Annotated in this window: 100 protein-coding genes, 3 pseudogenes and 1 CRISPR repeat array (1 of these 104 running past the window's edge); of the genes and pseudogenes, 29 read left to right on the forward strand and 74 right to left on the reverse strand. The window is 38.9% G+C overall.

All coding sequences use genetic code 11. The features are described 5' to 3' along the window. Window positions 1-36: 36 nt before the first annotated feature. From clpX to tig, 3 genes are all read right to left on the reverse strand, one after another. Window positions 37-1,302: an ATP-dependent protease ATP-binding subunit ClpX gene (gene clpX / locus GSM42_RS13445; protein WP_160802057.1), complete on the reverse strand. Its 1,266-nt coding sequence runs from the start codon at window positions 1,300-1,302 to the stop codon at window positions 37-39. A 22-nt stretch (window positions 1,303-1,324) separates the two neighbouring features. Further along, window positions 1,325-1,891 carry an ATP-dependent Clp endopeptidase proteolytic subunit ClpP gene (gene clpP / locus GSM42_RS13450; RefSeq protein ID WP_160802199.1) on the reverse strand — a complete coding sequence of 189 codons (567 nt, stop codon included), beginning with the start codon at window positions 1,889-1,891 and terminating at the stop codon, window positions 1,325-1,327. Between the two features lie 105 nt (window positions 1,892-1,996). Then, entirely contained in the window at window positions 1,997-3,289 is a 1,293-nt protein-coding gene (tig, locus tag GSM42_RS13455; protein ID WP_160802058.1) for a trigger factor, read from the reverse strand. A 585-nt stretch (window positions 3,290-3,874) separates the two neighbouring features. Between tig and GSM42_RS13460 the strand changes: the two genes are divergently transcribed. From GSM42_RS13460 to GSM42_RS13485, 6 genes are all read left to right on the forward strand, one after another. Further along, on the forward strand, window positions 3,875-5,470 hold the full coding sequence (locus GSM42_RS13460; protein ID WP_237446607.1) for a spore germination protein: 1,596 nt from the start codon (window positions 3,875-3,877) through the stop codon (window positions 5,468-5,470). Window positions 5,471-5,490: 20 nt separating this feature from the next. Continuing rightward, on the forward strand, window positions 5,491-6,591 hold the full coding sequence (locus GSM42_RS13465; RefSeq protein WP_237446608.1) for a GerAB/ArcD/ProY family transporter: 1,101 nt from the start codon (window positions 5,491-5,493) through the stop codon (window positions 6,589-6,591). Further along, a complete protein-coding gene (locus tag GSM42_RS13470) occupies window positions 6,575-7,744 on the forward strand; it encodes a Ger(x)C family spore germination protein (protein WP_160802059.1) in 1,170 nt (389 codons plus the stop codon). The genes GSM42_RS13465 and GSM42_RS13470 overlap by 17 nt, the downstream gene beginning before the upstream one ends. 50 nt (window positions 7,745-7,794) lie before the next feature. After that, on the forward strand, window positions 7,795-8,964 hold the full coding sequence (locus tag GSM42_RS13475) for a Ger(x)C family spore germination protein (RefSeq protein WP_160802060.1): 1,170 nt from the start codon (window positions 7,795-7,797) through the stop codon (window positions 8,962-8,964). 20 nt (window positions 8,965-8,984) lie between these two features. After that, window positions 8,985-10,142: a Ger(x)C family spore germination protein gene (locus GSM42_RS13480; protein WP_160802061.1), complete on the forward strand. Its 1,158-nt coding sequence runs from the start codon at window positions 8,985-8,987 to the stop codon at window positions 10,140-10,142. Between the two features lie 218 nt (window positions 10,143-10,360). Beyond that, complete coding sequence (locus tag GSM42_RS13485; protein WP_160802062.1) at window positions 10,361-10,957, forward strand: hypothetical protein; 597 nt, start codon at window positions 10,361-10,363, stop codon at window positions 10,955-10,957. A gap of 109 nt (window positions 10,958-11,066) precedes the next feature. Here GSM42_RS13485 and GSM42_RS13490 read toward each other — a convergent pair whose 3' ends face one another. Continuing rightward, window positions 11,067-11,555 (reverse strand): DinB family protein, encoded by a 489-nt coding sequence (locus GSM42_RS13490; RefSeq protein ID WP_160802063.1) that lies wholly within the window; start codon window positions 11,553-11,555, stop codon window positions 11,067-11,069. A gap of 165 nt (window positions 11,556-11,720) precedes the next feature. On the opposite strand from GSM42_RS13490, the gene GSM42_RS13495 reads away from it, so the two are divergent. Together GSM42_RS13495 and GSM42_RS13500 are read left to right on the forward strand one after the other, a co-directional pair. Further along, window positions 11,721-13,568 (forward strand): terpene cyclase/mutase family protein, encoded by a 1,848-nt coding sequence (locus GSM42_RS13495; RefSeq protein WP_160802064.1) that lies wholly within the window; start codon window positions 11,721-11,723, stop codon window positions 13,566-13,568. 85 nt (window positions 13,569-13,653) lie between these two features. Beyond that, window positions 13,654-14,337, forward strand: coding sequence for a hypothetical protein (locus GSM42_RS13500; RefSeq protein ID WP_160802065.1), 684 nt, complete (start codon window positions 13,654-13,656; stop codon window positions 14,335-14,337). A gap of 286 nt (window positions 14,338-14,623) precedes the next feature. Here the strand turns inward: GSM42_RS13500 and GSM42_RS13505 are convergent, their stop codons facing one another. From GSM42_RS13505 to GSM42_RS13535, 7 genes are all read right to left on the reverse strand, one after another. Continuing rightward, on the reverse strand, window positions 14,624-15,895 hold the full coding sequence (locus tag GSM42_RS13505; RefSeq protein ID WP_160802066.1) for an MFS transporter: 1,272 nt from the start codon (window positions 15,893-15,895) through the stop codon (window positions 14,624-14,626). A gap of 774 nt (window positions 15,896-16,669) precedes the next feature. Beyond that, a complete protein-coding gene (locus GSM42_RS13510) occupies window positions 16,670-17,173 on the reverse strand; it encodes a YfcE family phosphodiesterase (RefSeq protein WP_160802067.1) in 504 nt (167 codons plus the stop codon). A gap of 23 nt (window positions 17,174-17,196) precedes the next feature. Continuing rightward, entirely contained in the window at window positions 17,197-17,823 is a 627-nt protein-coding gene (locus GSM42_RS13515; protein ID WP_160802068.1) for an XTP/dITP diphosphatase, read from the reverse strand. After that, the gene (gene rph, locus GSM42_RS13520) at window positions 17,816-18,562 is read right to left on the reverse strand and encodes a ribonuclease PH (RefSeq protein WP_160802069.1); all 747 of its coding nucleotides are present in this window, start codon (window positions 18,560-18,562) and stop codon (window positions 17,816-17,818) included. The genes GSM42_RS13515 and rph overlap by 8 nt, the downstream gene beginning before the upstream one ends. A gap of 146 nt (window positions 18,563-18,708) precedes the next feature. Further along, window positions 18,709-19,737, reverse strand: coding sequence for a GerMN domain-containing protein (locus tag GSM42_RS13525; protein WP_160802070.1), 1,029 nt, complete (start codon window positions 19,735-19,737; stop codon window positions 18,709-18,711). Between the two features lie 383 nt (window positions 19,738-20,120). Continuing rightward, window positions 20,121-21,107: a quinone oxidoreductase family protein gene (locus tag GSM42_RS13530; RefSeq protein ID WP_160802071.1), complete on the reverse strand. Its 987-nt coding sequence runs from the start codon at window positions 21,105-21,107 to the stop codon at window positions 20,121-20,123. A 107-nt stretch (window positions 21,108-21,214) separates the two neighbouring features. After that, the gene (locus tag GSM42_RS13535; RefSeq protein WP_160802072.1) at window positions 21,215-22,138 is read right to left on the reverse strand and encodes an alpha/beta hydrolase; all 924 of its coding nucleotides are present in this window, start codon (window positions 22,136-22,138) and stop codon (window positions 21,215-21,217) included. 155 nt (window positions 22,139-22,293) lie between these two features. On the opposite strand from GSM42_RS13535, the gene GSM42_RS13540 reads away from it, so the two are divergent. After that, a complete protein-coding gene (locus GSM42_RS13540; RefSeq protein ID WP_160802073.1) occupies window positions 22,294-23,139 on the forward strand; it encodes a helix-turn-helix transcriptional regulator in 846 nt (281 codons plus the stop codon). Between the two features lie 38 nt (window positions 23,140-23,177). On the opposite strand, the gene GSM42_RS13545 is transcribed toward GSM42_RS13540, so the two are convergent. The 11 genes from GSM42_RS13545 to GSM42_RS13595 form a co-directional block, all read right to left on the reverse strand. Then, window positions 23,178-24,380, reverse strand: coding sequence for an MFS transporter (locus GSM42_RS13545; RefSeq protein ID WP_160802074.1), 1,203 nt, complete (start codon window positions 24,378-24,380; stop codon window positions 23,178-23,180). A gap of 319 nt (window positions 24,381-24,699) precedes the next feature. Continuing rightward, entirely contained in the window at window positions 24,700-25,506 is an 807-nt protein-coding gene (racE, locus tag GSM42_RS13550) for a glutamate racemase (protein ID WP_160802075.1), read from the reverse strand. Between the two features lie 105 nt (window positions 25,507-25,611). After that, entirely contained in the window at window positions 25,612-26,064 is a 453-nt protein-coding gene (locus GSM42_RS13555) for a MarR family winged helix-turn-helix transcriptional regulator (protein ID WP_160802076.1), read from the reverse strand. A 113-nt stretch (window positions 26,065-26,177) separates the two neighbouring features. Beyond that, window positions 26,178-27,068, reverse strand: a complete 891-nt coding sequence (locus GSM42_RS13560) for an RluA family pseudouridine synthase (RefSeq protein ID WP_338055307.1) — start codon at window positions 27,066-27,068, stop codon at window positions 26,178-26,180. Window positions 27,069-27,150: 82 nt separating this feature from the next. Continuing rightward, window positions 27,151-28,131, reverse strand: a complete 981-nt coding sequence (locus GSM42_RS13565) for an ABC transporter ATP-binding protein (RefSeq protein WP_338055302.1) — start codon at window positions 28,129-28,131, stop codon at window positions 27,151-27,153. Beyond that, window positions 28,128-29,141 (reverse strand): ABC transporter ATP-binding protein, encoded by a 1,014-nt coding sequence (locus tag GSM42_RS13570; protein ID WP_160802079.1) that lies wholly within the window; start codon window positions 29,139-29,141, stop codon window positions 28,128-28,130. Before GSM42_RS13570 ends, GSM42_RS13565 begins: the two co-directional genes overlap by 4 nt. Before the next feature lie 12 nt (window positions 29,142-29,153). Further along, entirely contained in the window at window positions 29,154-30,086 is a 933-nt protein-coding gene (locus tag GSM42_RS13575) for an ABC transporter permease (RefSeq protein ID WP_160802080.1), read from the reverse strand. Next, the gene (locus tag GSM42_RS13580) at window positions 30,086-31,015 is read right to left on the reverse strand and encodes an ABC transporter permease (protein WP_160802081.1); all 930 of its coding nucleotides are present in this window, start codon (window positions 31,013-31,015) and stop codon (window positions 30,086-30,088) included. Before GSM42_RS13580 ends, GSM42_RS13575 begins: the two co-directional genes overlap by 1 nt. Window positions 31,016-31,089: 74 nt before the next feature. Beyond that, window positions 31,090-32,697, reverse strand: coding sequence for a peptide ABC transporter substrate-binding protein (locus tag GSM42_RS13585; protein ID WP_160802082.1), 1,608 nt, complete (start codon window positions 32,695-32,697; stop codon window positions 31,090-31,092). A 309-nt stretch (window positions 32,698-33,006) separates the two neighbouring features. Beyond that, a complete protein-coding gene (locus tag GSM42_RS13590; protein WP_160802083.1) occupies window positions 33,007-33,804 on the reverse strand; it encodes a divergent polysaccharide deacetylase family protein in 798 nt (265 codons plus the stop codon). Window positions 33,805-34,029: 225 nt separating this feature from the next. Continuing rightward, window positions 34,030-34,455: a hypothetical protein gene (locus tag GSM42_RS13595; protein ID WP_160802084.1), complete on the reverse strand. Its 426-nt coding sequence runs from the start codon at window positions 34,453-34,455 to the stop codon at window positions 34,030-34,032. A gap of 646 nt (window positions 34,456-35,101) precedes the next feature. Here GSM42_RS13595 and GSM42_RS13600 point away from each other — a divergent pair. Continuing rightward, a complete protein-coding gene (locus GSM42_RS13600) occupies window positions 35,102-36,046 on the forward strand; it encodes an alpha/beta hydrolase (RefSeq protein WP_160802085.1) in 945 nt (314 codons plus the stop codon). Window positions 36,047-36,079: 33 nt separating this feature from the next. Here GSM42_RS13600 and thpR read toward each other — a convergent pair whose 3' ends face one another. The 6 genes from thpR to cas6 form a co-directional block, all read right to left on the reverse strand. After that, entirely contained in the window at window positions 36,080-36,646 is a 567-nt protein-coding gene (gene thpR, locus GSM42_RS13605) for an RNA 2',3'-cyclic phosphodiesterase (RefSeq protein WP_160802086.1), read from the reverse strand. Between the two features lie 155 nt (window positions 36,647-36,801). Beyond that, the gene (locus GSM42_RS13610; RefSeq protein ID WP_160802087.1) at window positions 36,802-37,116 is read right to left on the reverse strand and encodes a hypothetical protein; all 315 of its coding nucleotides are present in this window, start codon (window positions 37,114-37,116) and stop codon (window positions 36,802-36,804) included. A gap of 85 nt (window positions 37,117-37,201) precedes the next feature. Beyond that, a complete protein-coding gene (gene def / locus GSM42_RS13615; RefSeq protein WP_160802088.1) occupies window positions 37,202-37,723 on the reverse strand; it encodes a peptide deformylase in 522 nt (173 codons plus the stop codon). 27 nt (window positions 37,724-37,750) lie between these two features. Then, the gene (locus GSM42_RS13620) at window positions 37,751-37,972 is read right to left on the reverse strand and encodes a helix-turn-helix domain-containing protein (protein WP_160802089.1); all 222 of its coding nucleotides are present in this window, start codon (window positions 37,970-37,972) and stop codon (window positions 37,751-37,753) included. 102 nt (window positions 37,973-38,074) lie between these two features. Further along, complete coding sequence (locus GSM42_RS13625; protein WP_160802090.1) at window positions 38,075-38,950, reverse strand: MBL fold metallo-hydrolase; 876 nt, start codon at window positions 38,948-38,950, stop codon at window positions 38,075-38,077. A 688-nt stretch (window positions 38,951-39,638) separates the two neighbouring features. Continuing rightward, window positions 39,639-40,472, reverse strand: coding sequence for a CRISPR system precrRNA processing endoribonuclease RAMP protein Cas6 (cas6, locus tag GSM42_RS13630; protein ID WP_160802091.1), 834 nt, complete (start codon window positions 40,470-40,472; stop codon window positions 39,639-39,641). An 858-nt stretch (window positions 40,473-41,330) separates the two neighbouring features. Between cas6 and GSM42_RS13635 the strand changes: the two genes are divergently transcribed. Both GSM42_RS13635 and GSM42_RS13640 read left to right on the forward strand, forming a co-directional pair. Continuing rightward, window positions 41,331-41,606 (forward strand): hypothetical protein, encoded by a 276-nt coding sequence (locus tag GSM42_RS13635; RefSeq protein ID WP_160802092.1) that lies wholly within the window; start codon window positions 41,331-41,333, stop codon window positions 41,604-41,606. 920 nt (window positions 41,607-42,526) lie between these two features. Further along, a complete protein-coding gene (locus GSM42_RS13640; RefSeq protein ID WP_160802093.1) occupies window positions 42,527-42,748 on the forward strand; it encodes a hypothetical protein in 222 nt (73 codons plus the stop codon). 364 nt (window positions 42,749-43,112) lie between these two features. On the opposite strand, the gene GSM42_RS13645 is transcribed toward GSM42_RS13640, so the two are convergent. From GSM42_RS13645 to GSM42_RS13655, 4 genes are all read right to left on the reverse strand, one after another. Then, window positions 43,113-43,382, reverse strand: coding sequence for a recombinase family protein (locus GSM42_RS13645; RefSeq protein WP_160802094.1), 270 nt, complete (start codon window positions 43,380-43,382; stop codon window positions 43,113-43,115). 251 nt (window positions 43,383-43,633) lie between these two features. After that, window positions 43,634-43,681 (reverse strand): hypothetical protein, encoded by a 48-nt coding sequence (locus GSM42_RS20675; RefSeq protein WP_338055308.1) that lies wholly within the window; start codon window positions 43,679-43,681, stop codon window positions 43,634-43,636. 46 nt (window positions 43,682-43,727) lie between these two features. Continuing rightward, complete coding sequence (locus GSM42_RS20680) at window positions 43,728-43,976, reverse strand: recombinase family protein (protein ID WP_237446610.1); 249 nt, start codon at window positions 43,974-43,976, stop codon at window positions 43,728-43,730. Window positions 43,977-44,349: 373 nt separating this feature from the next. Beyond that, window positions 44,350-44,931, reverse strand: coding sequence for a TetR/AcrR family transcriptional regulator (locus tag GSM42_RS13655; RefSeq protein ID WP_160802095.1), 582 nt, complete (start codon window positions 44,929-44,931; stop codon window positions 44,350-44,352). A gap of 302 nt (window positions 44,932-45,233) precedes the next feature. Here GSM42_RS13655 and GSM42_RS13660 point away from each other — a divergent pair, with 302 nt between their 5' ends. Then, window positions 45,234-46,445 (forward strand): MFS transporter, encoded by a 1,212-nt coding sequence (locus GSM42_RS13660; RefSeq protein ID WP_160802202.1) that lies wholly within the window; start codon window positions 45,234-45,236, stop codon window positions 46,443-46,445. Between the two features lie 1,884 nt (window positions 46,446-48,329). On the opposite strand, the gene GSM42_RS13665 is transcribed toward GSM42_RS13660, so the two are convergent. Beyond that, window positions 48,330-48,782 carry a hypothetical protein gene (locus GSM42_RS13665; protein ID WP_160802096.1) on the reverse strand — a complete coding sequence of 151 codons (453 nt, stop codon included), beginning with the start codon at window positions 48,780-48,782 and terminating at the stop codon, window positions 48,330-48,332. A gap of 242 nt (window positions 48,783-49,024) precedes the next feature. On the opposite strand from GSM42_RS13665, the gene GSM42_RS13670 reads away from it, so the two are divergent. Further along, window positions 49,025-50,374, forward strand: a complete 1,350-nt coding sequence (locus GSM42_RS13670; protein ID WP_160802097.1) for a helix-turn-helix domain-containing protein — start codon at window positions 49,025-49,027, stop codon at window positions 50,372-50,374. Between the two features lie 39 nt (window positions 50,375-50,413). On the opposite strand, the gene GSM42_RS20685 is transcribed toward GSM42_RS13670, so the two are convergent. Both GSM42_RS20685 and GSM42_RS13675 read right to left on the reverse strand, forming a co-directional pair. Further along, window positions 50,414-50,647: a hypothetical protein gene (locus tag GSM42_RS20685; RefSeq protein WP_237446611.1), complete on the reverse strand. Its 234-nt coding sequence runs from the start codon at window positions 50,645-50,647 to the stop codon at window positions 50,414-50,416. Window positions 50,648-51,032: 385 nt separating this feature from the next. Then, window positions 51,033-51,980: a helix-turn-helix transcriptional regulator gene (locus GSM42_RS13675; protein ID WP_160802098.1), complete on the reverse strand. Its 948-nt coding sequence runs from the start codon at window positions 51,978-51,980 to the stop codon at window positions 51,033-51,035. Window positions 51,981-52,097: 117 nt separating this feature from the next. On the opposite strand from GSM42_RS13675, the gene GSM42_RS13680 reads away from it, so the two are divergent. Next, complete coding sequence (locus GSM42_RS13680) at window positions 52,098-52,520, forward strand: nuclear transport factor 2 family protein (RefSeq protein WP_160802099.1); 423 nt, start codon at window positions 52,098-52,100, stop codon at window positions 52,518-52,520. Between the two features lie 1,361 nt (window positions 52,521-53,881). After that, window positions 53,882-54,277, forward strand: coding sequence for an Hsp20/alpha crystallin family protein (locus tag GSM42_RS13685; protein WP_338055303.1), 396 nt, complete (start codon window positions 53,882-53,884; stop codon window positions 54,275-54,277). Between the two features lie 85 nt (window positions 54,278-54,362). On the opposite strand, the gene GSM42_RS13690 is transcribed toward GSM42_RS13685, so the two are convergent. Further along, window positions 54,363-55,121, reverse strand: a complete 759-nt coding sequence (locus GSM42_RS13690) for an exodeoxyribonuclease III (protein ID WP_160802100.1) — start codon at window positions 55,119-55,121, stop codon at window positions 54,363-54,365. Window positions 55,122-55,585: 464 nt separating this feature from the next. Here GSM42_RS13690 and GSM42_RS13695 point away from each other — a divergent pair, with 464 nt between their 5' ends. Further along, window positions 55,586-55,786 carry a hypothetical protein gene (locus GSM42_RS13695; RefSeq protein ID WP_160802101.1) on the forward strand — a complete coding sequence of 67 codons (201 nt, stop codon included), beginning with the start codon at window positions 55,586-55,588 and terminating at the stop codon, window positions 55,784-55,786. A gap of 392 nt (window positions 55,787-56,178) precedes the next feature. Here the strand turns inward: GSM42_RS13695 and GSM42_RS13700 are convergent, their stop codons facing one another. After that, complete coding sequence (locus GSM42_RS13700) at window positions 56,179-56,490, reverse strand: hypothetical protein (protein ID WP_160802102.1); 312 nt, start codon at window positions 56,488-56,490, stop codon at window positions 56,179-56,181. Window positions 56,491-56,752: 262 nt separating this feature from the next. Between GSM42_RS13700 and GSM42_RS13705 the strand changes: the two are divergent. Then, window positions 56,753-57,302 (forward strand): annotated as a pseudogene (locus GSM42_RS13705) (CatB-related O-acetyltransferase). A gap of 227 nt (window positions 57,303-57,529) precedes the next feature. Continuing rightward, a complete protein-coding gene (locus GSM42_RS13710) occupies window positions 57,530-57,904 on the forward strand; it encodes a hypothetical protein (protein ID WP_160802103.1) in 375 nt (124 codons plus the stop codon). Between the two features lie 606 nt (window positions 57,905-58,510). Here the strand turns inward: GSM42_RS13710 and GSM42_RS13715 are convergent. The 3 genes from GSM42_RS13715 to GSM42_RS13725 all read right to left on the reverse strand — a co-directional run bounded on the left by GSM42_RS13715 (window position 58,511) and on the right by GSM42_RS13725 (window position 61,234). Continuing rightward, entirely contained in the window at window positions 58,511-59,101 is a 591-nt protein-coding gene (locus tag GSM42_RS13715; RefSeq protein ID WP_160802104.1) for a DUF2269 domain-containing protein, read from the reverse strand. A gap of 174 nt (window positions 59,102-59,275) precedes the next feature. Beyond that, on the reverse strand, window positions 59,276-60,139 hold the full coding sequence (gene ant(6), locus GSM42_RS13720; RefSeq protein ID WP_160802105.1) for an aminoglycoside 6-adenylyltransferase: 864 nt from the start codon (window positions 60,137-60,139) through the stop codon (window positions 59,276-59,278). Window positions 60,140-60,295: 156 nt separating this feature from the next. Further along, window positions 60,296-61,234 (reverse strand): aminoglycoside phosphotransferase family protein, encoded by a 939-nt coding sequence (locus tag GSM42_RS13725; protein WP_160802106.1) that lies wholly within the window; start codon window positions 61,232-61,234, stop codon window positions 60,296-60,298. A gap of 476 nt (window positions 61,235-61,710) precedes the next feature. On the opposite strand from GSM42_RS13725, the gene GSM42_RS13730 reads away from it, so the two are divergent. Next, window positions 61,711-61,995, forward strand: coding sequence for an alpha/beta fold hydrolase (locus GSM42_RS13730; RefSeq protein ID WP_160802107.1), 285 nt, complete (start codon window positions 61,711-61,713; stop codon window positions 61,993-61,995). A 386-nt stretch (window positions 61,996-62,381) separates the two neighbouring features. Here the strand turns inward: GSM42_RS13730 and GSM42_RS13735 are convergent, their stop codons facing one another. The 4 genes from GSM42_RS13735 to GSM42_RS13750 all read right to left on the reverse strand — a co-directional run bounded on the left by GSM42_RS13735 (window position 62,382) and on the right by GSM42_RS13750 (window position 67,076). Beyond that, window positions 62,382-64,508, reverse strand: a complete 2,127-nt coding sequence (locus GSM42_RS13735) for a 3'-5' exonuclease (protein ID WP_160802108.1) — start codon at window positions 64,506-64,508, stop codon at window positions 62,382-62,384. Between the two features lie 358 nt (window positions 64,509-64,866). Next, window positions 64,867-65,034, reverse strand: coding sequence for a DUF3951 domain-containing protein (locus GSM42_RS13740; RefSeq protein ID WP_338055304.1), 168 nt, complete (start codon window positions 65,032-65,034; stop codon window positions 64,867-64,869). A 689-nt stretch (window positions 65,035-65,723) separates the two neighbouring features. Continuing rightward, window positions 65,724-66,053, reverse strand: a complete 330-nt coding sequence (locus tag GSM42_RS13745) for a hypothetical protein (protein WP_160802110.1) — start codon at window positions 66,051-66,053, stop codon at window positions 65,724-65,726. A 198-nt stretch (window positions 66,054-66,251) separates the two neighbouring features. Then, window positions 66,252-67,076, reverse strand: coding sequence for a transporter substrate-binding domain-containing protein (locus tag GSM42_RS13750; protein ID WP_237446612.1), 825 nt, complete (start codon window positions 67,074-67,076; stop codon window positions 66,252-66,254). Window positions 67,077-67,606: 530 nt separating this feature from the next. Here GSM42_RS13750 and GSM42_RS13755 point away from each other — a divergent pair. After that, the gene (locus GSM42_RS13755) at window positions 67,607-68,431 is read left to right on the forward strand and encodes a hypothetical protein (RefSeq protein ID WP_160802112.1); all 825 of its coding nucleotides are present in this window, start codon (window positions 67,607-67,609) and stop codon (window positions 68,429-68,431) included. Between the two features lie 203 nt (window positions 68,432-68,634). Here the strand turns inward: GSM42_RS13755 and GSM42_RS13760 are convergent, their stop codons facing one another. The 3 genes from GSM42_RS13760 to GSM42_RS13770 form a co-directional block, all read right to left on the reverse strand. After that, the gene (locus GSM42_RS13760) at window positions 68,635-68,901 is read right to left on the reverse strand and encodes a hypothetical protein (RefSeq protein ID WP_160802113.1); all 267 of its coding nucleotides are present in this window, start codon (window positions 68,899-68,901) and stop codon (window positions 68,635-68,637) included. Between the two features lie 126 nt (window positions 68,902-69,027). Next, window positions 69,028-71,112: a HelD family protein gene (locus GSM42_RS13765; RefSeq protein WP_237446613.1), complete on the reverse strand. Its 2,085-nt coding sequence runs from the start codon at window positions 71,110-71,112 to the stop codon at window positions 69,028-69,030. Window positions 71,113-71,357: 245 nt separating this feature from the next. Next, window positions 71,358-71,831 carry an NUDIX domain-containing protein gene (locus tag GSM42_RS13770; protein ID WP_160802114.1) on the reverse strand — a complete coding sequence of 158 codons (474 nt, stop codon included), beginning with the start codon at window positions 71,829-71,831 and terminating at the stop codon, window positions 71,358-71,360. A 14-nt stretch (window positions 71,832-71,845) separates the two neighbouring features. Between GSM42_RS13770 and GSM42_RS13775 the strand changes: the two genes are divergently transcribed. Then, window positions 71,846-71,989, forward strand: coding sequence for a hypothetical protein (locus tag GSM42_RS13775; RefSeq protein WP_160802115.1), 144 nt, complete (start codon window positions 71,846-71,848; stop codon window positions 71,987-71,989). 584 nt (window positions 71,990-72,573) lie between these two features. On the opposite strand, the gene GSM42_RS13780 is transcribed toward GSM42_RS13775, so the two are convergent. Further along, window positions 72,574-73,851, reverse strand: a complete 1,278-nt coding sequence (locus tag GSM42_RS13780) for an MFS transporter (protein ID WP_160802116.1) — start codon at window positions 73,849-73,851, stop codon at window positions 72,574-72,576. 161 nt (window positions 73,852-74,012) lie between these two features. Here GSM42_RS13780 and GSM42_RS13785 point away from each other — a divergent pair, with 161 nt between their 5' ends. Beyond that, entirely contained in the window at window positions 74,013-74,186 is a 174-nt protein-coding gene (locus GSM42_RS13785; protein ID WP_160802117.1) for a hypothetical protein, read from the forward strand. A 205-nt stretch (window positions 74,187-74,391) separates the two neighbouring features. Here the strand turns inward: GSM42_RS13785 and GSM42_RS13790 are convergent, their stop codons facing one another. Next, the gene (locus tag GSM42_RS13790) at window positions 74,392-76,146 is read right to left on the reverse strand and encodes an ABC transporter ATP-binding protein (protein WP_160802118.1); all 1,755 of its coding nucleotides are present in this window, start codon (window positions 76,144-76,146) and stop codon (window positions 74,392-74,394) included. Window positions 76,147-76,501: 355 nt separating this feature from the next. Between GSM42_RS13790 and GSM42_RS13795 the strand changes: the two genes are divergently transcribed. Beyond that, the gene (locus GSM42_RS13795) at window positions 76,502-77,530 is read left to right on the forward strand and encodes a hypothetical protein (RefSeq protein WP_160802119.1); all 1,029 of its coding nucleotides are present in this window, start codon (window positions 76,502-76,504) and stop codon (window positions 77,528-77,530) included. Window positions 77,531-77,744: 214 nt separating this feature from the next. On the opposite strand, the gene GSM42_RS13800 is transcribed toward GSM42_RS13795, so the two are convergent. The 11 genes from GSM42_RS13800 to GSM42_RS13850 all read right to left on the reverse strand — a co-directional run bounded on the left by GSM42_RS13800 (window position 77,745) and on the right by GSM42_RS13850 (window position 94,995). Beyond that, a complete protein-coding gene (locus tag GSM42_RS13800) occupies window positions 77,745-78,536 on the reverse strand; it encodes a carbon-nitrogen family hydrolase (protein WP_160802120.1) in 792 nt (263 codons plus the stop codon). Between the two features lie 15 nt (window positions 78,537-78,551). Continuing rightward, the gene (locus GSM42_RS13805) at window positions 78,552-79,100 is read right to left on the reverse strand and encodes a hypothetical protein (RefSeq protein ID WP_160802121.1); all 549 of its coding nucleotides are present in this window, start codon (window positions 79,098-79,100) and stop codon (window positions 78,552-78,554) included. Window positions 79,101-79,249: 149 nt separating this feature from the next. Continuing rightward, complete coding sequence (locus GSM42_RS13810) at window positions 79,250-80,926, reverse strand: UvrD-helicase domain-containing protein (protein ID WP_202404926.1); 1,677 nt, start codon at window positions 80,924-80,926, stop codon at window positions 79,250-79,252. Further along, window positions 80,904-83,486, reverse strand: a complete 2,583-nt coding sequence (locus tag GSM42_RS13815; RefSeq protein ID WP_160802122.1) for a PD-(D/E)XK nuclease family protein — start codon at window positions 83,484-83,486, stop codon at window positions 80,904-80,906. The genes GSM42_RS13810 and GSM42_RS13815 overlap by 23 nt, the downstream gene beginning before the upstream one ends. Beyond that, window positions 83,455-85,902, reverse strand: coding sequence for a UvrD-helicase domain-containing protein (locus GSM42_RS13820; protein ID WP_160802123.1), 2,448 nt, complete (start codon window positions 85,900-85,902; stop codon window positions 83,455-83,457). The genes GSM42_RS13815 and GSM42_RS13820 overlap by 32 nt, the downstream gene beginning before the upstream one ends. A gap of 39 nt (window positions 85,903-85,941) precedes the next feature. Beyond that, complete coding sequence (locus GSM42_RS13825; RefSeq protein WP_160802124.1) at window positions 85,942-89,067, reverse strand: type I restriction endonuclease subunit R; 3,126 nt, start codon at window positions 89,065-89,067, stop codon at window positions 85,942-85,944. Next, window positions 89,064-90,254, reverse strand: a complete 1,191-nt coding sequence (locus GSM42_RS13830; protein WP_160802125.1) for a restriction endonuclease subunit S — start codon at window positions 90,252-90,254, stop codon at window positions 89,064-89,066. The genes GSM42_RS13825 and GSM42_RS13830 overlap by 4 nt, the downstream gene beginning before the upstream one ends. Beyond that, the gene (locus tag GSM42_RS13835; protein WP_160802126.1) at window positions 90,244-91,833 is read right to left on the reverse strand and encodes a class I SAM-dependent DNA methyltransferase; all 1,590 of its coding nucleotides are present in this window, start codon (window positions 91,831-91,833) and stop codon (window positions 90,244-90,246) included. The genes GSM42_RS13830 and GSM42_RS13835 overlap by 11 nt, the downstream gene beginning before the upstream one ends. Further along, on the reverse strand, window positions 91,796-93,388 hold the full coding sequence (locus tag GSM42_RS13840) for a type I restriction-modification system subunit M/S (protein ID WP_160802127.1): 1,593 nt from the start codon (window positions 93,386-93,388) through the stop codon (window positions 91,796-91,798). Before GSM42_RS13840 ends, GSM42_RS13835 begins: the two co-directional genes overlap by 38 nt. A 245-nt stretch (window positions 93,389-93,633) precedes the next feature. Further along, on the reverse strand, window positions 93,634-93,807 hold the full coding sequence (locus GSM42_RS13845; protein WP_160802128.1) for a hypothetical protein: 174 nt from the start codon (window positions 93,805-93,807) through the stop codon (window positions 93,634-93,636). Between the two features lie 414 nt (window positions 93,808-94,221). Further along, window positions 94,222-94,995 carry an ABC transporter ATP-binding protein gene (locus GSM42_RS13850; protein WP_338055305.1) on the reverse strand — a complete coding sequence of 258 codons (774 nt, stop codon included), beginning with the start codon at window positions 94,993-94,995 and terminating at the stop codon, window positions 94,222-94,224. Window positions 94,996-95,271: 276 nt separating this feature from the next. Here GSM42_RS13850 and recQ point away from each other — a divergent pair, with 276 nt between their 5' ends. Further along, entirely contained in the window at window positions 95,272-97,431 is a 2,160-nt protein-coding gene (gene recQ, locus GSM42_RS13855; protein ID WP_160802129.1) for a DNA helicase RecQ, read from the forward strand. A 490-nt stretch (window positions 97,432-97,921) separates the two neighbouring features. Here the strand turns inward: recQ and GSM42_RS13860 are convergent. The 3 genes and pseudogenes from GSM42_RS13860 to GSM42_RS13870 form a co-directional block, all read right to left on the reverse strand. Continuing rightward, a pseudogene (locus tag GSM42_RS13860) lies at window positions 97,922-98,008 on the reverse strand (helix-turn-helix transcriptional regulator); the annotation flags it as partial. A 350-nt stretch (window positions 98,009-98,358) separates the two neighbouring features. Further along, a complete protein-coding gene (locus GSM42_RS13865; RefSeq protein WP_160802130.1) occupies window positions 98,359-99,066 on the reverse strand; it encodes a hypothetical protein in 708 nt (235 codons plus the stop codon). 604 nt (window positions 99,067-99,670) lie between these two features. After that, window positions 99,671-100,834, reverse strand: coding sequence for a DUF475 domain-containing protein (locus GSM42_RS13870; RefSeq protein WP_160802131.1), 1,164 nt, complete (start codon window positions 100,832-100,834; stop codon window positions 99,671-99,673). A gap of 559 nt (window positions 100,835-101,393) precedes the next feature. Between GSM42_RS13870 and GSM42_RS13875 the strand changes: the two genes are divergently transcribed. Further along, complete coding sequence (locus tag GSM42_RS13875) at window positions 101,394-101,699, forward strand: hypothetical protein (RefSeq protein ID WP_160802132.1); 306 nt, start codon at window positions 101,394-101,396, stop codon at window positions 101,697-101,699. Window positions 101,700-102,276: 577 nt separating this feature from the next. On the opposite strand, the gene GSM42_RS13880 is transcribed toward GSM42_RS13875, so the two are convergent. Both GSM42_RS13880 and GSM42_RS13885 read right to left on the reverse strand, forming a co-directional pair. Further along, window positions 102,277-103,743 (reverse strand): recombinase family protein, encoded by a 1,467-nt coding sequence (locus GSM42_RS13880; RefSeq protein ID WP_160802133.1) that lies wholly within the window; start codon window positions 103,741-103,743, stop codon window positions 102,277-102,279. Window positions 103,744-103,962: 219 nt separating this feature from the next. Further along, entirely contained in the window at window positions 103,963-104,892 is a 930-nt protein-coding gene (locus GSM42_RS13885) for an RluA family pseudouridine synthase (RefSeq protein WP_160802134.1), read from the reverse strand. A 351-nt stretch (window positions 104,893-105,243) separates the two neighbouring features. On the opposite strand from GSM42_RS13885, the gene GSM42_RS21405 reads away from it, so the two are divergent. Further along, complete coding sequence (locus tag GSM42_RS21405) at window positions 105,244-105,420, forward strand: beta/gamma crystallin-related protein (RefSeq protein WP_420821001.1); 177 nt, start codon at window positions 105,244-105,246, stop codon at window positions 105,418-105,420. A gap of 149 nt (window positions 105,421-105,569) precedes the next feature. Here the strand turns inward: GSM42_RS21405 and GSM42_RS13895 are convergent, their stop codons facing one another. The 5 genes and pseudogenes from GSM42_RS13895 to GSM42_RS20390 form a co-directional block, all read right to left on the reverse strand. Continuing rightward, window positions 105,570-106,046, reverse strand: coding sequence for a CarD family transcriptional regulator (locus tag GSM42_RS13895; protein ID WP_160802135.1), 477 nt, complete (start codon window positions 106,044-106,046; stop codon window positions 105,570-105,572). Between the two features lie 115 nt (window positions 106,047-106,161). Beyond that, a complete protein-coding gene (locus GSM42_RS13900; RefSeq protein ID WP_160802136.1) occupies window positions 106,162-106,500 on the reverse strand; it encodes a YopX family protein in 339 nt (112 codons plus the stop codon). Further along, window positions 106,481-107,127 (reverse strand): annotated as a pseudogene (locus GSM42_RS13905) (recombinase family protein). Before GSM42_RS13905 ends, GSM42_RS13900 begins: the two are co-directional and overlap by 20 nt. A gap of 253 nt (window positions 107,128-107,380) precedes the next feature. After that, window positions 107,381-107,635, reverse strand: a complete 255-nt coding sequence (locus GSM42_RS13910; protein ID WP_160802137.1) for a hypothetical protein — start codon at window positions 107,633-107,635, stop codon at window positions 107,381-107,383. Between the two features lie 167 nt (window positions 107,636-107,802). After that, complete coding sequence (locus GSM42_RS20390; RefSeq protein WP_202404928.1) at window positions 107,803-107,970, reverse strand: hypothetical protein; 168 nt, start codon at window positions 107,968-107,970, stop codon at window positions 107,803-107,805. Window positions 107,971-109,439: 1,469 nt separating this feature from the next. Between GSM42_RS20390 and GSM42_RS13915 the strand changes: the two genes are divergently transcribed. After that, window positions 109,440-109,847: a hypothetical protein gene (locus GSM42_RS13915; RefSeq protein ID WP_160802138.1), complete on the forward strand. Its 408-nt coding sequence runs from the start codon at window positions 109,440-109,442 to the stop codon at window positions 109,845-109,847. 526 nt (window positions 109,848-110,373) lie between these two features. Further along, complete coding sequence (locus GSM42_RS13920) at window positions 110,374-110,784, forward strand: hypothetical protein (RefSeq protein ID WP_160802139.1); 411 nt, start codon at window positions 110,374-110,376, stop codon at window positions 110,782-110,784. Between the two features lie 498 nt (window positions 110,785-111,282). Next, window positions 111,283-112,924: a CRISPR direct-repeat array (repeat unit 32 nt; unit sequence ATTTCAATCCACGCACCCATATAGGGTGCGAC). A 159-nt stretch (window positions 112,925-113,083) separates the two neighbouring features. Here the strand turns inward: GSM42_RS13920 and cas2 are convergent. The 4 genes in view from cas2 to cas7c are tightly spaced (at most 9 nt apart) and all read right to left on the reverse strand, a layout consistent with a single transcriptional unit that may run on beyond the window. Further along, entirely contained in the window at window positions 113,084-113,377 is a 294-nt protein-coding gene (cas2, locus tag GSM42_RS13925) for a CRISPR-associated endonuclease Cas2 (RefSeq protein ID WP_160802140.1), read from the reverse strand. Between the two features lie 9 nt (window positions 113,378-113,386). Further along, entirely contained in the window at window positions 113,387-114,415 is a 1,029-nt protein-coding gene (cas1c, locus tag GSM42_RS13930) for a type I-C CRISPR-associated endonuclease Cas1c (protein WP_160802141.1), read from the reverse strand. After that, window positions 114,412-115,071, reverse strand: a complete 660-nt coding sequence (gene cas4, locus GSM42_RS13935) for a CRISPR-associated protein Cas4 (protein ID WP_160802142.1) — start codon at window positions 115,069-115,071, stop codon at window positions 114,412-114,414. The genes cas1c and cas4 overlap by 4 nt, the downstream gene beginning before the upstream one ends. After that, window positions 115,061-115,343, reverse strand: the 3' portion of a protein-coding gene (gene cas7c / locus GSM42_RS13940; protein ID WP_160802143.1) for a type I-C CRISPR-associated protein Cas7/Csd2. Its footprint extends 587 nt past the window's final position; 283 of the gene's 870 nt are visible here — the last part of the coding sequence; its start codon lies beyond the right edge, outside the window; the stop codon is at window positions 115,061-115,063. The genes cas4 and cas7c overlap by 11 nt, the downstream gene beginning before the upstream one ends.

The raw sequence follows: 115,343 nt of genomic DNA on the forward strand, positions 1-115,343 counted from the left end.
GTGATCCTCAACAAGAGGATCACTTTTTTTAAGACTTTATGCTGATTCTTCTTTCTTTTTATTGACAACTCTACCTTCTCTTGTTGTCAACTTTGGCGCTTCTTTACTTACCACTGCTTCTTTGGTAATAGAGCACTTAGTTACATCATCGCGTGATGGCAAATCAAACATAACATCGAGCATGATCGACTCGATAATGGAACGCAAGCCACGCGCTCCTGTTTTTCGCTTGATTGCCTCCGCAGCGATTGCCTCTAGTGCTTCTTTTTCAAAATGAAGCTCTACATTATCCATCTCAAGCAATTTACTATATTGTTTAACAAGAGCATTCTTTGGTTCAGTCAAGATCTGAATGAGGGCATTCTCATCCAGTGGTTCCAAAGTAGATACAACTGGAAGACGACCTACAAACTCGGGAATCAAACCAAATTTCAACAGATCTTCAGGAAGGACCATTTTGAGGTATTCCCCTGGCTTCATGGTCATGTTCTGCATATCCGAACCGAATCCGATTACTTTTTTACCGTTACGCCGTTTGATCAACGTTTCCAATCCATCAAATGCCCCGCCACAAATAAACAAGATATTGCTCGTATCGATTTGGATAAATTCTTGATGTGGATGCTTGCGTCCTCCTTGAGGTGGAACACTAGCAACAGTGCCTTCTAATATTTTAAGAAGCGCCTGCTGTACACCTTCCCCAGACACATCACGAGTAATAGAAGGATTTTCAGATTTACGAGCGACTTTATCGATCTCGTCAATATAGATAATTCCACGTTCTGCCTTCTCTACATCAAAGTCAGCAGCTTGAATTAATTTCAACAGGATGTTCTCTACATCTTCACCAACATAGCCCGCTTCGGTTAAAGAAGTAGCATCAGCGATAGCAAATGGTACATTTAAGATTCGGGCCATCGTTTGTGCAAGTAAAGTTTTCCCGCTACCGGTAGGTCCTAGTAGCAAGATATTACTTTTGGATAGTTCCACATCATCTGTTTTAGGAGTGGAATTCACCCTTTTGTAATGATTATATACTGCAACAGAGAGCGATTTTTTCGCCAGATCTTGACCAATGACATATTGATCAAGAATATCTCTAATTTCTTGAGGTTTTGGCAAGTTTTTAAGATCTAATTCCTCTTCACTACCCAATTCCTCTTCCACAATCTCATTGCATAACTCAATACATTCGTCACAAATATAAACACCAGGCCCTGCAACTAATTTACGCACTTGATCTTGGGACTTTCCACAGAAAGAGCACTTTAATTGACCTTTTTCTTCATTGAACTTGAACAAGATCGGTTCACCCCTTTCAATGTTAGATACGTACTAGTACGTCATCTACTAGTCCATATTCTTTTGCTTCTTCTGCACTCATAAAATTGTCACGGTCTGTATCTTTAGCAATCTGTTCCAGAGATTGTCCTGTACGTTCACTTAGGATTCGATTCAGTTGATCTTTTGTACGAAGGATCCAATCTGCATGGATTTTAATGTCAGATGCCTGTCCTCTAGCACCACCAAGGGGTTGGTGAATCATAATCTCACTGTTCGGTAGTGCAAAACGTTTCCCTTTTTCACCGGCGGCGAGTAAAAATGCTCCCATACTAGCTGCTAGACCAATACACATCGTAGATACTGCTGGTCCGATAAACTGCATGGTATCAAAAATCGCCATCCCTGCTGTTACACTACCACCAGGAGAGTTTATGTACATGGAAATATCTTTTTCTGGATCTTCAGCTGCTAAAAACAAAAGTTGTGCTACTACTAAATTAGATATGTTGTCATCGATCGGACTACCAATAAAAATAATCCTGTCTTTTAGCAGACGAGAATAAATATCGTAAGCTCGTTCGCCACGGTTGGACTGTTCTACCACCATCGGGACCAAGGGCACAGGTTAACACCTCATTTTTAAGAAATGCGATAATGCTACAGAACAAGGCACGTGAGAACGTGCCTTGAAATGAACAATCTCCTTATTCCATTATGCCGTATTTTTACGGTTCAATACAAGTAGATCAATAGTTTTCTTCCGTTTAAGAGAATCACGCAATGAATCAATATTACCTTGTTTGTTAATAATGTCTCGTACTTCTTCTACTTCACGATTCATTTCTTTTGCTGTTTGCACGATCTCTTCATCGATTTCTTCTTCTGATACCTCAACATTTTCTGCGATAGATATTGCTTCGATTACGAGATCAGCACGAACTTTTTTACTTGCATCTTCTTTCATCTGTGCTTTGATATCACTTTCAGATTGGCCTGTAAGTTGTGTATAAAGTTCAATGCTCAGTCCTTGATAGCTCAGATTTTGTACAAAGTGACCATACATGTGATCTACTTCATGATTGATCATAGCAGCTGGAATATCTACTTCTGCATTGTTAGAAGCAACTTCTACCACTTGGTTACGAATGTAATCTTCTTCTTCTTTTTTGAGTCGCTCTTCTAGTTTATGCTCAATATCTTTTTTTAGATCAGCTAATGTTTCTTCTTCGCTCACATCTTGAGCAAATTCATCATCTAGCTCAGGAAGACTTAAACGTTTAATTTCATGCAATTTCACACGGAATGTAGCAGGTTTTCCAGCTAATTCTGTCGCACGGTAATCCTCAGGGAATGTCACATCAACATCTTTATCTTCGCCAAGCGCAAGCCCAATCAGTTGTTCTTCGAAACCAGGGATGAAAGTGTTGGAACCAATCTCTAGAGAATAGTTGTCGCCTTTTCCACCTTCAAAAGCAACACCATCTACAAATCCTTCAAAATCAATTACCACATTATCTCCATTTTCAACGGTACCAGATTCAACTGGTTCTAATGTGCCTTGTTGTTTTTGCATTTTTAAGAGTTCTTCATTAATCGCTTCTTCCGTAACAGAGAAATCTTTTTCTTCAATCTCTACACCTTTGTATTCTCCAAGAGAAACTTCAGGTTTTACCGTTACAGTTGCGGTGAAGATAAGTGATTTTCCTTTTTCCAATTGTTCTACATCTACTTCTGGGCGATCAACAGGCTCAATTCCTGTTTCTTTGACTGCATCTTCATAAGCTTGAGGCAAAAGAATATCCAATGCATCTTGGTACAAAGATTCGACACCAAAACGTTTTTCAAACAATTGGCGAGGAATTTTCCCCTTACGGAATCCTGGTACGTTTACTTTTTGAGCCACTTTCTTAAATGCTTGGTCAAGAGCTGCAGATACTTTTTCTTCTGGTGTTTCTACTGTTAAAACCACTTGGTTATTATCATTCTTTACAAAACTAGCTGTCATCAAAAGAACCTCCTACAAGTCCATAAAATCTTTGCCGTATCAGCACTTACAACCATTCCATTATAAACACGTTCATGGAGAAGCGCAATAAATTAACCCTAAAGGGTATTATTTAGCATTATGTATATGGCCAGATAAAAACTATTTTACAACAAATAAAAGGAAGTGAGAAGATGGAACAATTTTCTGTTGCTATTTTTTAGTTTAAATCAATAAAAAATAGCATTTATAGGGAAAATAAATACCCTTTATGTACTTATGTTCTACGTGTTTTATTTAGCACCCTAACTGTTTTTGACTGTTAATGTCAGTATTTTACCTAAGGAAACTAAAAAATAACTTTCTATACTTATCTAACAGTACATAATGCTTTTCTTCATAGCGCAAGCTAAAAAAGATTAAATCTCCCCTCCTTCTTAAAGAAAAGGAATGAAGACATGTTTGAGAGCTTTTTTTCTAATTTATTGAAATGGGATATCTGGATAGGTGCTTTGATTACATTTATCATCCCTTTTGGAATACAAAAATTATCAGATTTTGTTCAAACAATCCTAAAATCTCCTAAAAAAAAATAGGAGCTCTGACATGAAGGGACAGATAGTACCTATGACGAAATGGCAACAAAAAAACACATCTGAGAATCAAAAAATAGAAAAAAATGATAGCGGCCATCAGTCCATAATTTCTAAACCAAATGATTTCACTACCGATATTCATGTGAATTTGAATCAGATAAAACAAGCGATAGGACATAATACTGATGTAATCTTTCGTTCTTTCCTACTAGGTTCAACTGGAATAGAAGCTTCTATTGTTTATGTTGATGGTTTAGTTGACAAAAAGTTGATTCAAGATCAGATCCTAAAGTCAATGATTTATGACTTGGCGGGTATCTTCTCAAGAGAAACACTTCCTACTCCTGATCATTTGAAAGATTGGATAAATAATCAGGTGATTGCCCTAAGTGAAATAAAAGAGGAGAAATCATTAGACAGCACAATTATTTCAATCTTAAGTGGCTCGACTGCTTTGTTAATAAACAATATTGATATAATTTTCCTCTTGGGAACAGTGTCTTTCAAGTCACGGTCCATCGAAGAACCCATTACAGAGTCCCTTGTTAGAGGTCCTAGAGAGGGATTTAATGAAAATTTAGCAGATAATAGAGCATTACTCCGCAAAGGGCTTCCAGATCCTTCTCTTACTATGGTGGAATATGAGGTAGGGCAACGTTCCAAAAAAAAATTACTATTATTATATCTGGAAGGGCTAACAAATCCAGATTTAATTTCCATTACCAAGGATAGAATAGAAAAATTTGATCTGGATATTGCCCTTGAGTCAGGGTATATCGAGCAGTTCATTCAAGATGATCATCTATCCCCTTTTCCACAAGTACAAAGTACGGAACGGCCCGATCGAGTAATAGCAGCGCTAACAGAAGGAAGAGTAGCTATTTTGTTGGATGGTACACCATTTGCATTGATCGTACCAGTTACTTTTTCCATGTTTTTGCAATCCCCTGAAGATTACTATGAACGCTGGATTCCTGGTTCATTGATTCGTATTCTTCGTTATCTAGCTGCTTTTGCAACTGTATTTCTCCCATCTATTTATATTTCTTTTATCTCTTTTCATCAAGGATTGATACCAACTAAGTTAGCTATTTCCATCGCAGCTACACGAGAGGGTGTTCCTTTTCCTTCTGTCATTGAGGCATTACTGATGGAAACAGCTATTGAAGTATTGCGAGAGGCAGGTTTACGTTTACCTCGTCCTGTAGGTCAAACGGTAGGTCTAGTAGGTGGATTAGTAGTTGGAGAGGCAGCTGTAAAAGCTGGAATTGTAAGTCCTATAATGGTGATAATTGTTGCTATTACCGCGATTTCCTCATTTGCTATTCCACAGTATGGAGCTGGAATAGCACTTAGAATGTTACGATTCGGCTCTATGCTCTGTGCCGCAATATGGGGATTATATGGTGTTATTCTCTTCTTTATCTTGCTGGCCATTCATCTTTGTAAATTAAAAAGCTTTGGTGTTCCTTACGTTTCACCAGCAGCACCTTATAGTATTAGCGGTTGGAAAGATTTTATTGTTCGATTTCCATTGATGACAATGAAGAATCGTCCTCAAATGATGCATGTTTTAGATGACAAACGCCAAAAAGATGATGTTTGAATAGATAGGGGTAAAATTCGTTGATAAAGCAAAAGGACCAAATAACCACAGCTCAAGCAATCGTTTATATATCTTCTCATATGACTGCTATGGGGATTTTAACACTTCCAAGGGTGGTAACTTCAGCGACTCAAACTCCTGATGGTTGGCTTTCTGTTCTCATCTCTGGACTGCTTCTCATTCTATTTAGCATGGTATTAATAAAACTTTGCCAACGATTTCCTGAAGAAACATTTTATCAGTTCAGTCAGAAAATTATAGGAAAATGGTTTGGGATATTACTTAGTCTGGTATTGATTATTTATTTTTTATTGCTAGGTGCATTTGAAGTTCGTGGAATGGCAGAGGTGACACATTTGTATTTGTTACCTCGAACACCTTTTATGGCTACTGTTGTGCCTTTTATCTGTTTAGGTGTTTATTTGATAGTGGGAGGAATTAACCCGATAGCTCGTTTGTTTGATATATTGTTACCTCCAACCATCCTTGTCTTTCTCATCGTCATTCTTTTAAGCTTAAAGACATTTGAAATAAATAACTTACGTCCCATACTGGGTATGGGAGTTTTGCCAGTGGTCAAAGGAATACAACCTACCGCTTTATCTTTAACTGGGATTGAAAGCATGCTTGTTGTTTTCTCTTTTATGAAAGAACCTCACAAAGGCATCAAAGCAGCTACTATTGGGATTTCCATTCCATTGTTTTTTTACATCATGACTACCATTTTTACGATAGCTTCATTAGGTGTTGCAGGAGTTCAAACAAAAACATGGCCTGTACTAAGTTTGTTCCGCCAATTTGAATACACTGGGATAATATTTGAGAGATTTGAGACCTTTATATTAGCAATTTGGATTTTGCAAATCTTCACTACTTTTGTAACGTGTTATTATATAGCTGTTCTTGGACTCTCTCAGTTATTCCAAACTAAGATCAAACCATTTATTTTTGGATTAGCACCTATCTTATACTTAATAGCTCTATCACCAAAAAATATCAATGATGTCTTTCATTTTGGTAATCTACTCGGTTATTTTGGTTTGCTCTTTATTTTACCAATTCCTTTGATGTTACTTCTAATTGCTATTTGGAGAGGGAAGAAACATGTGTCTGCATCATAAGCTATTTCTAATCTGTTTATTATTCTTTATTTTAACGGGTTGTTGGGACAGTCATGATATTGAAGAGTTATATATGGAAATTGGTGCTGCCTTGGACAAACCAAAAACCTCAACATTACGACGAAACAAGGAACAAAATCAAATAAAACTCACCTTGCAAAATATTTCTCCAACCCAGCTTCCTTCAGAATCTGATCAAGGAAACAAAAAGAAAAAATACCAAAATTTAACAGGTGTTGGAGATTCAGTGCTGGAAATTTTTCGTGAGTTTTCACTAAAAAATGATTCTCCCCCCTATGGCCAACATTTAAAAGTTCTGGTCATTGGTGAAGAACTATTGAAAGAAAAGAATTTGCAAATACTCCTCAGTCTTTTTAACAGATCTTTAGAGGTACGAGACAGTTGTATTTTGTTAGTTGCTAAAGGGGAAGCAGCAAAAACATTGAAAATATCTACTGATATTCCTGCATTCACCCTAATCGGAATCGGAGAAAATGAATCTCATTCTGCTAATTTGTTGCCTATTACCACAAATGGAAAAGCAACACGTTCTATGGCAAACGATGAGAATATGGCTATTCAGAGTGTTAGTACCAAAAATGGAAAAATTAAATTTAATAGCGCAGCTCTCATAAAAGGTGGAGTAAATAGATTAGTGGGTTACTTAGATGAAGATGAAGTAAAAGGTTTAAATATGCTCACAGGCGACATAAAAGGCGGTATATTAAAAGGAAAAGATCCGAAAACCAAAGGATTAATTGCATACAATATTTCGTCTGTAAAAAGTAGCATCACTCCATATATAGAAGGAAACCATCTTTCCTTTGATATAAGCATTAAATCTGTTGGTCGTTTAAATGAAGACGGGGTACATGCTGGAAACGCTTTTTCCAATAAGTTTATCCATAGAACAGAATTAGCGATAAAAGAAGAAACGGAACGGCTACTCAACCAGACACTTACCCGATTACAAAAGCAGCAAAAACTAGATGTAGCAGGATTTGGAGAACAAGTACGCATTCACTATCCAAAACAATGGAATCATTTGAAAAGGAATTGGGACAAATATTTTAGCGAAGCGTCTATTAAACTAAATGTTTCCATTACTGTAGAAGATTATATGGTAAAAGGAAAAAAAGAAATATCACAATAATACCTTCTATTTTTTTGTATTTGATCTACTAGAGAAAGGAGAGTTAAGTAGTGTTCCGATGTTATTTTATCATTTTTATCTCTTGTTGTTTCTTGTTCTTAATGGGTTGTTGGGACAGCCGTGATATTGAACAACTAAATATCCATGTCGGAACTGCTCTGGATAAAGCATCTCCTACTGCATCTTCCAAAAACCAACATCTCATAAAACTTACCACTCAGTCTATTTCCGCTAAACCATCTATTTCTCAAAATGAACAAAATAGTCAAGTGCAAGGACAACAATATCAAAACATAACAGGTTCGGGAAATTCTATAATTGAAATCATTGATCGATTTTCACAAGAAAATGAAAAACCATCATACGGACAACATTTAAAAGTTATCATTATCGGAGAAAAACTTGCAAAAGAAATGAATATGGAAATGATTCTTGAACAACATTCCCGTACTTATGAAATAAGAGACAGCTGTATATTGCTTATTGCAAGAGGTTTAGCAGCTGATACCTTAAAAATACCAAAAGGTATTCCCGCTTTTACTCTTATCGGGATTGATAAGAACCAATATAAAACATCTCGATTGTTACCGCCACTTTCTATTGGCAAGGCAATTAATATTATGTCTGCCCGCAAAGATTTTATCATCCAAGGTGTACAAGTTAAGCATGGGAAAATAGACTTTAACCATGCTGCAATTATAAAAGGAGACACCAATAAATTAATTGGGCATTTAGATGAAAGAGAAATAGAAGGTCTTAACTGGTTGACTGGAAATGTAAAAGGAGGAATTGTGAAAGGAAGAGATCCAAAAACAAATGGACTTATTCTTTATGAAGTATCAACCGTAAAAAGCAAAATCTCCCCTCATTTAAAAGGAAATCATATCTCTTTTGATGTAGATATTGAATCCAGCGGTAGATTAAATGAAGATGCGGTTTCAGCAGGTAATGCCTTTTCTAATAAATTTATAGAACGAGCGCAAATTGCCGCCACACAAGAAATTAAAAACCAAATAAATCGAACGCTTCATAAGTTACAAAAACAATATCAAACAGATGTAGTTGGATTTGGGGAACAATTACGTATTTATTACCCAAAAGAATGGGTTCAAATCGAAAAAAATTGGAATAAGCGCTTTAGCAACGTTCCGATTAGGTACCATGTGAACATTACGATTAAAGATTATATGGAAAAAGGAAAAAAAGAAGTGTCTAAATAAAACGATTGGAGGTGAATCAAATGTTACAATTACGTAGAATTGCTTTCGTAACCTGTATATTTCTATTATTATCTGGTTGTTGGGACAGTCGAGATATTGACCAAATAAGCTTTATCGTCGGATCGGCATTTGATAAAGCTCCTGATGGTATCTCAGATAATCAAAAAAACCGTGTAAAATTAACCATACAGTCTATTTCTCATACGCCTAGTGATACTGAATCTAGTAATTCGAAACAGAAGTACCAAAATATTTCTGGAATTGGGGATTCAAAATTAGAAATCATTCGTCAGTTTGCCCTGAAATCTGAACATCCTGGAATAGGCTCCCACCTTAAAGTGACAATAATTAGTGAGAAACTGCTTCGTGATATGAATTTACAACAATTACTCAGCTTTCATGAACGTACATATGAGGTACGAGATAGCTGCATTATGTTAATTTCTAAAGGTGTAGCTGCAAATGCATTAAAAATATCCGCAGAAGTACCTTCTTTCGAACTAGTCGGAATCAGCGCAAATAGATACAAAACTGCAAACTTAATTCCTCCTATGACACATGGAAAGTTACAAAGTCTTATGGAAGCCAATACAAGTTTTATTGTCCAAACGATACAGACTCATCAAAAAGAAATTAAATTTAGTGGTGGGGCACTTATTAAAGGGGATACCAAAAAATTGGTTGGTCTTTTAAATGAAAAGGAAGTCAAAGGACTAAACTGGATTACTGGAAATATAAAAGGGGGAATAGTCAAAGCAAAAGACCCAAAAACAAAGGGACTCCTGCTTTATGACATAACATCAGTAAAAAATGAAATTATTCCTCATATCATCAAAGATCACATATCCTTCAATGTAAATATAGAAACAAAGGGTAGATTAAATGAAGATTGGGTACTTGCTGGCAATGCATTTTCTAATAAATTTATCAACCGTGCAGAACTAGCTATAAAAGCGGAAATAGAAAAAGAAATAAGCCAAACACTGAAAAAACTACAAAAAGAATACCATATAGACGCTGCTGGCTTTGGAGAACAACTGCGTATTCACTATCCAAATCAATGGAAACAAATGGAGAAAAATTGGGACAAACAATTTGGTGAAGTCCCGATTAAGTATCAAGTAAAAATAACCATTAGCGATTATATGGTGAAAGGAAAAAAAGAAACATCGAAATAGCGTAAAATATTATGATTGAGATATAAAGTTATGTTCTTTTTTCATTTCCTTTATCAACAATAAAATGATTCATTTTGTTATGTCTATTAGCTACTTCTCTTCTTTCTTTCATCCAAATAAATATTTCTATTCAAAAAAATAACATGAATAATTCCAATACTCTTTCATATAAATAAATTGTTTGCCATATACCTACCATTTTTTTAAGGGGGATTTGAATGACAAGAAAGTTTTTTGTGAAGATTTGTCCCATTATCGCTTTTGTTTTCATCTTAGCTCTGAGCTTTAACATGCCCACCACAAATGCTTCGGCCAGTACTCTACCCCAAAATCTGAAAATAGATTCTGTCGATGGTCAGACCTATAATGCGCAGAAACATAAGAAGATCGTTGCTTTTATTATTTATCGTAATGCTGTCCAAGGAAAGCATATCCTCGGGTTTTCAACATTTGAAAAATATAACGCCTACAAACAACAAAACCTTGCCACTCAAAATGCTGACGCTAAAGCTGCTGCATACTCCTATTTTTATGAACATACATCGTTTGATAACAGGGGTCTAGGAGCCTCTATTCGCCTGCAAGTCGGCTATAACTTCTACTATGTAGGAGATAATTGGAACGATCGAATCTCTTCAACAAATATACATCCCTCCTCCTCTATAACGATATACCAGCACTGGCATTATGAAGGATATCATTATACTTTTGTGAATAACGGAGGTAACTATTGGTTCCGAAACTTCACAGACTATAAAATGCCAAATGGGCATAGCTGGAACGACCAAATATCATCCGTAAAATCAGGCTGGTAGTTCTTATTTCATAAAAGGATACCCCACCCGCTTTTTGGATGGGGTATTTGATTATTTCTATGTAGAAAATACTGAAAACCAAGTCTAATTATTCGATGACTAGAAATTTTTATCCCTTTACTCCTTTTGCCGAATCCCATGATAATTGCTGTTTTCGAATGTATACTATCTGCCCGATATGATAGGCATTATGAAGGGTCAGATTGGATAAGACAGACGACCAAGCATAATCTAAGTTTTCGGTTGCCAAACCATCCAGTTTATCTTCCTCACTATTTTCCATTGCATCTATCCATTTTGATAAAATCAGATAACACTTTTCCACCGTCTCTTGCCAGTTCCATCCATCTATTGGTGCAAAAGTATTATCATTTTTGCTTGAAGTTTCCCACGCAGCAATCCCTTGAAAACGATCATAGTATCGTTCATTCCAATAAATGAGATGATTTACAATCTCCCATATCGAATTAGTCTGCTCCCCAGCTTTCCAAGAAGCTTGTTCTGTTGTTAACCCATCTAATGCGTTTCGAAGCGACACAAACCAATTGCTTTGGTCATAACAAACAGCCCATTGGTCTTGAAAGACATTCTTTTTCATTCCCCAAACCCCTTCAATATTAAAAATTCATATCCTATTTCAATATCTTTTCCAATACCCAACAAAATTTGATACCTGTGTTTAACGAGTTCTCAGAGCGACTTTCCACATGTTCTCCTTTTTCATCGAATATCCATAAGAAAAAACAAAGGAGTCATCCTGATTATGGAACAGATCGAATTAATGATCGATCGTTTGTCAAACGAACTGATTAACCAGCAAAAATCCGATGGCAGTTGGCGTTTCTGCTTTGAAAGTGGAATTATGACTGATGCTTATATGCTGTTGCTAATAAAGATTTTGGGAAAAAAGGCGGATGTAATAGAGCACATGCTAATTAATCGTATCTTCTCTAGACAAAACACCAAAGGTACTTGGAACTCTTTCCCTGATGAAAAAGGTGGCAATCCTTCCGCAACCGTTGAAGCATGTATAGCACTTTTGTATAGCAATAAACTAAATGATAGACGACTTGAAAAAGCAAAAAAATATTTATCCGAATCCAACCAAATCGATCAAGCTAATCCGCTAACACGAACCATATTAGCCATATTTGGACATTATCCATGGAACCATCTTACCAAATTACCGATCGAATTTTTTCTTCTTCCTACTTGGGGGCCCATTCATTTCTTTGATTTTGTGGGTTATGCACGGACTCATTTAGCTCCAATCATGCTGATACAAGATCGAAAGTTCATCATTTCTTTGCCTAAACATAGGCAAGTTGCTAAATGGTTGCCAAAAAGTTCTACTCATAAAAAATTTTCACAACGAATAAAAGAGAAAATTTATCCTTTCATCCCTCATCAATACCTCAGCGAAAATGTCCATCAGCGTGCATCTAACTGGGGAGAAAAGTTTTTGTTAGGCCGGATTGAACCAGATGGAACACTTTATAACTACATGAGCTCTACTTTTCTAATGATTATCGCCCTACTCGCTCTTGGGTATCCCAAAAATCATCCTGTCATTGAAAAGGCTTACATAGGATTGCTGTCAAATTATTTTTGTACCCTTCCAAACGGAGGACATGTGCAAGAAGCAAACTCCACTGTTTGGGATACTGGATTAACCCTGCATGCTTTGCTGGAAGCAGGTGTCAATCCTCAACACCCCACTATCCAAAAAGGAAAATCCTATTTGCTTTTGCGTCAGCATACGAAGTTTGGTGACTGGGCACTCCTTCATAAAAGTGTTATGCCTGGTGGTTGGGGATTTTCTGATCACAACACCATAAATCCAGATGTAGACGATACAACAGTAGCTTTGCGTGTTTTGACGTCCTCCTTTGAAGAAAAACAAATACAAAAATCATGGAACAAAGCTGTTATTTGGTTACTATCGATGCAAAATAGAGATGGTGGATGGCCTGCATTTGAAAAAGACACTGGGAAACCCTGGCAATCTTTCCTTCCTGACCTCGGAAGCAAAGTATGGGGAGATCCATCTATGGCGGACTTGACAGGAAGAACATTGGAGTTTCTGGGAAATTATACGACCTATTCTCAGCAACAATATGTAGTAAATAAGGGTAAAAATTGGCTTATTCAAAATCAATGTGACGATGGTTCATGGTTTGGCAGGTGGGGAGTGACATACATATATGGAACTTGGGCAGCTTTAACAGGGTTAGCTGCAATAGGAGTGAAAAAAGATCATCCTACGATACAAAAAGGAATAAAGTGGCTATGTTCTATACAGCAAAATGATGGAGGTTGGGGAGAATCGTGTTACAGCGATCAGAAAATGAAATATCAAAAGCTTTCTTTCTCCACTCCGGTGCAAACCGCTTGGGCACTCGATGCCCTGATATCCTTTCATGATGCACCCACGGTGGAAATAAATGCAGGAATCAGACGATTACTTCAATTATTGGAGCAACGAGGAGAGGAATGGAAATACCCAGTCGGCAGTGGTTTAGCAGGGGAGTTTTATGTGTATTATCATAGCTATCCATTTGTATGGCCTCTCATAACACTTAGTCGTTATTACAAAAAATACAAAGAGTAAACCTTTTACTAATATTCTTTACTTTATCAATCCAGACTGTTTATGATAGTTCTAAGACAATTGATCTCCTCGGAGGAGGCAGCAAATGTCCCGTTCCATCACTCCACCTCTGGCTGTCTTACATTCCAAAGGGAATACCATCCATCTCTCGACTGTGAGTGAGGATGGAGTCGGAGGACGAAAGTATCTGATCAACTTCGGTCGATTCCAGTCCAAGCAAACCGCTGGCGGAATCCAGGTACTCACTGCCGTGAACTACATCGTGATCGTCTGCGGGAGTTCCTTCATGGTACTTCCCAAAGACTCGAGCAGCCCGAAACCGTACAGGTGTGGTCTGAGCAACGACCCCTTCACCACACAATGCAGCCAGAAACGATCCTATCTGCTCTTCCACCAGTGGGTGCAGATCAACGAAGAAGGTCGTGTGCTCCCAGTGGGACAGAGCTGTAGTTCGACCAATCTAAATCCATCCCTGCGAAGTGGAGCCATCTTCTTCGTAAGTCCCCTCAAACAAGCAGGCCAGAGGGAGAGCGACATCGAGCTGCATCATCTCATGCATCACTTCGTGATCGTGAGGGATGAAAAGCACTTCCTGGTGCTTCCCACCGGCACCCACACTGCCCGATCAGCGTTTAAATTCGGAACGTATTCTGAATTCGGGCACGAGAAGCACAAGGAAGCAGCCGTGTATGGCAAGTGGCTCCGCTGCCCTGAGGGCAGCAAGTGGTTCACCTGCCAGAAAAAGCTCGTATGCCTCTTCGGCATCTAGTCAGGAACATAGGATAACCCCTCCAGAAAAGAGGTAGTATCAACCGCTCCACTCTAACAAACAAAGAGTGGAGCCCAATATTTTCATCCACAAAAAAGCCAACCTTCTGTCATTGCCTAAGAAAGTACAGCGTGTTTTTCTTTTTGTAGAACTATTTTGGTACTAAATAGTCTTGTTTTTCCGCACACGGACTAAGATACCAGAAAACTTCTCAAAAACATCCCCCTAGCTGCTCTGCTCACACCATTTGGTGATCACTAAACACTAGAGGGGCGGGTGTTATGACTCAGTTGGAGGAGCTGGCTTCCACAGTATCTCCCTCATCTCTCTCCGCGTTTTCATGCGGTGGATATTTGATGAATGGAATGACAGCCAGTGTTCCTGCGACAATCAACGATCCCCAAAGCCAGAGATCGCGGTGGATACCAGTCCATCCAAATAGGATAGCACATAGCATACTACTTACCGAAAGGAATAGATTTACTGATCCAACAGCTATTCCTTTACGGTCAGGATCAATGGAACGGTTCATCAGGAATCCATAGGAATTAGACGCTGTTCCATAAGTGATTCCAAATAGACTTGCGATCAAAATAAAATAGACATGTTCGACATCAACCCAGTATAGACATTGGAATCCTCCAATAGAAAAGACACTGGCAACAGCGATGATACCACGTTCATCCCATCCTTTAGGAATACACGCAGAAATCCATTTGCCTGCCAAACAGGCAAGGGCGAATGCAGTAAGTGCAGCACCAGCCAGCCATGTCTCATGGATAAACAAGGGAAAATAACCTCCTCCTCCGATGAGCATAAAGACGAAGTCATTTCCAATAGTCGGAATAAGCCTGCCGAAAGCCAGAGCCCACAGACTGCTCTCCGATCTTACAACTGTGAACCATTGCCTACGTCCCGATGGTACCCTCCGCTTGTCCTGAAGGTTTCTCTTTTCTGTTTTTTTACATTTTTCACCGAGATCTACCCTCCAGACAAGAGGAATAGTAAGCAGATTGAGCAATGAACCGCACACTGCCCAAGTCATGGGGTTAGCGATCAGCCAAAAGCCCATGATTTTGGCAATGGAGGTAGCTGCCGCTGTTAGCGCTTCATTCAATGCCATTGTTTTTTTGTGGGCTGTTCGTTCCTCACTCGCCACCATCCGAAGCAGAGAGCCTAATCCTCCGTAGATCACACTGTCCAATAGAATCTGGATACAGCGAATGACGTAGAGCGTGGTGGGATCTGGCAGTGACAATGCCCAAGGATAAATAAGCATCATCATCGCATTTCCTACACTGGCAACCATGATGACCGGTTTTACCCAAGGACCTCGGTTGATCATCGTCACGAGAGCTGCAAGGATGGATACTCCTGCAAGCAAGGTGTTAAGGGTTGAAATTTCCTTCTCTAATCCTTGCTGTTGCATCAGCTTGGAAAAAGGAGAATTAACGAAATGGTTTTGTGACAAATAAACATTGAATGAAACCATCGCCATCATGACGGATGGACTCAACCACTCGGGGCGTTTCAACCACTCTAGAAATTTGCGGGACATGCCGCTCCTTAATCTGTTAGTCACTCTCTTTTTCTTACCCGCACAGAAGAAAAAAGATTTTCCAACTGCTATTGTTAGTATATCTGTAACCTTTGAGAACAGTAAAGAGGTGTTTAAAGTGAGAAACAGATGCAGTACCTCCAACTTGACTTCACGACTTTGTGGATTGTAAAGATTTCCAATCCAATCTGATTTCGCCATCTCTTCTCATTCTTTCACAAATGTAAAAAAGTCATCTCTCAAAAGAGAGATGACTTTATCAAACACATATGGCGTCCCCGGAGAGATTCGAACTCCCGACCCACAGCTTAGCATACCACTATGACTTTCGTCACCAATCCATTGTTTGTGGTCTGGACTATATCTTCACCATTTCAGGTGTGACACGTATAGTCTCTACGGAACCTCACGATAATCAGCTGCGAATTTAATGTTTAAGCAATTGATTATTCTTTAGAGTTCTTACCCTCAAGTGAGTTGGTTTATTAGGCATAAATCAACTTGAGCCTTTAGAACTCCTAAATCTCCTTTATATTTGTGTGATGATACATTTTCAACACTCCATAGGGAGATCGTAAGTTTCCTCGGTATTGCCATCAGCATTATCTGTTAAGGTTTCACCGATATAGTGTCATCCACTCTATAAGTTTCTGTTTCCTTACAGAGGCTCCTAATTGAAGGCTGTTGCTCTATCCAGCTGAGCTACAGGGACATAACAGAGTCTATATTAACCTAATTAAACTCATTTGTCAATAAAAAGTTTGACGGTTCGCACTATAGTACAAACGAACCGCCCAGACTTGGTACTTTGCTTCCATTGGGTTGGAAATAGGTAACATCTACTGTCCGTTCCTCACCCAAATTCACGATGGCATATGTAGGTACAGTATAGCCTCTAGGATCAACAATACTCCCTGGATTGAGAAATAATTTCTTGCCGTCCTGCTCACAGAATGGAAAATGGGAGTGGCCAAAACAAACGATATCTGATCCTCGATCCTGTGCAATTAAAGACAGCGGTAATAGATTGGATTTTACTTGATGGCGGTGACCATGTGTAACAAAAAAATGATATCCAGCTAAGGTCACTTCTTCCTCTTGTGCAACCTGTTCAAAATCACAATTTCCTCTAACAACAGACATTTTTACATTCGGAAGTTTTTCTTTTTCCGTACAAAAGTCGCCACAGTGAATCACATAATCTGCTTGTTCTCGATCAACGATTTGTTCTAATAAGTTTGCTCTGCCATGTGAATCACTTGTTACAAGTACTTTCACCTTTTACACACCCTTTGTTACAATTAGGCTTGAAAAGAATAACTCATTTGCAGCCAATCTACTAACTGAGCAGTAGCTTTTGCACGATGACTAATAACATACTTTTTATCACTTGGTAGTTGTGCCATTGTCATTTGTTCTTCTGGCAAATAAAAGATAGGATCATAGCCAAAACCATTGTCTCCTTGAGGAAAAGCTATTACTTTTCCATGACACTCCCCACGAAATAACTGGGTTGCTTGGTTTGGGATTGCCACTGCCATCACACATACATAATAAGCACTTGGCTCAGTCAACTTTGACTCTGTAATCCTTCTCAAGAGCTTTTGATTGTTTTGTTCATCTGTGGCATTCTCTCCAGCATACCGAGCAGAATACACCCCTGGTTCCCCATCCAAGTCTGGAACGACAATTCCAGAGTCATCTGAGATAACAGGTCCTCCTAGCCAATTTGCTATAATCTCTGCTTTTTTCGCTGCATTTCCTTCAAAAGTAGGTTGATCTTCTATAATTTCAGGCGCATCCTGTAAATCGTTTAATCCTTTCACAGCCAAACCCAACGGTGCAAATAGATCGACAAATTGTTTTTGCTTATGTTTATTTGCAGTTGCAATGATAATTGTCGAAAATGGCCACTTCTGTTTACCCATTATTCCCACCTATAAATTCAGCATTGTTTCCTAACAGCTGTTTTTGAATGACTGTTAATTCAGCAGTACCTTTTCTAGCGAGAGTAAGCATTTCTTGTAGTTGCTCTGGTGTGAACGGATTTTCTTCACCAGTACCTTGGATCTCCACATATTTTCCTTTCCCTGTCATAATGACATTCATATCTACAACTGCTGATGAATCTTCTTCATAGCATAAGTCTAAGCACGCTTTTTCACCGATGATCCCAACGCTTGTAGCAGCAAGGAAATCTTTAACTGGAAACTTTTTCAATGCTTTTTTCTCGAATAATGGAATCAACGCATCGACCATCGCCACAAAAGCACCAGTAATAGCAGTTGTCCTTGTTCCGCCATCTGCTTGAATAACGTCACAATCTATCCAAAGTGTACGTTCTCCTAATGCTTTCAAGTCCACTACAGAACGCAGTGCTCTGCCAATAAGACGCTGAATTTCCATTGTTCGACCCGTAACTTTACCCTTACTAGCTTCTCGAATTGTTCTTACTCCCGTTGCTCGTGGGAGCATGGAATACTCAGCAGTAATCCAACCTTTACCGGAATTACGGAGAAAAGGAGGAACTTTTTCCTCAACAGTTGCTGTACAAATGACTCGTGTATCTCCAATGGAAATAAAAACGGATCCCTCGGCTGGTTTAATATAATCCCGTATAATCTCTACTCTTCGTAATTCGTCGTAGTTTCTTCCGTCCGTTCTCAAGCTTCCTTCCCCCTAAGTTCTCGATAACTCAGTATAACACACGAATGTTGAAAAATAAGAATTAACCTACTGATTCTAATAATATTTCAAGTTGAAAAAGCAGAGGTTTACTTACCTCTACTTTTATCTTGTACTTTTTTTGATACTTACAAACCACTTGGATTGATTTGTTTTGGTCTTGTTACTGGCAAATCTACATTTTTCCCTTCATTGTTTAAAACACCAATTGTTTGTTTTCCTTCAACCATGATTTTAACCTTGTTTGCATTCATATTTTGCGTGAGTGATAATACGATAGATTCCAGAGCACTTTTGGACGCTGCCGTTTGATCGTTATACTGTAAGATTTCTTTTCCAAAGTTTGCTGTTACTTGTTTTCCATTCAGCTTAACACCTTTAATCGTCGTAGCCGTATCCAATGGTCCTATCAAGTGACTATTTTCTAAAGGTCCTCTCACAAGTTCCTTCACTACTGTTTCTCCTATATTAGCCGATCGATTTACTAGTCTGGTAACAGGAACATAACTAATGGAGTCATCATCTGCTTGACTTAAGAAATAAAGGGTGACAGGCATGCTCCCACTGATATCCACACCGTTTGCGACTTCTACATTAATTCCATCAGCACGCGTTAAATTTTGTGCTACAGATTTCCCTTTCGGCATCACAGCTAGGTCTTTTCCTTCGATTTGTAGATTTACAGATTTGATTTTGCTAAACCCTGTGAGTGTCCATGTTATTGCATTTAATATTTTTAATTCATCTTGCACCTTGTAGTGGCGGAAGTTTTTCGAGAAGTTAACTGTTGCGGTACCATTTTTAATTTTTACTCCTAGTACCTCTGTACCTTTAGGCAAAACAGCTTTCATACCTTTTGGTAATACTGAAGACTGAGCAGATCCTTCTATTAAACTTTCCAATGAGCTTTTCGCTAATGATTTTCCAGGAAGTTTTGCCGAGTAAGGTATCACATACCCATCTTGATTCATCGTGTATAACTCAGTTAAATGACCTTGTGCTTCTTTTTTCGCGGGAACAGGAGCTTGGACAACATGAGCTTCACCTTGTGGCGGATCAATTGGTTTCGAAACCTTTGCACTCGGATTGGAAAAACAACCAGTTAGTACGACTGGAAAAAGAAGCATACAAACGATAACTTTTGCTTTGTTTTGCATAATTGTCCTCCCATGGACTTGTTTTAAAATATATATACGAGCGTCCAGGGAAAAATAGGACAACTTTTTCATAATGAAAAATAATGTTGTTCTCTAAACTGTAGGCTAAAAAGAGTAAACCTATATAAAAAGAGATAATTTAATTTCTTTTTTTGTGATTTTATATCCTTCATCTGCAAGAAGAATGTGATAGACACTCCCGTTCCAATTCTCATTTATAAAAATATGGTTTAATTTCATCATGATAAAAGATATACCAAATTGATACTTACAAATATCTTTCATTTTCCATTTAAGAAAGTTATCAAAGGCACTTCATTCAGCAATGGGTGCCTTTTTCGTTGTTGATTCTGGGGTATAAGAGAAACTTGAATAAGTAAAGACTAGATTTTTAATAATAATTTACCTACCGTTTCTTTCCCTTCAAGTAGCAGATGAGCATCGACTACTTGCTCCAAGGGATATATACCATAGATTTCAGTTAGAATCTGCTTTTTAGCTAATAGTTGTAAAGCTCGTTTAGCTGCTTGTCCTACTCTTTTAGGATCGACTGCACTCAAACCACCTAGCATAAATCCAGTAATGCTTTTATTTGTAAACCATAAATCTGTATTTGTATAATTAACTTTCTGACCACTTGCATTGCCTAACGCTATCAAGTGACCAAACATACGAAGGACTTCTAGACTTTTTCTCTGCGTTTCTCCTCCTATGGTATCATAGACTGCATCTACTCCCTTTTGACTGGTAAAACCTAAGATTTTTTCCACGAATTCAGCACGGACAATTAGTTCGTCATAACCTAAATTGGATGCTAACTTAGTTTTTTTCTTATTTCCAACTGTACCCCATACTTTACTAGCCCCATAGTGTTTAGCAATTTGCCCTAAGAAACTTCCCAGCCCACCAGCAGCTCCATGTACAAGTATTTGATCTCCTTGCTTCATGTTATGTATCTCTTTCACAGCCAAATACGCAGTGGTAGCGTTGACTATTGCAGCAGCGGCAGTCGATAGATCGATCTCAGCACCTAAGTTATCAAGAGGAACAGTCAATTCAGGGCGAACATAGGCTTGAGAGGCATAACCACCCACATCCAGTAAAGTTAATGATGCTACAGGCTGCCCTACATAAAAGCCTTCTACTCCAATACCAACTTCTCGTACATAACCAGACACTTCTAACCCTGGTGTAACAGGAAAAGGAGTGATAGAAGAAAATTCACCTTTGCGTAGCAATACATCAACAAATCCAACACCTGCATACGCGACATCAATTGTTAACCAACCTGCTTTTGGAGTTAAATCAGCTACTTCTTGAATCTTTAACTCTTCTATTCCACCTGCCTGTTTTACAGTAATTGATTTCATTTCTCTTTCCTCCTCGATAATATGAATTTATTATTTTCGAAACAAACTAGTCATTCTTTTATGCTTAGAACAATTGTCAATCAATCCCTACATGCATTTCCAAAAACTTAAATAAAAAACTTCGATCGAATAAACTCGCTTATGTCTTGAATCGATCTATCACCAAATAAATCGGTAAAAGTAGTAAATCCATGAATCATACCAGCATACCTTTTAGACCATACTTCAACCCCAGATTCAACCAACTTTTGAACGTACGCTTCCGCTTCATCACGTAGTGGATCATATTCAGCAGTTAAGACAAACGCAGGAGGTAAATCATGTAAATCTTCTAGTAACGGTGAAGCTAGTGGATTTGTTACATCAGATTTACTTCGAAGATAATGCTTTTCAAATAAATCTAAGCTCTCTTGTGCTAAAAAATAGCCTTCTGCAAACTTTTTTTTGGAAATGGATTGAATTGCGAAGGATGTCATCGGAAAAATGAGTACTTGCAAAGTAATAGGAATTTCTTTTTTATCTCTAGCTAAATGTGTTACTACAGCAGCTATATTTCCACCTGCACTGTCCCCCATTACTGCAAAACGAGAATCATCTAAACCTAATTCTTTTGCTTGATTGTATATCCATTTAGTTGCTGCATAGCACTCCTCTATTGCTGTTGGAAATTTATATTCAGGAGCCAATCGATACTCTATGGATACAACCGTACAATTCGTATCATGAGCAACTTTTTGACAAAATGGTGCATAACCTTTTACATCTCCAAGTATAAAGCCTCCACCATGATAAAAAACAATAACCGGTTGATCTTTATCCAGATTTGGGCGATAAATCTGTATGGGTATTGTCCCATAAGAACCCTCTAGGCTATGGTCCTCTAAATGTATCGTTTCATATTTATCTGATATAATGGTCGGGATCAAAGATTCTCGGATTATCTTGGGATCTATTTCCGATAATGGTGGAGTACCTTCATTCGTTTTCTTGAATTCTTCCAAAAATTGTTTTGCTTTTGGATGTAAAGACATACGATCACCTCATTTTATAATTGCTTTAACGCTTAAATAGTGATGAATTGGTTTACTTGACTGTAAAGAATTTTATATGGTAATTACTCGAGTAACTAGGCTGTAATTATACTGGTATAGATAGTAACACCTTGATATTAGAGGGGGGCAATAGCATGAGTCAGGAACTACAGCGGAAAACACTAGGTGATTTTCTCAAAGCACGTCGTACTCAACTTACTCCAAAGCAAGTTGGACTTCCTGATGGACATACCCGTCGCAGAACTGCGGGACTCCGCCGGGAAGAAGTTGCCCAACTAGCAAACATCAGCAATACTTGGTATACATGGTTGGAACAAGGTAGGGATGTCACTGTGTCTGCTGATGTACTGGACAGCATTAGCAAAGCATTGCGATTAAGTGAATTGGAACGCCAACATCTTTATCGACTATCAAGTAAATTCTTAACCTTTCCATTAGAAAAGCGACAAAGATCACTTTCTCCAAGTTTTAAATTATTTATGGAAAATACACCCTACCCGATGTGTGTTACGGGGGAAAACCTTGAGGTATTCGCTTGGAACAAAGCAGCAAAGCTCATTTTGTTTGATTTTGATGCTATTGCTCCCAAAGAAAGAGTTATGATCCGTTTATACTTCTCAGAGGAAGCGAAGCTAAAAATAAATAACTGGGAGGAGATCGCTAGATACGCTATTTCGGTGTTCCGAAAAACGTACGATGTGCATGCTGCTGAACCATTTTATAAAGAAATCGTTGAGGACCTAATGGAAAGTAGCAGCGAATTTCGAGAATGGTGGCCATTGCATCAAATTCAAGATACCGCTTCTATCTTTTTGGAAGTAAACCATCCACAAGCAGGAAAACTGGTCTTTGATTCTACTACTTTTCATCAAGTGGATGATAATCAAAATATACTCTGTTGCATTTATGCACCTGTTCCACACACACAAACTGTAGAACGAATCGAAAAGCTCTTTCACCCATTGAAAAAAACAATATAAAAACGCTCTCCCATTGTTCAGGAAGAGCGTTTTTTCCATCACCTAAGCGCTGCATCTTTTCGGCTTACATATGCACTGATGAGAATCAATATAATTCCAACAATCGTAACAAAGCTGGAGGCTACAGGTATAGAAGCTAAACCCCATTGGCTATCCAAAACCCATCCACCTAAGATTGCACCACATGCATTTCCAATATGAATGATACTTACGTTTATAGAGGAAGCCACTTGTGGAGCTTCTTCTGCGTGTCGAAGAATATTTACCTGTAAACTTGGCAGGATAGAAAAACTGGTTACTCCTAGAAGGAAGACTAAACCAATCATGATTGCTTTCACCCATATAAAAGCGACCAGCAGAAATACGAGCGTTAGAGAAATGGTAGTGATGAGCATAGCAGGATACAGTTTCCAATCTGCCAGTTTTCCTCCCACAACATTTCCAATCGTTACTCCTATCCCAAAAATGATAAGAATCCAAATAATGCTTGAAGCGGAAAAGTGGGACAATTGTTCGAGTATTGGAGCGATATACGTAAAGGTAGTAAATACGCCTCCAAAACTAAAGATAGTGATAAGCAAAGCAAGAATAACTTGAGGTTTGTTCAACACCAAAAATTCCTTTTTTATATCACCTTCTGAATTATTCAATATAAAAGGAACGAAAAATATAATTGCAATTAGTCCAATAAATGAAACAAGTGCGATGATAGCAAAACAAGCTTGCCAGCCAAATAATTGTCCTAGAAAAGTACCAAATGGTACTCCTAAAATATTTGCAATTGATGCACCTGTTAACAATACTGAAATGGCGGATGCTTTTTTGTGAGCTGGAACTAGATTAATTGCTACAATAGAAGCAATCCCGAAAAAAGAACCATGTGAAAAAGAGGCTACCAAACGGGAAATTATCAATACGGTAAAATTAGTAGATAAGACTGAGATAAGATGTCCCAACACAAATATACTCATTAAACTAATTAACACTGCTTTTCGAGGCATGCGATAAGTAACAACTGTCAAAACAGGTGCGCCTATTGCAACACCAATAGAATAAGCAGTAACCAGTAGACCTGTTTTCGAAATGGATACATGCAAATCATTTGCTATTTGAGGCAGTATCCCCATAATAACAAACTCCGTCATACCAATAGAAAATACGCATAATGCTAATACACTAAGCACAATGGTAGAATTTGCCCTTTTCGTAACAGAAACAGAACTTTCGATTGAACTATTCAATTTTATTTCCTCCCTCTACCTGTTTCTTTTTAAATCATATAAAGAACGAGGGAAGTCAAACAGATTTGCTTTATACTATTATAAAATGACAGGTTAGAAACGAAACTATGACGAATAAAGATAATTTATGTATTCTTTAGAAATCTCCTGAAATTACCTCTTAAAATTTTCTTTCCTTATTGGTTTTACAGACCCATATTTTTTCTTTTCCTTATACCATTCTATTTAAAAATATAAAAGGCACCCTAAACATAGACTTTTCTTTTGTCATTCTTTAGGGTACCCCATATTTTCAAGATCGTTTTTATTTGAACAATAATTAGCTTTTGTTGGCGTAATCTAAGGAAACTCGCTCTGCTCGGATCTCTAATCCTAGCCAATCTCCTGCTAACTTTGAAAATTGCGCTTCGTCTCCAGTCGTAAAGAAACGATTCCCTTGGTTTTGAGTCGCTAAAATCCCACGATATTGTAAAATCGTGCTAAGTTCAGATGCTGTTTCTTCCGCAGAGCTAATCAATTTCACATGCTTTCCTATCGCCTTTTGTATAGAAGAAGATAGCAGTGGATAATGAGTACATCCCAAAATCAACGTATCCATATCTATTCCAATAAGGGCTTCAAGTGCTTCTGCCACGATTCCATCTGCATGTGGAGAGTGTCTCAATCCCCCTTCAACCAATGGAACAAGAGGGGGACACGCCAAAGAGTGAGTTAAGATATTGGGATGAATCCGTCTTAATGTCCGTTCATATGCTCCACTCTTGATGGTGCCTGCTGTACCAATAATACCCACTTCTCCCTTATTGGTACTCTTAATCGCAGCTCTAGCTCCGGGTTCTATTACGCCTAAAACAGGAATCGAGACAAGGTCACGAACATTGAGTAAAGCAGCCGATGTTGCTGTATTACACGCAATACAGATTGCTTTAAGAGGAAACTGTAATAGAAACTGAATAACTTCAAGTGTAAACTGTTTTACTTCTTCTGTAGAGCGATCTCCATAAGGACATCGTAAGGTATCACCAAAATAATAAATCGTTTCATGGGGAAGTTGTCGCATTATTTCCTTCACAACTGTGATACCGCCTACCCCAGAATCAAAAACCCCTATAGCGTGATTATTCATATCGTATTGTACTCCCTCCATCATCTCAAACATAACCTAAAAAGGGATACTTCTAAGTTCTAGCTTACAAAAAAGCAACCCCTTTGGTGACAAAGGGGGTATTGGCTATTCGGTCGTTAGCATCTGTTTATATATTAACTGCAAAGATTGTTCTGCTTGCAGTGCTTGTTCTTGCGTATAGTTTTCAAGTATCCGACTCAAATATGCACGACGGGCAGATAGTACTTCCTGTATAATTCCTTGTCCATAATCCAGCATATGAATCCGTACAACTCGACGATCTCGATCGTCACGAACTCGAGCGACTAGCTTGTTTTTTTCCATTCGATCTACCAGATCAGTCATGGTACTGCAAGCAATATACATTTTTTGACTAAGCTCACCAATCGTCATATCTCCATCCTGGTACAGCCAAATAAGAGCAGAAAATTGCGGAGGGGTGATGGGAAAATCAGCTAATATGTCACGTCCTTTTCGCTTCAAAATAACGCTGATTTCGCGCAAAAAAAACTCAATCTCATTGACAGTATCAGGCAGAATGGGTTGGTGTTTATCCATAATACTCCCCTTAAAGAATCTATTTAAATGTCAAACAGTAATAAAATTATAGAATAGAAACCCCCATATTACAAATGCAAATGTAAACGTTACATGGAATTTTGTTTACATTATCAAAATATACGGTCATTTAACTTTTCCAGTAATATTTTCATATCATTAGCAAGTGGGACTTCCCAAGTCATCCACTCCCGATGTGTTGGATGAAAGATGGTGATTTCTTTTGCATGTAGAGCTTGACGTGAAAGGAGGCTTGTATCTTCACTCGAACCATACAACGAATCTCCTATAATAGGATGCCCCATAGCAGCTAAATGAACTCGAATTTGGTGTGTTCTTCCTGTTTCCAATGTTAACGAAAGAAATGTTGCTTCTTTCCATGAAGCGAGCTTTTGAAAATGGGTTACTGCATCTTTTCCATTCTCCCAATCAATTACTCTTTCAATGATACTAGTAGGAGAATTTCCAATCGGTAGGGTAATCATACCTTTGTCAACCAAAACATCCTTATGGCAAACAGCAACATACCTGCGGTAATATCTTTTTTGCTTCATTTGCTTGGATAACGCAGCATGAGCATAGGCATGTTTGGCTACAACCATCAATCCTGAGGTATCCTTATCTAACCTCGTGACAGGACGAAAAGGATAGGATTCTCCCCTCTCATTGGCATAGTAAGCAACACCATTGGCTAGTGTGCCCTCCTTATATCCCAATGTTGGGTGAACAACAATTCCTGCAGGCTTATCCACAATTAGGATGTCCTCATCCTCAAACACAACGGAAAAATCAATTTTCTGCGGCAGAAGATAAGCCTCCTTATCCTCCTCCAGCCGGACGCAAACGGTATCACCTTCTGTTAACCTAGAAGTATAATAAATAATGTTCCCATTTACATGTACACGTTGTTCCTCTCGTAAACGTCGAAAAAACCTACGAGAAAAATGAAATCTATTTTGTAAGATTTGTTTTAGCATTTTTCCGCTTTCAGCAGCAGTAACCACAAATTGCAAATTATCGCCTACCCACCTTAATTCCTTCGAATCCTCATTGTATCATATCAACCTGTAAAAAAATAAATCCTCATCACTGAGGATTTGAATCTTGGTACAAGTGACATGCAACCCAATGGTTTGGTTTTGCTTCTTGCCAAATGGGATCCACTTTTGCACAGACTTCCATCGCATATGGACAACGAGTCCGAAAGCGACAACCACTTGGAGGATTTAAAGGAGACGGTATTTCTCCTTTAATACGGATTTTTTCTCTCTCTTTCGCTTGGATGGGATCCGGAATCGGTGCAGTGGAAAGCAATCCTTGGGTATAAGGATGCAGCGGCTCTTTGTATAGTTCATCACTATCAGCGAGCTCTGCCATTCTGCCTAGATACATCACTCCAACACGATCGCTGATATATTTTACCATCGATAGATCATGAGCGATAAAAAGATAGGTTAATCCTTTTTCTTTTTGCAATTTCCGCATCAAGTTCACGACTTGCGCTTGAACCGATACGTCAAGAGCCGAGATCGGCTCGTCGGCAATGATAAATTTTGGTTCCATCGCAAGTGCACGAGCAATCCCAATACGTTGACGTTGACCACCGCTGAATTCATGCGGATAGCGGGCAGCATGACTTTTGTTCAGACCTACTGTTTCTAGCAGCTCATAAACAACCTCTTCTCTGGACTTGCCACTAGCGATCTCATGAATGTCCAATCCTTCTGCAATGATATCCATTACCGATTTGCGTGGATTGAGCGATGCGTAAGGATCTTGGAAAATCATCTGCATATCACGGCGAAACTTCTTTTGATTTTTCCCTTTTAATTGATGAACATTTTTGCCTTCAAAGAGCACTTCCCCACCAGTCGTATCATAAAGGTTAATAATGGTTCTTCCAGTGGTAGATTTTCCACAACCAGATTCTCCTACTAGTCCAAAAGTTTCACCAGGCATCACTTCAAATGAAATACCATCAACAGCTTTTAAGACTTTATTGCGATCCAATTGAAAATGCTTCTCTAAATTTTTCACTTGTAAAATTGGCTGAGTCAATCTACTCACCTCCCTGCAGACGCTACTGGATTTTTCACTTCAGGTGCATCTGGATGTTGTAACCAACAAGCGACTTGATGGGAATCTGACGATGTTGTCACCTCTGGCATTTGTTCTTGGCATACCTTCATCGCATAAGGACACCGACTGGTAAACGGACACCCAACTGGCGGATTTACCAAGCTCGGTGGAGAGCCAGGTATAGAAGCCAGATCTTGATCACGACTTTGATCCAGTTTGGGCATAGAAGCTAACAAACCCCATGTATAAGGATGCTTCGGATCATAGAAGATTTCATCTAATGTTCCTGTCTCTACGATTTTACCTGCATACATGACTGCGACACGATCTGCGATCTCAGCAACCACACCCAAATCATGGGTGATAAAGACAATCGATGAACCTGTATTATTTTGCAGATCTTTTAACAAATCAATGATCTGAGCTTGAATCGTCACATCCAAAGCTGTTGTAGGTTCATCCGCAATCAAGAGTTTTGGAGAACAAGCTAATGCCATAGCGATCATCGCCCGTTGTCTCATTCCACCACTGAATTGGTGTGGAAACTGATTTATCCGTTCTGATGGACTAGGTATCCCAACCATTTTTAGTAGCTCTATCGAACGATTCTTTGCTTCTTGACTTGTCAACTTTTGGTGTCTCATCAAACTTTCGGTAATCTGCTTTCCTACACGAATGGTTGGATTTAACGAAGTCATCGGATCTTGGAAAATCATCGCAATTTCTTTCCCACGAATTTTTTGCATATCCACTTCGGATAACTTTGTGAGATCCCGGCCACTATAAAGAACTTGGCCTCTATCTATATTCGCTGGTGGTTGTGGCAGAAGACGCATAATGGATTGAAAGGTAACACTTTTCCCACTCCCTGATTCTCCTACAAATGCCACTACTTCCCCTTCACCAATGGTAAAATCAACACCACGTATCGCTTTTACTTCTTGATGCTGAGAGCGAAATGTTACATGAAGATCAGACACTTCCAATAGCGGTTTCATCCTACTCCCTCCTTACTTTTTCATTTTTGGATCAAGCGCATCTCTGAGTCCATCTCCAATTAAGTTGAAAGACAACATGATAATAGATAACACCAAAGCAGGCCAAAATAATTCAAATGGGAACAATTGCAAAACACGATACCCATCATTCACCAAAATACCTAAACTAGCCGATGGCGGGCGAAGTCCTAGCCCAATAAAGCTTAAAAATGCTTCAAAAAAAATAGCAGAAGGAATCGAAAACGTTACGGCAATGATAATTGGTCCCATTACATTGGGAATCAAATGTTTAAAAAGGATGCGAAAGTGGCTTGCCCCCATCGTACGGGCCGCTAGTACATATTCTTGTGTTTTTAGTTTTAAAATTTGCGCTCTTACCACCCGGGCCATAGGTACCCAACCGGTAAAAGATAAAGCAACAGCAATTGGCAGAATCCCCGGTTCTAAGTACATCATTAAAAGTATGATGACCACAATATTAGGAATGGAGTATATAATCTCCAATATTCGTTGCATGACTGCATCTACTCGACCACCAAAATAACCAGAAATACCACCAAATACGACACCAATTACTACATCGAGAAAAGCAGCAATGAAAGCTATTAATAGGGATACCTTAGCACCATACCAAACACGCTGCCACAAATCGCGACCTTTATCATCTGTACCAAAAAAGTGATCTCCAAAATGTTCTTGGTTTGACATGCTTGGATTTTGAGACCAATAGTTGTGGTCATTGAAATAAGGACCAATAAAAGCTATTAAAAGCAAAAGCGTAATCAAAATTAATCCAATAAGAGCACCTTTATTTGCTTTGAAGCGCCTCCAAGCATCTTTCCAGTAACCAGCCTGTGGAGCTAAGACCTCACTATTTTTTTCGGATGCGGCAAGGGGCTCAAACAAACTTTTATCGAATTTTTTTGTTGTATTCATTCGTTCCATCACTCCTTAACACCAGAAATCCGAATACGTGGGTCAATAATTCCATATAAAACGTCAACAATAAAAGTAACACCTAAAAATAGAACACTATAAAAAATGGTTGTTCCTAAAACGGTGGTATAGTCGTTGACCATGATCGACTCTACAAATAGGTTTCCTACACCTGGGATCCCAAAAATATTTTCCACCACAAGGGAACCTGTCAAAATGTTAACTGTTAACGGACCTAATACTGTAACAGCTGGAATCATCGCATTTCGCAATGCATGGTTGGTAACAATTTTTCTCCAAGCCAATCCTTTTGCTTTGGCAGTCCGGATATAATCCTGATCGAGTACTTCCACCATTTCCGTCCGAATATAACGTGATACTTGTGCGATGACATAAACAGACAAAGCTAGTGAAGGTAAAATGGTAAACTCATAACCACCCCATAAAGCAGGAGGTAATAACGCAAACTTAACCCCAATCCAATACGATAATAATCCTGCCAAAACGAAGTTTGGAATGGAAACTCCAAATACCGCTGTAGCTGAAGCTAAACTATCCACCCATGTTCCGCGTTTTAGAGCCGCTGCAATTCCCAATAATAATCCAACAACAATACCAATTAGTATCCCTTGGAAGCCAATAATTGCCGAAGGTCCTATGCGGTCACTGAGCAATTCATTGACAGAACGACCACTTTGACTAAGGGACATTCCTAAATCACCTTGTACGAGGTTCCCCATAAACTTGAAATACTGTATATATAATGGGTCTTTCAAACCATATTGCGTCAAAATTTGGTCTCGAATCTCTGCTGGTAACTTTTCTTCATTTGCTAATGGCGTTCCCGGAAGCATCCGAACCAGAAAAAAAGTTACAGTTGTAATAATAAACAACGTAAGCAGCATTAAACCAAATCTTTTTAATGTATATTTAGCCAAGTTACCTCACTCCTCCTTACCATCACAAAAAGATAAGGTATATGCCCTAATGACATATACCTTATTAGGTCATTTTACTTTCCGTCTACAGATGCACCTTTGAAGTCATAGAATCCCCAAGTTGTATTCCAAATTGCACCTTTTACATAAGGTTTTAGCAGACTTAATCGAGTGCGATAGTAAAGCGGAGCGATCCCTTGATCATCAATCAAAATCTTTTCTGCCTTGATAAGGTCTTGAACACGAGCCTCAAAGTCTGGATTGTTTTTGGACTTCTTAATCAATGCATCGTATTCTGCGTTACTCCATTTACCACGGTTATAGCTTTGACCAGTGGTAAAAATGTCTAGATAACTCATTGCATCGTTGTAGTCAGCACCCCAACCAGAGAAAAGCATTTGGAAGTTACCATCTTTACCACGTTGGAGACGTTCTTTAAATGTTACAGGAGAGATAGTGATTTTCAACCCTAGATTTTTTTGCAATTGATCTGAAACATACTCCATCTGATCTTTCGAATTCGTGGTATCATCTCCAACCAACTCGATTTTCACTGAGCTAGTTAGACCCTCTTCTTTCAATCCTTCTTCCCAAAGCTGTTTAGCTTTCTTGGGATCATACATTACTGGGGCTTTGGATACATCACGGAATTTTTCATTTACATTTGCATGAATATCTGGTGGCACTAGTCCTCCAGCTGCTACAGAACCTGTTTTCAATATTTGATTTGTCAAAGTTTGTTTATCAATAGCAAGTTCAATTGCTTGACGAAGTTTTTTGTTTTTAAAGAAACCTTCTCTTTGGTTAAACTCGATATACCATGCAGAAGATTCTTTTAAAACTGTTCTTTCGGGACTGGATTTAAATGCATCTGCAAAATCCTTTGTGATCTCAGTAAAATCAATTTTATTTGTTTTATATAAGTTTACACGCGTAGATTCTTCTTTTAAGAATTTAACTTCTGCATTAGCAAGTTTTACATTTTTGCTGTCCCAGTAATGATTGTTTTTAACCATGTGAACGCTTACACCATGTTCCCATTTATCAATGGAAAAAGGTCCGTTGTAAACCATATTTGCTGCTTCTAACGCAAACTTGTCACCATATTTTTCAACGATATCTTGGCGTTGAGGCATAAAGGTAGCAAATGCTGTTAATTCCAAAAAATAGGGTGATGGCGCTTTTAATGTAACTTGAAGCGTTTTCTCATCCAATGCTTTTACCCCAACATCTTCGGGTTTTGCTGTACCTGCATTATATTCCATCGCATTTTTAACAGGTTCTAGAATATAAGCATATTGAGAAGCTGTTTTTGGGTTTAATGCTCGTTTCCATGCATACTCAAAATCTTGAGCAGTCACAGCTTTTCCATCGCTCCATTTTGCATCACGAAGATGGAATGTATAGGTTAATTTATCTGAACTCAATTTATAGCTTTCTGCGATTCCTGGTACTGGTTTTTGATTCTTATCAAGTCTCATTAGTCCTTCTAATGCATTGGTTAAGATTTGAAAGGATACTTGATCAGTGGATTTAGCACTGTCTAAGTTTGGTGGTTCTGATTTATCCGTCAATACCAGTGTGTTTTTGGAAGCATCATCGGAGCCTCCACCACAAGCAGTTAATACCATACTAAGAACCAAGATAATGGCGGTAAATAGAAACCATCTGTTCTTACGCATTCCTTATCCTCCTCGAAATATACTGCTGGAATATATAGTCTAGACCAAATGGCCTTAAACCCGAAAATATTCTGAATGAATAGTCATTCATAAATATCTTAAAGCTCTACTTGTTATTTTAAAATAAAGATTACACTTCTGTAAACTCTAATCTCATTGGTAAAAAATGCAACAGCAAGTAATCACCTTATTTGCTTATATATTAAGGTGTAATTTTTCATTCCATATAAATAAAAATTAATCGATCTATTAATATTATAAATTAATCTTATTGATTTAATTATAATATTAATATATCCAATAGCATTATTATTCAATGGCCTGTTGATAGCGATTGGTTTTCTCTCCTTTGACAAGAAGGGAAGATACAGGTACAACTTGTACACCTTCTTTCTTCAAAATGGGAAGCATAGCACGAATAGCGCCAGATGTATGCAATCCCTGTATTCCAACATGTCCAATCGCAATACTTGCCCCTTTCTGTTTTCCATCTTGAATAAGACGACGAAGTTGTTTATGGATCGCACTCGCACTATTGATATTGTCTAAAAAAATATTGCGCTTTGTATATGGTACATCTAATTCTTTTGCTACTTGGATTACTTTGGAGCGTGAACTGGTTGCACTGTCCACAAAAAATAGATGCCGTTCTTTGACGACCTCCATCACAGCTCGCATTACTCTTTCATCACCAGTAGCTTTCGAACCCATGTGATTATTGATACCGCTCACATAGGGGATGCTATCTAGATCTTCCCTTACTTGCTGCTTGATCTCTTCATTAGACATATCCGTTGTGATAGCCCCAGGTCCCAGCCATTCTTTTTTCCCACGGGTGAATTCCATTGGTAAATGAAGCAAAACTTCAAATCCAGCTTTTTTGGCACGAATTGCATCTGCTTTCGATGAGCGCATCAATGGCATAATCGCTACTGTGATGGGAGCTTTTAATGCAAATATCTCATTTGTACCTTTTAAGTTATTTCCTAAATCATCGATGATAATGGAAACTCGCTTTGGTGTGTCCAGCTGCGCCGTCTGAAAACCAAACAAACACGCAAGACTCAGACAAACAAAAGCAATAAATCCAACTGTATAAAGTTTCATTTTCATTTCCCTTTTTTCTTTCATTTTGATTACATCATGCGCATCTGTTCCCTTATTTATCCTTGTTATTATTTGCAAAAGAAATGAAAACAAACTATTTTACATTCATCTATGTTCATCCATAAAAAATACTTCGATCTCTCAGTGCAATCTGAGTATTGATCGAAGTATCTAACTAACTTTTTTAAAATCAAATGTATTCAGCTTATTCGTAGCGTTGAAGAATTAGTCATATAATATTACTTGACGCTCAAAGGCAAGACCACCAGATGGCAGAGCTGCCTTCACATAAAGTTCCGCTTTATTATTGTCTCCATCTTTAAATTTATCCAGATTTGTGAATGTATAACATTTGCCCATGCTCAATGTCCAAGAATATACATAGTCGTCATTACCATAACCGCCATTTGGATCATATTCGTACACAAAAAACTTCGTAGTGCCCATGTTTTTATTACAAACTTTAAAACTTCCACCATCAGAATGAATATAAGAGGTTCTATAGTAAGTGAGCTTGCCAGTCTCCTGTCCTGTATTAATGGTCAATCCGTACGTACCCACTTTCTCCAATGCTGCAAATGCTGAAGAGAATGGGAGGATAACAGCACATACCAGCACAAATAAAGATACAGTCCATTTTCTGATTCGCAAGATGCCTTCCCCTTTCGGTAATACTCCATGATATTGGTTAATGATTACATATTTTTAGGATTGGAAAATAGTTAAATTGGTTTCTCTTAACCAATGCCATGAATTCATTTATTGACATTCCACACGGATAAAGCTGGGGGGATGGCAGTTTGATGACTGCTTCCTTGCCAAGCTAACCCAGTGTGCCTCACGGTTAAATAGAGTTTTATGTTGTGTTCGCACAACCCTCTATAATTGCTCGTATTCATCAAGCAACTAAGAATATTCTATCAATAGAACATGTGTTTGTAAATATATATTTCGAATTTATGCAAGAAACTATCAACTATTTTTAAACTTATAACGCTTCGTGCTATGTAAAATTAATAATCTATAAAAATTATTATTGTTTTCTCTTGGATTTTCGCTACCATGTTCGATCAAAATACAAATAATTCATTTTCATGTTTTGTAGGATGCACATGCAAATATGCACCATTATATATTGAAAAATTATCCATTTTAACCATTTGTAATTTATATAAATTTTTTATAAATTGACTCACAATCTACTTGAAAATACTAGTAATTATCTATTTAATATTAGTATAAAAGAATTTTTAATATGCTTTTGAATATTCCGTAATACGATAGAGGGGGCAACTGAATGATCTGGTGGTGGGTATTCGTTACCATTTTCTTGATTGTTTCGATAGCAATTTATAGCATTTCCGTGTTTGGTTATCGAAACATTACCATGAGGAAGAAATTAACGACAGATGAGTGTTTTCAGGCGGTAGAGCGGAGAGGGCTTTTTACTAGAACAAAATTCGAGAAATTGCATAAGCAAGAAATTGTCATACGCAACAATGATGATCTTAAATTGCATAGTTACTATATAGAAGCAAATCCACACTCCAAAAAAGTAATGATTTTGCTCCATGGATATACAAGAGCTTATCCTATGTCTATGCAATTTACAGATCTTTATATCAAACAAGGCTTTAATCTTCTAGCAATTGATCATCGAGCACATGGAGAAAGCGAAGGAAAGTATACTAGTTATGGTTACTATGAAAAATATGACATCGACAGCTGGGTGAATTGGATACGTGAACAAATCGGACCAAATACCCTCATCGGGCTTCATGGAATCTCTTTAGGCGGCGGAACAGCACTTGAATACCTCCACATCAACCAACATGCTAAATTTGTTATCGCAGACTGCCCATACTCGGATCTAGCAGAATTAATACGCTATCAAATTAAATACCTCTACAAAGCGCCTACCTTTATCTTTTATCACACTATTGGCTTCCTTGTGAAAATATTTGCTCGTTTTAACCTTGCAGATGTTCGTCCTATTCAAGCAGTAGCAAAAAGCGAGTTGCCTATCCTCTTTATACATGGAAATCGAGATCGTTTTATCCCCACTTATATGAGCAAGAAACTATATGAAGCCAAACAAAAAGGATTAAAACGACTGTGGATTGCCGAAGGTGCCGGTCATAGTGATGCCTATCGACGAAACAGAGAACAATACGAAGAACAAGTTGTCTCCTTCCTCCAAGAGGTACTCCTTATGAATGACAATAGTGCCAAAGTAGTATAGGAAAACCCCCTGCTATCCATCAAGCAGGGGATTCTATTTACCAAATGGAAATGTCTGCACTACATGATACATCGGTTCTTTTCCAAGAATTGATTCATATAAAACTATTTCATCCACTGTCCAACTTCCAGAGACAACATCCAGAGCCGATAATGACCTTTGCGGAAAATCATCTGCCGCATATTTGCGAGCAAGTGTGATATGCGGATGATACGGACGGATCTCAGCTGGAAATCCGATTGGCTGCAAAGCAGCAGTAACTCTTTTTTGCAACTGGTGTAGCCTGTCTAATTCTCCAGCCACACCAGCCCAAAAAATATGCGGTTGTTTGTTATTACCAAAAGTTCCAAAACGATCTACAGATAGTGAAAATGGAACTTCTTTTTTACATAAGTCATGTAATGTGTTTAAAATTTGTTCCAGTTGAGAACTAGAAGTACCCCCTAAAAAATGCAGGGTGATATGGATATCTTGTTGGTGTATCCATTTACGAAAAGATAACTCATCTCGTTTTTCTTCGATCCATGCGCTTAGCTGCTTTTTCAAAGATGTCGGCACGGGAACTGCAACAAAAGTTCGTCGTTCGTCCTTTTGACTCATGCCTAGCTCACCTCATCGCCTAGTTCCATCCATCGTATTGTATCTATCTGATTTTCATTGTTCATCACTCCACCAGATGAAATCGTACAGACTTTCATCTGGTGGGCGAAACCGTTTCTACGGAATCCCGCTGTTATAATTTATCTAATGTGGATCTACTGCTTCACCACTCGCAGGTGAGGCTTCTGAGAATATAGTCCAATATGCATCGTTGCGGAAAATCCTGCTGTCTGAAGTGTCTTGATGTAATCGTAAAGCATTGTTTCTGTCCCCCTCAGACGACCACGCTTACCTTCTTCTCCATCTACCGATACCCATCGATAGGAAACCCTTGCTGCTTCGGCATCTCGATGCTGTTCAACGACAAAGCCAGCCACCGTACAGCGACCATATTCATTCATCTGCGCGATGGTGTGTCCCTTGCTCAACGCATCGGAAACATCCTGGAGAAGGGGATTTTCCTTACTCACTGTTCCTCCCATGAAAACGAATCATGAAAATATCCACTGTAAGAGTGTAAAACATATTTTCTAAAATGTATACTTCATTTTATCCCTATCTTACCCCATTCGATAAGCGAATCACATCAAGCAGACGCACTGCCTTCTTTGTTCTTTCCTGATAGAGTTCATTTTCTTTAACATGATCTATAAATAAAATACCATTTAGATGATCTATCTCATGCTGCATACATCTTGCTAAATAATCTTCCCCTTCAAGGATATGTACTCTTCCATTTCTATCTAACGTTTTTAGCTTTACATAATAGGCACGTTTGACAATCCCTGCGTATCCCGGAAATGACAAACATGCCTCAGGACCAATCTGCTCTCCACTCATTTCCAAAATCTCTGGGTTAATGAGCTCGATGATCCCGCCATCTTCGCTTTTCATCACGATCAATCGACGTAAAACCCCTACTTGTGGAGCAGCCAATCCCGCTCTTCCATCATCTGCATTCAGTGTATCTATCATATCGTCTAATAGTTTCCATGTGTGTTCATCAAAGCGCATCACATCTTTTGCAACCTTGCGAAGGACAGGTTCTCCAAAAGGTAATATTTTTCTCTCAGCCATCTTTTCTCCCCCACTCACATCTCTATTTTAAGTACGATGCACCCATAGATCATTTGGCGTACACTCTAGGGCAGTACATAAAGCGTCTAAAGTTTCCGTCTTCATTTGTTTGGGTTGACCATTTAACAGCGCACTAATAGATGGAGCAGATAAACGATATCCCGCTTTTTCTTCCAATAATCTAGCTAGTTCAGACCCCTTCCAAATCCCTCTATCCGCCATTAATTTTCGCAGCATCCATATCAACATCGTATCACCTTATGTATTTTTATTAGGCATTACCTTAACTTATTAGGTAACACCTAATATAGTATATTTTCTTCTAACTCGCAAGTATGCCAAACGAATAACTTAAATCGTATCCTCCATATGACGGATCAATCGTTTCATTGCTTCTTTCCTTACCTTTGGAGCAAGCTGAATACGTTCACCGTGACGAGGAAGTACCCATTCAAACGATTCTTTCATCAGAGATTTCATGGAATTCATTTGCTCAGACCAAGAATAAAAACAGTAAAAACCTTCTGGTGCAGAAAGAGAGTTTTTCATGCTATCCCAATATAAGTGATCACCGGAAAAAAGGTATTTCTTTTTATATAAAAGCACCATATGCCCCTCAGTGTGCCCTGGGACAACTACGATCCGAAAATCCTCAGACCAATTCATGGAATGAATCTCTTCTACGAGATGTTCTGCATCTAATTCAGGAACTTTATCTTTCATGTGTATAATACGCTTTGCACCAAATCGTTTCGCATACAAATCAGCATCGAGAAACTCTTGGTCATCATTATGAGTCAGAAAAATAATATCTACTCCGCCGAGTTCTTCCAATCTTTTTGCTAACAGTGGAACAAATCTAGAAGCATCGATCAGCCAGTTTCCTTCTGGGTGTTTGATAAAATAACTATGTCCACCATAAGACTTACCTGAAGTAAAACCACAGTAATACACATCTTTCTCTATCAAGAGTGGGAAATCGTGCATCACTTCCGTTAGACCATTCTTATCTGCACTATTTATCGCTGCTGTAGGACATGACAATAGTGCGTGAAAAACATTCCGTTTTTCCCATTCCTCTTTTGGTTGCTGTGTCACAGCAAATAGCCCATCCACCATGGAAAACACGTCAGGTGTTAGCTGCCTGCAAACACCACAACCAATACAAGCAGAGTTCACATAAAAATCACCTGCCACATTTGTGGATAATCTACGTTTTTTACTCATATCAATTACTCCTTATAAATTCTAAAGTATGCTTTGATGGCTAATTATAATAGGTGTTAACTGACAATTTCCGTCAGTATGAATCAGATAAAATCCTTTTTACTGCAAATATTTCTTTTCACATAAATAAATCACAAAAAACCCTTGATATCTTTGCTTTGGAAGCATCAAGGGTTTGAATTATATGGAAAAAGATTGAAAGATTACTGGGTTTTTGATTGGAAGGAGAGGAATTTGTCATTCATCTCAATTCGATCATTCTGGGGTTTCCATCCTCTTGATAAGGTGTTTATGTTGGAAACCAAAGGTATTAAAAAACATCGAACGGATAAAGAAGGGTTTCTACCTTCTTAATGAAGTGTTCATGGTTGAAAAGTACGTCGAGAAGGTGACGGACTAGGGGGGATTATCGTGTTTCAATCTTCATTGTGAAGTGTTTATCTTGGAAACGTATCGAATGTTTTCGGATGAGCTTTATATTCTACAGTTTCAATCTTCTTATTAAAGTGGTTATCTTGGAAACCGCATGCCTCAAAACCTGTACCAATTTGTTGTAAAAGGATTTCACATTTTCGTCGATCTGACCTATTTGGTTTTCAAAAAAGGTGAATTATTAGCAACTTTCGATTCAGTGTACGATATTAGCTTCCTTGTACTACTCTGAGTATGGAGAAATAGAATAGGATAGTTAGGGATTCCTTACATGTGCTGATGATTTAGGGATAATAAGCTGTGTTCTGCCTAATCCCCAAGCTGTTTTATATCCAAATCCCATCATCGTCCCATAATTCACCAGTTTCCAGACTATATACTGATCTTCTTTTGGAAGTGCTTTGCATTGCAAAGACAGCTCCCCGCAAAATCCGATAATGTTAAATTTGCCAAAAGAGATTCGCTCTGTCTTTATATTTGCAGACTCGATTCGAATCATTCTCGCCATCGTTTCCAATTGGTGTTTGCTCACTTCTACTCCTTCGACGATCTGCATGACTTTACTGGCACTTGATAATAATCGGTTCAACTCAGGAAGTGGATAGTAGTTTCCATACTGATAAAAGGTCGTGGGCGTTACAAAGCGGAGCGTAAACTTTTCGTGAAACGTATTTTGTACTTCTTCTGGAGTAGTGAAAATAGCAGCGATCTCTATAATCTGCGCTTGCCAATCAAACAAATCTACCAGCTTTCGATCTAATAACGTTTGTTGCAAACAAGAAATGATTCGTTTACTAGGAGTGTAGATCCTTATTTTCTCTTGCTCATAGGAGATAGCAAAGATTTGACGTTCTATTCGGGAATGGATTTCTTCCGATAATGCAGGGTCACTTTCCTTCATTGATCCAAGCACAAACGCATGCAAGCGACGGTAATGCACGCCGGTAAATTCTTTTTTTCTGGTAAGCAAATTTAGGGTTAAGGTTAAAGTGTACATGTTCTCTCCTTTCATTCCATCTCTACATATGTGTTGATGAAACTCTGAATCGTCATAAATAGAAGTAGGATTACATAACCTTCCTGTTATCATTTCTTTCTCTCCTGCTTAAAATCACACTTTATAAAGAGCAAGTAGAACACCTTAATGAGGTGTTTTCTTTTCATTTGATAGTTTACAGCATTTCTAGCTCAACCATGGGAGTTTCCATCTTCTAAAATGAAGTGTTTCGTTTTGTCATTAACCCAAAGTAGCTGAAACGGAAAAGATTTTAGAAAAATTTCCATCCTCTTGTTGAGGTGTTCGCTTTGTAATCAAAGGTGCAAAGGTAGAATGGAGCAAATCCTAGTTTCCATCTTCTAAGTGAAGTGTTTCGCTTTGTTATCGCACGGCTCAAAGCCCTTAGCAGCACTTGTCCCAAAACAAATCTTCCGAATACCGTTTTTTCCACCTAATAGTTAGAGAAAATATTTACGAACCGTATTGCAACTGCATCTTCTGATCCTCATAAGCTTGGACATTTCCGACGACCTCCTAAAAATACGAGGTATATGTACAGGAAAAAAATAATTTTGTTATTTTCTAATAGTAAGTATACTACAACCACCATTACGTTTTTATCTCATTGTGATACCATTTATTGTTCTACAACGATGTTGATCTGCTCTTTGTATAGCAAAGCTGAACAGACAAAAATAGAAAGTTTTCCCCTTAGATATAAACAACGCCTTCTAGTGATCAAAGACCCGTAAATCTGAATCTAATTGATTGTATAAGCAATGGTTGATTAATTCCTAAATTCCTCTTACTTTCTTCCGAGCGACGTCCTTAAAACGTATTTTTATGGTAGGATTCCAGCCATTTCAAAAAGAACAAGTGCAGCACTCCATAGTATAGTATAATTATTTTATAGAAAAATCAAAATATTCATATCGAAAAGGAGTGAATAGTTTGTTTTTTTTAACCATCATGAGCTTTTTTATATTTGCGATCAGTGGAGTTCAATTGGTATCAGGAAACTATCTGCTAGTTGGTATTCCCGCACTCGTAGTTTCAGGGATGGTTCCGGTTCTATCCTCCATTTTGAGTAACCGACGTACACCAAGTTATAATAGTGACGACGGGTGGGATGATGCCGCTTGGGATGACCCCAGTTGGTATGATGACGATAATCGTGGCTCTTGTGATCCTGGGGGATGCGGATGTGGATGTGGTGATTCGTGCTAAGAATACAGATAGGATCCACAAACAGTACGGAAGGACAACTTGAACATATGTGAAAAACTGAACCGACAGCTATTTTAATCGGTTCTTTTCTTTGATTAGATAGAGTCTTTCATAACTTAATAATGAGAAAAATCATGATAGAAGATAGTAATGATTAATTTTCGCATCAACTTTATCCATTGTTCAAACACCAGTCATAATTGGGTTGGTGTTTCTTCTTGTATATGTAATATCTAATGAACCTTGTCATACTGTAGGTTAACTCTAGAGTAAATATACAGTTGATTTTATGCCCTTGGAGTTGTTTCATTTTGTAATAATATTACATCTCGCCGAAATTTTCCAGAACACATGTTCGCATCTTCTTTATGAAGTGTTTCGCTTTGCAATTCACTATTGTAGGCGGTCTTAGCCCTGAAAAGGTGGTTTCAATCTTCTTCATGAAGTGTTTTGCTTTGCAATTGAAATAGGCAATAATTCGCTAGTAGCTCATCAGGCGTTTCAATCCTCATAATTGAAGTGTTTCGCTTTGCCGCGAGGCTCAAACCCCTTGGTATCACTCGTCCCAAAATAGACTTTCCGAACTCCTAATATTTAGAAGAAACACTCCCTAACGGTATTCCAACAATATCTGCATCCCTTCATCCTCATGGGTTTTGCCGTTTGCGACGAACTTCTAGGAAAAATCCGACCCATAGGTTGTTCGGAAATGGATAAATAATTTGTTATTTTCTAAAGATAGTATACTACAAACTTTATCAAGTTTATATCTATTCCCTGCTATAGGGTTTATAATTTTGAAACATAATAGCAGTTATGTTTACTTAATGAGCCAAATCAGGCATATCTAAATAGCCAATAATAAACATAATTTATTGATTTGGGTAACGAACGGAATGAAACATAATTACTAGGAGGTGATGACATGGAACCGCTACAAGGGTGAAAATATCTGGTATGGAAAAGATAGGACACCATATGCAGGTGTTACCGCTCGGATCGATGCCATCACAACGCGCAATGTACAAATATCATTTGATCGTAATGTGAGTGTCGATCAAATTCTTATCAGCGGTACTGTATTCACCCACAAGCAGTTTCGGTTATATTTTGATCGTGGTGAGCAGTTGAGATTGTTTTGATTAACTGATATATTATTTCCTAGTGATACACCATTCCGGTGTAGCTGATGTGAGGAGTTCACATGGATGGTTCCGGCAACTCTCAGGAGACCTCCAAGCCGAGCGAGGAGCAGTCCGAGAACGCCGGGAAGTGACGTAGAACTTCCCTGACAGTGGCTGTGTGCTTATTCCTTCGAGAGTGAGTGCACAGCCGCTCCACTTTTACGAGACGGTTCCTGCTCTAGTCCGTCAGATAGATTCCATTATATGGTGTGCTGTTGCCCCTCAGTAGCCGTTTGCTGGTTCTGCCCCATATTTAAGCTTCTCTACCCTCTTCATATTTGTTAATAGTTCGATAAAATGTATTTTTCTTCAGCCCAAGCTCTTACATAAAATGAACTGCTGTTATTTCTTCTGCTTTCCATTTCGAATAGAGGGTTTCAAGCGTTGTCTGTTGCTGCTCAATTCTCGGACACCCTAAATGTTTTCCTTTAGCTTTAGCAATGGTAATCCCTTCTTTTTGCCGCTTCTTGATGTTGTCACGTTCATCTGTTGGTTTTCGCTTCTTAGGAGTAGTTTGTTGAGAGTATCTATTTGTTCCTTGTTTACGAGTTACTATAGATGGCCGCATATCGACAGGTGTATCGATAGGCAAGTGTAGGCAATCTCGAATATAGTCAATGATAACATCAGGAATATCGTGACTCTTTGGGAAACATTCTAATTTTCGAAAATTTTTCAGTAAAACCATTGCCTTAAATAAGAATTTTGCACCTCGTGAAAAAGAAGCACAAAGTATATTGCCTCTGAGGATGGAGTATAGATGCGTTGTAGTACTTTTTCCGATAGATTTCGTTTAAATCTGGGATATGCTGTTCGCTCGATAGATACCCTGACAAATTCCCTTTATTTATGTATATAGCGATATACAGTGGTACAAGAAATCTCCATCATTTCGGCAATGTCCTTAATCGAAGTTCATTAGAAGCAAGCGTTTTTATCATTTTTTCTTCTTTCTTCCCAAATTTTGCTGACGACCACCTAACCTCCCTCTTGCACGTGTGGCAGCTTGACCAGCTTCTGTCCGTTCGCGAATCAGATTCCGCTCAAACTCTGCAAAAGAGCCAAATAAAAGAGACATCAGTTGTCCGGTTGCATCGGATCGATCTATCGTAATATTTTCCTGAAGTCTATGAAAACTAATACCGTTTTCGATCAGCTCGTTAACCACATGGATTAAATGATGCATGGTTCTACCTAAGCGATCCAAACGTCATACCAACTAGGGTGCGAACATATTGAAGATTTTCATGCATCCTCTTTGTTTTGTCTATTTTATCTTGAAGAATCTGTTCACAAGCCTATGCCTTTAACGCACCAATTAAAGATCTAAATTTTGATTCACAGTAGCGACACCAGTAATTAGGCATATCAATCTGAACATACATAACTTTACACGGTTTATGCACACAAGAAAGATTTTATTAATCTTTCTTTCTGCTTAGCATGTACAGAAAGCTGTGATTTTCTATACATGCACCTATTACTACATGGCCTTTAGCGATCATAGAAAATCATTACAGAGAGGGCTTCAAGTCGCACATCATAGTTTGTCTCCTGCCTTATTTCAATAACGATAGAGTATTACTTATAGCACTATCAATAAAGGATTGTTCAGGGCGTGATTTCATCAAAACAGTAATCCCGATCAAAGAAACAACAAAGGTTTGCGCTAAGGCTTTGGCATCTAAGTCCCTATGAAATTCACCTGATTGAATCCCTTTTTGTATCATTTCTTGAAAAATGACAGAAAGATACATTTGGTGCTCCCTTGTTAAAATTTCAAACTTCTCATCATGCGGCGCAAGTTCTACCATGGTATTGATACAAAAGCATCCCTTGTTCTGATTCCCTTGATATTCTTCTTCGATTAAGCCCTCAAAAAACGAACGAATCGCATCTTTTACCGACTTGTCAGGTTGAAGTTTTGAACGAATGTTAGAAATATGTAATTTTGTATAGTTACGCAGTGTTGCTTCAAACAATTTTTCTTTGTCGCCAAACGCTGAATATATACTGGGCCGTTGCAATTTCATATTCATAGTCAAATCAGTCAATGATGTAGCGTGATAGCCTTTCTTCCAAAAAACCTGCATCGCGGCATCTAGTGCTTTTTCCTCATCGAATTCACGCTTTCGCCCCATACTATTTTCCCTCCTTTATAATCTCTAAATCTGGTTCCCCATTTTCCCGATATTTTCATTAATAGATATTCAAATGTCTCGGATATAAACATACCGTTTAGTACGAAATATATTAGCAAAAACGACCTTTGATGTCAAATCAGGGACATATATACTTCCCTATCCGACAAGGAATCTGCATATGATCCACTTGACACACGAATCAATATGATTTATTCTTTGGGAACAATTTCATACTAATCGGTATGAAATTTAGGAAGGGGAAAAATAGTATGCGTGTCAAAAAATTATCAATCAATCGAATGAATCACAAAGATACAGAAACAATTTTTTCTAAATCTGCTACCGAATCCGTTATCACACCTTATATGAAAGTATTATTAGCAATCGCTTGTGGATTAGCTGTTGCAAATATTTATTATGCTCATCCGCTACTTGATTCGATAGCATATGATTTTCATATTCATCCCTCCACCATCGGGATTGTAATAACTGTCACTCAAATCTTTTATGCTATAGGTCTGATATTCTTAGTCCCACTTGGGGATATAGTAAACCCTCGTCGCCTTATTCTAAGTCAAATGTTAATAATGTGTGGTGCTCTTGTAGTCATTGGCTTTTCACCTTCTAAGATTATCTTTTTCCTAGGAATCGCTATCATAGGGGTACTAGCGACGATTACGCAAACAATCGTTGCATATGCATCGACTCTGTCTTCGCCATCTGAACGTGGTAGTATCGTTGGTTTTGTGACTAGTGGAATTGTGATAGGTATTCTTTTAGCTCGAACCATTGCTGGTATCGTTGCAGATTTAGAAGGGTGGCGCGCGGTCTATTTTACATCAGCTGTCCTTATGTTTCTGATCGTTATCTTGTTTTCACAAAAACTGCCAAATACAACATTTAAGCAATCTCCTTTGTCTTATCCAAAGTTATTGCGTACTGTACTCTTATTATTTGCTGAGGAAAGGATTTTACTTATTCGAGGCATCTTAGCATTATTTATATTCGCTACCTTTAGTACCCTATGGACTTCCTTGGTGTTACCTCTGAGCGCACCACCACACTCTCTTTCCCATACAATTATTGGAGCTTTCGGCATTGCTGGAGTAGCTGGAGCTATTGCAGCTGCGAAGGCTGGACAGTTTGCAGATCGAGGGCTAGGACAAAGAACCACAGGAATTGCGCTTTTGTTATTAGTTTCCTCATGGGCTCTCATCGACTTGATAAACTACTCTCTACTTGCATTGGTGATTGGAATCATTCTTCTAGACCTCGCTGTACAAGCTGTTCATGTTACCAACCAAAGTTTTATTTTGGCAGTACGCCCTGAAGCAAGAAGTAGACTTACTGCTGCATACATGACTTTTTATTCAATCGGTAGTGCCACTGGTTCAATAACCTCAACAAATATTTATGATAAATTTGGATGGAATGGTGTCTGTCTTTTGGGAGCTTCTTTTAGTGTCATCGCCCTGATATTTTGGATGATTACTCGCAAATCAACGGATTAATTAAAGTAGGGATACCAATGCATGTCTATCAAGTTAATAACAAAATAGTCCCTCCGAAACAATTTATAGCTAATATATATATTATGTTAAAACCAAGTCTAACCTAGACTTGGTTTTAGTGTATGGATTTTTATCTTTTCCACTGCATACTTAACCTTGTGTTTCATAATTGCTTGATTTTTTATTGATTATTTTTCCGAACATGAGCTATAAAACCTTATCGTTATTTGCATTTACAATTATTTCTATCTATTGTGCCGCTTTTGGACCTATCTTGGATGACTCCAAATATACACCGTTCTGAGAGGTTTTGTGACAAATAGTAATGTCATAAGTATATATTTATAAAAGTTTGTATAACGTGTCTTATTCATTGAATAACGATATAAACAACAAAAAAGCTGCAAGTTTTTATCTATGCAACTTTTCTTTGTTTTATATAAACATCATTAGATGAATGTTAACGATGGGGCGGAATCAACACCATGTATTGACCCCGTCCCAAGGTGATCATGGCGTTACTCGCTGAGAACCTTGAGCTTCGCGTCGATCTTTTCCAGCTCCTTCTTGGCAGCCTCAGGGTCAGATCAGCTCAGCTGGATCGCGTCGACTAGAGCAACTCCCTGAAGAAGCATTTCAGCTTCGAGCGGGTTTGCATCCCCCTTCGCGCGTCAGCCTCGAAGATGTGCCGAGTTCCAAGTGCTCTCTAATATATTTAAATCTGAAGATTAAGATAATAATAAGTGCGGATTTGTTTATTTTGCTGTCGAGTCCTTCACTTACTAGAGACTAACGTGCCCCCGACAATATTGATAGTGTGAGCATCTTCAGATTTTTTTCTTTTTCATTCTTCGTTCTTTTCCAATTTTTCATCAATTTGTTATTTAAATGATTTATTGCGTTTTGTTCCAGTTCGATATAGTTCTGTATTTCTTTTTTGATCTCATGCAATCACTCCTTGCAGCCGCGCTGCCTATTTTAGTTGATAATACTGATAAAATCATTTAACCTATTAGATACAGGGCAACCTCAAATGGAGGACTAATGGAAATCGCAACAGGTTTTGCCTTCGGCGTGATCTCTGGTGCCATCGGCTTCTCGATCTTTTTGTCCGTCAACGCTTGCATCAACAAGCTTCGTCGGCGTTGATGAATCGACGAGAGCGTGATCCGTAATTGCTCTTTGTGTCGGGTGATTTCTCCAAAACGGAGAGGTCACCCGGCTCCACGTTTATCTCCTTGTTTCATCTAACCTCACAAAAATAAGTTTCTGTAACTCAGATTGATATGGTGAACTTTATCTTTATCCTCTGTCCAAATCAAGAAGAGGACTTCAGCCATTACATATAGATTTCCATCAGCTAACTTCCTTTGAGATACGGGTTGTTTTGTTTTCCCTATCCATTCTTTGTTTTTGAAGCTATCAATGATGAGCTGGTATTTTTCTTTGGTTTCATCCTCTACCCAAAATGTAACGTCATATCAAGGAACATCCCTAGCAGTACACTCGTTTAAATCCTCTTAATGAGGTGTTTCGCTTTGTAATACTACAAAGCAATTTAACTAGTGGATTATACAAAAGTTTCAATCTTCTTAATGAAGTGTTTCGCTTTGTAATGGAGCGGCTCAGATTCCTAGTTATCACTAATCCAAAAATACAATTTCCGAACACCTCGTCGTCATCACCTAATATCTGGGTAAAAATGAACAAAATCAAATTCTGACAATAGCTGTATCCCTTGATACTTATAGGATTTGCCGTTTCCGACGACCTCTTGGGGAAAATCCCAATGCATAGGGTGTTCGGAAAAGAGTAAGTGATTTTTATTTGCTAAAGCTAACTATACTACAATTTTTCTCATGATTATACCTCATTGATAAACATCTATTGCTCTACAGTCGAGTTTATCTCCTCTATTTCTACTACTTCTCTATCCTTTTGTCTTACATGAGTTGGACAAGCAAATATATCAAAGTTTGCTCCTTGAATATAAACAATGCCATCTAACATCTCAATAACTTTAGTATCCAGCATGGTAAATAGGATGGTTTGTCCATTCTGAGCTTGTATCTGCACCTTACTCACTGTCTTGTCTTCACTTATTGAACGAGCGGGAGTTTCTGTAAGCTGCATCACGATATGCATCTTTTCCCTGTTATCTTGCTTATCAAAGACAGGGTTTAAATCTGTATCTAACCGATACGATGAGCAGTGTTTGATAAACTCCCAAAACCCTCTTACTTTTTTACCAGTACCTGCGACGGTTAGTTGAACTACCTCATCTGGCAGGATCGAAGGGAGTAAAGGATTGTTCCTTTTGTTTGTTTCTTGTTCCATCAATCTGACCTCCTTTGTATTTGCTGAAATGATAAACTAAATAATGGTAATATAATCACTTTTTGTATTTCAATTTGCGAATTAAAATGAGCAGACTAATCCATCGTTATACAATCAAATATGGCTAAAAAACCGTTAATTTATACCTTTATTTCAAAATTAAAATTAAAATGGAAATTATTTGATTATTCATCTATAATCTTGTACGCTATTGATCAAACAGAGATGTCGGAGTGTGAGAAATGAAAACGTCTTATTTGGAAAAAAACGCTGACTTGATCAGCTATCTGATTCGGAAAGAAAGAAGTGCACGAGGTTGGCGCTTAGAGGATTTAGCAGATAAAACCGTATCAGTAAGTACAATCTCCAATATGGAGAACCAGACCGCACCTGTAAAAGAAATCAAAATCATCCACATCATAGAGAAACTAGGGATCAGCAAAAAGGAACTGCCAAAACGAATCGAAGCAGCAACAAAGGAGATCAAGAAGTATCAAAATTCATTAAAGTTAATCGAAGCAATGTTAAATGGACAGAGCCTCTCAGAGGCAAAAGAGAAAATCGACCGGTTTTCCTTAGCCGAATACCATCCGCTACACCCGCTTGTCCTCTATTTCCGAGCATACTATCACTATTACAAACGAGAATATGAGATTGCCGAAGAGACACTTCACCATACGATGAGTATTTGTAAACAATATCATTTAAATCCAAAACCTAATTTTCTTTCTGATTGTTTTTGCCTACTAAGCTCTAGTAGTTATAAAAAAAACAATATAGAAAAGGCTCTAATCTTGGCAGAACAAGGCTTAAACCAATTAAATGAAACTATCCCTCACAATAAAGTGAAGTACATGTTATTAGGAAACAAAATTATTTTTCTTGAAAAACAAGGGGAGAATGCTCAAGCACTCCAACTAGTTCGACAAGTTTGGAACTCCATTCAACAGGTAGAAAGTCATCCGGTAAAACTTAATTTTTATAAATCAAAAGCTAATCTTTTATTAAAAGGAAACCAGTTAGAGGATGCAATTTATTTTGCTTTGAAAGGATTCGAAATTGCACAAAGCAATCCTTGGAATCGCTTCACTTTTGACTTTTTAATGATTTTGGGATTGATCTATCTACAACAAAAAAATTATGATGCTGCAAGTGAATATTTTCACACTGTTATTTGCTTGGATAAAAACATACAATTTCCTCGTAGACATGTAGATGCCTACACCAATCTAGCTATCCTCTATAATAGTCAACAAAACTGGGCTCTGACCAATGATTATGTTACCAAAGCTATTCAAATTGGAAGAGATATCAAAGATATTTATCGTTTAACAAAAGCACTAATTGTTAATGGGTACTTTTATCAATCTCAGCATCAAACTAATGAGGCGATCCCATTGTATACAGAAGCATACTCCCTTGCAAAAGCAAATCGCTTTAAACATAGGCAGTTTAAGGCTTTATTTCACTTGTTAGAATGCCATGATATACTAAAAAATGAGCAAGAATTTATCCATTTAAACAAAGAACTGTTTTATTTGCAAAAGGAAATGGATTGGAAAGGTGATGACGATATATATGTTATTGCATAATCTAATAATGGGTCCAAATGATGACGAAGATATTAACGATTAATTTTCACAATCAAATTTACCGATTTTTCTAACATCAGCTGAGAAGCTGGTGTTTTTTCTTTGTATGTAATCTTTTAAACAATACTGTCCTGAACCTGTTGTAACGAAATTCGTGCAGCCTACAATCATAACTTCAATGTGTTTCAATCTTCTTATTGAAGTGTTTTGCTTTGTAATCGCGCGGGTCAAATACCTTGGTATATCTAGCTTCAAAATAGGATTTCCGAACACCTCGCCAAAAACTCCTAATAACTGGAATAAAAATCGTTAAATCTGAATTCTGACAATGACCAAACCCATTGTTATACATAGAGTTTGACGTCTCCGACGATCCCTAGGGAAAAATCCGACGCATAAGATGTTCGGAAAAATAGCTGAATTTATCGATTTGTAAGACAAGTATACTATAATCATTTGGAAATTTGCAGCCGAAGTTTTAGGGGTTTAAGGAGTAAACAACCAGAAAACGGTAATAGACTTTAAAGGATGGTAAAGCAGCTATATTTATTTGCCCCTATTCTATCAGCTAAATCTACTGATCAAATATGACCGATTTATTGGAAGTCTCTAGCATGTAAACTATCCACTTCAATAATCAAAGATTTGCATATATAGCTCAGACATACTGCTGCCTCAGCATCTCGATTTTTTGTTTGATATAGTTTACAGCTTCTACAGGTTCTATAATCTTGGCTTCCTGCCCTAATCCCCAGATCATTTCCACATAAAAATCCAGATCCTTTTTGGGGATCACAGCTCGAACTGTGCCACTTCCGTCCTCATTACTATCAACAGTATCATCGAACCAACCATTTGATTCAATTTTTTTACATCCTTTGGATGTGATATTTACGACTAAAGTGATTTTTTCCAATCTGTTTTTTTCAGGGGCATCCCAGTCAAATACAGATCTTTGATCTACATCTTCTCGGAAAGAGATAGATTCGTTTAAGCTCGCAAAGAGAATGCGATCTGCACGGAAAAGTCTATATGTTTTACGCAAAAAACAATAAGCTGGACAATACCAGTATCCCTGACTAGCATAGATTCCGATCGGTTGAATATCCCTTTCTGTTACTTCAGCAGCTGAACTGTATCTGATCGTCACGACTTTTTGAAGCATGATAGCTTGTAATAGAGTTTTGAGGTTTGCAGAAGACATAGATCGATGAGGACTCCAGATTACTATTTTGTTTTGTAAACGATCGATTTGCCTTCTCACGTCATCAGGTAAATAATGATAAAACTTAAGAAGTGCCGAGGTCATCCCATCTTCAAATGGTAACGAACCGAAATACTGCAAGGATTGAAAAGCGAAAAACATCGCAACTGCTTCACTTTCCAGAAAAGCTATAGGTGGGAGCATCCTTTCTTGTAACAACCTATAGCCGCCGCCACGTCCCTGAACGGAGTATATGGGAAATCCTATTTCACTTAAATCTTGTAAATCCCGGGAAATGGTACGTGCAGACAATCCAAATTCATCCGCGAGCTCTCGAACTGTAACATTCTTTTTTGCGTTGATCACCATCATGAGTTGAATAAGCCGCTGTGATTTATGCAAAAATATCCTTTCCTTTTCGAATCGTTTTAGTATTAAATAAGACAAGAATTGTCTTATTTTTATGTTACAGTTTATCTGCAATCAACAAATAAGACAAGAAAGTAGTGAATAAAAACTATGGGTAATAAAAAAGAAACAACTAATCTAGCAACAGAATCCATCCAAAGCCGAACTAGTCAGGCTTTTCAGGCTTTCCAGAGAGCATTTGAAAAAGGCCAAGTAAACGAATTTCTTTCGCTTGTCACTGAGGATTTTCATTTCTTTGTTCCGTTACCTTTCGAGGAATGGAAAGAGGAACAACGAGGCAAGCAGCGATTGGAGGAACTAGTTCGCTTTGAACGCGAAACCTTGCAGTTGCAATTAACTCCCTTAATCGAACTGGAAGATAGGAATCATGGCATCGTGGTGTTCCGTGCAGAAGGGACTTTGAATAATGCGCCTTATAGTAATGAACTCAACGTTGTATTTGAGTTCGAGAATAACCAAATTCGATCATTTCGTGAATTTGTAGGCATGCCGCTGATGAACTATCAAAGTTAGCAAGGCTAGAGACTATACTATTTTCTTAGCATTTATTGGGAACTTATGAAAATTTTAAGAAGAAAACACTCATATGGAAAGATAAGTTCAAACTCTTATTGAAGTGTTTCACTTTTTAACAATGGTGGAAAAATCATATACAGGTTACCACAAACCGTTTCAATCTTCTTATGAAGTGTTTCGCTTTGTAACCGCGCATGTCAAATCCTTTGATCCATCTAACCCCAAAATAAAAGTACATCGTATATATGTTCTAGGCAGATGGAAGTTTAGTAAGTGATGCCCTCAGTAGGCACTTTGGAGTGGGTGTCTACCGAGGACGGATAGGATTTAAAAAGACCAAAGGTCACACTTGCGCATGACTCGCTCGAATTCACTGCGGTCATTCAAGTTATTTCTGAGATCCCTTTCCAGAATCTCACTCGAATTGTAAAAGCGCTTTGTTACGGAATGCTTTCGCATGTCAACAAGAAAGCCGTCCATGGCCTCTTGTCGGTTGCCTGTATCCCAAACCTTTAGTGCTTTATTGGTGCACAGATCCACGTACTGGCTAGCAGGGTTTCAAAAGGCACTTGTTTATCCTTTCCTGTTATCATCGTAATTTCACTCATATTAATCACGAGCATCTGCCATTTAGCAGATAACGACGATCTTTTATATTTTATCATAAAAAGGAGTCCCATAAGTGCTGATGGAGCGATGTGTTCGACGATTCTTTATCTTTGCAGTTTGAGAATCGTTTTGATAACTCTGTGTATTTGGTACTACTAAACCTCTCGAAAATACCCCTTCCATGAAAATAACGACATATCATAAAAGGGGTTTCTCACATTCTATTTTAGATTTCTTAGATTCGCAATTCTGACATCAAACTCATTTAAACTGAAAAGATTTCCCGCTAAGTACTTACTGGCTGTTTACCATTTCGTCTCTCATCAACTAATTCATTTCCTATACGGATGCGTAAATGCTGACGGAAACTTGTTTCAATCCTCTTATGGAAGTGTTTTGCTTTGAAACCGCGTGTGTCAAATCCCTTGGTACACCCTGCTCCAAAACAAGATTTCCGAACACCTCATCATCACTTCCTAATATTTGTAAAAAATCACAAAAATCAATTTCTAAAAACGACCAAATCCATTGGTATTTCTAACGTTTGACGTTTCCCACGACCTTCTGGGGATAATCCGACGCGTAGGGTGTGCGGAAAATAACTGAATTTATCGATTGATAAGACAAGTATACTACAGCCCTCTCCAGGTTTGTACCCACCCTTAATACGCATGAACTTTTCTCGTTGTCAGGAATATCTCTGTATAAAAAGACAAATAGCCACACAGAGATGGCAAGGAGGTTAACCTATGTCATTGCTACCATATGACCCGTTTGAACAACTAAGCAGAGTATTCGATCGTTTCTTTTCTGACTTTCCATCCATTCTTGGAACCCAGCAGCAATTTGGTGTGATGCAAGTGGATGTACAGGAAACAGAGAAAGAAGTTGTAGTCACTTGCAATATTCCGGGACTAACCCGAAAAGAAGATGTAAACATACAAATGGAAAATGATATCTTAACGATCAGGGCTTCCGTCAACAAAATGGTAGATATCAAGGAAGACAATATGCTTCGCCGAGAGAGCTATGCGGGAAGGTTTCATCGCTCTATCCCCTTACCAAGCCCTGTATCCCACGAAGGAGTCAAAACCTCCTATCGGAATGACGTGTTCGAGATCAGGATGACAAAATCAAGGAGATAACAGGAAGCAGATCGATGTCGTTTTTTATTTCAGTAATAGCAAAGCTGATTCTTATGATAGGGAATCAGCTTTTTTCATTAAAGAACTACATATCCATCTCCAACTCGATCGGACAATGATCCGAGCCCATAATCTGATTACGAATTCTCGCTTCTTTGATCTTATTTTTCAGCCGTTTTGATACTACAAAATAATCGAGACGCCATCCAGAATTTTTCGCTCTCGCATTTGCAAAATGGGACCACCAAGTGTAAGCACCTTCTTGATTTGGATAGAGATAACGATATGTATCGATAAATCCTTTATCTAATAGCAAACTAAACTTCTCTCTTTCTTGATCAGAGAAACCTGCACTTTTCCGATTGGTTTTCGGATTTTTGATATCGATTTCTTGGTGGGCAACATTGAGATCACCGCAAAAAATGACAGGTTTGTGTTTATCCAATCGTTTGATATAGTCCAAAAAAACCTCTTCCCACTCCATTCGATAATCTAGACGTGCTAAACCTCGCTTCGAATTGGGTGTGTAGACAGTTAGCAAATAAAAGTCTTCAAACACCATCGTGATAACTCTGCCTTCTCGATCATGTTCTTCGATATCCAGTCCATATGTAACAGCAAGTGGCTCTTCCTTGGTAAAAATAGCAGTTCCAGAGTAGCCTTTTTTCTCTGCGTAGTTCCAATACGTATAATATCCCTTTAAATCAAGATCCATTTGCCCTTCTTGTATCTTTGTCTCTTGTAGACAAAAAATATCCGCATCTACTTCTTGAAAATAGTTTTGAAAATCCCCCTGTTTTGTAGCTGCGCGAAGCCCGTTTACATTCCATGATACGAATTTCATTTATGTTCCCCCATGATTTCAACATCGGACATTTGTTCTGTCTCAAGTACATTATATCTTTGTGAGCGAGAAAACCAAAGCTTCAGCGATGAGATGAAAGAGAAAATCAGGCAATGAAGGGGGTTTTACTCCTCTCATAAGTCTTACATTTTTCGGAAAAATATTTACAAACTCTTGTTCGCATTATAATATTCACCATGAGCAGTCGATAACCAAGCTGCTTAAATGATTCATAAGAACATCTAAACCGTGGGGCTCACGGGGTTAGCTTGATAATGAAGTGGTCATGAGAGACTATCGTCCCAAGAATCCTCCGCATTCATGCATGGGGAGTGGGCAAAAAGGAGAATAAACCCATTTGTATCTTACAAAAACTGTTTGCAATATTTATGTTACAATTATCAATAAAGGAGCTCTTGCATGAAGAGAGCCATTTGTCCCATCACACAGAGAAAGGCTTTCCCATGGCAGAAAAGCAGCAGGGATGTGACTATCTCGGAACTACCCAAGTAAGCACTGCTCCCAACGGTGCTGCACTTGGTACAAACAACAGCACATGTGGAGATACTCCCGTTTGTGATGGTTGTGGCAAGTGTAAGTTTCATCATCACAGGGTCGGTCTGAGTCCTTGGAATATCCATACTTTCGGAACTTCCTCGGATTGATGCGCTTACACTCTGTCCCTGTCACATCTACGATGTGGCAGGGGCATCCATTTTCATATTTCATCACATTAAAAACAAAATATTCCCCACAAAACAAAAAACACGCTATGCTTTCTCTCCGATTAATAAATGGAAGCATGGCGTTTTCTGTGAATAAATTCATCAAAGAGGAAATTCATTTGTTTTCACAGGAATGCAAAAACACCTCTGATAGATTGAAAGTAGTTAGAGACGAACAACTAAAAGCAGGGAAAAAATCTGGTAAACTTATGTGCTTGGTAAAGTCATTCTTAGCAATCACTTTAACATGATTGTTTTCATTTATATGTAAATAGTGGTCCCTCCTACTCGGAAAGCAGGAGGGATTGGCACTAGCGGGGAAAGAGAATTACCTACCGCCACCGACCGCCAGTTACTGCATTGAGCATGTCCAGATACAGATCGTCCCGCTTAGTGTGGTCGATCTCCTCCGTGATCTTGGTCACCTTATCCAGAGAAGCTGTACGAATACGCTCGTAGTCGGTCCTCGCCTTGCTCTCTGCTTTTTGCATTTTGCGGAGATTGTTCCCGCTGGCCTTCGTATTGCCCTCGAGTTCGTCCGTGACCTTCAGCTGTTCCAGCTTGGCCTGACCGGTGCTGATGGCGGCTTCAGCCAACGTGCGCACTGCGCCCGAGTCAAGGCCACTTGTTTGCTTTGCGAACATTCGCAGGAGCTCGTCGACAGTCGCAGGGGTCTTAAGCATAGTCTTCTCTTTTCTCGCTAGACGGATAACCAATAAGTGTTGGCTATCATCTATTTTATCAGATGAATATAAAAATAAAATATAAAATGATATCCATTACTGATAAAACACATTCTCCCATGGAAATTACTTATTCCAAAAATATATTTGAAAAAGAATCACCACATCTTGTTTGACTGATATGCTAGAGGAAATCTGTCTGAATGTTAACTAGGAGGTACAAATGTTCCTAAAAGATATTCCCGAGCTGTCTGCATATGAAATTGGGGATTGGTCTTATTGCTCGGAAGGTTGTAAAGTCCTTAAGGAACAACACTAAAGGTAGGTAAGTTTTGTTCGTTTGCAGACCATGTGAGCATTTTTTAGAAGGAGAACATCGAACAGATTGGGTTACGACTTATCCATTTAACGTCCTTGTTCCAGAAGGTGCGGAGTTTCATAGTCATCCAAAAACCAGAGGAGATGTAGTCATTGGTCATGATGTCTGGATCGGCAGCGGAGCAGTGATCATGTCAGGAGTCAAAATCGGAAGCGGAGCGGTTATTTGGGCTAGAAGTGTGGTAACAAAAGATGTTCCATCATATGGAATAGCCGCAGGTAATCCAGCAAAATTTACCCGTCATCGCTTCTCATTGGAAGAAATCGAAGCACTTCAACGAATTTCTTGGTGGGATTGGGATATATCTAGGATTAAAGAGGCATTTCCCTTGCTTCTTCCAAATAATGTAAGGGAATTCCTCCATTTATTTGACCCTCTACAACAATGGAAGTAGTAAATGCGGGATGATCGCCCATCATTTCGATGGAGTCGGTCGTTCCATTTTTATGTAACCATTCCCTTTTATAAACATCACTCCAAAAGTCATATTTTCTTGTCATAAAAGCATCCAAATGTAGAAGTCTAGTTGTTTAAAAATACATAGTATTCCTATATAATATTGAATAGTTAGTATTTTAAAACATATTAACTTTAATCCTTCATAAGGTAGGCGATTACGATATGATGAAAAAGATTGCTCTTTTTGCTGTATTCGCTTTCGCCCTTGTATCAGGGCTCACACTCCAAGCAGACGATTCATACGCAAAAACGTATAAATCTGGTTGGGCTAAATTTAAAAACTATTTCATTACCGATACATTCTATCTTCCAGCAGGTACCTACACTTACAAAAACAGCAGCTCTCCTACTAAAGCACAATACAAAGTATGTATCTATAAAGGATCAACAGTTACAAACTGTAGAACCTTAAAAGGTGGCAATAGCTCCGTGGATTATAGCTTTAAAACAGGTGGAAATTACAAAATTAAATTTCAAGCTGTTAACTTAGGAGGAGCTTCGCAAATTTATGTCTCTAAATATGGGGTTGGTAATTAAAACAAATAGCTTCACCCATTTTGATATTTAAGAATATCGAATGTGGTTTATTGTGAAACTATCTATTGTCACTCGCTCCTAGTGGGTGATCTTTTTTTATTTTTCCAACTACAGTGGGCAGCAAAACGAAGGCTATCTCTTCTTTTGAACAAAAATGGATAACCGGCTGATTACTTCAGACATCAGTCGGTCTACATGCTCCCTAACACTCCTTACAGGGACAGGGCGCTTTTGCAGATCAATGAAATGTTTCATCGTCTTATCCAGAAGAACCATCTGTGCACGCACATCCTTTGCCCTTCGACCCAAACGGAACTAATGTTCGTGCTGCTCCAGCTCCTTTAGGATCTCTTGAAGCTCTACCTTAGCTTCACCTCTTGCGTTGGGCATATACTGCTTCACGATAAAATCGTACCATCACGCAATGAACGCTTCATCTGAGCACAATAACGATCTATCTTCTGCTGATCCGCCCAGTCCTTGTCGATTTCTTTAAAAATCTTCTTCTCAGACATAAATGCCTCTCTTGAGTGAAAATAGAGGGAACTTAACTTCTTTATCCTAATTTAGGTATGTTCTTTTCTCAAGTAAGAATATAATATTGTTCTAAGTCACAAATCTTTTTCCCCAAGGTTTTAAATAAGAAATGGCTGTCAAGAAAACTAGTATTCCTAAAATAATGAAAATGCCCAATAATATATTTCTCTGATTTGCTAGAAAATCAATATTTTTCGCTGGATCGATTCCTTTGTGGAAAAGCGCTTGAAAAGATACATGAATCCAATAACCAATAAACGTACTGCCAAAAAGAATGGTTGTAAGATTTCCTATCCATTTAACTATTATCCAGTAATAGGTAATTAATCCCCACGTACCTATGGCTAACCAAACTCCTGTTATCAAACTCCCTAGTGCGCCAGGAACGATCAAATAGAAATCAAATATATACATGAAAAAGTGAGCTGCATTTATGAGTGCACGATCAGTAGTATTCATCGCAAAAATACTCAAACACACAATTGCTAAAACACCTGTGAAATATATCATCACAAACAGTACATGAAAAATAACCCACCATCTTTTTTGTTTTGCATTCAGTTTGATCACCTTCTTTTTTCCAAGAATCAAAATTGGCACAGTCAAGAGGATAATGAGTAATAATGTCCACAAAAGGCCCATGAATAATTCAGTTATCATTTCTATCACTCCTAATGATTTTTCCATAAAATTATCTTACAACGAATACCCTGACACCTATTGTCAGTTAGATGAGGAGGATAGAAAAAATTACTTAAAAACAGGAGCATCATATATTTCTACGTTAATTCATGCACTTTTAGAAATGGTAATTATAGCGAAAAAGAAAACCGCCTAATCATCGGCGGTCAGTGATTGATAAATATTTTCTGTGTACTTTGTGATCGCTTCATCATAATCTGGATACACATACCCCAGACTTTCGGCCACAGAGTTGGAGTATTGTCTAAATAACGCATAGCAAATAAGAAGAGACTGCCACACATTTTGGTAGCTACTTATGGAATAAGTAGAAAGCAATGTTTCCCATATTTCTTTTGGGAGATAGCGATCAATGAATTTATAGTTCTTTCCCACACTAAAGGAATATCCATGCTCTAATCCAATTTGCCAAGACATCATTCGTAACAAATTCGGTCGAGTAATCTCGTTTAAATGATCTATTGCAAACAGGATTTCTTTTCTCGCTAATCCTTTTACAACATAAGTGGAAACCATCCAAAATTCATTACAGCAATCATCAAATTCTCTTGCAGTAGGCTTTTTTATCCAATATTGACGGTCGTTTGCGATCACTTCTGTCTGCATAAGAGCATCTTTATCAAGCAAAACTTCCACTAAACCATCACTATTTGTAAAGTATTCATCTACTTCTTTCATCGGAATTAGGGTCAAATCTAATTTATTGCCATCTTCAAATAAAATGATGTACGAAAACCAATTTCCTAATTCCGGTGGGAAAAGCTCCATATCTTCCGGTTTTTGCATCATCGCACGCCGTCCAAAAACATTCAGCCAGTGATCATTCTCTTTGAAAGAATCCATATCTGTTACAAAATAAGAGATATCATAATCTTGGAACATGTCTTTGGGGATATTTTTGTTTGTACGTGATCCTTCCAGCGTTACCAATCGAATGCGGTTGTCGTTCCTCGCAAAATCAACCAGCATCTTCATCATTTCTTGTTCATTTCTCATGGTATTGTTTCATTTTCCTTTGTTTTAATATTGAATGGCTGTTAATCGAAGTAAACGATATGGAGTCGTGGGAAATTCTTTATAAGGAGTGTAAAAGTTAAATACTCCGATCCCATCCATTGCGGGTTCCATCTTCATTCTAGCATGAAATTGTTCTCATAAGTTGCTGAGTTCTTTTGATAAGTTATCTAAGGTTTCAGCTCGATCATGATTATTTTGTTGATCGAAGAGAAGTTGTTCGGAGAACTCCCATACATCTTCCAGTTTTCGTTTGATTTGATAAAACAAAAGTGCATCCGGGTTAATTTTAAAATAGCGATGTGTTTTCTGATAGATACTTAAAAATTTATCGTAGTATGGCTTCTTTACAAAAAATATCATATCAGCTTCAGCTGGTGCTAATATTAGCCCTTCCCAATCAATTAACATCAGTTGTTTTTGGGATTGCATCAGATTCCAATTGTGAATGTCTGTATGGCATAGAACCATTTTTAAATTCCTCTTTTTCAAGGATATCGATAAGCGCTCGAGCTCATCCATCCAATTTGTGATTTGTTCCATGTAGGGATCTATTACTTCCCTTATATCATCTGGCATCGTATGATTCTCATCAATAAATAGATATCTTAGCTTTTGTAAGTATGGAATAGTGAAATCCTCTTTGATACCATTTGTTATTTGGGGTATTTCTCCCCCATATGAATGAAGTTCTGTAATGATATGGGACAGTTGCTCGATCTGTTCTTCAGTTAAGTCTCTATCACCAATGGTTTCTCCAACAATATATTCATAAACGATATATATTCCCTTTTCGTCTTCACACTTGTAGTTTCCATTGATAGTCCATATAGGTACAACAATTTTATCTTTCAAACAACTGTTTTGTAGAAGCCAAAACAAAATTGGCATGTATTCATCGATAAGAGCTGTCCATTTCTCGGTAGACGCTCTGTCTTTCTCATAGACCTTTAAGAAATAAACATGCTCATCGGTAAAAACTTTATATGCAAGTGATGCCCATCCACCCTTTTGAGGTACAACATTTATAACATCTAAATTATAATTTTCTTTCAAAATAGTATTAATATTATCCATACAAACACCTCGAATATCATGCAAAGCCTCTTTCTTGAAAGATGCTTATCTATATCAAGTTTCTTTTATCATCAGTTGTCTAGACAGCAAAATACTGCCCAGTTGAAGTATACCAAAAGATGCACTTCTTGGAAGGCTACCTCATGAGGGTAGCAGTCGTGAGCCTTTTGTTCTTGCGATCCATGATAGAAACAGGTGCTCCCACCTGGAGATCTTTGCGATAAACGTTAACATAGCAAGGATCATTTACATTGGAAGAGTAGAGAGCGTACATCAACCATTCTGGGGTGTAACTCACGTCCTGCGTTGCACGTTTTAGTCCTAAAACTATTATAGGATAAAAACGGTCTCCTTGGCTCATAAACCGCAACCAAAAGGGTACATATGTTTGCATATACAGAGTTTGTGATGTAGAATAAGAAAAAGATCGTTATGATAGCTCGAGAGATGGTATTTCAGACAAAGGAGGTTTTCCATTGATTGAAGCAAACATATACAAGACTACAAAACAGTGGAAAAGAGCCGTTCGTGAATCAGGCAAGGAGCATGTAGTAGTTTTAGATGACAGCCCTATCCGATATCGCGTTATTGGGAAAGGGCCTTCCATTCTTGTAATTCATGGTATGTTTCATACTGCATACGATTTTCATAGACTTTGCAACAATCTTGCTAAGTTTTTTACGGTCTATGCGATAAAACAACATGATCGAGGGAATAAAGCTGTACAAGGATGGATTACCCTCTGCAAAAAGACAGGATGATTTATTGTTGCGTGTAAAAAAACAACCCATGCACCTTATCTTTTATAAAAAATATACAAATCTATAAAAAACAAAAGCCTTGCTTGATCGAGCAAGGCTTTTGTTTTCGTTTATATGAAATATGGATACTGATATATTTTAGGAATCGCATTCGACGACTAATATTCTTCATAACATTAAAAATGAAATAATAATCTATGTTTTTTCTCATCTCATGAAGCTTTCAGAGACCACCCGCACGTGTTATTTTCTTTCTTTTAATTGAACACTCCCACCACCTAGCTGACGCTCAGGGTGGGGGATTCTTAGGAACTCCCATCTACGGACAGAATGTTGCTTATAGCGAGAGTAATCTGTTAACGAAAGGCATTGTTTTATTGCGGAACCTATAGCTTATCATTTCTTTCATTATAGAGTAGATCATCATAGCCCAAGTGGTGGCTCTTTGGAAATAAAAATGGACTTGCCTCCCCATGATAACTAATGTATAGCTTTTCCCTTGCTCTTGTAGCAGCTACATAAAACAGGGATCTTTCTTGTTTTAAAATGATTTGCTTTTCTTCTTCTGTTTCTTGTTTTTTGACTACAAATTGCAACGGCATATAACCTTTAGACATGCCTACAAGAAAAACAACTCGGAATTCCAGTCCTTTGCTCCGATGCATGGTTCCATAATGCACGCCTGTTTGTTTGATATGGGATTTCGTAGTTAGGGAATTAACAGGTATATCTGCTTCTTCTAACTGAGATACAAATTTATTGAGTGTTTTGGAAACCCTTCCAAAAATGGCAATTTCATGGGCTTGATAACCCTGTTTGATCAGATTTTTGATCTCTTGAACGAGATATCCAGCTTCTTCATCCTTTGAAGATAGTTTTTTAATCAAAGGTTTGCTTCCTGTTAATAAGGAGATATCATCAGTAGGATTTGATTGACCATCTAAATCATCAAATTCTATTCCTTTTAGTACTTGTATTGCTTGTTTTCTGATCTGCTCCGTTGTTCGATAATTAATCCTCAACCGTTTCGATCGTCCACCTCTAATATCGATACCACAACGAGACATAACAACTCGATGTCCATATATTCCCTGCTGTGGATCACCAACGAAAAATAAATCGTTTCGATTTATTGGAACCAATGCGCGAATGAGTTTTAAAGCTTCTTGTGAGAAGTCTTGTACCTCATCTACAATGGCAACTCGAAAATTTATTTTTCCTGGGTTTTCTTCCAGCCAAATCCTTGCATGTCTAATCAAATCAGCATATCGAAACCACTTACGTTCTGCCATCCAATTCCTATACTTTTCGACGACATCCCAAACTGCCCTTCTGCCTACTTTGCCCAGTCGATGTTTCATTCCGGTACGAACGACATCTAAATACTCGTCTAAATTTCTTATGCCCTCTGGGTCAATAACGTATTTATATTCTTTTTTTGCAAGCTGAATCGTATCTTCATCAAATTGATAAGCGGATTTGATTTGTTCCCAAATCCCGTTATCTTGTTCATCTGTCACCAATTTTTGTATCGATAATCCTATTCTTTGCTCACATATCTCTCTAGCTAGTAAATCAATATGTTTAATTTCGATCTGATTCCGTACCTTTCCCTGAACCAGATGATCCATTTGCTCTGCCAAAATATTTGCAAGGTTTGCGGTATAGGTTGTGACTAAAATTTTTTCATCGGTTTGGATATGGTACTTTGCTAGGTTACATCCGCGATGAAGTGCGACAACAGTTTTTCCTGTACCAGCACCACCCAAAACTCTGACTGAACCTGCAAAATCTTTATGAACTAATTCCAATTGGCTGGGATGGAGGTAAAATCTCCACTTTTCAAACGAGGCAGACAAAACTTCTTGCAGATGTTGATCAGAGGTTATAACGGCTACTTGCTCGGGAGTGTTGATAAAGGACTCCATATAAGATGCACCGGGCTTCCTACAATCCGTGATCGTTTCTAGTACATCATCATATTGATCCCCTTGGGCTAAAAACTGAAGTGCTAGCATTGCATCTTCTGGGACATGTTCTCCTAGCTCTAGAAGTTCCTCTTCATTTTTTAACGACTGTACAGGAGATATAACATCTGCTGGGACTCCTAATGCTAGCAATTGCTCAGAAGTATAATGAGAGAATAATCCTTGGCTGACTTCATTGAAATCTCTATCTGTACTATCAATATACATCTGGAAAGTACCTGTGTACTTGTTAACTTCAAAACGTCGTCGCTCTGCCCAACGATATGCATCATCATGCTTGTCCACATAAGCGAGCATAAATACATCTTCAGTCTTTGGCTTCAATATGATAGCTCGGTAGTCGTTGTTCACTCGTGCTGAGTATATATGAGAATCTGTCGTTCGCTTCAGCCGTTCAAAGTTTAATCCATTGGCTTCTGGATTATCTTTGAGCTTAAACACCAAATCCCATGTGCTTTTTTGGATTTTCTGTGGGAGTTGGGTAAAAGAATCGGTAAAAGTACGATGTAACGAAACGTTCGGCATATAAATCCCTCCTATATTCTATTGTGGGTGAAATCTTTTTGAATGAATAAATGAATATCTATCTTTTCTCATAAAGATAAATTTTCTTTTGTCTATTCTGACATCTATTTCGTTAATAGGTGATACCTAATCTATTGTTATATCCCCTATATTCGCTCTCTCCTAACATTGAATATTATTGGATATCCTCACCGGTTTTCCCTCTTATTTTCGAATAAATACCTTTCATTTCTATACTGATTTCAAGTGAAAAAAGGTGTGTTTCCTACTAAGTCTCTTTCATTTAAAAACTTGAATCCATGCAATAAAAAACCACTCTCATAGAGTGGAAGTATTCAAGTGACTATTTATAATCTTTCTATTTATCATCTCCTTTGGCTTGATTTTCTTTCTTTTCTTCTTTTTCTTCATGAAATTCACTTGAAGTTTGTCCCATAATGTAATCAAATGGAGTGTAGACTGTTTCCATTGGTTTTTGTTGTATATAAAATTTATACAATACGGTACCTATTAACAATGTAATCACAAGCTAAAGGTAGTACCATTATTACCGTCATCCACATAAATATTTTTATCCTGAGTGACAGAGTTTTGATTTCATCCACAGGATAATTTTTAGGTAAAACCACATTTCGTCACAACCACTGCACAAAAGTCCTCAGCTAAAAAGGGAACTGGTTATGTTTCTAAGGATACCCCCTTAAAATAAAATACGATGATAAGATAGAAGCTTCTATTTTGATTCTTGTATAAATAATATAATACTGAAAAACTCACAAAAGGAAGTGTTTTTGATGAGTTTATATACAAACAGGATACACGGAGTTAATTAAAGTTTTGCTGTCTGTTTTGGATAATTTTGATTACTACAAAGAACATGTTACAAAACTTACGACACAGGTAAAACATCAAAAAATATAGCAGATGAGTTGGATACGGATATAGGATTCAATTACAAAACTTTTATTGTGCAAGATGTTCTAAAAGCAACTGCATTTGATGAAGCTCTTTCATTAGCTAGAAATAACAAAGATTAGTGAAAGAATCGCTAGCACAAATGATCCTAACCGCTTGTATGTCTTTTATTCATTCTTAAACGATATTTCGCCATCTATATTTGAAGTTCAGTCTTTCGTGCTTTCAAGTTCTCGAATCAACCTCATACCTAAATTCGGTTGTAGTTACATCTCCAAAATCCAGCATTCCTGTGAATCACTATCGATTTTGTTCACTTTTTATTTGTCGGGAAACATCTGGAGGCAGCAGGAGTAAACGGTATTCGTAAATAAAAACAGGGATGGGTCTGACGTTTGTCATAAAAATACGAACGTTTTTCTTGTTGTTGTTTTTTTTGGATATACGTACTTTCATCCTTACTTGGGGTGTCAATGCTGCTTTTTCTCTTCGTTTGGACTCTTGAATTTGCTTTAAAGCGATTTTAGCTGTCCATAATGTTGCTACAGCACCGATCATCTGCCCAAAAGCTGCCCACATATTCCAATCGTACCAATTGACAATACTCAACCAATCTCCAAGCAAGTACACGGAATCACCTTCTGAAAGTCGGTATCATATCCATGAAATATGTAAATTATAGTCATGTTTAAAATGGAAATATGCATATGAAGAAATTCTATCTTGTTCATATAAAACACCTTCGTCACATCGTTCTTAGCGATGTGACGAAGGTGCTTTTATTATGGGTTTCATTTTCAAGTGAAAATCACTTCCGCTTCCACTCTATTACCCGGAAATCCATTTCTTCTCTAATTCCTTAAATTTTCCTTGCAATTTCATTTCATCCATCCATAAATCGATCCAATTTTGGAAGTCTAGATCCCCTTGGGGCATCAGATATCCTTTTTCATGGAGGTCAAAGGGATTTTCTGTTAGGATCGCTGACAACCTCTCATCTTGGGTTGCATAGTAGCGAGCTTCTGTAGAATCTGTGATCATCACATCGACTTTACCCTCTGCTACCATTTTTGGAATCTCAAGATTATTTTGGACAAGGATGACTTGCGCATTTTTTATATTTTCTCGAACAAATTTTTCATTTGTACCACCAGGGTTTACGCCAATTTTGACATTAGGTTTATCGATATCTGCTAAACTTTTGAATTTTTCTTTATCTTCCTTGCGGATTAGTGGGGATTTCCCATCCTGAATATAGGCTTGGGAGAGATGAGCTGTTTTTTCACGTACTAACGTTCTCGTGATTCCACCCATAGAAATATCAAACTTATTGTTTTGCAAATCTTGCATCAAGGTGGGCCACGTTGTTTTGACAAACTCTACTTTTACTCCAAGATCTTTGGCTAACTGCTTTGCGGCGTCAATATCATAGCCTTCGTATTGTTTTGTAGTAGGATTCCAATACGTAAATGGTTTATAGTCTCCTGTCGTCCCAACACGAATTTTTCCCTTGGCTATAATATTTTCTAAACGAGATTTGTCCGGATTTTTGTACGATCCGGCATCTCCCTCTTGGACAAATGAAATACCTAGAAGCACACCTGACAATAAGAGAACAAAACTAGTTAAGATGATGAGCAATCGTTTCTGCAAGTTATTCCTCTCCCTTTTTATTGGAATCGCGGTAGACAAATCACAATAATTATACATATTTTAAATATAATCATTTGATAAATCAATCGAAATTCTATAATTTTACATCCCAAAAGAAGGAATTTTCCTATCTTATCAACTTCATAGTAAAAAAGGAAAAGGAAATATAGTAACTGAATAAAAATTATATAAAACTATCCAAATAAACTATTTCCTAAAATATCAAAACGAATCAAGTTTTGAACTACGTTGTTCACTTTTTTCTCCAGCAAACCCCACTCTTCCTATGAGCTTATAGACCCATCCCTTACCGTAACGAATTGTTTATGAGAAGTTACTTTCCACTGGCAGGAAAGTCTTTTACTATTCTTTTCTCCAGATCATTAATATCCAAACTACATAAAAATGAAGCAGCTCTAACAATAGACCTTCTCAGAACTACACGATGTCATTTATTAGATTCTTCCCTGCTGGCTCACTAATTGATGTAAAATCAAAACAACAACAATTAGCATGAAAGGATATCATACATGGCTTTACTCACATTTCTTTGGGATGCTTTCCTCATAAGCGCGGTTGAATTGGTTTATTTGGTAGGTGTATTAATTGCTATTGGTTTACTGTTAGGTTTTTTAGAAAAACAATCACAAATCTATCTCACCCGTACCTTTGGAAGACGTGGAATCTTAGTGACTGCTTGGATCGGCACTCCTATTCACGAGATTGGACACTTGATTCAATGTATTATTTGGAGGCATAAAGTAAAATCTATCAAACTCCTGCAAACAAAAGATCCCAATGGAGTATTGGGATATGTCGAACATCAGTATAATCCAACCAGTTTGTATCAACAGATTGGCAACTTTTTCATTGGAATTGGTCCGATTATTAGTGGCATTGGTTCGATTATTTTAGCAATGTATCTTCTCGTTCCTCAATCCTTTGCAACCCTCCAAAATCAAATTCATCAGAGTGCCGCTGGTGAAAAATTAGATTTTCATATGCTCCAAACACTAGGAGAAGCAGTACTTGTAATGGGCAAAAGCCTGTTTACCATAGAAAATCTATTAGAACCTACTTTTTGGATTTTTGTCATCTTGGCTATTTGTATTTCTTCTCACATTGCATTGAGCAAAGCAGATATCAATAATTCATCGCAAGGTCTATTGACCATATTTCTCTTTCTTATTGTATTTAATTTAGCAGCAGGTCTCACTGATTTAAACACATACGAAGTGATTGCTCAATTTGCAGAGTATAATGCGTATTTGCTCGCTTTCTCGAGTATAGCCGTATTGTTTTCGCTACTTACACTTGTGATCAGTTACCTTATTTATAAGGTAAAACGATTTTAGTTTACTTACGAAAGCCCGAATAAAATAGACAGGGCTTTTTTTATTTATGTGAATTGTTCATCGCATTTGGTATTGGATTTGTATAGGTGAGAAATATTATTCTTCAAATTTAGGCTATATAAATGCCGCGGCTCCAAGGATATAACATCTATCTTGGAGCCGCATGATGCCTAGAGATCAGGAGCTCTAGCTAGGTAGCCTGATCATCGATGGGTGATAGAGAAGACGAACATCAAGGCCAGTACGTTGAGACCTGCGGTCTGTACGCTGAGAGTTTCAAGCTGTGCGCGGAGAGCTGCGTTTTTTGCGCTGAGAGCTGCGATCTGTGCCTGGCGATCCGCAGTATGATCTGTCTGCATGCGAAGCACGTCAATTTCTCGGAGATTCTTCCGGTTCCGAATGACCACAGTGAGCAGACCGACAATGTTCGAGATGTACATGATCCCGATGATGGCGAGCATAGCGAGCATCTAACTGACTCCTAGGTCATCCATTTGAGTTGATTTGAATTCATTATACAGGTAAAAGTGCGACAAGAGAACCGTTCCATGGTGACACAAAAAAGACCTCTCTCCTATAAGAGAAAGACCTCTCTGCTAACCTCTATAAATATCTGCTTCATACAACTCAGGTAAAACCTGCTTTATCAACGGGGATGGTGATTTATCATGAGTAATATACAGCTGGTGGAGCGCACGGGTACAACCTACATATAGAAGCTTGGCATGCAGTGAGTCATCGAGATATTGTTCTGCATCTACATCTAGTAAAATAACAGAATCAAACTCCATCCCCTTGGTCAAGTAAATTGGTACAATCGAAATTCCTCCCAAATACTCTTTCTGATCCACCGAAATGCGATTGGATTGAATCCCTGCATCTCTCAAAGATTCAAAGATCACTGAGCAAGATGCTTCATCTCTTGTAACTATTGCAATCGTAGATATATTATCAGTTTCTATTTGTTGAAGTGTTTCTTTGATCCAATCTAACTGCTTGTCACTCTTTACTTGCATCAATCTCACTGGTTTTCCACTTCGAAAAACAGGCTTAGCTGGTTTTACGTCTCCCGAGTATGAACCCAATACGCTATTGGCAAAATGAATAATTTCCATGGTGGAACGGTAACTTCGTTCTAGTTGGTGGAAACCCAGCTTTTCTTCCTCAAATAAGATTGAGAAATCATCCCACCGTTCAATTCCTTGAAAAGTGTATATGTTTTGTAATATATCTCCGAGAATAGTAAAAGAACTACTGGGACAGTGATTTTTCAGAACTGCTACTTGAAAGGGGGAAAAATCTTGTGCTTCATCGATCACCACATGATCATATTTTTGATCACCTTCCATTCCATACCAACGATCATGAATATAAACTAACGGAGCCAAATCTTCGTACGACACTTCTCTCTGCTTTCCTTTTAACCGCTGTTCTTCTGAAAGAAGATCGGTGTTTTGTGTAAACAAACGATACCAGTCTAGTACAGAATGATTGGGCCACGATTTTTTATAGGCAGTAAATTGTTTGTTTGCTTGTTTTTTTAATGCCCCCCTCGGATCACGTGCACGAATATCTTTGTGTTCTGTCTCCATCCAACGCTTGATCCTAGCCATAATTCTTTCTTTTCTTTTCATTAAGGGATAATGTCTATATTCTTGATAAAACCAGCTGGCGATCTCCTTACTGGACAGATGCTTATTTTCCCATGCGGTAAATCCTTGATCTGGCAAAAAGGTGTTCTCATACTCTAGCAATGCCTTGTCCAAAGCTTGCAAAAAGGTATAACTTCCTTTTGGATTTGTGATTTGATGGTTTGCATGAGGGGAAAACCAATCTACCAACTGTTGTTTTCGATCTTTTAACTGAATGTTTTCCTTTAATAGCGATAACGCCCAATCTTCAAAAATCGTTTGTTGAATATCTCCAACACCCAGCTCAGGCAATACTTCTGATATGTAATCCAAAAACATTCGGTTTGGAGCGAAAATGATGATTTTCTCTGGTTTTATCTTGTTCTGATACTGATATAACAAATAGGCTAATCGGTGAAGAGCTACGGTAGTTTTTCCACTTCCAGGTACCCCTTGAATGATGAGTAAACGATTGTAATCCGCACGGATAATTACATCTTGTTCTTGTTGGATGGTAGAAACAATATCTCGCAACCTACTATCTTTACTATCACTCAGACGATAGAGAAGAAACTCGTCCGTTACTCCCATGTTCTCATCGCCACGAACATAACTATCTACAACACGTTGTAACACTTGATTACGAATGGCGATGTTGCGTTTCAAATGAATTTTCCCTGTAATCTCTCCATCTGGTGATTGATAGGAGATCAGATCATCTGAGCCCGTAAACGAATAAAACATGCTCGATACAGGAGCACGCCAATCGATCACAATCAGATCATTCGTATTCTCATCTTGGACACCAGCTTTTCCTATGTAGAGAGGGGTAATGGGTTTGTCTTTTTCTTCAAAATCCAAACGTCCAAAATACGGTTCATTTTGAGCTAATTGAATGTTTTTTAGTTGAACTTGCCTCTGATCGTCCAATATTTGCTCCACCATATCGTTCCCATAATAACGAGGGATTTTGAGAAGTGCCGCTTGGATTCTCTCCATCTTTGCTAACGTATTTTTTAATTTTTCCTTTTCATAAACCATCGGTTCCATACCCAAGCTTCCTCCTTTTTAAAAAAATGACAACCATGCGATTACACTGATTTGCGGTAATTTCATGGTTGCTAACACTTTCGATTAGTTTGGGTTTTTATCACGAGCACAAGGAAATACACTATATCACGATGGACTATTACTGTCCATTGTTATTCTTTTTAAAAAGTAAAGAGTTAGAATATAAATAGTCGCGGCTAGGAATGGTTTTCCTAGCCGCTTGGATCAAAAGGCTACCCTTCTGATTACGATACAGTCAGCTTACGCATGGCATTAATCACCATTGTGTACAGCTTATCGTTGTCAGTGGGTCGATTCGCGTGCTGAGCTGCTGTCTGAGGACTCAGTAGGTCTTGCTCGAGCCGATCGATGGGATACCATCGAACATCAGCAACATGACCACGTTCCAAGCGAAGCTTGGTCAAGTCAATCTCGCGGCACATCACATAGTTATAATCAAATACACGATGCTGCCAACCTTCCACAATCGGCATGTCAGTGATCGTGATGCTTTCTGCCATACTAAGCCCGATAGGGCTAAAGTCGACTAGACTCAGCTGAAGACCAAGTTCCTCTTCTGCTTCCCTGACAACTGTCTTAGCAGGAGTATCACCTGCTGATACATGACCAGCGACAGCGATATCCCAAACACCAGGCAGGATCACCTTGCGAGGGTCTCGGTACTGCTGAAGCACGTTCCACGCCCATCTGTAATCCACAGGTGGGCACCACGATGCCACAGACCGTTCCTATGCACCTCGGACTTCGGCTTCTCACCCAGCACATTGTTGTTCTCGTCACAGACGACAAGCATTTCAAACGTAAACTAGGCAATGGCACATGGAATGATATCGTTTCTTCTGTTCGTGTAAAATAATATAAACACAGGCCACTCTGTCAGGAACATAAAGTAGCCTGTTGCTTTGTATCCTTCATTTAGATTCCTGTTAAGAACAAATTTGGACGTAACCTATTTGTTTTTCTGTTTAGCTTACGGATCAACTAACGGATCAACTATAGGTTGCATCTCAACATCATTGCCGATACTAATAACCAAACAGCAACCAGTTATCAGTTAATAAGAGTCTTTTGATTTTTTTGTGCTCGTATTTAACCGATGTGTACAATTGTCTACAACTCCGACGTCCATATTTAAAAACTGTCCACTATGTAAGTCATATTCTAATTTGATTTTGACTCCAGCCGTGGGCCGCATTCTTCTGTACTTGGATAATGCCCCTAATAGAGTGAAGATTCTTAATATTAAGATCAAGTTTATTTTTTTTATGTGTGCTCCAGATCCTTTTTGGGTTCTGGAGCACGCAGAGATCGCCAACTCAAATCTTACCGAGATATACCAGAGCTCTGAACAGGTGCCGTCTGCCCAGCCACGACTAAAACAGCATCACTGCGTGCCTGGAATGAATCGAATGATCTCTTGCAGACGGACAGGAATGAGGGTCATCGCTTCTTTCTCTGTATGAATTGATAAAAGGCGATGGCAAATACGTGTTGTGGGATAACAATCCACCATACGCTGTTTTCATCCCATTTTTTGGCAAGACGCTCCGAACCCAAATGTCCGATAGGAGCCTGGAGTTTGGTTGGCAGCAAATTGAGCACGGACTGCTTCCCCTTTTCCTCTTCTGATGCTTTGTTGTACAAGCCCTGTACGGTTCCCACGATGTAGGCTGTCACGGACCAACCCAGCAACATTGAAACCGTGATCATAACGGGCATCACCTCTGACAGACACCAAAGGGCTAGCAGACTTACCAGCTGAATTCCATGCACCAGCTGGATGAGTTTGTTGTCGCTCCACCTCCTTGTTGCCCTGATCACCATCCACCCTGAGACCGCAGAAGTAATGGATTGGAGGGAGAGAAGAATCGCTCCTTCCATTCCAGGAACTACCAATGGCAAGTATCTCCCGTATAGCGCTGCAGTCAGTGGGATAGAAGACAGGAAGGTGTATCGGATAATATCTTCCCAAGGGAGGACTCGGAGTGTTCGCAGGTTAAGCTTCACTCGAAGTGCCCGTACCTCATGGAATTTATTCTTCCTCGTCTGTTTCTGTTCCCCAAGGGGTACGTAAACATCTCGCAGCCAGACGGTGACGATGAGAAGTGTTAGCAACCCGAAAAAGAGAGGGATGCCTGCCCACCAAAGCAGGGAAGGAAGGTCGAGCAGCCACGCTGCAAGAAGCGTGAGACCGGAAATGAATGTAAACTCCACCACCAGCGAAAAGCTGACTGCTTCTCGTCGATGTCTTTCCGGAATGGACTGGTTGCTTTGAACGCTGACAGCGACGTGAATTCCTCCCGCCAACGTCTCTTGCAGGACACGTACAACGATCAAACTCCACAGCTGATCAACATTCGAGTACAGAACGGGTGTTGCCAACCACAGAGGGAGAAAAACCTTCATAGCTTTTCTGGGGTTCCGCCGTTTGGTCCAGTTTCCTGTGATAGGAAAAGTGATTAGAGCCAGAAATGAGGTGACGAAGAAGAAGAACGACACCTCAACTTCATTTCCCAGACCTCGCCTGACCAACAGCCAGACAAGAGAAATGTTCAGAAACCCATTGGCACCTAGGAAGGCAACGGTCACTGCCATCGCTCCCACACTGTCTCGGTTTTTCCAAGCAAAATGGTGGTTAATTCTACGAACGAAGATCCACCAATAGCTAAGGGACACAAGCAGGACCGCCACTAACAGACGAGCGACTCGGTAGTTCATGATGTTCCTCTCGGAGAAGTTACCCTGTATATCTTGATTCGGTATATTCAGTCGCGATCTGGCCCAAGCCACTTTTGCATCAGGCCAATCTGTTCTTTTGTTAGTAAGTATATCATACTATTAAGAAAACAAACGACCTCTAACCAGATGTGCTTTGAGATATGGTGAGAAAATGCACTTGTGTTGATTTACAGTATGACTTGGTAACTAGAGGAGCTCTATTGGCTTGCCGATCTGAATCTTGTACAGAACCCTTTATCGGCGGAGTTTCCGTTTTTTATTCAGATGATCAATTCAATCTCTTGACCAAAGGCAACGCCTACCAAGAAGAATAACCTTTTGGGCTGTTTTTTTCACAGAAGGTAAATCGAGATTTCCAAGCCCCTTTAAAACACCCACACTTATAGCTTTCCTATCCCATACCATTTCTGGACACTTTTCAAAGAACAAACTTGCATTCATTTACAAGGCAATAGTGACTAATATTCATCCGGTTTAAAGGAAGAAGACCCATCCTATTAAAGAACCTACTTCAAATAACTACCCAACTAATGTAGATACTTGAAATTGTTGTTTGGCTAAATCATAATAATAGCCTTGCTTTGCCATCAATTCTTCATGCGAACCTGACTCTTCGATACGGCCTTTGTTCACCACTAAGATTCGATCTGCATTTCGAATAGTAGCAAGTCGATGTGCGACGACAATGATTGTTTTATCTTTGTATACTTCTTCCAAACATTCTTGAAGTAAATATTCCGTTTTGGCATCCAATGCAGATGTTGGTTCGTCCAACAGCAGGATAGACGGTTTACGCAATAAAGTTCTTGCAATGGCAAGGCGCTGTTTCTCTCCGCCAGACAAGCGAACACCTCGGTCACCGATCAGAGTATCCCAACCTTCTGGCAAATTTTCAATCAATGACATCAATTGTGCTTGTTCGGCTGCTTGTATCATCTCTTCTTCTGTTGAGGAGGGATTCACATAGCGAAGGTTATCACGTATGGTACGATTCCAAAGGAAAATATCTTGTGGAACCAGACCTACATGCTTCCGGTAATCTTGTAATTGATAGGAAGCCAGTGGCTGACCATCAAGCAATATCTGTCCTGTTCTTGGTTGACCAAACCTCAATAGTAGATCGATAATAGTAGATTTCCCACCACCTGTAGCACCTACTATCCCTATAAATTCTCCTGGTTGAATCGTAAAAGAAACATCTTGTAAAATATTCCGTTCATCTGAGTAACCAAATGAAACTTGCTGAAATTCGATTTGCCCATTTGGTTTTTCCAATGAAATGGCATCCGCCTCATCAATGTTTTCATCAGGAAACTCCATCATCTCTTCATAACGTTCGATCTCCGGTTTGAGTTGATCCCGATCCATATAGAGCACAAATAAGGAATTGATCGCACCATAAAATCGTGGTACATAAACCGTAAATGCTAGCAACTGACCAATTGTCATCTGTTGATGAAAAATGAAATAGATACCTGCGGCATAAACAAGACTAGTACTGAGTGAATCTTGCAATTCCCAAAAGAGGCGTCCTTGAAAGCTGCGTTGTTTTTGTAATTGATTTTGCAGCTTACGATATTTTCGATTTAACTCTTGGCCATGTTCGATCTCGTATTGTTCTTGTTGGAAGGTCTGAACTGTTTTCAAACCAGGAACTACTTCCGTAATAAACACATCATACTCTTTTTGCGCTACACTGATGTCTTTATAAGTCGTTCGCCAAAAACGAATGCGGCGATAGTAGAAGTAAACCATCAATGGTGCAAAAAACAGAACAATAGTCGATAGTTTCCAGTTCATCGTTACCATAACAACACCGACAAACAAGAACGAAATCACATTGTTAAATCCATTGAGCAGTTTTGTAACAAATTGTGATATATCATCACAAGTTCGAACTAGTCTGCCAGTGATATCACCTTGTTGATATTTGCTTAAGGTAATAGGAGAGAGTTTGAGCAACTTCTCTAACAGTTGAAAACGAAGCTTTACTGTGATTTGCGTTTGCACATTGCTCTTATAAACATTTTCCAAGGCTGAGATCAGCATATTCAATATAGGAATAACTGCAATTCCTGCTACACAGAGGACTAAAAGATTGACATCTCGCTTGGGCAGCGCTTTATCTACTAGAAAGGACATTAACCAAGGTGTAACCACTCCAAGTCCTGTCGTAATCAGCATCACGATCATACTGAGTATCATCATCCGCTTATGTTCTCCAAGAAACTTCATTAGATTTAAGCGGTATTTTTTCCCTTCCAATCTTTCCATTCATACACCTCATCCCAATAAAATGCTCCTCTTTGATCATACTCCATTTTGTATTACCATTCTTATTTTTTTCATTTACAAGACGATGACAGTATACATAACTATAAATAAAATCCGAATTTACTATAGAGCTCCAATTAAGAGAATGGACATGCCCACCATGTTGCGTTCATCATCACGTCAAGAATATCTTGCAAGAGATTAATCGCCGTAGGAATAGCTTGGTCCACTTCCCTGGGGTATCGATAGGTACGAAAGACTACCAAGAATCCCCTATATCTCTAAGTGTTATTGTAAATGGAGGAAGAGTTTACTATTATCATAGTAAAGTACATAGAATTTAGGTGACACCATCATGGGACATCGTGCCAATTTAATACTTTTAACCGAATCAAGTTATGAACTTTACTATAGCCACTGGTCTCTTTCCTTGCCCATCGATATGTTTTGGGGTCCAGAGTATGCGATCAGCTACATCAAAAATTTCGAAAGAAGAGAGAACGACTGCTGGTTAGATGACGTTTGGGCTGAAGGAGGGGCATTGGTGGACCCTTATCAAAAAGTAATGATCCTATTCGGCGGGGATTCTTTAGACCAAGATGTTTTACTTTTTAATGCTTACCTCGAACTCATTCGAGAAGTTTGGGAAAGCTGGGAAGTTCGCTGGGCTTATGAAGGTATCTTAGAACTTGCCGATTATGTGGGGTATCCAAGATCTCTGCTTGAATCCCAAGGCAACCCACCTATATCTGATTACAAGAAATTTTCCTTAAAAGCACCCATGAATAAAGAATGGGTTGATTCGATTGGTAGCGTTAGAACAGAAGATAAGGCTTTGCATTTTTATCCTCTTGAACAATCTGCCAATCTTTATTTGTGCCGAGGCGAAGAACTCTTACAAGAAGTAGAGACAGAAATAGGCCTAGATCATTGTGTCTATGCCGAGTGGACCTCCAATTTTCCTGATAGCGGTTTCCATATTGATATTCCAAATAAAACGATACATTACTGGTCATACTTTGGGTGCGATGGAATATATAAAAAAATTAAACTCCAGTGGCCTAATTGGAACGTAATTTGGTATAAAGATAACTTCCAACCCCATCTTCTTTTAACAGAAGGGAAACTAAAACTGCCTGAAATCGATCAATTTGAACTATGGAAACAACTAGCAAAGTCTTTTTTAATGCTTGGCTCATCTTATGATCCTGTCAAACAAATGAAAGAGGTGTTGGACAACATATCTACGGAAGCAGAAAGTATTTATATCCACCCATCAGCCCTTCACCATCACACAACAGAACTCTCCACGGAACAAAAACAAGCCATTTTTGATTATGCTTGTCGGCAAGTGTTGAGGAAACAACAAAAAGCTAGCACATAAATAAGGATCTCTAGATGAGCAAATCCACTAACATTTTGTTCCAGATCCGCTGATCCACCCCATTCTATCTTTATTAGAAGATGATTAGAGAATAAATAATCCTATTTCTTATTCCACTTCATGCTGAACCCTAAAGAAGGGACAGTCTCCTTTTGGTGACTCTCCCTTCTTTCAATATTCTTCTAATCAATACCGCTTACTGCGATAAGAAAATTTAACTTTTGCCTACCCGGTAAAGATGTGGGACTCGATCATGAAATACGGGTATATCACGACGTATTTTTGGTACTTGTTCCAAATCGATTTCCCCATACAAGATTTGTTTGACATTACTTGCTTCTGCCACTACATCTCCCCATGGATCAAAGATAATCGATCTCCCATTAAATGTGTCATTTTCGTTCTTTCCAACCACATTTGTACCCACCACATACATCTGGTTTTCAATCGCTCGAGCACGAAGCAATGCTAGCCAATGTGCTTCTCGTTGAATCGGCCACTGAGCAGGGACAAATAATATGGATGCTCCTTCTACTGCATAAGTGCGGATCAACTCTGGAAAACGGAGGTCATAACAGATGATCACACTAGCTAGCGCATCTCCAATGGAAAATGTCTGATAGTTTTGGCCGGCAGATAAATATTTATCTTCTTGCATCAGACCGATGAGATGCAGCTTGGAATACTGATTGATCAACTTTCCTTGGGGATCGAAAGTCAGCGAAGTGTTGTATACTTTTTCTTGATCTTGCATCGTAAAAGACCCACCAACCAAATAAATCCCGTGTGTCCTTGCTTGTTTTGCTAAAAAATTAGCTGAACTGCCATCGATAGATTCCATATGCTTGGAAAGATGACCGAAATCATATCCAGATTTCCACATTTCTGGTAACACAACTAATTCTGCCCCAACATTTGCAGCTTCTGTGATCATTTCCTCCGCTTGTTGTTGGTTATGCTCCGTGTCTCCTTGAATAACATTCATTTGAATAAGTGCTATTTTCATAAAGCATGACTCCTTTTACACCTCTGGTCGAACCCAGCGCAGATAAGGATTACTTGGAGAGTGGATCTTCCATTTCTCCTCCATCTCAAATCGATCTATTTTTCGTCCGGAAATTCTCGTATTCAACCGATTCAGGTGAAATGCTTCTTGTAGGTTATTTTTTTCAGTCTCCAGTGCAACAGCAAACAGCGATTCCGTTTTTTTAGGAAATGTCTTTCTCCACCAACCTTGCATTAAAGAACGATACTGATTGGTATAGGTTACTTCAATCTCAGATGTACGCTCTTCCCCTTCTATACGATACTCAACGATTTGTTCTCCACCTGGGAAAAACACTTCTAATTGAAAATGATGAGGTTCTTGCAACTTTAAAAACTGCCCCTTAATCGGAACAAACTTATGATCATTGATCTCTTCATATGCGATGAACCTGCCCCCTTCTTCCAGTTCATCATATTGGAATGACTGAAGATCTAAACCTGCAAGCAAGAAGTTCCCATGTAACAACCATTCAAAAGCAAAATCAACTGGCACATCTATCTGATAAGTTCTGGTTTGTTTCATTTTTGCGACTCCTTCTGTCATCTATTTGCTTATCCATAGCCTCTCATATGTGCACGTTCTATTCAAGACTTTGCCTCTTAAAAAGGGTTAATATTACCTTTTTACTCTTCTTCATATATCCTCTAATAAATGAATCTAACAAGCTGACTTTATTGATACCTTCCAGCATCAAAACCTTGGGCGACATATCCTGTACCTTTAAAATCCCGGACGAATTGAGAGATTTTCATGGAATTGTTGCCATGATACATCAATTGCAAAGAAGATTTTGCTCTTGTCATCGCTACGTAGAGCATTTTTTTCTCGTCACTAAACACACGATTGAAATCTTTTTGGTAACTGTCGGACTCTATATGATCCGAACACTTTTTCAAGTCTTCTATTCTTTTTTGCAAAGGATAATGATCTCGATCAAAATCTAGGAGAAACACATGATCAAACTCTAATCCTTTACTGCTATAAACATCTGAAAAAAAGATAGGTTTTTTGCTAGCACGGTAATCAAATCGATAAAAGAACTCCTCTGTAGTGATGAGATGAAATTTCCGCTCCAAGTACACTGCCATATCATGCCGCTGTCCTCGGTGCAATTCATCATCATTGCGATGCAAAATAGCGATCGTCGCTTGTGGAAATTGATGGTACACTTTTGTGATTTTCGCGATGAGATCATCTGCTAGTTTTCGCCTATTTGGATAATAAGAGATAATCGGGATCGCTCCTTCTTGCGAATATCTTTGATCATCTAATCTATCATTTTCTACATCTTCAAAAGTGAGCTTACTGGCTAGTTCCATGATTCGTTTGGTCGAGCGAAAATTTTGCTTTAAGGTGCGATTTTTTCTCCCTGTTACATGTAAACCGAGGGATTGATAACTATGAGGGCTGCTTTTATAGATACGTTGTTTGGGGTCCCCTGTAAGAACGATACTTTGCTTCGTCAGTTTGACTAAAGCTAAGATCTGCATAGGTTGGAGGTCTTGTACTTCATCGACAAATACATAGTCGTATTTCAACTCTTCTGGGAAATAACCGATATTTTTTAAAAGCAGAAGTGCATAATCTTCTAAGTCCATATCATGTTGATATGCTTCTCTCATTCTTTCTTGGTATATTTCATATATGCGATAAACTGACTTTCGTTGTTGTCTGGTTAACCGTGGATTTTGACTCCTCCCTGTTCTTTCGACCTCTAAATACTTATCCCTATTGATAAATCCATTTGCTTTCATCCACGTGATTTCATCCATCAAAAAATTTGCGGTGTGTCGCGTTGTCAATTTTTGTTCCAATGGGAGATTATCTTGCTCATCTGATTCAAACCAACTATCGCGAATTGCGTGTAATCTGCGAATCATTTTCCCTTGAACCCGAGACATATCTTTTAAGGAAGTATTCATTTCTTTCAAATGTGGTTCGCCGATTGCTGATAAAAGCTTATAAACCATCTGATGAAATGTATAGAGATGAACCTGATGAAGTTTTTTCTCTTCCAATTGTTGATATGTTTCAGATGTCTGTAGTCGTTTGATGGAATCTTGTACCAAGGTTTTGCCAAACGTGACATATAAGATCCGTTTCGCCTCTTGTTCCTTTTTCATTACTTTTAACATTTTGTACATTAAGGTGATACTCTTCCCACTACCCGCAGAACCATTGATAAGTAGCTGGTCCTCCTCTTGTTGAATGATCGCTTTTTGATCTTCAGATGGATGAATTCCAGGTAGAACTCCTGTTGCATCGAAGTAATTTTGCCATAATTTTGCTGAACGAAAGAAAAAGCTTCTTCTACTTTCTCGGTATTCAGCCGCTGTATTTCCGATCAATGGAAAATTCCCCTTTCTCACAAATCATCAGATATGGACACATGGTGCAATGCTCTCCAGGCTCAGCCTCTACATCTGTTTGCTTGATCGTCTGGGCAAACTCTTTGATCCATCTAGAATCATCGTTGCGGTCTTTGTTGTAAGCATTTTTGATTCGGTATCGTTTGGTCACTTGGTTGCGACTATACAGTCGCTGTAACCGTTCCATTGCTTTTGGATAAGATACGTTTTGAAAAGAACGATAAGCAAAAACACCCGATCGATAAGCGATATTCATCAAATTTTTCTTTAAGGTAGGAGTCCACTGGGGAAATAAAGGAAATAGGTGATGGGTTACTGCTTCTAATCCCATTGCTTGCCCAGCAAACATCGAGCTTAGTGTAGAAAAAACGATTTGTTGGTGAAAGTCTGATTCGTAGATAGGATGAGATTCTACAATGGTGTTCCAAAAAAACTTACGCGAACAAAAATCTTGATCCAGCCAATTTACAACTGGAATTTGACCTAACAGCTTTTGTGCTGCTTTATGGGTATCAATCGCAGGTATTTCCTCTTCTTTTGTAAACGAAACTGTTGTCGCCTCTTGAACCCAATTAGGCGGAACTACTTCCTTGCTATAGAGCAGGAATAGCGTGTTAAAAATTCCACTTTCCCCATCATGTTCGTGCAACCCATCTATCCAACTGAATGTGAGTTTTCCTTCGGCAAAAGCGAGTACATAATATATTTGAAAATCGAGATAAGCATTTTTCAATTGATTTAAGACAAAGTGTGTATGCAGTGCTTTTGTCATCTTTTGGTAAGAAACCCGACCTTTTTGTGCATCATAATAAGCCCAATACTTTAACCATTCAAAGGTTAGAGGTTCGATATTTAGTTCAACTCCATATTTTTCTACCATCTGCATGGATAATCCCGTAACATGCATCTCTTCCATTTGCAATGTTAAACCTTCTAACTGATCGAGATTGTCTACTTCCTTATAATGGTTGTTCCCCTCTTTTGGATGTGCAATATTCAACAAGGTCGCAACAATCTCTTCGATCTCTTGTCGATTACCGTTCCAAGTCACAAACTGTTTACTGCTGAACACATGAGCCATCCGATTTCTGTCTCCAGGAGTTAAAAACAATTCTGCTTCTACCCGTTGAAATAGCTGGTATAAATGATCCAAATGCTTTTGAACCGACATTTCTGTATCTTCTGGCGGCAAAAGCGTAGTAGCTAATTTTTTTAATGCTATACACAATGCTTGCAGTTGTTTTAATGTAACTCGAGAACGGTTGCGGTGGACATAAGGGAATACGCGAAAAGGATTTGTCAGATAGCGCTTCACTTTGCTCCGATTGCTTTTATCTTTTACTAACTCATCAAACTGAGCACTTTCTTCATTTAGCTCGATTAGATTGGTTAATCGATCCAAAACCTCATCGATAGTCGAGATTCCTTTCATATAAGGTTCTAGATCCATTAACAATGTCTCGGTATATATACCATTTGTATCTTTTGTTTTGATCCACCCTGAGCTCATGCATTCCATCAATTCGTCATACTCCAGATAAATCGTGTCATTTTTATGTTTAAACTTGTAAAAATAAGAAAAGAAACGGTTACATGGTAACTGGCTTAATGGATAATCATTTTCTGTTTGATCATCCGGTTGTTTCACCCCTTGACGAAATAACTTACGAACTTTATCATTTCGATAAATCACATATCTTCGTCTGTTGTAATCCATTGGATTATCTTGCATATATCGCTGAAAATGTACAGGTGACATAAATTTAAGAAAATCGATGGAAACATCATCTGTATCTATCCTGTTATTTCCTTCTAGATAAGAAGCAAATCTACTACCATTACGAGGGATGGACATCTCTTGTTGATGCTTCCACTCCGAAAGAGGTACCAATACCTGATAAACATCTATCCATGGCTTGTATACATGGGGAAGTGCAGGCTCATAGGGAATACGAAAAATAACAGGTATGCCTGACTCCGCACATTTTGTCAAGAACATCACTCGACTAGCTGTCAATTGGATCATATGATATACATAAATTGCCTTGATTTGATGTCTATCTATGACATTTCGCAAGGCAGGAATGATTTTTGTGCTATGACGAGCAGCAAAAATTTTTTTGAGCTGACTATCTCGTTGTAATTCCCTCCATATTTGATAAAACATGATTTGTTCCTTGTTTTGTTGATCTCGAGGCTCTGTACCGTCCATCAAATTCATCTCCACCAACAAGCGAATTCCCATTACCCACTTATCCAGTGTATCCTTCAAGATTTCTTTATCTTCTGGAAAAAGCGAATAAAATTTTTCGCGTATTTTGGTTTTGATTAGTAGATTGGTAAAAGGAGAATGCCAACCAGGAAACAACTTGTGTTGTAGTTTGTCATAGGTAAACAAAGACGGATGAATGATATCTGGATTGCTGCGTTTTAAGTGCAACAAAAAGGAAGAATCTCCGGTTATGTGCAAAGCATCTGCTTCCAGCTTCAGATTTGCATAATACGTCTTAGGATTTTGATAAGTTTGAACTTGAAACATGTGATAATCCCCTCCATCCGATCAATTGCCCCCATTTGTCTGGTTTATCATTCAAACATCTCAAGGGATTCGCCAATAACAAACTTTTTCGAGCACGGGTCATCGCAACATATAATAATCTCGTTTCCTCAGCTCGAAGCTCTTCTTGCTCTTCTTTTTGATAGGTTTGAAAATGATTATTGGAAATACGCATCGTATCCAATTGCAGTTTATAGGCGATTTTGGGTATGGTTTCCGTTGTATTTAAAAACACATGAGGTCTGGCATGCACATAAAAAAGACCATCCATCATTGGGATCACAACATGATCAAATTCTTGACCCTTTGCCTTGTGCACGGTCATACATTGAATTGCACCCATGTCACTCTGCTGAATTTCTGGGACAGGTAAATCATTTTCCGTTACATCTGTTGTCATACAAATTCGTAAGTATTTTTCCAAACGAAAGAGAGTAGCGATCGAATCAGAAAATTTCCCTTTCAATAAGAGCAGCAATTGCTCCAACCTACTTTGATAACGATACATACGCTGTTCACACCAAGCATGAAATTTCGTCTCATCTTGTGCTTGATCATCCACAAAACGCTGCCAGTAACGATTCGCAAAACACCTAGCAGGATTACGCTCTGTCACTATTTTTTCTAGCAGTGGGATGATCGGCATTCTCCGCATTAGTTGCAAACAGCTTTGCCAATAAGCATAATCCGGTTGTTTCTCCCAACTTCTCCAAAATGCATCTTTTTCTTCTGAAAACTGCTCCATCAACTCTGTAGGCAAAATAGTCTGAGCTCCGTAAGAAGAATGTTGTAGAGCATAACAAGTAGATGCGGAGCGTGGAAATAAGAGAAATCGAACTAACTGATAAAACTCACGAACAGGTCGGGATCGAAAAAATTGTCCTCTTGTCTGGCCAATACAAGCAATTCCCCACTCTTCACACTGGTCTACCATCCATTCGACATCGCGATTGGATCGAACGAGAATCGCTGCGTCTTTTCCTTCCAACTTTCGCAAGTTTTGTCTCAAATTTAAATCGTTTAAATACTGTACACCTATCGTATCCTCATCCGTCATTGGAGTAAGAGCATCTTTTTTGCTATATGGAAACGCAGACACCCGCTCTCCCCAAAACTCGAAATACGGTTCCATATCACCGAGTAGCTTGCTCGTGCTCCGGTAATTTTTGGTGAGATACAGTTCTCTGATACGTTTTGGAGACAATGAGATTTTGAGTTGTTCAAAAGCGGTGTAGTCAGCTCCTCGAAATCGGTAGATACTTTGTTTGATATCACCGACGATAAACAAGCGACAATGATTGGTCTGTTCTAACCATTGCAAAAATTGAACCTGCATATAGTCCGTATCTTGAAATTCATCTACAAAAATAGTGTGGTATTGCTTTTTTAACGGTAAATCAGCAGATTGCATCTCGTATAAATTGCGAATAAGATCATTGACTTCCCACTCTCCTCGCTCTTGTTTATACGCTGCTAATTCTTGCATGCTATGAACAACAACATATTGCAAGAGTTGATGGAAATGCTTCTCATCTACGCCAAAATCCGCAACCGAAAACATCGAATCATGTAAAGAATTATTTTCCAATTCTTGAATCACTGTAACAATAGAGCGTATTAACAAGTAATGAGGTATCGCCTCGAAAGATTTGAATATTTCCTCTTCTTGTGTCGCAAATCGATCTATCCATTTGCCAATTAATCTTTTTCGCATCTCTATATAATTACGTATTTGGATATGGGAGGGAAAATGGAGTTCGCGACCTTCTCGTTCCAATAACTTTTTCGCAAACGAGTGAAAAGTAGAGATTTGTATATCTGTCATTTCTCTTAACCAATGGAGATAGACACGTTTGTTAGTCAGTTGATAGTACTCTCTGAGTCTCTTTTGCAAGCGAATTCGCATCAGAGTAGCTGCTTCATTGGTAAAAGTAATCATCGCAACCGAGTCAAAAGAGAAATCAGCAAGGGTATGTTTTAAAAACAGCATACGTTGTACCATAACCGTTGTTTTTCCTGTTCCTGCACCTGCCATAACGAATAAATGGTCGCCACTATTTGCATGCTCCACCTGATACTGCTCGGGGTTAAAAGAATAAAACCCTTGATCCTCTGCTTCGGAAACTAAGTACCGATACAAATCTTCCTCATCGATATGACCATCGAAAAAGAAATGCGTTCGATCTACATATTCTGTTCGATAAGGAACCGCAAACCATTGCAGAAAGTAAGCTTTTCTCCATGCCACCCAGTCTTTGTTCGCTTCGATATCATCCAGCACATCTGCTGTGAATAAATAAACCTTGATGCCATCTTTTATCCAATTTTCGATTTGACGTTTGATCTCTGTCGTAAAGTCGAAACAGTATAGGAGCACCGAATACGACGGTTTTTGCATAGGTGATCACTCCTTTTCCTCCATGAGGAGAGAAGAAGATTATTCATCTTCTTCCTCATCATCTAAATCTGCATGACAAGTGAGTTCTGTTTGTTGAAGTACCATATCCGTCGCCATTTTTTGTTGATCTGGCGGATAGCCATATTTCTTCAGTAACCGCTTCACCTCTACTCGTAAACGGGCACGCACAGAGTCTCGTAAATTCCAATCCACCGTGAGGTTGTTGCGAATCATCTTCGTTAAATCACGTGCGATCTGCTTCAATACTACTTCGCCTAATATCTGCTTGGCTGATTCATTATCCGACAGCGCATCATAGAAAGCTTCTTCATCTGTATTCAAATCAGTCGGCTTACCTTCTTTTTTCGCCTTGTTAATGTCTTTGGCGATGTTGACCAATTCTTGCACGACAATAGAGGTATCAACAGACCGATTTTGATACTTTAAGATCGCTTGATCCAGCATCTCCGAGAACTTTTTCGACTTGACCAAGTTTCGTCTGCCAAAACCGCGTACTTCACTTTTGAGTAAACGCTTTAACAGCTCAACTGCGAGATTTTTCTGTTTAAGCGCTTTAACTTCTTCCATAAATTCTTCTGATAAGAGTCCGATGTTTGGCTTGCTGAGCCCTGCTGCATCAAATACATCTACAACTTCTCCAGAAATAATCGACTTAGAAACCAACTGGCGCATTTGAGCATCCATCTGACCAGATGTTTTCTTTTTCTTTGGATCAGCGATCATTTTCAGCAAGCTTGCTCGTACCGTTTTAAAGAAACTGATCTCTTCGTTGTACGGTTTGGCTGCATCCAGTGTTCCACAAAGGGTAAAGGCTGCTCCTACTTCATAAGCGAGCTGGATAAATTTCTTTTTCTTTTCTTCACCCAAACCAAGCACATAATCCATCGTAATGGTGATCTGTTGCAATCTCTGACGCGCTGTTCCGGTGAAAAACAAGGAGTAATCATGCCCATGCAGCAAGTGAGAAAGTAGATCGTATTTTTCCAACATCACTTCAAACGCTTGGCTTGTATCTACTCCCGTATTTTGTCGATCATTATCTGCATATTGTTTTAATGCATGTTTTAACGAGTCAGATATCCCGATATAATCGACGACCAGTCCACCAGGCTTGTCTTGAAACACCCGGTTTACTCGAGCAATCGCTTGCATCAAGTTATGACCTTTCATCGGTTTATCGATGTAAATCGAGTGCATACAAGGGACATCAAATCCTGTCAGCCACATATCGACTACGATCACCAGCTGCAAATCGTCTTTTGGGTCTCTCATCCGAGCGGCAAGCTTCTCCCGCTGCTGCTTCGTGGTGTGGTGCTTTTGCATATAGACAGGATCAGAGGAGCTGCCGTTGGTATACACGACTTTGATCTTTCCCTCTGCAAGCGAATCCGCATGCCAATCGGAGCGCAGCTTGATGATCTCTTCATATAAATCTGCGGCTATGCGGCGGGACATCGTCACGATCATACCCTTGCCAAAGATCTCTTGGCGCCTTGCTTCAAAATGTTTTACCAAATCTTTGGCTACTGATTGCAGCCTATCCTCTGCTCCGACCAATGCTTCCAATTGCGACCACTTGGATTTCATTTTCTCTTGGGTATCAAGCTCTTGATCAAAAGCGATGTTTTCTACTTCTTGATCAATCTTCGAACGCATTTCTTCGGACATCTCCAGCTTGGCAAGTCTGCTCTCATAGTAGATTTTTACCGTTGTTCCATCTTCCACCGCACGTGTCATATCATACACATCGATATAGTCACCAAATACTGCGGGAGTGTTTCGATCCGTTAGTTCTACTGGTGTTCCGGTAAACCCGATGAAAGAGGCATTGGGCAGGGCATCGTTCATATATTTGGCAAACCCATACGTGATCTCACCCGTTTTCTTCACTTTTGCCTCTATGCCGTATTGACTGCGGTGTGCTTCATCTGCGATGACCACGACATTTCGCCGATTCGTTAAGATGGGCATCTGCTCTTCTTCTTGGTTCAGCAAAAACTTTTGAATCGTCGAGAAGACGATACCTCCTGCTTCTACTTGCAGTAACTCCCGCAAATGAGCCCTGCTCTTCGCTTGTACAGGGGTTTGTCTGAGCAATTGGTGGGAGCTGCTAAAGGTTTGGAATAATTGCTCATCTAAATCGTTGCGGTCGGTCAACACCAAAATCGTGGGATTGTTCAGCTCCTGTACCACTTTGCCTGCATAAAACACCATCGACAAACTCTTTCCCGAACCTTGTGTATGCCAGACAACACCGATTTTTTTGTCTCCATCTTCATCGGTAGCTCGAATTGTACTCGTGAGTGCTTTGCGGGTGGCATGGTATTGATGATAACCAGCAAAGATTTTCCACGTATTGCTTCCATCGCTCTGAAAGAGCAAGAAATGTTTTAATAGATCAAGAAATATTTCTTTTTGGAAAATTCCTTTCAATAAAACTTCAATCTGGGGAATATCTTGAGCTGCTACTGACTCTCCATCGATCGTCCGCCACATCATATAGCGATCTTCATCTGCTGTTAAAGTACCCACTCTCGCATTTACGCCATCGCTAATTACGGAAAATGCGTTGGTTTGAAATAAGGAAGGAATTTTATCTTGGTATGTTTTGATCTGTTGAAAAGCTTGCGTGATATCGGTTTCTTCGTTTCCCATATTCTTTAATTCCACGACCACAAGAGGGATACCGTTTACAAATACGACAACATCAGGGCGTTTCTCCACTGCGTTTTCGATCACGGTAAACTGATCGACAACCAACCAGTCATTGTGATGCATCTGCTGAAAATCGATCATCCACGCCATCTCTGTCTTAAAACTTCCGTCCGGTAAGCGAACAGATACAGGAATTCCAGTCGTCAACAACTCATGGAAAGCTTGATTATTCGCTAACAGTCCCACCTTATCGGCAAGCATCACCCGCCGAATCGCCTCTTCCAACGCTTCCATCGGCAAATGGGGATTGATGCGAAACATCGCATCTCGTAAGCGCTCTTTCAAGATTACTTCCGAGTATGCATCCCGCTCTGGATAATCTCCCCCTGGAGAGAGATCCGGACCATGTGCCACATCATAGCCCAGCTCTTGAAAGTACTCCAGCACTGCTTGTTCGAGATCTTGCTCGAGATATGCTCCTGTGCTCATACGGTAACTCCTCCTTCGATGGATTCGGATGGTATGCGTAGTTCTCCGGACATGAGTTTGGGGAGGAGCGTGTCACGGAGTTTGGCGAGGGTTTGGGATTCGATTTTATTATTCTTTAAAGTCTTAAAAAACACATCAATTATTTGATCAAACCGATCTAATACAGTTTGTGGTGGTAGAATTATTTTATTTTTCAGTGCAACATTTCTATTTAAACCAGGAACTGCAGAATCAGCACTTAAATCTTTCAGGTTCTGAAAACTTAAAGTAAAATAATAATAGTAAATGGATGATTCTTTTTGTTTAAAATCAACATAAAACGTTGTATCAATTGGGAAGAAATTATCAAGTGTTAAGTTTACTGTTCCCGGATTTCCTTTTCTACCTATAATTATTCCTGGTCCCTCCACCAAATAATTTGAATGAACATCTACTTGCCCATTTGATCCAAAGACCGGATACGCGCCTGGTTCCCGATTCTCTTTTTTTAATGGCTTTCCGTATTTAAAATCTATTAAATCTTTTAACTGATGTACTTCCCATCCCTTTGGAATCCTTCCCAACTCCGTTTCCACAAATTCTTGGAATGGCTCAAAGTCGATAAACCATGAACGGAAGATTGCTTGTGCCATTTCTTCGAGTTTTTGGTTGATTTGGTTGTTAAGATAGATTTTATCTTCAATATTCCTTAAGAAATTACCTAATACTAATTGCTTTTCCAAACCCGGAATTTTTAGTTTTAATTTCATAACATCAGGTACTCGCATATGACTTACAACAGAACCTGATCCTTCAAAAGCATAAATCTGATTCTGAACAAAAGGAGATCTCATAGCAAAATAGAGAAAATTAGGTGTTACAATTTCTGAATTAGCTCTTAGCTGGACTAATCTTTGACCTAAAAAATAATTAGAATCATCTTTAATAATCCCAATTTCCCCCATAGGTGCTTCTCTCGTTAGTATTACATCATCTATTATTGGAGTTGATCTTCTAGTCCACTTTGTATATATATCCTCAGTGACATATTTTACATTGTCAGAATTGATTTGACCGTTACGTATATTAGTAGTTCTCAACATTTTATAGGGGGTTTTATAATTTACTGTTGGTGCAGTCTTATTCACACAATCTGTTACTTCGCATATATCCCCCAACCTAACTTCCTTCCACTCCTCAAAACTCATACCCAATCCCCCGCAAATTCTTCCTGATTTCCTCTTCCAACTCCCGTGATTTCCCAAACAACTCCCCAAGTTCACCGGTCAAGCGTGTCATCTTCTCCTCAAACGGCTCGCCATCGTCTTCTACATCCTCTACTCCCACATAACGTCCCGGTGTGAGGATATACTCATGTTCTCTCACTTCTTCCAGCTTCGCAGACTTACAAAAGCCTTTGATATCTTCATACTTCGTCTCTGTCTGCCCGCGCCATGCATGAAAAGTAGCTGCAAGCTTTTGGATATCTTCTTTGGTCAATTCTTTTCTGGTACGATCGATCATCGTTCCCAGCTTTCGCGCATCGAGAAACAAGATTTCGCCTTTGCGATCACGCTGACCGCTGGCAGCTTTGTTTTTGGTCATCACCCAGACACAAACGGGTATTTGCGTCGAGTAGAAAAGTTGTCCTGGCAAAGTGATGATTGCTTCTACTAGATCCGACTCGATCAAATTTTTGCGAATCTCCCCTTCCGAAGAGGTATTGGTAGACATCGAACCGTTCGCAAGGACAAATGCTGCTGTGCCGCTTGGGGCGAGTTTGGATACCATGTGTTGAATCCATGCGTAGTTGGCATTGCCTACTGGTGGAGTACCATAACGCCAACGCGTATCTTCTTTGAGGTTTTCCCCGCCCCACTCGCTCACATTAAATGGTGGATTGGCTAATATATAATCTGCTCTGAGCATGGGATGGAGGTCTTTGGCAAAGGTATCGGCATTTGCTTCTCCCAAGTTGTTATCAATGCCACGGATAGCGAGGTTCATTTTGCATAAACGCCATGTCGTCGGATTGGATTCTTGACCATAAACAGAAATATTATCCAGTCGACCCCGATGAGAAGTCACAAACTCCGAGCTCTGGACAAACATCCCGCCTGATCCGCAGCAAGGGTCGTAGATGCGTCCTTTAAATGGTTCGATCAGCTCTACCAATAGCTCTACGATCGTACGAGGAGTGTAGAATTGGCCGCCATTTTTTCCTTCTGCACTAGCAAAGTTGTTGAGAAAATACTCATACACCCGACCTAAAATATCTGTTTCTCCGTCGACGATGGGAAAGGAAAAAGCATCGATGATTTCACCTAGTTTTGTTTTATCCAAGTCAGGTCGAGCATAATTTTTGGGCAAAACACCTTTTAATGATTTGTTTTCTTTTTCAATGGCGACAAATGCATCGTCAATCAATACCCCAATCTTTGGATCTTTCGCATTTTGTTTGATGTAAGACCAGCGAGCTTCCTGTGGTACCCAGAATACATTGCTTGCCAAATACTCATCAGGATCTTCTTCATCCGCCCACTCATCTGCTTTTAATTCTTCATACTTCCACTCGAATTTTTCGGAGATGTACTTTAAAAATAATAACCCAAGTACGACATGCTTGTATTCTGCTGCATCCATGTTGTTGCGGAGTCGATCCGCCATGTTCCATAACTTATGTTCAAATCCGAGCTCTGCACTTTTGTTGCTATTGGAAACTGCCACTTGCTTCTCTCCTCTTTCTGTCTCACTGCCATTTTTGATAAATGCTTTTTTTCTGTTCATCCCATCTCGCTTTTGCTCGCAAAATCGTGGAATGATAAATCTGCTGTTCTTGTATATATTTCTCCACTAATTGCTCCATTTCATCTTTTGGAAGCATGGGAATTTGCATCTCTCCCAAATCCGTTGGGTTGATGTTCATCACCGTCGTCCCTCGCTGAAAAGACTGAAGCATGTGCAGCCCTGCTGGGGTTTCCAAAAAGATTTTTACATAGTTACTCCACAGCTTCGGATCATCTGCAAATCGGACTGCGATAATATTTGCAGACGCTATCACCCGAGGGTTTGCATTTTGCACAACAGCCACTTTGTTCACCGTACCGCGGCATGTCAATACAAGATCATACTGCTTTAATGCATAGCGCTGTACTTTGACGAAATCTTCATGAATCCGATCCAAAGCATCCCAGTTGATCTGCCCATCTTCCATATTAGAGATATTGAGCACTTCAATCTCTCCAGTAGGCTGAATGTGAGACTTTAAAATCGATTTCCCCCGAAATAATGTTGCTTTCTCACTCAGTCTCACAGTTGGAAGTTGACTCTCTTTTCCTATCCGAGACTTACTCATTTCTTGGTCCGACAAGATAAGTTCGATTCGCCAGTCTTCTCGTTTTTCAAAATCTTCATCCGATAGAGAAACCAAATCTACTGCTTGAAAACGGTTTTGGACCAAGCGAAATTCTCCGACTTTGACCTCATCGACCCTTTCTCGTCCCATATGCGCCACATATGTCTTCATCATCGTAAAAGGACGAAGGGTTCCACTCGGCAACGTATAAATACCAGATACTCCATAATGACGGGAAATCTCTTTTCTTAATTTGGCAAATGATCCACCCGAAAAAGTGAATCTCGCAGGGAGAATGATCGTTAACTCTCCGTCTTCATCGAGGAGATCCAATAAATTTTCCACTGCTACCCCTTCTGATTCACGGGTGATAAATCGTTCTGACTCCACATCGCTTTTGCGACCAAATGCAGGAAGTGCCAAAATAAAATCAAAAGGCTCCAATTCCAGCAAACTATATAAACTTGCCACTTGTACTTGTACATGGGAACAATCACGAAATAAGAAATGTAATAATTGTTGATGCAAATAGCTTTCTGCTAACAGAACAAATTCACAGTAGAGGTATTGATGCACCATTTCAAACAAGCCACGCAGAAATTTATGAGCTTCGGGAATCAAAATACGTTTTGGTTGAATCAGGCTGATTCTTTCTGAAAACGCCTCTGTTACTTGATCTGGAACAATCACGACCCCTGTGCGATCATCTTGATAAATATGGAGCAGTGTCTCATAAAAATCCAACTCATAACCGGCTTGAAAACACTCCCAAAACATCTCTTTATCCCCGCCGAATAAATCCAAATGTAATGTTTGCATCGTGGTATAAACGGATTTGGCATCGAATGGTTTCTTGTTTTCTTCTACGATTCTCTTCGTGAGATGAACCCTCAGTAGTTCCTGTGCAATATCGTCTGGATAATAAATTTGATACTGTCTGAGGAGATCCATAAAGGTGCGGGCTGAATGTTGGATGTGCGCAGGCATCAATCTCCCCTCCTCTCTTTTTCTATTATAGCGATACAAATTTGGTATTGCAATACTAAATTTAATATTCCGATACTAAATATGGAATCCATCTTACATCACTTCCTCTCGAGTTTAAAAAACGAACAAATGTACCTATTCATATTAACATATACAACTGGAAAAATTATGCAATTTTTATTTTGAGAGATGAAACATAAAAAACCCAACGATTGTTGGGTTTTCGTGCATATTTTTTCTGCTCTTTACTCGTTGTAAATCTGTTCATACAACTCCTGTTCGATGTTTAATTTATCACTAGGAACCATGACGTTTTGCGCTAAATTTTGTTTCTCTTGTAACAAACGATACACGATCTCTTCCACTGTACCATTTGCAAATTGCTGCTTTGTATCTGCTGCGACGGGATAATACACCATGACTTATGATGAAACCCCTTGGAGCTGAACCATCGACTGGCCTTTGAACTCTCTGTCCAAACGATTAAAAACTCGGGGATGGTGTACCGCTTACGCGCAATGGTAATTTCCCATGTCTTCCCTTCGACGGAAACTCCATCTTTCATCATTCTCTTGCTCGACTCAGAGATATTTGTCTTTACTCCAAGTGATTCTACGTAGGGTCGAAAGCATCGCTTTACAACTTCACTGATGTAGATCTGCAAATCAAGTCCACAAAGCTAAGGGGCCAAGCCGCTACTGAATTCTTTGGTGTATGCTTGACGAAGCAAATACAATCGGAAGCAATGAGCGGTACCATTTCTCACTGGTAAGTAGGAAATAAGTGTACTCATCAATAATATATAACTATCTTATCCCTATAATGTTCTGAATCTACTTTAGCATCAGCCAGCTACGGCCGCTTTTCTGTTCGACAGATAGGGATGTTTGAAAAAATTCACTAAGTATCTCTTGCGTTAATACATCTTTACTTAACCCTTTTTGCGCAACCTTTCCCTTTTTCAAAAGGAAGGTGTGAGTAAAACATGGCAGAATTTCTTCGATATGATGTGTTACATAGATAAGAGTTGGTGCATCAGGACGATTCGCTATTTGATCAATCATAGTAAGGACTTGTTCCCTAGCAAAAATATCAAGACCAGTACATGGTTCATCGAGTATCAGTAGCTTTGGTTTTGCCATCAAAGCTCGTCCTATCAATACTTTTTGCTTCTCTCCTTGAGATAAGGTTTGGTAGATTCTGCCTAATAGATGACCGCACTTCCACTGTTCTAGCAGTTCACGTACTTGCACATAATCTTCCTCTGCTGGTTTCTCATAGATTCCTACTGATGCATACTTGCCACTTAGCACCACATTTTCAATGGTTTCATACCCATGTAGCCTCTGTTGCATGGATGCGCTTACCCATCCGATCTCTTTTCGTAGCTCCCGAAGATCTGTTTCTCCAAAGCGTTTTCCTAAAACCGAAATCTCTCCTGATGTTGGCCAATGATACCCATTGATCAAATCAAGGATACTCGTTTTCCCAGAGCCATTTAGCCCCACGAGACACCAATGCTCCCCTTTTTGAATTTCCCAATTTATATCATCTAATATAAGGCGCTGCTCTCTACGCCACGAAACATGCTTCATCTCTACTACCACGAGAACAATCCCTCCCAAAATATTCCTATTTATGTTTTATTTGATCTAAAATAAGACTTGTCAGGTGTTTTTTATAAGCATCTCACAAGCGCAAATGTGCACATAAAGCGATTTTATCCAATGCTCTAATTTATGTATATAAATTATCATACAACATCGACATTTCATTCTTATACTGATTTCTGTCTGTTCATAGGAAACTGGTATATTCACCCTCGTTTGATGTCTATTTTTTCGATATACTAAAAGGTATTGAATGTGAATAGGTGGCTAAATATGAAATTAATAGATAAAGCTGAAGAGTTATTGAAGGATTTGTTTGGGTATACAGCTTTTAGAAATGGACAAAAACAAATCATTACCCAAATCTTAGATGGTAAAAATTCGCTTGGAATCATGCCCACAGGTGGAGGAAAATCGCTCTGCTATCAAATTCCTGCGCTGTTGCTCGAGGGTATTACTCTTGTCATTTCACCGTTGATCTCTCTCATGAAAGATCAAGTAGATGCTTTGAACCAATTAGGGATTCCAGCTACATACCTAAACAGTACCGTAGACCGCTATGAAATAGAATATAGACTTCAAGAGATACATAATAAACAAGTAAAACTCGTTTACATTGCACCGGAACGACTAGAATCTTTTCTTCCCATGATACAAGAAGTTGAGGTTTCCCTAGTGGTAGTAGACGAAGCACATTGTATTTCACAATGGGGACATGATTTTCGTCCAAGCTATCTAAGCATTGGCGACATAATAAAACAGTTACCAAAGCCGACAATCATAGCTGCATTAACGGCAACAGCGACTGCACAAGTCCGCCAAGACATTCGAGACATTCTTCAAATTTCAGATGAAAACACCGTGCTTACTAGTTTTCAACGGTCTAATCTAAGATTTTCCGTCCTGCATGATCAAGATAAGATTACATTCACGGAAGACTATATAAACCGCCATCCAAAACAGTCTGGTATCATTTATTGCTCTACTCGAAAAGAAGTGGACTCTCTTTATCAATACTTGCTAGAAAAAAGTTATCAAGTCGGACGATATCACGCAGGAATGAGCGAAGATCAGCGTGAACAAGCTCAAGAAGCGTTCTCTTATGACAGAACACCTATTATTATCGCTACCAACGCATTTGGGATGGGAATAAATAAACAAAATGTGCGGTACGTTATTCACTTCAATCTACCTAAAAATATAGAGAGCTACTACCAAGAAGCTGGTCGTGCTGGCAGAGACGGAGAAGAAAGCGAATGCATTTTGCTATACCATGGACAAGATGTACGTATTCAACGGTTTTTGGTTGAGCAATCGGAATTGAGTCAAGACCGAAAAAAGCATGAATTTCAAAAACTAAATACCATGTATCGTTATTGCTTCACTCAAAATTGTTTACAAAATACGATCATCCAATATTTTGACGACCCCATCGAAACCCCTTGTGGAAAATGTCATAACTGTTTAGCACAAGAGGAAACAAGCACCAAAGATTATACAATTGAAGCACAAAAAATGTTTTCGTGCATTCGTCGAATGAAAGAACGTTTTGGACTTTCGATGGTTGCAAAAGTATTGAAAGGATCAAAATCAAAAAAAGTATTAGACCTCGCATTAGATAAACTTTCGACATATGGAATTTTAAATGATTATACGGAAAAAGATATACAACAATTTGGACTTATCTTGCAATCAGAAGGATATATAGACAGTTACACATCCAGCAAGAACAATCTCCCTTTAATAAGACTTACTGAAAAAGCAATTCAAGTTCTTAAAGGAGAACAAAATGTATATCTGAGACCCATTCAAACTGTCTCTCCGTCTAATTGGGACAAAAACACGATCCAAACACAACGCTCGATCTTATTGGATCGTTTATACGATCTTCGTAAAGAATTTTCGATAGAAGAAAAATTACCACCTTACATGATTCTATCGGATTCAACCCTCCGAGCAATTGTGGACCAAATCCCACTGAATAAAACAGAACTTTTATCGGTGGTGGGCATGGCACAACGTAAATACGCGAAATATGGATCGCGAATTTTGGAAGTTACTGCTTCTTTTGCTGATGAACGGGAAAAACCAAGAGAAAAAACAACTTTTAAACAAAACCAGAACAACAAAAGTCATGTCATTACCTATGAATTATTTCAAGAAGGTAAATCTATTGAAGAAATTTCTTCTATTCGCAGCCTTTCAACCCAAACGATTGAAGATCACCTAATAAAGTGCCATAGCGAAGGCTATGCAATTGATTGGGATGAGCTTATTTCCCAAGAATATCAAAGTATCATTATTCAAGCTGTCCAAGATTTAGGAGCTTCAAAGCTAAAACCAATAAAGGAAGCTTTGCCGGAAGAAGTTACGTACTTTCAAATAAAAGCTGTTATTGCAAATGAGCAAAGGAAAGTTCGTCCTATATCATAAGAACTCTATCTTCAATCCTGCTCAAACTCTAGGATCACAAATAGACAGCATACATTCTCGGACAGAAGGATTGATCACCTTTGCCACTGATGCAAAATAAACTACTAACTTTTGATAGAGTTTATTTTCATCCTTAAAAATATTATAATGAAAGAGATAAGCAACCGCGCTTATCAAAAGAGAAAGAGAAATACATATGACAAGTCATGGTCAAAAGCATCCAGATAAATACTATGATCATCGGCATGACAGGCCGAATCATGAACGTGTCTGGTGCGATGTCCACAAGGATTACGTCGATATCGACACAAAGAACGGTCCTCGTGAATGTCCTAAGTGTCATGTAACATCTAGAATCTAAAAAAGAAATCAAGTGCGGGATGGTAGATCATTATCATCCCGCACGCCGAATGTATCCTTAACTTCCTATATACGATACAAATAAAACCCCTACCTCATCCAAAAACGGAATGAAGGCGGGGATTTTTCCTTATATTTTTAGCTCACCTAAACGAACCAATTCCACGACAGCTTGGGAACGACCTTTGACTGCTAATTTTTGCATCACATTTGCAATGCATACCAATAGAAAAATAATTTGCATAATTCATCAAGGTTAAACAAGTGATCTGCTGCATATTGAGATTTTGAAATGAACAATTCTGTCTCTACTTTATAAATCGTCGAAACAAAGGGCTACACCAATATATTTAAGGGCGTTCCACACAGGGATCAGAGAAACCCTGTCACTGAGCCAGAAAGTTAGACACCCAAAAATGGATATATGTTTGGTATTCAACCGGACACATACCCATTAATTTCCTTTCAGTCACTTTGTGATTGTAGTAATGAATAAAAATAGCGCGAGCTGACCTGCCTTTTTGAAAAAAGTAGACCAGCTCAATGCCGATACGAACCATGTACCAGCTATACTTGTGCCTTCCATCGCTTTGAACGAAACAGCCGCTCAAAGAAAAAGTGACACAAAAGCAACGGAAGTGCTAGCAAGGCATAGGCAGGAGCAATACCTAGTGATTGCCTTGCCACTCCCCAAATCGTTGAACCAGTTGCAGCTCCACCGTAATCCACCAAAGCATGGGCGGAAGCACTGCTACTGGTGTTGGGGCGCTTGACGGTTAGAATAATCCCCAGTCCAATTTGAGCAAAGCCCATCGCCAATCCGACGAAGATCAGGGTGTACAATGTTGGCCATACCAGGCCTGGGACCGCAAGCAGGACCAGAAACATCAAGCCTCTAACAACATGCTTATCTCCCCAGCGACCAACTGCCAGTGGAATCACAAGTCCAGCTAGTCCAGCCGCGACATTAAACATCGCTCGAACAGGCGCACCCATTGTCACCCCTACATCGAGGATAACATAGGTCATGACTACACCTTGTGCAATAGAAATTCCAAGGCTTGGCAGCACAAGCTGAAGCGTATCCCAGATTGAGATGTTTGAGTGTTCTGTATCTTTACTCTCCATCTGCTCTGGGTAACGCCCAGTGATCATGGTTTCCAGCAATCCCCACAAAGTCAAATAAATGGCGATTTGGAACCAGACACGAATAGAATGGGCGACGACAAGCGGACCTATAAATGCAAACAATGCACTCAATCCACAACTGACCACATTGAGTTTCGCCAGACCGCTTAGTTGGGATTTCTGATCTTGTGGGAGCATTTTCCTCGCACGCATACCACAAGCGATAATACCGACAGCACAGGAAAAGTCACGGATGCTCTGGCAGAACATCATCTCAACCCACCCATCGATATTATCATGCCACCATGCTGTCAAGAACATGATCGTCAGACTGAAGAGCTGTACTTGCCGAGTCGAGAAACGGCGCAACAATGGAGCAGCAACAATACCGCCCAGCCACATAAATCCCAGCGACAGACCCGAAGTCAGGCCAACCGCGGAAAGGCCTCCAAACTTCGTCTCAACAAACCCCATTCGTGTAAACCACGCTGGAATTGCTGAAGAATAAAAGTCCATATGGTAAACGATTGAACCCTCCGTAACCATCATCATTATCATGGGTGGGGTCCAGAATTTTGCCTTTTTTTGAGACATACTCTTCCCTTCGTTTGAGGACTGTTTTTATTATACAGCAAATAATTCAGAACACATATCCCTTATGTGATCAATAGGGTTTTCTCTATATATTCTCATGAAATAGCATCACTGCCCCCGCAACCTAATTGGCATACGGGGGCAAGATGAGACATATTTAGTTGTTCATCGCCAACACTCGAGTGCGCCGCTTCGATGAGTGGATAGACAATGCGATCAGCATGATACCGATGAGACTGGTGATGATCTCAGGAATATGGTACCGGATGCTAACCAAATTGATCACCGCCAATACGCCACACGTATAGTGGAAGCCGTGACTGATGTAAGCATAAGGAGTCCATAGGCGGTTGCCCACCTTTTTGAACCCTGTAATCTTAGTACGCCTTCCATCGCTCCCAGTTGTATAAAACGTACCTGGTTTGACTTGACGAATCCAGTAGATGTTGAGCACACAGACAAACATCGCTCCCAGCCCTAGTCCCAGCGACAGAAGAATGATATCGTTCGTGATACTAAACGCACCAACCATACCGTTGAACGAGCACTGCACGTTTATGATCACGAAAACGTGTAGCCTAATGAGCCCAACTAACTTGGTTTGGCCTAAGAGCATAATACTGATTGTAGCGAAGTGCTTCGTGAACAGGTACAGAAGCACACCAGCGGTTCCGCTGAACCACACCCAAGGATTCATATTAACATGAACTCCACCATACTGGTAGGCAAACTTACCAAAGTAGCCACTGGCAGTGATGATCAGAACCATTATGAAATAAATCATAAGTGACCGATCGAACGGGAGAAGAGACCACTTAGCCCACTTGTCTACCTGACCAACCTTAGCCAGTCGCTTCTCCAGCTGCTGCAGCCATCTACGCTCTCGCTCTTCGAAGAAGAAGTCAAAAAATGCCGCCAACAAAAACCCCGCAACAAATGAGGCGATCACGGGATGAGCGTCTGTCGTCATCTGTTGGTAGCTTGTCTTGTCGGTCAATGCCAGCGTGACCACGTCTACTGGATTGCGCCAAGCGATAATAGACACAATCGCAATTGGAAAAACCAGCTGCACCCCAAAAACAATGAGTGGAAGACCAATCCTAAGAAGAATTTTCCGCCAAAAGTCAGGAAAGTCGTTCGCCTTCAAGGAGTAAAAGTTGGAAATTGCGGTCTCGTAAGACACCGCATATAGAATTATTCCAACTGCCCCAACGAGTATGACTCCGATCCACCCGCCATAAGCGGCAGCCATGATCAAACCGAACACGGCAACCGCAAGCGACCAAGCGCAAGTTCGCAAGAACAGCATTTTTATTCCCATCTATGATATGATATCTTCTCTACTACACTATACATGAATCACTTGGGAATTTCAGATTTATATAAAAATAGCACAACATTCCTGGTTTTTATGTCTATTTAACCAATAGGTTATTCTCTAAGGTCTGGTAACCATTCTTGTATGAGCACACGAATATCGCCAGTGGGAAAAGATTCAAAGATATCTCTCGAATTGATTGAAAAGAATTACGTAAAAAAACAGTTTTGGATCTCATTTAAAGGATAAAAACACAATAAATCATTTACAAATTATCCTGTTAATTCGCAGGAAAACAGAGTATATCTATTACAGGAAGCTCACACGGATTTGAAAAAACCATGAATAAAACAATTCGAAGAGCCTTAGTTACATAGTAAATAACTCATACAAAAAGAGGCTCGCTACGTCCATGTATTGATAAAACGAGAATAACTAAAAACATAACAAAGTCCACCAAATGCACAGGTGTGAGCTATTTCATACTTACCAATTTTCGATACAATAAACTCATTCCAGTCGTCACACTCCATAAGGGCGTTTCGTCCGGAAAGGTAAGACCATGAGTGGTGGAACATACGAAAAAATTATCTTGGCTGAGGCTGAGGCAATCCGAGAGCTCCAAAAAGCGGTAGCCAACAAGAGTACTATTAAGAATCTTAAGACTCCCTGCGTAATCAAGGAAGTTAGTTCAGAAGAGCTCCTTTCCACGGTCAGGTACTCTGCATTCGTCTCTGGGGAGTGGAAGGAACTCAATCTTAACCTTCAAGATCACCAGCTCCAACTTCTCCTCTGGGAACTGATGGAGAAGGATCGGCTATACAAGAAAATGTATGGAGGATGCTCCTTTCTCTGGTTGGTTTCTTGAACTTGTTTGGGGCAATTTGCCTCCAATCACCCAAATGAAACCTCGTAAGGATATCTTCGGTGGTGAATTGGTCCTCCATTCCATTGACCTTGCTATGCTCGGACCTGGAGACATTGTTGTCTTGGTTGGAGAACTGATTACTGTGATCCAGTGAAAGACCGATAATCATTGGATCGTCGCTAAACGGATCCCGATGAAGCTCAATACCTAGCGGGTAAGCTCTTCAACTGTGTGACAATGTCCCTCGCACTAGATTCATTCCTCAAAGAATTCGAGTCTGGTGTGGGGGACATCGCATGTAAAGTCATTTTCCTCGTATATTGTCATCGTAAAGCAACTCACAGTTTCAGTGCCTTTGTCTATAGAATCATCGAAACAACAAAAGAAAATGGACTTCATCCTTTCGCCTAATTGACCCATTTATTTGAAGAACTTCCACAACGGAATATTCACGATTCATTCTCTTTCGATGATCTTCTCCTTTGGTCCGATGCGTTACCAGAACGGTCTCGCCTTCCAAAGGGAAAATAACAAAGCCCTGCACCTACTGACAGTTACATTTTTGTTACCCTATCTTCTATTCAACATGAAAGGAATAGTATATATCCATTTTTCCCTGCGGATGTACCACTACTCTTTCAAGGAGTGTTCTAAGCGCATGATGTAAATTTTGACTATCGTTGCTCAGCACATCAAACGCTTGTTTAATATTCTCAATTCTCTCCGTTGTGTACTCCTGTCTGGACAACTCAATCTTTTCATTTTCTAGGTTGTGGATTTTCCAATCAATTTCATCACGCTTTTGCTTAAATTCTTCTTTGCTAATCAATTGTTCCAAGTGCAGGTCAATCAGCTTTGCTGCTTTGTTCTTGAGATCATCTATCTCTTTTTCAACAACAACAAACCGATCATGTTTTTTCCCTTGGAATTGATCTTCGAAAGACAATTTCAACATGTAGCTCTTTTCTAATAACTGTTTAATCAAAAGTGCTTTTACATCGTCATATAGTATCGGACTATGATTTACACAACCAGCTTCTCCCATACGACGATACTTGCTGCATTTCATGTATCGATAGTCCTTTTTTTTCCCATTTGCAAGCAGTCTCCATGACAATAAGGGCACTATACTCGATTCACATTCACTACACTTTAGTATCCCACGAAGATCGTTCCATGGAGATATTTTCTTTTTCGTCTTGGTCAAGTTAGAATTAGCCCTCTCCCACCACTCACGACTGATAATTGGTACATGATGATCTTGAAATATGAGCCAACGACTTTCCGGATTTTGAATTTGTTTCTTTTTTCCTTCTACTTTCATTGTTGTGTATCTATTCAGCACAAAATCTCCACAATATAAACGGTTTCGAATAATCGTTTGCACCGATGTTACTTGCCATTTCTGTATTTCTTTTGGTTTCAAGTTCAGCTGATTTAATTTGTGAGTAATTGTTTTAAATCCCAATCCTTCATTTATATACCAATCGAAAATCATTCTCACAATTTCAGCTTCATCATCCTTAATATGTAATATTCCATCTTTTCGTGTATAGCCAAATGGTATCTTTCCAATATGCTGACCACGTCTAACCTTAGCAGCTAGTGCAGATGATATACTCCCTGATAACATTCTGCTGTAGTGATCCGCAAACATGGAAGACATTTCAAAACTCATATCATTTTTTCCAGCCACATCTGAGTCATAGCCTTCTTCAATTGATATAATTCGCACATTTCGCGATAAAAAAATTTCTCGTATTTCTAACGCATCCTTCAAATCCCTAGCAAGTCTGCTGATCGACTTGAACAACACCATATTAATTTCTTTTTTCTTTGCTTTCTCCAATAGTAGTTGAATCGCTGGTCGATCCTTAAAAATGGTTCCACTGATCCCTTCGTCCTTATACACGCTGTTTTCGTTCCATTCGTATCCCTGTCTTTCTAACCAGTTACGACATATATCGATTTGGTTTTCAACAGAGGATACTTGTTCATCTCGATCAGTAGAAACACGAACATAACATGCATATTTTTCGTTCATTGTTCTATGCTCCCTTTTTATTTATCTTTCAAAAACACATCATTCAAAGTCTTTCGCCATACAGTCATATCTACCACACGTTTTGCAATAAAAGTTCGAATTAGCCTCTTTTCGTACCTCAAAAATGTGGGATTTACACAAATACCATTATATGTCTCGTTGACCCTCAAACGCTGAAGGCTGATTTTGGGCCACGTAAACTTTTATTTATTCTCACAATTAGTTTTTCGTAGGTGTGCTTCGAAAAGGACTTAAAAACGACTTAGGGATTTTTGTTTCAAAACGTAGCAAGAGACCAGTTGTGGGATGTACAAACGACAAGACCTGAGCATGCAGTCCAAGTCGACCAATCAGTTTCATATGTGAACCATATTTCTTATCGCCTACTATGGAATGCCCTATATCCTGCATATGTACACGGATCTGATTTTTCCGTCCAGTGTCGAGACTCACCTTCAATAAGGAAAAGTTTTGATTGGATTTAATTACGTTGTAATGTGTCACAGCGAGTTTCCCATCATTCGAACGAGGACTTGAATATGTTTTGAAAGTTGTAGTCTCTTTCAACCAAGATGAAATAGTCCCCTCTTTTTTCTTTACCGATCCCTCAACGAGGGCAATGTACAGACGCTCCTGTACGATGTCTTTCCATGAATTTTGCATTGTTTGTTGTACATCTTTACTTTTGGCAAACATCATCACCCCAGATGTGTCCCGATCCAAACGATGCACGACAAAAATTCGGTTTTTAGGATTCCCTCTACGGACATGATCCATAAGCTGTCGATAGGCTGTTAATTCGTTCTCTTTAGAAGAAGAGACCGATAATAATCCTGCTTCCTTCTCAATTACGATGATATCTTCATCTTCATGTAAAATAATAACTCCTGCCATGAGCGATGTATTTGTAGTCTTTACCTTACGAATAGATACCGTTTGTCCAGGTTGTAACGGATAGTTGTACTTTGTCACGGCTTGATCGTTTACCAATACTCTCCCATGACTCAATAGGGATTTAACGGAGTTCCGGCCAAGATTTGATAAAGTATTCAATAAAAAAATCAGCAACTCCGTTTGTTCTTTAACTGTGTATTGCTTGATTGGAACCTGAGTTTGATTTGTGTTGCTCTTTCTTTTTCTTTTATGCATGTTGGTTAGCCTCTTTCTGTACAATCTGTTTCGTGATTATGAATAGTCAACACTTATAAACCTTCTTATTAACTTTGTTTGTTACTTTGCAGACAATCATTCTTCTTTCTTCTCGTTTGTTTCTTTCTTACTCCATATTTGATTAACACCAGACGCATACCTTCAGTGTTCCATTTATATGAAAAAAGTAATTCCATTGCTGTAATGCTTGCTTGTTCTCTTATTTGGCTGCTGCATTTGCTGCACCTCAACACCATCAGAAGAAAAATTCCTGTGTTACTTTGTTTGCCATATCAATTTCAAAGGGAGATCCATTCGATTCTGCTCCAATGACAGCACACTAGTAAAATAATATCGCTTTCATCTGCTAAAGTTTCCGGCGGTCATAGATCTGTACTGTATGAGAACATCAACTACAAAGGAGCTAAATGGATATTAAAGCCAGGGAAATACGCCAATTTCATCAAGAAAAAGCTAAGCAAGAACAGATCATGGAATGATGTAGTTTTCTCACTCTGTATTAGATAAACACAATAGTAAAAACCACATAACCTCTATGCACTTAGAGATCATGTGGTTTTTCTTATGACAAGGTTGTGCGCTAGTCTTCAGGGTTACTTCCAATTGTTGGGGAAATCGGGGTTCGTCGTTCAGTTGCTGATTCTTCCCAATTACATTTAACAGAAGCTTTTCATTTGATTTTCAGTGATTCCTTCAATTAATCCTAGTTCACTATTCAAAAATTCATATGCATTATCCAACATTTTTTTTTCACTTGTATTAAGTGTTTTTTCTTCATTCATACGCATTAAATCACGTATAACTTCCACACCTTCTTGCATTTCACCCGTTTTTAATTTATCCATGTTCACTTTATATCTTTGTTTCCAGGGAAGCAATCTATCTGATTCACCATACTGGAAAATGTGTATGATGTGTGTTAATTCAATTACATCAGTAACTGGACGTATATTTGAACTTAATATTTTATCTGTAGGAATCATTACTTTCATGTTACTAATAGACATCTTCATGACATAATATTGTTGTTGCTTACCCGAGAACTCCATTCTTTCTATGGCTTTAATTATACCTGCTCCGTGCATTGGATAAACAATGTTATCGCCAATTTGAAACAAATAATCCACCTCCAAATGGTAGCCTTCTTCAGTCTAACACATCTGGATTTTATTATCAAACGATTAATTTATCATAAAACAATTTACCATGTCAACGATTTTTCTTCCCCTAAGTCGACGTTTACTGGTTCTATGTCAATAATTCTGGATTCTCATGAATATTTCCAATGACCTCCAGACCTGAATTCAAGTAATGATCAATCGATATTCCTCTTTTGCCCCCAATCATAAAGCAACCATTTTCAAAACTCACGATTGCATTTTTTCGAAAATCTGTTTTTATAATATCCCCTTCATAAATTTCTTTCCCATTATGATCCAATAGACCTGTATACTGCATCAACGATATATCCGTATTATTAATCAGAGCCATAACTTCGTCGATTTGAGTTAATGTGTCTGGATAGTGTATTTTACCTTCTGGGAATCGTTTATCTTTAGCGAAGACTCTAAACTTTATTTCTCTCATAGATTAAGAAGCCTCCACGATTATGCTTTGAGTATTTTTTAAATTCCTTGAGGACTTTATAAAAAATGGTTTTCTTTAAATGGAGAAGTTTCATAAACTGAACCCCAGTTATTCCCTGTGATCTCCACTGTTTATAATTGTCCTGTAAATCTTTTTTTGCTCCTCAGAGATGGTGTCTAGATTCAACTGGAGTCGCCTTAGACGCTTACCGTTTTGCCTTAGCAACTGCAATCCCTTCTGCTTGTCACTGTCTGATTTTCTTTCGTTCCTGTTCAGCTACAAGAGATGATAGGCTAAGGAATTGGTCTTCCTTCAAACTTCTCCATATCTCCCATCGACTTGAATTGTCGACTATCAAACAGAGCACTGTTTTCCAATACGACGATATCGGCTTTTAGATCCCTAGTGATTTCTTTCCATTCTCTTAATAATGCCATCAATCAATGTAAATCAAGTCACGTTCTCGAATCAATCGCTTCATTGTATGATAGCTTGGACAATGAAAGTCTTTTCCATTTTTCTTATCGATTAAATCATTCGTTCCTTTATTCCAAGGTTCAGCATCTCTCTCACTTGGCGTTCTCCGTTTTGGTCTTTGCTCGAAACCCGGATATAATCCATTTGCATAATTTTCACCTTCCAAATATTCGCTCTTGAGTTAATTATACTTCAATTACGTCCGTAAATGTGTGTTTTAAGCATAATAAACGTTTATAATATTGTTTTCATGTTTTTATAAACCAAAAGTGACACATGAGACCATCTATCCTTCTCTGTGAATTGCAACCATTCTCCAAAAACCCCGAATACGTTATATAAACGACAGTCTGGACAGCAAGGCTCACTGTCCAGACTAATTATGTCTGCTAGATTTCACATTTTACTGTCGCCGTGTGATGCGAAGGATCGGACCCTTATTATCTTCAATGATTTCAGGTACTCCAATCTGAACACCTTCGCGGTTATAGACCTTCCAGTCATTCACCTCGGGATTTGGATAACCTTTCTTCACGGTAAATGTATTTTCATTCACCGCATAGGACAACTCGCGATCCGTTTCGAATCGGGAGTTGTGCTCCACAGTCCAGAAATCACGATACGTACTCCTAAGTTCAGATCGCCTCGGCTCGGCCATAATGCAAATCCTCTCGTGCAGATGACAGACTGTATTCTAGAGTCATTTAGTCTTATATCTGATTAAAACTACCTTCCTTCCATTTCTGGAATTGCCACCATTCCACCATCCTCCCGTATGTAAAATAAAAAGGCGTCCTATGACGCAAATCTCTAGCAAAAAAGGGGCTAACTATTTCCCACACGTTTTTTGGTCTCTTGAGTTATCCAACTTACAAACCTTGCAGGGTGCATATTGTTTTGTTCGAAATACGGTGCAAATGCTTCGTAAAAAGCTTGTTTGATATCTTTTGTACCGTATATTTCCTTGCCTATGCATAGTTTTGAATTCTTCAAACTAATCACCCCTTCCATTCAATGTATGCAGACATTCAATGTAAAAAAGCATGTCTTATTTAAAATTTGCATCAGTACAAATAGAGTGAATATTATGATATATTTATACCTGCTTTATTTTGTTGAAACGATTCAAAGTCCTAATTCGAGACCTGTTCCGAGTATGAATTCGAAGATATTCCATACTTCGGAGCAAACATAACAAGGATTATTAAAATGATTGCTGCAATAACAATCAAGAAACTGGAAAGCACGTATACAAGTCCGACTACATAACCTAGCACGATCAAAAAACCTGAACAAACGATCTGATATTGAGAGCGATTTCAATTTTCTCTTGTCCAACATTAGGAAACAGGTTGTTGTTATCATGATGAGACCTCCCATTTCGAAAGAGATTGGAAGAAATTATCCAGTTGTACAACAATCATTTTCATCTCCCTCAAAAGAAGATCCTACACCTACACTTAGTCTATATATGTCATTGGAATTATTCGAAGGAAACCTATCTCTTGTGACAAGGAGATAATGGTGGGTAAACCTGTAAATGAGGAAATCCCCATTAGACTTCACCTTAGTTAACACTACAAAAGAAGTACAAACATGGGTTTTGTTCTGAAGAAGCAGATGCGAAAAGAATGGGGAGTAAAAGTATTTCGTTGGCAGAAACACAGTTAATCTAGAAAAACAATGAAATTTCTAGGAGAAAAAGGAGTCAAATTCGTTCCACTCAAAGCTTCTCTTATATACATAGTTATATCCTTTATTGCTCCGAACCTACTTGGAGGAAAAAACAGTATTACTTCACTCAGAGGTAACGGATTTGAATGAATGACTCAGACTGTTGAATTAGAAAACATCTCCATAGAAAAAGCCGGAGAAGGAATCTGTAACACTGAGCACCCTAAATACATAGGTAATAAATAACCGTTCAAAAGTGATTTTCAAAGAGTACATATCATAAATTTGCTGAATTAAATATTCTTTTATATCCTCATACAGCATTGGACTATGACTCACTCAGCCTGCTTTGCCCATGCGCATACAGTTTTAATGAAACGATCCTATCATCTTACAAATCAAGATGTCATTGTACTCTTGGCATACTATTTTCCAATCCTTATGGTAATTTACTTAATCCCTGAATCAACGATATTTATATAGAGGTTGTTGCATATTCAATTGGAGCGAGGAGCAAAGTCACTGTGTTTTCGCGACTTCTTGATTTCTCTTGCTCACTGCTAATATCCTTTTTCCATATTTCTAAGACAGCAGGATGATACGATTTTACATTTTTTTCTTCTAATTTAATAAATTATGCTATAATTTAATTGATTTTGTAATTGCTTTTTATTTTATTTGATTTACAATTAGATTCAAGAGGGATATGCCTTTCATTAATATAGCTTCAATTATACTTTTTTCGCTTTGCAAACGCATACATTTCAACCAACTGGGAGGTAGACAGAATGAAGTTAATGAAAAAGGCCGTATTACCATTTCTTATTTCTATTTTCACACTATTGTTACCAGTTTCATCCGCATTTGCAGATTCTGAAGGGTGGCAGTTACTGACTTGGGAAGATACACATTATAATGACACTCTTCAAAAATGGATTACCGGTGTAGATAACGCACATGCTTCAGGATATGTAAGAATATGCAATGAATTAACCACAGGATATGATCAAATAATCACTATCAAGGAATACGATCCTGATAATGCAGATGATGTAATAGCCTCTAATTTGTATCTTGCAGGAAATACATGTCTTTCACGTAATATTCAATCTTGGGTAGATGGAACGAATGGACAAGCCGAGATTTATGTTCAAGTGAATCATGGTGGTTATAACCCGTTCTCTATTTGGGACTGATCACAAAGACTTCTGTTTCTTATGAAGTGCATCCCCTAAAATAGACATTGGAAAAATCCTTTGGTGATCTTATCTGATCCTGTTAGATAAATAGTTTGGAATAAACAACAAACATTCTAATCTCTTTCTAGCACTTTCATCTTAACAAGACGAGGAAAAGCCGTAACCTGACGTAGGTTACGGCTTTTTAGTATCTAAATGTTCTCGGTGGTTCTAATTTTAATCAATTGGGACGAAGAGCAAAATTCGCTTGATGTGTGTGTTTTCGCGTCTTCTTGATTTTCTTGCCCACTGCTATTTACTCTTTTTTTTCAATGTCTCTAAGACAGTAGAATGATAACATTTAACAATTTTTTCTTCTAATTTAATAAATTATGCTATAATTTGATTGATTTTGTAATTGCTTTTTATTTTATTTGATTTACAATTAGTTTCAAGAGGGATATGCCTTTCATCAATATGGTTTCTATTATACTTTTTTATTTTTGTAAACGAATACACTTCAAACAACTGGGAGGTAGACAAAATGAGTTTAAAAAAGACTGTATTACCAATTCTTATTTCCATTTTCACACTATTGTTACCAGTTTCATCCGCATTTGCAGATTCGGCAGGATGGCAGCGACTGACTTGGGAATCTACACATTGGAATTCCACTCTTAATGCTTGGATTACTGGTGTAAATAATGCACACGCTTCAGGATATGTAAGAATATGCAATGAATTAACCTCAGGAGGTAGTGGCAGACTTATCACTATCAAGGAATATGATCCTGATAATGCAGATGATGTAATAGCCACCAATAAGTATCTGGAACCACAACAATGTCTTTCACATTATATTCAACCTTGGGTAGATGGGGATAATAACAAAGCCGAAATTTATGTTCAATTAACTAATAATGGTTCATATAGCGCGTTCTCTATTTGGGACTGATCACAAAGAATACTTCTGTCTCTTATAAGTGCAACACCCTAAAATAGACATTGAAAAAAATTCTTTGATATCTAACCTGTGCCTGTTGCATAAGTAGTTGGAATAAACCAAAAACCCGAATCTTCTGGTAAGATGTGGTTTGCAACTTTATTCACTTGAAGAGCTAAAATTCCAATCTGTATTAGTCATTTCGAAAATTTTAAATTCGGTGCTGAACGCACGAGCAGCTCGTTGTCGAGCGACCGGTAGTAGTTACTGCTGGGACCATCCCTTCCCACTGTTAGAACCGGTACTCTGCAATTCCCCATAGCTTTAGGATTCAGAGTTTTTCACAGCAGCAGATGCATGGTCAGCAATTTCTGAACTTTCTCCGAGTTCCATCTCAACCCGGCATGTAGGTGCGTCAGGAATCATTTTTAGCACTTGCTGACATTTTTTATTTCAATCCACGCTATAGGGTGCGACGGCTATCCTTAGAAAGAAATTCACTAATAGCAAATTTCAATCCACGCACCCATATAGGGTGCGACCGATAAAGCGCTTAAACAAAAAGAATCCAGATGAATTTCAATCCACGCACCCATATAGGGTGCGACCCGGTGTTCCTACGGTTGGAGTTATAACCTCACCATCTTTGTCTATAGTGATTTATTTCAATCCACGCACCCATATAGGGTGCGACGCTATGTGGATTTGTATTCCTGCGAGCTTGGATTATTTCAATCCACGCACCCATATAGGGTGCGACATCTTTGACATCTGCTTCTTGTCGTATCGAACGTATTTCAATCCACGCACCCATATAGGGTGCGACGAAAGAGATATATCTAGGGTGTTTTATTATAAAATTTCAATCCACGCACCCATATAGGGTGCGACAAGAAGTCGCAGCAGGTTTAGAACCTACACAGAAAATTTCAATCCACGCACCCATATAGGGTGCGACTTCCAGCCTTACGACGTGATTGCAAGCCGTCCAGTATTTCAATCCACGCACCCATATAGGGTGCGACAGCGATGCAAAGTAACCAATCTCTATAAACAGAGATTTCAATCCACGCACCCATATAGGGTGCGACCGACAATGGCAGATTTCAAGGAAACGGGCGAAATTATTTCAATCCACGCACCCATATAGGGTGCGACCCGAATTACTAGCATCTTTAATGGATGTTAAGAAAATTTCAATCCACGCACCCATATAGGGTGCGACCAAAGCCACAGAAGCCAACAGAGCCACCAAAACAAATTTCAATCCACGCACCCATATAGGGTGCGACCACGGCGGTGTAGCTGGCATCGTACCGCCAAAATTTCAATCCACGCACCCATATAGGGTGCGACGCGTGGATAATCTCCCATGTGAGGGGGTTGCTTTGTTATTTCAATCCACGCACCCATATAGGGTGCGACAATACCTTCATTCCACAACATCCATCACATACTTATTTCAATCCACGCACCCATATAGGGTGCGACTATGAAGCACAACGCACAACAGACAAAGAAGTATTATTTCAATCCACGCACCCATATAGGGTGCGACCTGCTGATACTGTGAGAAGAATACGCGATGAAAAATTTCAATCCACGCACCCATATAGGGTGCGACTATGGTGACCACAAAGGACTCTGGTTCTTTGGTGATTTCAATCCACGCACCCATATAGGGTGCGACTCTGTAAGGAAAAAGGCATTAGTGATAAACGGATATTTCAATCCACGCACCCATATAGGGTGCGACTGCGCCGCTACCTCCTGGACAATATGCCATCCAGTATTTCAATCCACGCACCCATATAGGGTGCGACATGGGCTTTCTGGGAACCATTGTTATTAACTTTGATTTCAATCCACGCACCCATATAGGGTGCGACTTTTTGATTACCGATGCATCCAGCGGCTTGACAATTTCAATCCACGCACCCATATAGGGTGCGACAAAGCGTAATCGTGAGAAGTAACATCAAAATAATATTTCAATCCACGCACCCATATAGGGTGCGACATCGAAGCAAAGATAATTGTGCAGCAAACAAAATATTTCAATCCACGCACCCATATAGGGTGCGACGGAATACGGATTTATGGACGATCCCAGCAGAACCATTTCAATCCACGCACCCATATAGGGTGCGACAGCGATTTTAATACAAAAAGAACCAATCCCACATACTTTCCATATTCTATAACGATTTTTCCATTTTAAATTAAAAGTAACCGATATAAAAAGGGAACATATAGACGTCAAAATATGGTGCGAATGTCCTAGGAAATTCATGTGCGCTAGAGGTTCGCACTAAAAGAGCAATGGGCCCTCGAGATCAATCGAGGCTTTTGCTCCCAAGTGCTCTACCTTATTTTTATAATTAGAACCACTAATACGGTAAAATCTTAGGCTATCTTCCTCGACATTAATCACATTTGTAAGTGCTATTTTGAGAGCAGTGAATTGTGTGGTATTCATGATACACTCAAAAACAGAGTTTTGCACCCGTTGTCCATAATTTTGACAGAGTTGCGCTACTTTTCTCAAGCGTTTCTTTCCTTCTGCTGTAGTTGTACTCACATCATAAGTGACCAAGACTAACATCAAAAATCCCTACTTCCATAGCAATGGTGGATATTCGTCTAAATCCCCACGCAAAAATCGAGCCAATAATAAGGCTTGCACAAACGGAACCAATCCCCAAGATATTTTTTCTACCAAATAAGGGTGAGTAAGTTTCTCCTGTTGTTTTTCATGCCAAGCAGACAAAAATTTTTTTCTGGCTTCATCCGTCATGATCACCGAACCATTTTCTTGCTCAATAAAATCTCTTTTTTGCATCTTTTTCTTATTAATAAGTGATAACACAAAACGATCTACATAGACTCCTCGTAGCTCTTCCATTAGATCAAGAGCTAACGACACCCTGCCTGGCCGATCACGGTGCAAAAAACCGACATAAGCATCCAATCCTACCGTTTCTAGCGCAGCAGCAGTGTTTCCTGCAAGAAGTGTGTAAGCGAACGATAACATCGCATTCACCTTATCTGTAGCAGGTCTGCGTGAACGAGCATGGAAGTAGAAGTCTTCTTTTTGCTGTAAAATCATTTGATCAAACACTTTGTTATAACTAGCAGCAGCTTGTCCTTCCCAACCACGCAATTGTTCCAAATCGGTACAGTTACGTACTTCTGATAGTATCGTTGATAAATGCCGGGATATTTCTTTAAACTGAACAACATCGATACGTTGTTCATAGTCCCGTGTCATTCTCTCCAATATCCACTTATGGTTATGAATCTTCCCAGTAATAAAATTTCGTGCGATAGTGGTCGACTGTGTTTCATCTTCTGAGAGCAAATACTGCTTTTTTCGCAGTAATACATTTCCTTTGCTCTTACCAATCACTCGCGCCTGAAATCGTCCATTTCGCTTGAGAAATACTAGCGAAATATCTCTATCTGCACAGTAACCCATTAACGCTGGACTTGCTCCTGTATATCCAAAAGTGACAATAGATTCCAAATTATGTGCTGGAAAACGTTTTTTCTCCTTCTCTCGTTCTACGATGATGTTATCCCCTTGTAGAGATAAATACGCATCCGGTTCAATAACGAACAAAGTATTGAGCAGTTTTCTCACTCAGCAATCTTCCCTTCAATATAACTTTTGACTGACTGTTTGCGTAACAATTCAGGTAAACAAACGTGTTGAAGGGAACATTTTTTGCAAAAAGAACCTGTCTTCACTTTTGGCGTATGTTTGCGTTGATAGTACTGATGCATGCGCTGTGCTATAGCTCTTACTTTGTTCTTTATTGTGTCAGTTAATGGAATCTCTACTCGTCGCTTGATCGAATCATAAAATAGATAAGCAATCGGAACTTCACAAAGCAGCATTTCCTCCAAACAAATGGCCTGAGCTGCTAATTGTAAAATATCTTCATCTTCTTTCTTGGGTTTGCCACGTTTGTATTCAACGGGATAAGCGATGTAGGTTCCTTCCTCACCACTTAACTTTACTCCGTTGTCATCGCGCACAAACTCTACTACGTCACAAATTCCCGTAAACTTGAGCTCATGCGATCGAATCCGCATCCCTCTTACAATCAACTTATTTCCTCGTTTTTCCCTGATCAACGGTTGATCCGCATTGCGATGTAGATACTGCCCCTCGATGGTTCTATCATTTTCTGCCCATTGATCCTCGAGATAAATCAACGCCCATTGGCGTTGGCAAAACTGGAAATGTTGAATACCAGACAACCACAGATACTCATCTTCCTCACTATACCCCATCGATGATTTTAACCTTTAACCCTGGAATGTCACTGTCATCAAGCTCAATCGCATAGTCGTCAATCGTATTTGGTTCATCTGTTTTACTTTTTATTTTCAACGCACGATGCACTTTCGCTGAGGAATATTGGCCTAGTTTTGAACTATGCTCCCACCAATACACCTTGTACACTTCCATGCTACCTTCTGGCCTAGCTGAGGAAACATCATTCACAAATAACGTGCGCAGCGTCTCTTTGATCTTTTCAGCATCTTCGTTACTAAATTGCGTT

This window comes from Shimazuella alba (genome assembly GCF_009831235.1).
GTDB lineage: Bacteria > Bacillota > Bacilli > Thermoactinomycetales > Thermoactinomycetaceae > Shimazuella > Shimazuella alba.

Coding starts and splice junctions, on each gene's coding strand:
- GSM42_RS13540 (WP_160802073.1), top strand. CDS start 22,294: ATGAGTCAGGAACTACAGCGGAAAACACTAGGTGATTTTCTCAAAGCA.
- GSM42_RS13830 (WP_160802125.1), bottom strand. CDS start 90,254: ATGAGTTTTGAGGAGTGGAAGGAAGTTAGGTTGGGGGATATATGCGAA.
- GSM42_RS13665 (WP_160802096.1), bottom strand. CDS start 48,782: ATGGAACAAGAAACAAACAAAAGGAACAATCCTTTACTCCCTTCGATC.
- GSM42_RS13600 (WP_160802085.1), top strand. CDS start 35,102: ATGATCTGGTGGTGGGTATTCGTTACCATTTTCTTGATTGTTTCGATA.
- GSM42_RS13460 (WP_237446607.1), top strand. CDS start 3,875: ATGAAGGGACAGATAGTACCTATGACGAAATGGCAACAAAAAAACACA.
- GSM42_RS13585 (WP_160802082.1), bottom strand. CDS start 32,697: ATGCGTAAGAACAGATGGTTTCTATTTACCGCCATTATCTTGGTTCTT.
- GSM42_RS13805 (WP_160802121.1), bottom strand. CDS start 79,100: ATGAAACAAACCAGAACTTATCAGATAGATGTGCCAGTTGATTTTGCT.
- GSM42_RS13915 (WP_160802138.1), top strand. CDS start 109,440: ATGAAGTTAATGAAAAAGGCCGTATTACCATTTCTTATTTCTATTTTC.
- GSM42_RS13535 (WP_160802072.1), bottom strand. CDS start 22,138: ATGTCTTTACATCCAAAAGCAAAACAATTTTTGGAAGAATTCAAGAAA.
- GSM42_RS13525 (WP_160802070.1), bottom strand. CDS start 19,737: ATGCAAAACAAAGCAAAAGTTATCGTTTGTATGCTTCTTTTTCCAGTC.
- GSM42_RS13785 (WP_160802117.1), top strand. CDS start 74,013: ATGGTGAGAAAATGCACTTGTGTTGATTTACAGTATGACTTGGTAACT.
- GSM42_RS13800 (WP_160802120.1), bottom strand. CDS start 78,536: ATGAAAATAGCACTTATTCAAATGAATGTTATTCAAGGAGACACGGAG.
- racE (WP_160802075.1), bottom strand. CDS start 25,506: ATGAATAATCACGCTATAGGGGTTTTTGATTCTGGGGTAGGCGGTATC.
- GSM42_RS13885 (WP_160802134.1), bottom strand. CDS start 104,892: ATGCATAAAAGAAAAAGAAAGAGCAACACAAATCAAACTCAGGTTCCA.
- GSM42_RS13660 (WP_160802202.1), top strand. CDS start 45,234: ATGAATCACAAAGATACAGAAACAATTTTTTCTAAATCTGCTACCGAA.
- GSM42_RS13480 (WP_160802061.1), top strand. CDS start 8,985: ATGTTACAATTACGTAGAATTGCTTTCGTAACCTGTATATTTCTATTA.
- cas6 (WP_160802091.1), bottom strand. CDS start 40,472: ATGATAACAGGAAGGTTATGTAATCCTACTTCTATTTATGACGATTCA.
- GSM42_RS13880 (WP_160802133.1), bottom strand. CDS start 103,743: ATGAACGAAAAATATGCATGTTATGTTCGTGTTTCTACTGATCGAGAT.
- GSM42_RS13680 (WP_160802099.1), top strand. CDS start 52,098: ATGGGTAATAAAAAAGAAACAACTAATCTAGCAACAGAATCCATCCAA.
- GSM42_RS13900 (WP_160802136.1), bottom strand. CDS start 106,500: ATGAGAGAAATAAAGTTTAGAGTCTTCGCTAAAGATAAACGATTCCCA.
- GSM42_RS13490 (WP_160802063.1), bottom strand. CDS start 11,555: ATGAAAAAGAATGTCTTTCAAGACCAATGGGCTGTTTGTTATGACCAA.
- GSM42_RS13570 (WP_160802079.1), bottom strand. CDS start 29,141: ATGAAACCGCTATTGGAAGTGTCTGATCTTCATGTAACATTTCGCTCT.
- GSM42_RS13640 (WP_160802093.1), top strand. CDS start 42,527: ATGACATGGAACCGCTACAAGGGTGAAAATATCTGGTATGGAAAAGAT.
- GSM42_RS13590 (WP_160802083.1), bottom strand. CDS start 33,804: ATGAAACTTTATACAGTTGGATTTATTGCTTTTGTTTGTCTGAGTCTT.
- GSM42_RS13505 (WP_160802066.1), bottom strand. CDS start 15,895: ATGTCCCGCAAATTTCTAGAGTGGTTGAAACGCCCCGAGTGGTTGAGT.
- cas2 (WP_160802140.1), bottom strand. CDS start 113,377: ATGTTAGTCTTGGTCACTTATGATGTGAGTACAACTACAGCAGAAGGA.
- thpR (WP_160802086.1), bottom strand. CDS start 36,646: ATGAGTCAAAAGGACGAACGACGAACTTTTGTTGCAGTTCCCGTGCCG.
- GSM42_RS13870 (WP_160802131.1), bottom strand. CDS start 100,834: ATGGGAATAAAAATGCTGTTCTTGCGAACTTGCGCTTGGTCGCTTGCG.
- GSM42_RS13755 (WP_160802112.1), top strand. CDS start 67,607: ATGGCTTTACTCACATTTCTTTGGGATGCTTTCCTCATAAGCGCGGTT.
- GSM42_RS13500 (WP_160802065.1), top strand. CDS start 13,654: ATGTCCCGTTCCATCACTCCACCTCTGGCTGTCTTACATTCCAAAGGG.
- GSM42_RS13485 (WP_160802062.1), top strand. CDS start 10,361: ATGACAAGAAAGTTTTTTGTGAAGATTTGTCCCATTATCGCTTTTGTT.
- recQ (WP_160802129.1), top strand. CDS start 95,272: ATGAAATTAATAGATAAAGCTGAAGAGTTATTGAAGGATTTGTTTGGG.
- GSM42_RS13725 (WP_160802106.1), bottom strand. CDS start 61,234: ATGGATAATATTAATACTATTTTGAAAGAAAATTATAATTTAGATGTT.
- GSM42_RS13735 (WP_160802108.1), bottom strand. CDS start 64,508: ATGCCGAACGTTTCGTTACATCGTACTTTTACCGATTCTTTTACCCAA.
- GSM42_RS13530 (WP_160802071.1), bottom strand. CDS start 21,107: ATGAAATCAATTACTGTAAAACAGGCAGGTGGAATAGAAGAGTTAAAG.
- GSM42_RS13685 (WP_338055303.1), top strand. CDS start 53,882: ATGTCATTGCTACCATATGACCCGTTTGAACAACTAAGCAGAGTATTC.
- GSM42_RS13795 (WP_160802119.1), top strand. CDS start 76,502: ATGGGACATCGTGCCAATTTAATACTTTTAACCGAATCAAGTTATGAA.
- GSM42_RS13700 (WP_160802102.1), bottom strand. CDS start 56,490: ATGTTCGCAAAGCAAACAAGTGGCCTTGACTCGGGCGCAGTGCGCACG.
- GSM42_RS13555 (WP_160802076.1), bottom strand. CDS start 26,064: ATGGATAAACACCAACCCATTCTGCCTGATACTGTCAATGAGATTGAG.
- GSM42_RS13815 (WP_160802122.1), bottom strand. CDS start 83,486: ATGTTTCAAGTTCAAACTTATCAAAATCCTAAGACGTATTATGCAAAT.
- GSM42_RS13780 (WP_160802116.1), bottom strand. CDS start 73,851: ATGAACTACCGAGTCGCTCGTCTGTTAGTGGCGGTCCTGCTTGTGTCC.
- cas4 (WP_160802142.1), bottom strand. CDS start 115,071: ATGGGGTATAGTGAGGAAGATGAGTATCTGTGGTTGTCTGGTATTCAA.
- GSM42_RS13470 (WP_160802059.1), top strand. CDS start 6,575: ATGTGTCTGCATCATAAGCTATTTCTAATCTGTTTATTATTCTTTATT.
- clpP (WP_160802199.1), bottom strand. CDS start 1,891: ATGGTGGTAGAACAGTCCAACCGTGGCGAACGAGCTTACGATATTTAT.
- def (WP_160802088.1), bottom strand. CDS start 37,723: ATGGCTGAGAGAAAAATATTACCTTTTGGAGAACCTGTCCTTCGCAAG.
- GSM42_RS13920 (WP_160802139.1), top strand. CDS start 110,374: ATGAGTTTAAAAAAGACTGTATTACCAATTCTTATTTCCATTTTCACA.
- GSM42_RS13575 (WP_160802080.1), bottom strand. CDS start 30,086: ATGGAACGAATGAATACAACAAAAAAATTCGATAAAAGTTTGTTTGAG.
- GSM42_RS13765 (WP_237446613.1), bottom strand. CDS start 71,112: ATGGAACCGATGGTTTATGAAAAGGAAAAATTAAAAAATACGTTAGCA.
- GSM42_RS13715 (WP_160802104.1), bottom strand. CDS start 59,101: ATGATAACTGAATTATTCATGGGCCTTTTGTGGACATTATTACTCATT.
- GSM42_RS13695 (WP_160802101.1), top strand. CDS start 55,586: ATGGCAGAAAAGCAGCAGGGATGTGACTATCTCGGAACTACCCAAGTA.
- GSM42_RS13495 (WP_160802064.1), top strand. CDS start 11,721: ATGGAACAGATCGAATTAATGATCGATCGTTTGTCAAACGAACTGATT.
- GSM42_RS13625 (WP_160802090.1), bottom strand. CDS start 38,950: ATGAGTAAAAAACGTAGATTATCCACAAATGTGGCAGGTGATTTTTAT.
- GSM42_RS13620 (WP_160802089.1), bottom strand. CDS start 37,972: ATGTTGATATGGATGCTGCGAAAATTAATGGCGGATAGAGGGATTTGG.
- GSM42_RS13910 (WP_160802137.1), bottom strand. CDS start 107,635: ATGGCCGAGCCGAGGCGATCTGAACTTAGGAGTACGTATCGTGATTTC.
- GSM42_RS13710 (WP_160802103.1), top strand. CDS start 57,530: ATGATGAAAAAGATTGCTCTTTTTGCTGTATTCGCTTTCGCCCTTGTA.
- GSM42_RS13690 (WP_160802100.1), bottom strand. CDS start 55,121: ATGAAATTCGTATCATGGAATGTAAACGGGCTTCGCGCAGCTACAAAA.
- GSM42_RS13655 (WP_160802095.1), bottom strand. CDS start 44,931: ATGGGGCGAAAGCGTGAATTCGATGAGGAAAAAGCACTAGATGCCGCG.
- GSM42_RS13760 (WP_160802113.1), bottom strand. CDS start 68,901: ATGCTCGCTATGCTCGCCATCATCGGGATCATGTACATCTCGAACATT.
- GSM42_RS13790 (WP_160802118.1), bottom strand. CDS start 76,146: ATGGAAAGATTGGAAGGGAAAAAATACCGCTTAAATCTAATGAAGTTT.
- GSM42_RS20680 (WP_237446610.1), bottom strand. CDS start 43,976: ATGCATCATTTAATCCATGTGGTTAACGAGCTGATCGAAAACGGTATT.
- GSM42_RS13515 (WP_160802068.1), bottom strand. CDS start 17,823: ATGGGTAAACAGAAGTGGCCATTTTCGACAATTATCATTGCAACTGCA.
- GSM42_RS13845 (WP_160802128.1), bottom strand. CDS start 93,807: ATGGTGTATTATCCCGTCGCAGCAGATACAAAGCAGCAATTTGCAAAT.
- GSM42_RS13775 (WP_160802115.1), top strand. CDS start 71,846: ATGCCACAGACCGTTCCTATGCACCTCGGACTTCGGCTTCTCACCCAG.
- GSM42_RS13835 (WP_160802126.1), bottom strand. CDS start 91,833: ATGAACAGAAAAAAAGCATTTATCAAAAATGGCAGTGAGACAGAAAGA.
- GSM42_RS13825 (WP_160802124.1), bottom strand. CDS start 89,067: ATGAGCACAGGAGCATATCTCGAGCAAGATCTCGAACAAGCAGTGCTG.
- GSM42_RS13670 (WP_160802097.1), top strand. CDS start 49,025: ATGAAAACGTCTTATTTGGAAAAAAACGCTGACTTGATCAGCTATCTG.
- GSM42_RS13820 (WP_160802123.1), bottom strand. CDS start 85,902: ATGCAAAAACCGTCGTATTCGGTGCTCCTATACTGTTTCGACTTTACG.
- GSM42_RS13840 (WP_160802127.1), bottom strand. CDS start 93,388: ATGCCTGCGCACATCCAACATTCAGCCCGCACCTTTATGGATCTCCTC.
- GSM42_RS13875 (WP_160802132.1), top strand. CDS start 101,394: ATGAGTGGTGGAACATACGAAAAAATTATCTTGGCTGAGGCTGAGGCA.
- tig (WP_160802058.1), bottom strand. CDS start 3,289: ATGACAGCTAGTTTTGTAAAGAATGATAATAACCAAGTGGTTTTAACA.